This window comes from Bacteroidia bacterium (genome assembly GCA_020852255.1).
Lineage (GTDB): Bacteria > Bacteroidota > Bacteroidia > JADZBD01 > JADZBD01 > JADZBD01.
In genome coordinates this window covers 1-115343 of sequence record JADZBD010000020.1, presented here as the reverse complement: position 1 = coordinate 115343, position 115343 = coordinate 1, and the positions used below count along the sequence as shown (strand labels likewise).

The 115343-nt window shown below is 46.5% G+C and carries 102 protein-coding genes, 1 tRNA gene and 1 riboswitch (1 of these 104 running past the window's edge); of the genes, 55 read left to right on the top strand and 48 right to left on the bottom strand.

Annotation, left to right across the window (positions count from 1 at the left end; genetic code table 11):
• The 5 genes from IT233_12085 to IT233_12065 all read right to left on the bottom strand — a co-directional run.
• Positions 1-1678, bottom strand: the 5' portion of a protein-coding gene (locus IT233_12085) for a TonB-dependent receptor (GenBank protein MCC7303372.1). Its footprint begins 500 nt before the window's first position; the window shows 1678 of its 2178 coding nt (coding positions 1-1678); its start codon is at positions 1676-1678; its stop codon lies beyond the left edge, outside the window.
• A gap of 134 nt (positions 1679-1812) precedes the next feature.
• Positions 1813-2001, bottom strand: a riboswitch (cobalamin riboswitch).
• A gap of 26 nt (positions 2002-2027) precedes the next feature.
• Positions 2028-2426: an acyl-CoA thioesterase gene (locus tag IT233_12080; protein MCC7303371.1), complete on the bottom strand. Its 399-nt coding sequence runs from the start codon at positions 2424-2426 to the stop codon at positions 2028-2030.
• A gap of 13 nt (positions 2427-2439) precedes the next feature.
• Positions 2440-4365 carry a DUF3857 domain-containing protein gene (locus tag IT233_12075; protein ID MCC7303370.1) on the bottom strand — a complete coding sequence of 642 codons (1926 nt, stop codon included), beginning with the start codon at positions 4363-4365 and terminating at the stop codon, positions 2440-2442.
• Position 4366: 1 nt separating this feature from the next.
• Positions 4367-7657, bottom strand: coding sequence for a hypothetical protein (locus tag IT233_12070; protein ID MCC7303369.1), 3291 nt, complete (start codon positions 7655-7657; stop codon positions 4367-4369).
• Between the two features lie 28 nt (positions 7658-7685).
• On the bottom strand, positions 7686-8423 hold the full coding sequence (locus IT233_12065) for a L,D-transpeptidase family protein (GenBank protein MCC7303368.1): 738 nt from the start codon (positions 8421-8423) through the stop codon (positions 7686-7688).
• A gap of 83 nt (positions 8424-8506) precedes the next feature.
• On the opposite strand from IT233_12065, the gene IT233_12060 reads away from it, so the two are divergent.
• The 3 genes from IT233_12060 to IT233_12050 are packed head-to-tail and all read left to right on the top strand — an operon-like array spanning position 8507 to position 10788.
• On the top strand, positions 8507-8812 hold the full coding sequence (locus IT233_12060) for a septum formation initiator family protein (GenBank protein ID MCC7303367.1): 306 nt from the start codon (positions 8507-8509) through the stop codon (positions 8810-8812).
• A 56-nt stretch (positions 8813-8868) separates the two neighbouring features.
• Entirely contained in the window at positions 8869-9936 is a 1068-nt protein-coding gene (locus IT233_12055; protein ID MCC7303366.1) for a class I fructose-bisphosphate aldolase, read from the top strand.
• A gap of 6 nt (positions 9937-9942) precedes the next feature.
• Entirely contained in the window at positions 9943-10788 is an 846-nt protein-coding gene (locus IT233_12050; protein ID MCC7303365.1) for an acetyl-CoA carboxylase carboxyltransferase subunit beta, read from the top strand.
• A gap of 57 nt (positions 10789-10845) precedes the next feature.
• Here IT233_12050 and IT233_12045 read toward each other — a convergent pair whose 3' ends face one another.
• The 4 genes from IT233_12045 to IT233_12030 all read right to left on the bottom strand — a co-directional run bounded on the left by IT233_12045 (position 10846) and on the right by IT233_12030 (position 17201).
• Positions 10846-14667, bottom strand: coding sequence for a T9SS C-terminal target domain-containing protein (locus tag IT233_12045; protein ID MCC7303364.1), 3822 nt, complete (start codon positions 14665-14667; stop codon positions 10846-10848).
• A 179-nt stretch (positions 14668-14846) separates the two neighbouring features.
• Positions 14847-15464 carry a 16S rRNA (guanine(527)-N(7))-methyltransferase RsmG gene (rsmG, locus tag IT233_12040; GenBank protein ID MCC7303363.1) on the bottom strand — a complete coding sequence of 206 codons (618 nt, stop codon included), beginning with the start codon at positions 15462-15464 and terminating at the stop codon, positions 14847-14849.
• Positions 15457-16077, bottom strand: a complete 621-nt coding sequence (locus tag IT233_12035) for a sigma-70 family RNA polymerase sigma factor (GenBank protein MCC7303362.1) — start codon at positions 16075-16077, stop codon at positions 15457-15459. The genes rsmG and IT233_12035 overlap by 8 nt, the downstream gene beginning before the upstream one ends.
• A complete protein-coding gene (locus IT233_12030) occupies positions 16065-17201 on the bottom strand; it encodes a glycosyltransferase (GenBank protein MCC7303361.1) in 1137 nt (378 codons plus the stop codon). Before IT233_12030 ends, IT233_12035 begins: the two co-directional genes overlap by 13 nt.
• A 101-nt stretch (positions 17202-17302) precedes the next feature.
• On the opposite strand from IT233_12030, the gene tgt reads away from it, so the two are divergent.
• The 7 genes from tgt (at position 17303) to IT233_11995 (ending at position 24560) form a co-directional block, all read left to right on the top strand.
• Entirely contained in the window at positions 17303-18439 is a 1137-nt protein-coding gene (tgt, locus tag IT233_12025) for a tRNA guanosine(34) transglycosylase Tgt (GenBank protein ID MCC7303360.1), read from the top strand.
• Positions 18440-18443: 4 nt separating this feature from the next.
• The gene (locus tag IT233_12020; protein ID MCC7303359.1) at positions 18444-19523 is read left to right on the top strand and encodes an LptF/LptG family permease; all 1080 of its coding nucleotides are present in this window, start codon (positions 18444-18446) and stop codon (positions 19521-19523) included.
• An 18-nt stretch (positions 19524-19541) separates the two neighbouring features.
• Positions 19542-20192: a YggS family pyridoxal phosphate-dependent enzyme gene (locus tag IT233_12015; GenBank protein ID MCC7303358.1), complete on the top strand. Its 651-nt coding sequence runs from the start codon at positions 19542-19544 to the stop codon at positions 20190-20192.
• A 1-nt stretch (position 20193) separates the two neighbouring features.
• A complete protein-coding gene (locus IT233_12010) occupies positions 20194-21183 on the top strand; it encodes a DMT family transporter (GenBank protein ID MCC7303357.1) in 990 nt (329 codons plus the stop codon).
• Between the two features lie 9 nt (positions 21184-21192).
• Positions 21193-21708, top strand: coding sequence for a hypothetical protein (locus tag IT233_12005; protein MCC7303356.1), 516 nt, complete (start codon positions 21193-21195; stop codon positions 21706-21708).
• A 3-nt stretch (positions 21709-21711) separates the two neighbouring features.
• The gene (locus IT233_12000; protein MCC7303355.1) at positions 21712-23562 is read left to right on the top strand and encodes an OmpA family protein; all 1851 of its coding nucleotides are present in this window, start codon (positions 21712-21714) and stop codon (positions 23560-23562) included.
• Positions 23563-23627: 65 nt separating this feature from the next.
• The gene (locus IT233_11995) at positions 23628-24560 is read left to right on the top strand and encodes a DUF4349 domain-containing protein (GenBank protein MCC7303354.1); all 933 of its coding nucleotides are present in this window, start codon (positions 23628-23630) and stop codon (positions 24558-24560) included.
• On the opposite strand, the gene IT233_11990 is transcribed toward IT233_11995, so the two are convergent.
• Genes IT233_11990 through IT233_11960 form a run of 7 tightly spaced genes read right to left on the bottom strand, consistent with a single transcriptional unit; the run spans position 24517 to position 34028 of the window.
• Positions 24517-25869, bottom strand: coding sequence for a 1-acyl-sn-glycerol-3-phosphate acyltransferase (locus IT233_11990; GenBank protein MCC7303353.1), 1353 nt, complete (start codon positions 25867-25869; stop codon positions 24517-24519). The genes IT233_11995 and IT233_11990 overlap by 44 nt on opposite strands.
• Positions 25869-26735, bottom strand: coding sequence for a DUF2279 domain-containing protein (locus IT233_11985; GenBank protein MCC7303352.1), 867 nt, complete (start codon positions 26733-26735; stop codon positions 25869-25871). The genes IT233_11990 and IT233_11985 overlap by 1 nt, the downstream gene beginning before the upstream one ends.
• A 30-nt stretch (positions 26736-26765) precedes the next feature.
• The gene (locus IT233_11980; protein MCC7303351.1) at positions 26766-29219 is read right to left on the bottom strand and encodes a TonB-dependent receptor; all 2454 of its coding nucleotides are present in this window, start codon (positions 29217-29219) and stop codon (positions 26766-26768) included.
• The gene (locus IT233_11975) at positions 29146-30528 is read right to left on the bottom strand and encodes a phosphoglucomutase/phosphomannomutase family protein (GenBank protein MCC7303350.1); all 1383 of its coding nucleotides are present in this window, start codon (positions 30526-30528) and stop codon (positions 29146-29148) included. Before IT233_11975 ends, IT233_11980 begins: the two co-directional genes overlap by 74 nt.
• 2 nt (positions 30529-30530) lie before the next feature.
• A complete protein-coding gene (gene mltG, locus IT233_11970) occupies positions 30531-31574 on the bottom strand; it encodes an endolytic transglycosylase MltG (protein MCC7303349.1) in 1044 nt (347 codons plus the stop codon).
• Positions 31568-33541 carry a pilus assembly protein TadD gene (locus tag IT233_11965; GenBank protein ID MCC7303348.1) on the bottom strand — a complete coding sequence of 658 codons (1974 nt, stop codon included), beginning with the start codon at positions 33539-33541 and terminating at the stop codon, positions 31568-31570. The genes mltG and IT233_11965 overlap by 7 nt, the downstream gene beginning before the upstream one ends.
• Complete coding sequence (locus IT233_11960) at positions 33507-34028, bottom strand: GNAT family N-acetyltransferase (protein ID MCC7303347.1); 522 nt, start codon at positions 34026-34028, stop codon at positions 33507-33509. The genes IT233_11965 and IT233_11960 overlap by 35 nt, the downstream gene beginning before the upstream one ends.
• 44 nt (positions 34029-34072) lie before the next feature.
• On the opposite strand from IT233_11960, the gene IT233_11955 reads away from it, so the two are divergent.
• From IT233_11955 to IT233_11945, 3 genes are read left to right on the top strand one after another with little or no spacing between them, the layout of a single operon-like run.
• Positions 34073-34642, top strand: a complete 570-nt coding sequence (locus tag IT233_11955) for a hypothetical protein (GenBank protein ID MCC7303346.1) — start codon at positions 34073-34075, stop codon at positions 34640-34642.
• Between the two features lie 4 nt (positions 34643-34646).
• The gene (locus tag IT233_11950) at positions 34647-35057 is read left to right on the top strand and encodes a DUF1987 domain-containing protein (GenBank protein MCC7303345.1); all 411 of its coding nucleotides are present in this window, start codon (positions 34647-34649) and stop codon (positions 35055-35057) included.
• Entirely contained in the window at positions 35054-36238 is a 1185-nt protein-coding gene (locus IT233_11945) for an aminotransferase class V-fold PLP-dependent enzyme (GenBank protein ID MCC7303344.1), read from the top strand. The genes IT233_11950 and IT233_11945 overlap by 4 nt, the downstream gene beginning before the upstream one ends.
• Before the next feature lie 5 nt (positions 36239-36243).
• Here IT233_11945 and IT233_11940 read toward each other — a convergent pair whose 3' ends face one another.
• From IT233_11940 to IT233_11930, 3 genes are all read right to left on the bottom strand, one after another.
• Complete coding sequence (locus IT233_11940; protein ID MCC7303343.1) at positions 36244-37281, bottom strand: PorP/SprF family type IX secretion system membrane protein; 1038 nt, start codon at positions 37279-37281, stop codon at positions 36244-36246.
• A 1-nt stretch (position 37282) separates the two neighbouring features.
• The gene (locus tag IT233_11935; protein ID MCC7303342.1) at positions 37283-39844 is read right to left on the bottom strand and encodes a CotH kinase family protein; all 2562 of its coding nucleotides are present in this window, start codon (positions 39842-39844) and stop codon (positions 37283-37285) included.
• 143 nt (positions 39845-39987) lie between these two features.
• Entirely contained in the window at positions 39988-40656 is a 669-nt protein-coding gene (locus IT233_11930) for a hypothetical protein (protein MCC7303341.1), read from the bottom strand.
• A gap of 55 nt (positions 40657-40711) precedes the next feature.
• Here IT233_11930 and IT233_11925 point away from each other — a divergent pair, with 55 nt between their 5' ends.
• Together IT233_11925 and IT233_11920 are read left to right on the top strand one after the other, a co-directional pair.
• Positions 40712-41203 (top strand): hypothetical protein, encoded by a 492-nt coding sequence (locus IT233_11925; protein MCC7303340.1) that lies wholly within the window; start codon positions 40712-40714, stop codon positions 41201-41203.
• Between the two features lie 88 nt (positions 41204-41291).
• The gene (locus tag IT233_11920; GenBank protein ID MCC7303339.1) at positions 41292-42707 is read left to right on the top strand and encodes a redoxin domain-containing protein; all 1416 of its coding nucleotides are present in this window, start codon (positions 41292-41294) and stop codon (positions 42705-42707) included.
• Here IT233_11920 and IT233_11915 read toward each other — a convergent pair.
• On the bottom strand, positions 42700-42927 hold the full coding sequence (locus IT233_11915) for a hypothetical protein (GenBank protein MCC7303338.1): 228 nt from the start codon (positions 42925-42927) through the stop codon (positions 42700-42702). The genes IT233_11920 and IT233_11915 overlap by 8 nt on opposite strands.
• A gap of 100 nt (positions 42928-43027) precedes the next feature.
• Between IT233_11915 and IT233_11910 the strand changes: the two genes are divergently transcribed.
• Positions 43028-43522, top strand: a complete 495-nt coding sequence (locus tag IT233_11910; GenBank protein MCC7303337.1) for a hypothetical protein — start codon at positions 43028-43030, stop codon at positions 43520-43522.
• Here the strand turns inward: IT233_11910 and IT233_11905 are convergent.
• The 3 genes from IT233_11905 to IT233_11895 are packed head-to-tail and all read right to left on the bottom strand — an operon-like array spanning position 43519 to position 50013.
• Positions 43519-44421, bottom strand: a complete 903-nt coding sequence (locus IT233_11905; GenBank protein MCC7303336.1) for a DUF4846 domain-containing protein — start codon at positions 44419-44421, stop codon at positions 43519-43521. The genes IT233_11910 and IT233_11905 overlap by 4 nt on opposite strands.
• Before the next feature lie 2 nt (positions 44422-44423).
• Entirely contained in the window at positions 44424-45434 is a 1011-nt protein-coding gene (locus IT233_11900) for a hypothetical protein (GenBank protein MCC7303335.1), read from the bottom strand.
• 10 nt (positions 45435-45444) lie between these two features.
• Positions 45445-50013, bottom strand: a complete 4569-nt coding sequence (locus tag IT233_11895) for a hypothetical protein (protein MCC7303334.1) — start codon at positions 50011-50013, stop codon at positions 45445-45447.
• 341 nt (positions 50014-50354) lie between these two features.
• Between IT233_11895 and IT233_11890 the strand changes: the two genes are divergently transcribed.
• From IT233_11890 to IT233_11880, 3 genes are read left to right on the top strand one after another with little or no spacing between them, the layout of a single operon-like run.
• Entirely contained in the window at positions 50355-51005 is a 651-nt protein-coding gene (locus tag IT233_11890) for a hypothetical protein (GenBank protein MCC7303333.1), read from the top strand.
• Positions 51005-52270 (top strand): MFS transporter, encoded by a 1266-nt coding sequence (locus tag IT233_11885; GenBank protein MCC7303332.1) that lies wholly within the window; start codon positions 51005-51007, stop codon positions 52268-52270. The genes IT233_11890 and IT233_11885 overlap by 1 nt, the downstream gene beginning before the upstream one ends.
• A 21-nt stretch (positions 52271-52291) precedes the next feature.
• Positions 52292-53314, top strand: coding sequence for a hypothetical protein (locus tag IT233_11880; GenBank protein ID MCC7303331.1), 1023 nt, complete (start codon positions 52292-52294; stop codon positions 53312-53314).
• Here IT233_11880 and IT233_11875 read toward each other — a convergent pair whose 3' ends face one another.
• The 5 genes from IT233_11875 to IT233_11855 all read right to left on the bottom strand — a co-directional run bounded on the left by IT233_11875 (position 53315) and on the right by IT233_11855 (position 58703).
• Positions 53315-54190 (bottom strand): hypothetical protein, encoded by an 876-nt coding sequence (locus IT233_11875; protein MCC7303330.1) that lies wholly within the window; start codon positions 54188-54190, stop codon positions 53315-53317.
• Positions 54191-54227: 37 nt separating this feature from the next.
• Complete coding sequence (locus tag IT233_11870) at positions 54228-55235, bottom strand: S1/P1 Nuclease (protein MCC7303329.1); 1008 nt, start codon at positions 55233-55235, stop codon at positions 54228-54230.
• 27 nt (positions 55236-55262) lie between these two features.
• Positions 55263-56321 carry a response regulator gene (locus IT233_11865; GenBank protein ID MCC7303328.1) on the bottom strand — a complete coding sequence of 353 codons (1059 nt, stop codon included), beginning with the start codon at positions 56319-56321 and terminating at the stop codon, positions 55263-55265.
• A complete protein-coding gene (locus IT233_11860) occupies positions 56318-57547 on the bottom strand; it encodes a PAS domain S-box protein (GenBank protein ID MCC7303327.1) in 1230 nt (409 codons plus the stop codon). Before IT233_11860 ends, IT233_11865 begins: the two co-directional genes overlap by 4 nt.
• Before the next feature lie 178 nt (positions 57548-57725).
• Positions 57726-58703, bottom strand: a complete 978-nt coding sequence (locus tag IT233_11855) for an ATP-dependent 6-phosphofructokinase (GenBank protein ID MCC7303326.1) — start codon at positions 58701-58703, stop codon at positions 57726-57728.
• 124 nt (positions 58704-58827) lie between these two features.
• Between IT233_11855 and IT233_11850 the strand changes: the two genes are divergently transcribed.
• Both IT233_11850 and IT233_11845 read left to right on the top strand, forming a co-directional pair.
• On the top strand, positions 58828-59727 hold the full coding sequence (locus IT233_11850; GenBank protein MCC7303325.1) for a universal stress protein: 900 nt from the start codon (positions 58828-58830) through the stop codon (positions 59725-59727).
• Positions 59728-59741: 14 nt separating this feature from the next.
• On the top strand, positions 59742-60734 hold the full coding sequence (locus IT233_11845) for a cation transporter (protein ID MCC7303324.1): 993 nt from the start codon (positions 59742-59744) through the stop codon (positions 60732-60734).
• Here the strand turns inward: IT233_11845 and IT233_11840 are convergent.
• From IT233_11840 to IT233_11820, 5 genes are all read right to left on the bottom strand, one after another.
• Positions 60720-61550, bottom strand: coding sequence for a universal stress protein (locus IT233_11840; GenBank protein ID MCC7303323.1), 831 nt, complete (start codon positions 61548-61550; stop codon positions 60720-60722). The two genes, IT233_11845 and IT233_11840, sit on opposite strands and share 15 nt — an antisense overlap.
• The gene (locus tag IT233_11835) at positions 61550-62077 is read right to left on the bottom strand and encodes a hemerythrin domain-containing protein (GenBank protein ID MCC7303322.1); all 528 of its coding nucleotides are present in this window, start codon (positions 62075-62077) and stop codon (positions 61550-61552) included. Before IT233_11835 ends, IT233_11840 begins: the two co-directional genes overlap by 1 nt.
• 92 nt (positions 62078-62169) lie before the next feature.
• A complete protein-coding gene (locus IT233_11830; GenBank protein ID MCC7303321.1) occupies positions 62170-62349 on the bottom strand; it encodes a GIY-YIG nuclease family protein in 180 nt (59 codons plus the stop codon).
• 1 nt (position 62350) lies between these two features.
• Positions 62351-62424, bottom strand: a tRNA-Met gene (locus IT233_11825).
• A gap of 163 nt (positions 62425-62587) precedes the next feature.
• Positions 62588-62797 (bottom strand): hypothetical protein, encoded by a 210-nt coding sequence (locus IT233_11820; GenBank protein ID MCC7303320.1) that lies wholly within the window; start codon positions 62795-62797, stop codon positions 62588-62590.
• Positions 62798-63080: 283 nt separating this feature from the next.
• On the opposite strand from IT233_11820, the gene IT233_11815 reads away from it, so the two are divergent.
• A complete protein-coding gene (locus IT233_11815) occupies positions 63081-63431 on the top strand; it encodes an SRPBCC domain-containing protein (protein ID MCC7303319.1) in 351 nt (116 codons plus the stop codon).
• Between the two features lie 19 nt (positions 63432-63450).
• Positions 63451-64092: a phosphatase PAP2 family protein gene (locus IT233_11810; protein MCC7303318.1), complete on the top strand. Its 642-nt coding sequence runs from the start codon at positions 63451-63453 to the stop codon at positions 64090-64092.
• Here the strand turns inward: IT233_11810 and IT233_11805 are convergent.
• Positions 64086-66083, bottom strand: a complete 1998-nt coding sequence (locus IT233_11805) for a dehydrogenase E1 component subunit alpha/beta (protein ID MCC7303317.1) — start codon at positions 66081-66083, stop codon at positions 64086-64088. The two genes, IT233_11810 and IT233_11805, sit on opposite strands and share 7 nt — an antisense overlap.
• 28 nt (positions 66084-66111) lie before the next feature.
• Between IT233_11805 and IT233_11800 the strand changes: the two genes are divergently transcribed.
• The gene (locus IT233_11800) at positions 66112-66255 is read left to right on the top strand and encodes a FeoB-associated Cys-rich membrane protein (GenBank protein ID MCC7303316.1); all 144 of its coding nucleotides are present in this window, start codon (positions 66112-66114) and stop codon (positions 66253-66255) included.
• Here IT233_11800 and IT233_11795 read toward each other — a convergent pair whose 3' ends face one another.
• Positions 66256-66549 carry a hypothetical protein gene (locus IT233_11795; GenBank protein ID MCC7303315.1) on the bottom strand — a complete coding sequence of 98 codons (294 nt, stop codon included), beginning with the start codon at positions 66547-66549 and terminating at the stop codon, positions 66256-66258.
• Positions 66550-66603: 54 nt separating this feature from the next.
• Here IT233_11795 and IT233_11790 point away from each other — a divergent pair, with 54 nt between their 5' ends.
• From IT233_11790 to IT233_11775, 4 genes are all read left to right on the top strand, one after another.
• The gene (locus tag IT233_11790; protein ID MCC7303314.1) at positions 66604-67260 is read left to right on the top strand and encodes a DUF5011 domain-containing protein; all 657 of its coding nucleotides are present in this window, start codon (positions 66604-66606) and stop codon (positions 67258-67260) included.
• Positions 67245-67913 (top strand): DUF5011 domain-containing protein, encoded by a 669-nt coding sequence (locus IT233_11785; protein MCC7303313.1) that lies wholly within the window; start codon positions 67245-67247, stop codon positions 67911-67913. The genes IT233_11790 and IT233_11785 overlap by 16 nt, the downstream gene beginning before the upstream one ends.
• Before the next feature lie 105 nt (positions 67914-68018).
• Positions 68019-68780 (top strand): tRNA pseudouridine(38-40) synthase TruA, encoded by a 762-nt coding sequence (gene truA, locus IT233_11780; protein MCC7303312.1) that lies wholly within the window; start codon positions 68019-68021, stop codon positions 68778-68780.
• The gene (locus tag IT233_11775; protein ID MCC7303311.1) at positions 68777-70531 is read left to right on the top strand and encodes an ABC transporter ATP-binding protein; all 1755 of its coding nucleotides are present in this window, start codon (positions 68777-68779) and stop codon (positions 70529-70531) included. The genes truA and IT233_11775 overlap by 4 nt, the downstream gene beginning before the upstream one ends.
• Here the strand turns inward: IT233_11775 and IT233_11770 are convergent, their stop codons facing one another.
• Positions 70532-72163, bottom strand: a complete 1632-nt coding sequence (locus IT233_11770; GenBank protein MCC7303310.1) for an ABC transporter substrate-binding protein — start codon at positions 72161-72163, stop codon at positions 70532-70534.
• Positions 72164-72271: 108 nt separating this feature from the next.
• On the opposite strand from IT233_11770, the gene mtaB reads away from it, so the two are divergent.
• Positions 72272-73600 (top strand): tRNA (N(6)-L-threonylcarbamoyladenosine(37)-C(2))-methylthiotransferase MtaB, encoded by a 1329-nt coding sequence (mtaB, locus tag IT233_11765; GenBank protein MCC7303309.1) that lies wholly within the window; start codon positions 72272-72274, stop codon positions 73598-73600.
• Positions 73600-74772 (top strand): prolipoprotein diacylglyceryl transferase, encoded by a 1173-nt coding sequence (locus IT233_11760; GenBank protein MCC7303308.1) that lies wholly within the window; start codon positions 73600-73602, stop codon positions 74770-74772. Before mtaB ends, IT233_11760 begins: the two co-directional genes overlap by 1 nt.
• 7 nt (positions 74773-74779) lie before the next feature.
• Here IT233_11760 and IT233_11755 read toward each other — a convergent pair whose 3' ends face one another.
• From IT233_11755 to IT233_11745, 3 genes are read right to left on the bottom strand one after another with little or no spacing between them, the layout of a single operon-like run.
• On the bottom strand, positions 74780-75175 hold the full coding sequence (locus IT233_11755; GenBank protein MCC7303307.1) for a hypothetical protein: 396 nt from the start codon (positions 75173-75175) through the stop codon (positions 74780-74782).
• A gap of 11 nt (positions 75176-75186) precedes the next feature.
• On the bottom strand, positions 75187-76734 hold the full coding sequence (locus IT233_11750) for a methylmalonyl-CoA mutase (protein ID MCC7303306.1): 1548 nt from the start codon (positions 76732-76734) through the stop codon (positions 75187-75189).
• Positions 76734-77258, bottom strand: a complete 525-nt coding sequence (locus tag IT233_11745; GenBank protein ID MCC7303305.1) for a hypothetical protein — start codon at positions 77256-77258, stop codon at positions 76734-76736. Before IT233_11745 ends, IT233_11750 begins: the two co-directional genes overlap by 1 nt.
• 53 nt (positions 77259-77311) lie before the next feature.
• Between IT233_11745 and IT233_11740 the strand changes: the two genes are divergently transcribed.
• The 14 genes from IT233_11740 to IT233_11675 are packed head-to-tail and all read left to right on the top strand — an operon-like array spanning position 77312 to position 93364.
• On the top strand, positions 77312-78502 hold the full coding sequence (locus tag IT233_11740; GenBank protein MCC7303304.1) for a pyridoxal phosphate-dependent aminotransferase: 1191 nt from the start codon (positions 77312-77314) through the stop codon (positions 78500-78502).
• A gap of 4 nt (positions 78503-78506) precedes the next feature.
• A complete protein-coding gene (locus tag IT233_11735; GenBank protein ID MCC7303303.1) occupies positions 78507-79520 on the top strand; it encodes a D-glycero-beta-D-manno-heptose-7-phosphate kinase in 1014 nt (337 codons plus the stop codon).
• 40 nt (positions 79521-79560) lie between these two features.
• Positions 79561-81288, top strand: a complete 1728-nt coding sequence (locus tag IT233_11730) for a BamA/TamA family outer membrane protein (protein MCC7303302.1) — start codon at positions 79561-79563, stop codon at positions 81286-81288.
• Positions 81289-81327: 39 nt separating this feature from the next.
• Positions 81328-82614, top strand: coding sequence for a GWxTD domain-containing protein (locus IT233_11725; protein ID MCC7303301.1), 1287 nt, complete (start codon positions 81328-81330; stop codon positions 82612-82614).
• Positions 82611-83378: a 23S rRNA (guanosine(2251)-2'-O)-methyltransferase RlmB gene (gene rlmB, locus IT233_11720; protein MCC7303300.1), complete on the top strand. Its 768-nt coding sequence runs from the start codon at positions 82611-82613 to the stop codon at positions 83376-83378. The genes IT233_11725 and rlmB overlap by 4 nt, the downstream gene beginning before the upstream one ends.
• On the top strand, positions 83375-84730 hold the full coding sequence (locus IT233_11715) for a hypothetical protein (protein ID MCC7303299.1): 1356 nt from the start codon (positions 83375-83377) through the stop codon (positions 84728-84730). The genes rlmB and IT233_11715 overlap by 4 nt, the downstream gene beginning before the upstream one ends.
• Positions 84727-86595 (top strand): glycosyltransferase family 39 protein, encoded by a 1869-nt coding sequence (locus IT233_11710; GenBank protein MCC7303298.1) that lies wholly within the window; start codon positions 84727-84729, stop codon positions 86593-86595. Before IT233_11715 ends, IT233_11710 begins: the two co-directional genes overlap by 4 nt.
• A 16-nt stretch (positions 86596-86611) precedes the next feature.
• On the top strand, positions 86612-87091 hold the full coding sequence (locus IT233_11705) for a hypothetical protein (protein MCC7303297.1): 480 nt from the start codon (positions 86612-86614) through the stop codon (positions 87089-87091).
• A gap of 9 nt (positions 87092-87100) precedes the next feature.
• Complete coding sequence (locus tag IT233_11700; protein MCC7303296.1) at positions 87101-88687, top strand: Na/Pi cotransporter family protein; 1587 nt, start codon at positions 87101-87103, stop codon at positions 88685-88687.
• 22 nt (positions 88688-88709) lie between these two features.
• On the top strand, positions 88710-88952 hold the full coding sequence (locus IT233_11695) for a hypothetical protein (protein MCC7303295.1): 243 nt from the start codon (positions 88710-88712) through the stop codon (positions 88950-88952).
• A 17-nt stretch (positions 88953-88969) separates the two neighbouring features.
• Complete coding sequence (locus tag IT233_11690; GenBank protein MCC7303294.1) at positions 88970-91756, top strand: PD-(D/E)XK nuclease family protein; 2787 nt, start codon at positions 88970-88972, stop codon at positions 91754-91756.
• 42 nt (positions 91757-91798) lie between these two features.
• Complete coding sequence (locus IT233_11685) at positions 91799-92374, top strand: sigma-70 family RNA polymerase sigma factor (protein ID MCC7303293.1); 576 nt, start codon at positions 91799-91801, stop codon at positions 92372-92374.
• Between the two features lie 18 nt (positions 92375-92392).
• Positions 92393-92653: a hypothetical protein gene (locus IT233_11680; GenBank protein MCC7303292.1), complete on the top strand. Its 261-nt coding sequence runs from the start codon at positions 92393-92395 to the stop codon at positions 92651-92653.
• An 18-nt stretch (positions 92654-92671) separates the two neighbouring features.
• Positions 92672-93364, top strand: coding sequence for an OmpA family protein (locus tag IT233_11675; GenBank protein ID MCC7303291.1), 693 nt, complete (start codon positions 92672-92674; stop codon positions 93362-93364).
• A gap of 6 nt (positions 93365-93370) precedes the next feature.
• Here the strand turns inward: IT233_11675 and IT233_11670 are convergent, their stop codons facing one another.
• Genes IT233_11670 through IT233_11650 form a run of 5 tightly spaced genes read right to left on the bottom strand, consistent with a single transcriptional unit; the run spans position 93371 to position 98963 of the window.
• Complete coding sequence (locus tag IT233_11670; protein ID MCC7303290.1) at positions 93371-94804, bottom strand: T9SS type A sorting domain-containing protein; 1434 nt, start codon at positions 94802-94804, stop codon at positions 93371-93373.
• A 31-nt stretch (positions 94805-94835) separates the two neighbouring features.
• Positions 94836-95894 carry an acyltransferase gene (locus tag IT233_11665; protein ID MCC7303289.1) on the bottom strand — a complete coding sequence of 353 codons (1059 nt, stop codon included), beginning with the start codon at positions 95892-95894 and terminating at the stop codon, positions 94836-94838.
• A complete protein-coding gene (locus tag IT233_11660) occupies positions 95891-96844 on the bottom strand; it encodes a hypothetical protein (protein ID MCC7303288.1) in 954 nt (317 codons plus the stop codon). Before IT233_11660 ends, IT233_11665 begins: the two co-directional genes overlap by 4 nt.
• A complete protein-coding gene (locus IT233_11655; protein ID MCC7303287.1) occupies positions 96844-98277 on the bottom strand; it encodes an MBOAT family protein in 1434 nt (477 codons plus the stop codon). Before IT233_11655 ends, IT233_11660 begins: the two co-directional genes overlap by 1 nt.
• Positions 98274-98963 carry a response regulator transcription factor gene (locus tag IT233_11650; protein ID MCC7303286.1) on the bottom strand — a complete coding sequence of 230 codons (690 nt, stop codon included), beginning with the start codon at positions 98961-98963 and terminating at the stop codon, positions 98274-98276. The genes IT233_11655 and IT233_11650 overlap by 4 nt, the downstream gene beginning before the upstream one ends.
• 118 nt (positions 98964-99081) lie before the next feature.
• On the opposite strand from IT233_11650, the gene IT233_11645 reads away from it, so the two are divergent.
• Genes IT233_11645 through IT233_11635 form a run of 3 tightly spaced genes read left to right on the top strand, consistent with a single transcriptional unit; the run spans position 99082 to position 101089 of the window.
• Positions 99082-100491, top strand: coding sequence for a hypothetical protein (locus IT233_11645; GenBank protein MCC7303285.1), 1410 nt, complete (start codon positions 99082-99084; stop codon positions 100489-100491).
• Between the two features lie 3 nt (positions 100492-100494).
• On the top strand, positions 100495-100902 hold the full coding sequence (locus tag IT233_11640) for a lactoylglutathione lyase (GenBank protein ID MCC7303284.1): 408 nt from the start codon (positions 100495-100497) through the stop codon (positions 100900-100902).
• A 37-nt stretch (positions 100903-100939) separates the two neighbouring features.
• On the top strand, positions 100940-101089 hold the full coding sequence (locus tag IT233_11635) for a hypothetical protein (GenBank protein ID MCC7303283.1): 150 nt from the start codon (positions 100940-100942) through the stop codon (positions 101087-101089).
• A gap of 12 nt (positions 101090-101101) precedes the next feature.
• Here IT233_11635 and IT233_11630 read toward each other — a convergent pair whose 3' ends face one another.
• The 3 genes from IT233_11630 to ychF all read right to left on the bottom strand — a co-directional run bounded on the left by IT233_11630 (position 101102) and on the right by ychF (position 106909).
• The gene (locus IT233_11630; GenBank protein ID MCC7303282.1) at positions 101102-103753 is read right to left on the bottom strand and encodes a DNA gyrase/topoisomerase IV subunit A; all 2652 of its coding nucleotides are present in this window, start codon (positions 103751-103753) and stop codon (positions 101102-101104) included.
• Positions 103754-103794: 41 nt separating this feature from the next.
• A complete protein-coding gene (locus tag IT233_11625; GenBank protein ID MCC7303281.1) occupies positions 103795-105618 on the bottom strand; it encodes a type IIA DNA topoisomerase subunit B in 1824 nt (607 codons plus the stop codon).
• Positions 105619-105808: 190 nt separating this feature from the next.
• On the bottom strand, positions 105809-106909 hold the full coding sequence (gene ychF / locus IT233_11620) for a redox-regulated ATPase YchF (protein ID MCC7303280.1): 1101 nt from the start codon (positions 106907-106909) through the stop codon (positions 105809-105811).
• A 197-nt stretch (positions 106910-107106) separates the two neighbouring features.
• On the opposite strand from ychF, the gene IT233_11615 reads away from it, so the two are divergent.
• From IT233_11615 to IT233_11580, 8 genes are all read left to right on the top strand, one after another.
• The gene (locus IT233_11615) at positions 107107-107952 is read left to right on the top strand and encodes a transketolase (protein MCC7303279.1); all 846 of its coding nucleotides are present in this window, start codon (positions 107107-107109) and stop codon (positions 107950-107952) included.
• A 27-nt stretch (positions 107953-107979) separates the two neighbouring features.
• Positions 107980-109368 (top strand): VWA domain-containing protein, encoded by a 1389-nt coding sequence (locus tag IT233_11610; protein MCC7303278.1) that lies wholly within the window; start codon positions 107980-107982, stop codon positions 109366-109368.
• 1 nt (position 109369) lies between these two features.
• The gene (locus IT233_11605) at positions 109370-110326 is read left to right on the top strand and encodes a transketolase family protein (protein ID MCC7303277.1); all 957 of its coding nucleotides are present in this window, start codon (positions 109370-109372) and stop codon (positions 110324-110326) included.
• Between the two features lie 9 nt (positions 110327-110335).
• Complete coding sequence (locus tag IT233_11600; GenBank protein MCC7303276.1) at positions 110336-110890, top strand: sigma-70 family RNA polymerase sigma factor; 555 nt, start codon at positions 110336-110338, stop codon at positions 110888-110890.
• A gap of 160 nt (positions 110891-111050) precedes the next feature.
• Entirely contained in the window at positions 111051-111650 is a 600-nt protein-coding gene (locus IT233_11595; GenBank protein ID MCC7303275.1) for a hypothetical protein, read from the top strand.
• Between the two features lies 1 nt (position 111651).
• On the top strand, positions 111652-112083 hold the full coding sequence (locus tag IT233_11590; protein ID MCC7303274.1) for a hypothetical protein: 432 nt from the start codon (positions 111652-111654) through the stop codon (positions 112081-112083).
• An 18-nt stretch (positions 112084-112101) separates the two neighbouring features.
• Complete coding sequence (locus tag IT233_11585) at positions 112102-113316, top strand: hypothetical protein (protein ID MCC7303273.1); 1215 nt, start codon at positions 112102-112104, stop codon at positions 113314-113316.
• A gap of 183 nt (positions 113317-113499) precedes the next feature.
• The gene (locus IT233_11580) at positions 113500-113691 is read left to right on the top strand and encodes a cold shock domain-containing protein (protein ID MCC7303272.1); all 192 of its coding nucleotides are present in this window, start codon (positions 113500-113502) and stop codon (positions 113689-113691) included.
• A 92-nt stretch (positions 113692-113783) separates the two neighbouring features.
• Here the strand turns inward: IT233_11580 and IT233_11575 are convergent, their stop codons facing one another.
• A complete protein-coding gene (locus IT233_11575) occupies positions 113784-115169 on the bottom strand; it encodes a PrsW family intramembrane metalloprotease (GenBank protein MCC7303271.1) in 1386 nt (461 codons plus the stop codon).
• Positions 115170-115343 lie beyond the last annotated feature (174 nt).

Sequence of the window (115343 nt, the reverse complement as noted above, 5' to 3'; positions counted from 1 at the left end):
TGGCCACGGTACTTCCAATGTTCAGATAGCGGTCACCTTTGTAGTGCATAAAGTTCAGTGAGTCTATAACTACGCTGCCATCCCACAGGTATACATAATCTATTACATCCCTGACTTGAGTCCTGAACAGAGCGGCGGACCAGGAAATTTCACCGGATACCCTCTGTTTTATTCCAACTTCGAAGGATTGAGAATACTCGGGGCGCAGGAATTCGTTGCCCCGTTGAATGCCGGAAAAGGGATCTTTTTCCGGTGTAAACGACTGATACAGGGAAGGGGCATTAAAGCCTCCAGCCCAGGAAAAATAAAGTAAGCCCTTCCGGCTGTATTTATAAGAAGGTCCGAGATCCCAGGTAAAGACATCTCCGAATTGACTGTGATCCGCGTAACGCAGTCCAACGGCCAGGCGAAAATCCTTCATCTTCTCTCCAAACACAGAACCTTCCAGCTCGAGACGGGTAAAAAGGGAAATCGTTTGAGTATGGAGGTTCAGGGAATCAATATCCGTACTGTCCTCGTAGAGCCCCCACATGGAATTAGCGTAGAGATAGGTGTTCCCGCCCATCGACTCCCCCGCTACTCCACCACCTGCCAACACAGAAAGACCTTTGAATTTTCCGTGATACATCAGATCCGAGGAATATGATTTTCCATGGAAATTGTTTTCCATGAATGTCATATCATAACTCCCCGGAGTTACAAGTGAAGAATCGTCGGTAGCTTCTCTTTTCATGGAGGTGTGTCCGGCCGACACAGAAACAGAATGCCGCTCATTAAAATAATGAGTTGCATTCAGGTGAAAAAGTGTCCGGGGAACATAAACACTATAGTTGTCATCATCCTTATACGGACCGTCGTCAATACCTGTGTATTGCCGCTCATGTAGTCCGCCAAGTTTCACATTCCACTTTTCGTTCTTAAATCCGAGAAATCCGTTAAGGCCTATCTTTTCATAAAAGTCTCCCTGCTCAGGATGTTTATATGTTCCCGTGCTCACCACGGTATCCACGGTACTATTAAATCCATGAGCCAGACGCCTCAAAGCGCCCGCACCGATATAAAAACCGGGTTTGAATTTATAACTGAGGTTCAAAGAATAATCAGAGATCCATCCTTGTTCGTGCTTCTTATCCCAGTCGCTGTTTCCGGTATAATTACCGAAGAATGCCGCAGTAGAGAGATGGAATCCGGCACTGTCGGGCACGCGGGTTATAATATTAATAACTCCGCCAATCGCGGAGGAGCCGTAGAGGGTGCTGTTGGATCCTTTGACAATTTCGATGCGGTCAATATTTGCAAGGGAAATTTCAGACAAATCAAAGGTATTTGCGGGGGAAGAAGGATCGGATACACGCACACCATCAATCATGATTGTGGTATGGTTTCCGGCGGTACCCCGGGTAAATACCGTAGAGGTACTTCCGAAATTCTGTCCGGTACCTATTACACTGAGACCGGCGGCGGTGACCAGAACTTCCTGCAGATTTTTGGCGCCCGAACTATTGATTTGTTCACCCGTAATGACCGTTATACTCCGTGGTACTTCCAGGGGGTCGCCGGCAGTTCGGGTAGCGGTAATCACCACTTCATTAAGGTGTTTGGTAGAATCGTTTTCCTGGGAATTTCCCTGGAAGAAGCACAATGCCAGCAATGGCAATAGAATGTTTTCCTTTTTCATTTTAAAGGTTTTAAGCCCTTGCGGGCGGTTTGAAAAAAGGAATAAAAAACGGGAGGTGTTCCAAACCTCGCTGCTTTTTACCCGAAGCATCGATCTGCTTTTTAAAGCGACTCTGAAATGAGTCTGCTTCATAAAGCGCAGATTCAGTATCTGGCAGGTCTCCTGACTCATCGCGCGTCCGGCTTTGCACTTCCCATCCGCCGGGAGGCGAACAGTGTTCAAAACCTGCATTTGCGATCTACAGTTGCGGGAACAGCTCCGGATTCCGACCGGATTCCCTCTTCGTCCCGATACAATCGGGAACCAAACACGGTTGCAATAATAATAAGGTGGGGAGAAACGGCGAAAACTATTTTTTAAAAACTTTCAACACCGAGTCCGGTGGTGCTACCGGACGCCGGGTAATTTTGCTTACGAAAACGAGCACCACTTCGCCTTCATTGAGCAGTTCTCCTTTTTCGTTTCGGGCTTCGAACAGGAAGCGGAGGCGTAAGCCGGGGGGATCCGCAATGGTTGTTTCAATGCTTACGAGATCATCGTATACGGCGGGCTTATGGTAGGTTATTTTAAAGCTATGAACCGGCAGAAGGTAGCCTGTGTCTTCAAGTTCCTTATAAGTTATTCCAAGGGAACGCAGCATTTCCACCCGTCCGACCTCGTAATATTGAGCATATACGCCGTAATAGGCATATCCCATCTGATCGGTCTCACCGTACCGCACCCGTACGATGCTTGTATGCTTCAGCAGGGACACTGGCAGTCTATTTTGATTTCTTTTTCAGGATGATACTTTCCGCGAACGCTTTGTTCAGCTCTTTTGCCAGTTTATTCCATTCCATGCAATCGTCGCGCTGCATAAGTAATATCTCCTGGTAGAAATCACGGTAAAGCAGGATTTGATTCCCCTTCCTGACATATTTCATGGTAAATCCAAAACGAGGATTATCAAAAACCACATCCGGCGGGATATAGGTGACCTCATATCCGGCCGGGATATCCAGAACGGTAACAAAACGATCGGTCCACCTGTAATCCATTTCATAGGGTGTTTTCCGTTTGTCCATATCCATCTGGCGGTCCTTATTCGTTTTGTCTATATTCAGATTAAAATAGATCTCGTCTCCATTCACTTTAAGATAGTCCGGGAGCGTATACGAAAATTCCAACCGAATGCTCTTCTCCCGGTCTGTATAATCAAACGCTTTTACAGAATCGGCCTTGCATTTATTGTTTCCCCGTTCCACAAAGCGTTTCAGGTAATTTTCTTTATCTTCCTGATTCATGCTCTGAAGCAGCTCTCCCATTCTGATTTTACCGTAACCGGTTGTAGAGATTTGTCCTTTGGCTTTGATTTCAAGTCCTTCGATCCACACCCGTGTTGAATCGCTGAAGAAATTCTCTTTCCGGGAGAAGGTAGGAACGGTAACAATACGATATTCCTCAGGGCCGATCCCGATCAGTGCTTCCTTGCCCTGAATCATCGCCGTGTGATAGCCAAGGGGTGCATTTTTGCCGGTTGCATCGAGAAAATAGTAGTGCCCTTCCGGAGAAATCCATGTAGCGATCATGTGATTGTCGCTTAGGGGTGAAGGAACTTCCTGGTAAGAATACGGAATATCACGTGATCCGATCCATGTGAGATAACTCTTTACTCCTGCCATCCGGAGCATTGTTGTGATGATAGATGCCATGTCTTTACAATCTCCATAGCGCCGCGAGCACACCGTACCGGCCTCCCGTGGCACAAAGCCTCCCAATCCATCTTCAAAAGCGACATACTTTACATTATCCTGCACCCAGTAATAAACTTTTTTCACTTTAGTGTACTCATCCGTAACATCTTTCATCAGTGAATCCACCACATGTTTCAGGTGCGGATCTTCCGATTTGTTCACGTCCTTCACCAGTCCATAATACCAGTTATAAAGCTCGCCGGCGCCCGTGAGTACCGGAATGGTTTCCTTTCCGGAGCGGTAGTTCAGCACCCGGATAATCACATGGGGAGCATAGTACCGTATATTCGGTGAGCCCTCCTCCGATTCGAAGCGTGGAAGGTTCTTTCCCTTCCACGTATATATTTTTTCCTTTCCTTTCACCGTTTCAGTAAACTGAACAAAACCGGAAGGCACATTGAAAAGTTTATAACTGATCTCCACTCCTTCCGGAACGCGGACCGAGAATTCGGACTCCGCCACATCCACATATGAACCAAAGAAATGCATGCCGAAAAAACGTGGTTCACTCTGGATTTCGCGGTACGCAAGCTGCGTTCGGGCACCCGGTTTCAGATCCGTAAAATGAAAGCTGATCGCTTTCTGATCGTCATAGAACACGCCGGAGCTCACATCATCTTTTTGTTCGAAGTGGGATACTTTAACTTTTTTATACGATTTTCCATTGGGAACAAGCGTATTCGCTTTAATATCCTTTACTTCTTCGAAATGAGAATAGTATACGGAACGTTCGTTATAGAGAATACCTTTGTCGTTCAGCAGCAGAAGATCGTCAAAAAAGTCAGTAATCACTTTCAACTGACCTTTCTCAACTTTCAGCGTTACCAGCTCTTTTTTATTCAGGTAAATGGCATTCTCTCCCGGATGTTCCTTTTGAAGTACAGTATGATCCACCATATCCTGCCCGCTGATCAGAGCGGGAAGCACAAGCAGGCTGAACAGCATTCTTTTCATATCAAACTTTCTTAACAGTTATCAGATCGCCGGAAGCATAGTATTTCAGTGCAATAAGCTTCCCGGTTTTATCATATTCCTTCCATTCCCCCACGCGTTCGCCAAGAATATAACGGCCCTCCTCCTTTAGTTTACCGTTTTCATGATAATACTTGCACATTCCGTGCAGGTCGCTGAGATAGTAGTTCTCCTCCTCCATGAGCTGGCCATTGGGGTAAAAGGTCTTTGACGCGCCCTCCTGGAATCCTTCTTCCCAGTTTTGTTCCTGGTAAACTCCTCCGTTGGGATAGTACCAAACACGTTTTCCGTGCAGGTCGCCGTACTTCATTTGCTGCTCGAACACTTTTCCTCCCCCGCCTAGTATAGCGGTGATCGTTCCTGAAGCGCCGTCATAATTCATCATGGGTCCCATCTTTCCGCTGATATCCAGCACACAGTAAGATACGAGCTGATCGTCCTCGTACAACCGCTGTGAATACAGGGTTCCGTCGTAGGCATAATAGGAGAAAAGCCCTTCCGCTTTGTCGAACTGATAAAAACCTTCCCGTTCAAGTTTCCCGTTTTCGTAATAGAACTTTTTAGTACCATGATATTCCCCATTTCTATACTCGCCTTCCACCCTCTTTTTCCCGTTCTCGTAATACCAGACACAGCTCCCGTGATACTCCCCGTTGCTAAAATTCCTTACAGAGGACAGCGTCCCGTTCTCATGGTATCCGCGGAATTCTCCTTCTTCCTTGTTGTCAACATAGGCGCCGGTCATCAACGTTTTCCCGTCGGGAAACATCCACCGTGCGGAGCCATGACGCATCCCGTTCTTTCTTGGAATTTCCAGGAGGATTTTTCCGTCGGGACTGGTAGTAGTATATGTTCCAGTACCCAGCGGGAGATCCACCACTGATAATATCTTTCCGGTAGAATCGTAGTTTGTAATTCGGTCCACATATCCAAGGTAATACCGGAACTCTCTTTCCGGATGGCCTGTAACAGAATAAGAAATGGTGGTTCCCCGAATTTCTCCGGCATGAAAAAACTCTGTGGATTGGGGCGTACCATTCGAGTGATAGTACCACCACTCCCCTTCCTGTTCTCCATTTACCATCCATCCCTCTGTTTTAATATTTCCGTTCGAATAATAAGCCCTGTAATATCCGTCTCGCACACCCATGGTATAATTTACCTCGTTCTCCACTTTACCGTAGGGATGATAATTAATCAGCTCGCCGTGCAACTGTCCCTCTTTGAAATTTTCCCGGGCCGAAACATTGCCGAAGCGATCGTAATAAACCCACATTCCGCTCTTCTCTCCGCTTACGTATTCACCTGTTGCTTTGTTAACCCCATTGGGATACTTGTAAGCTGCCACGAATTTCCGTCCGCTTCGCTCACCTTTTCCCACTTCTTTCCCGTTTCCGTCGTAACATATAAAACTTACGATATCATCATTTCTAAACTCATACACCCCTGTCAGTTTTCCTTTCTTGTTATATTCCTTGTGCAGTCCTGTAAGCTTTCCGTTAGCATAGGTGCCGGAATCCTTTGGTTGCCCGTCGTAATACCACGAAAGCCATAGCCCATTCAGCTTTCCGCTCTCATTATAGGAAACCGATTCCTTCTTCTTTCCGTTATCAAAATAATAGACCCAGGTTCCGCTTTCGAGATCATCCGTATATGATCCTTCGGATTTTTTTTGTCCATTTTCCCACCATGACTCCGCATTGCCGCTTTTGGAACCTCCCTTAAAATAGCGAACCAGCAAGAGTTTGCCATTCATATAATATTCCTTCAGTTCCCCTTCCAGCTCATCGTTTACATAATTCACTTCATAATGTCTGGCACCGGATTCATAATAGAGGACTCCCTTTCCGTCTCTTTTGCCCTCCTTCCAGTTCAACTCGGATGAACGAACGCCTGTGGCATAGAACTCTTCGCGGATTCCGTCCAGTTTATCATTTTTATAACTGATGCGGGCAGATACCACACCATTCTCATGGAACAGCACCGTTACACCTTCCTTTTTCCCGTTCACAAAATTGGTTTCTTCTGATAGTTTTCCGTTAAAATGATACCATGTCCACTTTCCCTCCTTCTCTCCTGCGGCATTAAAACTACCACAGGCTGTCATATATCCATCTTTCGCAAAAAACTCCCAGTAGCCCTGGTACAGACCATTCTCGGTTTGATCTCCGGTTGCTTCCAGGTTATTATTCTCATAATACCAGTGTTTTACTTTTTCTTCCTTTCCATTCCGCACCACTGTTCTGTATTCACGTGATTTTCGCAAATAATCTCCAGCCCATTTAGCCATCAGTGTAATCTTCGTCTGATTTTTATTCAGCCATTTGTTAACTGATTCAATATTCATGATCACCAGTGTAAAATGATAAAAAGCAACATCGTGTTTCCGCTTAAACATTTCGGTATAAAACGGCACGTAATGCTGCATAAAAAAACCCTGGTCACCTGCATCGTACCGTAGTTTTTCGAAAAGAAGTTGTGTTTGTTTCGTGATGGTAAAATTCAGTTTGGTGCGCGACTTGTATCCCTTAACCAGCGCCACCTTGGAGCGTATGAGCTCGTCAATTTCACTGAATTTATCTTCTTTGATTGAATTCTCGCTGACCAGCCGGGACTTATCATAATCATACTCTCCACCACACATTTGCTCCATCGTGGTAATAACATCCTTTGAATGTTTTCCTGCCGGCTCAATCAGCAGGTACATACTCCACGCCAGCATACAAGGCACCAGTCTTCCTTGTTCGCCCATGATCTTTCCAAGGAGATAATGAGATTCGGCCCAAAACGGGTTTTTATCAATAGAGATTTTCAAATTCTCTGCCGCTTCATCCCATTTTTCCAACCCATAAAGAGCGAGGGCTTTGTTATGATACAGAATGAATTTCATGGGGTATCTCTTCAGGCACGCGTCAAAGGACTGAAGCGCTTCATTATATTTTGAAAGATTCAGGTATGCCTTACCCCGTAGATTCAGGAAAGAAAAGTCGTACTGCGAGCGCAAGGTGATCCCTTCATCACAAACCTGTATCACCTCCTTATGCTGTTCATTGACCAGATAATAGTAGGCCATTTCGGCCAGTGCCAGTGGATAGCCGGAATCATTCTTGTTTACCTTGCCAAGCTCTGCTATGGCTTTATCGTATTTTTTATTCTCCGCGTATTGAGAGGCGTTCAAAATAATGTTAGCAGAGCTTACCGGTGCCTCCGGCACCTTCTGTGCGTTCAGTCCAAGACAAATCGTACACAATAAAATCAGTGGAAGTGTTCTCATGAAAGCATTTTGACCAAGGTACAAAAACTCAGTCAGAGGAAAATTGATATTGACCATCCTTTTTAACGGTATACTCCGGCGGGCGTGAATTCTTTACAAAAAGGGCATATCCTTCTTCCAGATTTTTCCAGAACTTTTGCAAAACCGGGTTGGCAACCGAGTATTCTTCCAGCTTCTTCATGCCCTTTGCGTCCATTCGCATCGGAAAGATCAGGCAGGGAATGCGGGTTTGACCGGAAGTTCTGGCTTCCACGGCAAGCACATAAACTTCCTTGATAAGGTCGTCTGTGAGAGGCATACAACCGATGGTTACACAGGAACCATGAATAAAAATATCACCACCCAGGCTACCCCTGGTTCCCAGAATTCGGTCGGATGCGTTGGGATAGGAGACACCCAGCGAAAGATGGAAATTACTGTAGGGATTGTAGCGATCAATGTGATAAAAGCCCTCCGGAACCTGACCGTCACCGGCTCTGCGTTTGGGTCCGATCGTACCGCTCGATGCGCATACCGGATATGTCCCGTACAAGCTGTATTTCCCTTCCGTACCTTTTCTTACCCATAATTCCAGCACCTGTTCCTCCTTGTATCCGACCAGACAGATATTCAATTTCCCTGCTGGAATACCCCTGGCATCCAGCGCTTTTTTGATCGCTTCGTATTTGGCGGAGTACGCCGCTTTCACCCTGGCATGCTTTTTCTGATCCTCTCTGAAGGAGGGTTGTATAAGCAATACACTAAGGAGCACCAACAGGTTTTTCATTTGGCAAATATTAACGAACCGGTGTTAACAAGTGATGCCTTTCCGGGAGAAGGCCCAAAGGACCATATCCTAATTTTGATCCTGTGAAAGCTGTAAAATCCATTTTCAGGTTTGTCCGCAATAAGTACGTTCTTTCGATCACCGTGGTTGCGGTTTGGGTTATCTTTCTTGATAAAAATAACGTTTTTTCACAGATGGAGCTCACCCGCCAGCTTCAGAAACTGACTCAGGAAAAGTTGTATTACCAGGAGAGGATCGAAGAGAATAAAATATCCCTGCACGACTTACAAACCTCTCCTTCCAGCCTGGAGAAATTCGCCCGTGAGACATATATGATGAAAAAGGACAATGAAGATATCTTTGTCATTGTGCCTGATACGGTGAAATAGTCCTCGCTCTCAGCCTGTATTTTTCTTAAATTTGCCTTCCTAAAATATCTGACATCATGGGAGCAACTATTGCAGGCTCAACGCTTACTGAACTGCTGGGAGACAAAGCGGGGTATTATCTCGACCACAAATGCAAAGTGGGGCGAAATTCACTTCACCTTCCCGGGCCTGAATTCGTAGACAGAGTCTACAAGGACTCAAATCGTAACAATCAGGTTTTGAGAAACTTACAGTCTATTTTTTCAACAGGGCGTTTAAGCGGTACGGGCTATGTCAATATATTGCCCGTAGATCAGGGAATCGAGCACAGTGCCGGGGCGTCCTTCGCACCGAATCCCTCCTGTTTTGATCCGGACAAAATTGTGGAGCTCGCCATTGAAGGCGGTTGCAACGCGGTGGCTTCCACATTTGGGGTGCTCGGGTCGGTATCCAGAAAGTACGCACACAAGATTCCATTTATTGTAAAGATCAACCATAACGAGTTTCTTTCCTACCCGAACAAATTTGATCAGATCATGTTCGGCACGGTAGAGGAAGCCTGGAGAATGGGTGCGGCGGCGGTTGGGGCAACCATTTATTTTGGTTCGGCAGAATCAACCCGTCAGATTGTTGAAGTATCAAGAGCATTCGAGCGCGCCCATGAACTGGGAATGGCCACCATCCTTTGGTGTTACCTGCGCAACAGTGCATTCAAAAAGGACGGACAGGATTTTCATACTTCCGGTGACCTTACTTCCCAGGCCAATCACCTGGGTGTCACGATTCAGGCGGATATCATAAAGCAGAAACTTCCGGCAGGAAACGGCGGTTACACTGCGCTGAATTTTGGCAAGACCCATGCCAAAGTATATTCAGACCTGAGCTCTGATCATCCGATTGATCTTTGCCGTTACCAGGTGGTCAACTGCTACATGGGACGTTCCGGACTGATCAATTCAGGGGGCGAATCCAAGGGCGCCTCCGATCTGGCGGAAGCGGTTACCACTGCTGTCATCAATAAGAGAGCGGGCGGCACCGGACTGATTTCAGGAAGAAAGGCATTTCAAAAGCCGATGAAGGAAGGTGTGGCCTTGCTGAATGCCATACAGGATGTTTATTTGTCCAAAGAAATTACGATCGCCTGATCTGGTATGAGCTGGTTCAAACGAATTAAAGAAGGAATTACCACGTCCACTCGTGAGAAGAAGGAAACTCCGGAGGGGCTGTGGTACAAGTGTCCGGAATGTAAAAAGATTACCAGCGCGAACGACCACACCAATAATCTGTACGTGTGCCCGCACTGCGAGTATCATGACAAAATTGGTTCCAAAGAATACTTTGCCATCCTTTTCGACAACAATGAATTTTCAGAATTGAATCCGGATCTGATTGCCGGTGATCCGCTTGGGTTCAGCGATACGAAGAAATACACTGATCGTTTGACCGATTCTATTCAGAAAACGGGCTTGCGGGATGCGATCCGGACGGCTCACGGAAAAATAGACGGCAAGGACCTCGTGATCGCCTGCATGGATTTCAAATTCATAGGCGGTTCCATGGGATCGGTGGTTGGTGAAAAAATATCGTTGGCCATTGATTACTGCCTGCGGCACCGAATACCCTTTCTGATTATATCAAAATCCGGAGGTGCGCGCATGATGGAAGCCGCATTTTCCCTTATGCAGATGGCAAAAACCTCCGCCAAGCTCACCTTACTGGCCGATGCGGGGATCCCATTCATTTCTCTGCTTACTGATCCTACCACCGGCGGGGTTACGGCATCATATGCCATGCTGGGCGACCTGAACATTGCCGAACCACAATCACTCATCGGATTCGCGGGTCCGCGCGTGGTGAAGGAAACCATTGGAAAAGAACTTCCGAAAGGCTTTCAGACTGCAGAATTTGTTCTTGAACATGGATTTCTGGACAAAATCATTCACCGAAAGGAACTCAAGTCTTCCTTATCAAGAATTCTCGGTTACTTCATTCATTGATCCCTCTCCTTCATTCATCCGGAAGAGGCGGGCATTCCTCTTCCGGATTTCATTGTTTTAGAACGTCCCGAGATCCTGTGGACGTATGACCCCGAACCATTTCAGTATGCGCTCCCCTATTCCTTCTGCATCCACGTGAATGATGTACATTCCCCCTGCTATTGGAATGCCTGCTTCATTTTTCAGGTCCCATTCGGAAAATGTAGTCGTGGCGTCGTCACGGGTAATGGTTCTTACCAGCGTGCCGTTCAGCGTATAGATCCGGATCAGGCATTTCACGGGCAGATTGGTAATCTTGATACGGGTATCCGAACTGTTCTTCTCATAGGCAGAGTACCCATAATATGGATTGGGAACCACTTGAATAAGAGAAAGCGCATCGGCGGCTACGGGTTGGTTGTGTGTAGAGGATTTCAGATCCGATGTGGAAAAGGTATACATTGGGAAATTGGAATTTTCAGGTGCCGGGGAACCGTCCACCGCCCAGTCGGCCTTGTAAGGTTTTGCTACACGCAGCCGGATCTTTACCTCACATTCCAGGAGCGATCTTCCCTCCGCCAACAGGGGCATTCCCACCCACATGGCATCCCGGTAAACAAATTTCAGATCGGTGTTCATGGGATTGTAATTTCCGGTCGCGAGCTTAGAATGAATGTAGGCAGCACTGTCGTAACCCGGCATAAATCCCGCCCCCATTGAATGCCCGAATACATAGATGTAATGCTGTCCTCCGAAAATAGTTTCGAAAGGTGCGTCAGTAATCACTCCATCCGGATTCCAGATCAGGTCTTTTCCATTATGTCCGCCGAGAAAGGAATTTTCACCAAAGGCCATATTGAGTCGCTCACCCGTTTCCACATTGATGGCGTACCCGGGAAACCAGCCCAATCCCATCGTACCTGATCCATCCGGCTGCCCGTTCTTATCCACCGAAGGGTGTCTCCGGAGATGATGTTTTACAGCATTTCCTTCAGACAGGGTATTATCGTCGCACATTTCAAGCACTGCACACCGGGTCCATTTGCTTTTATCCGGTGTGATTACAATGTCGACGCCGGCCAGTTTAGAGAGCAGCGACAAATTATGACTTACGGCATCGAGCCAGGCTGGGCCAAATTGGTTTCTGGCACACATACGGTACGGAGCCCATGTGCCTCCTATCATCTTTTCATATACACCGTCGTCATCCAGTCCGCTCCCCACCACCTGATTCTGCGCATTAAGCGAATAATTGTAGTCGTTGAACTCGCCTCCTGCATGCGCATAACGTCCGGACCGAATCCAGTTCTGGTAAGAATGTCCGTCTTCATCTGGTATACCGGTAAGCCAGGGGCGCGCTGGATCCGAGAATTGCAGCGTTCCTTCAAGAAAGCCCCCGTCGGGAGAACCATTCCCTATTCCCGGAACCTGTTCAATCCATACGGAAATTCCCCATTCCGGAATGAGCTGTTCATTTCCGGATTGAATGGTCCGGTCTGAATTTTTCTGCACACCGCTTTGCTCGTTTTTTAATGTCCAAGTGGCCGTATTTCCTGTCCCGTTCAACCGGAAAGTGAAATCGGCATCCGGAACATTCAGCGGATCCACCACCTTGATCTTGACCGGTCCTCCCCCGTTTTCATACAGCGGACGGAAAGAGCGATGCACCGGAGAATTCAGTATCTCGTTAACGGTTTCAGACGTCAGATCCAGAATCAGACCTCCGTTCCCCTGTCCTTCTTCTCTTCTGAGCTTTGGGCCAATTCCATATGAAGATCCCTGGGATGTTCCGTATTGTTCAGGCGCAGGCAGGTGTGGTATGCCTTTATAAACCTTCACATTCTTTCTTCCCTGGAGATAGGGCTTCTTCTGACCATCCAGCCCCAGCGGGTTGGCCGGCTCATACTCTTTATAATTATTATACGCATACGCTACCACCATAAAATAATATTCCTTGTGATTCACCAGGCGGGGATCACCGGTGGCAAACTGGTCTGTACTGATCACAAATGAATGCAGGATCCCCTTGTTCTCTCCATTGACCTCTTCAACGGGTACATTTGCACCGAGGGAAGGATTGTAATAAAAGTTCACTAACTGCCCGACAGGTGCCCCGGCAGGATCAAAATTCTCCAAATCTACCTGCGCTGCCAGTCTCGCCAGATCGGGATTGTGAAGGTCCGTAACGGAAACGGAGGCATTCCGTAACTGGTAAATCTTGTATCCCTCAAAATTATACGTGTTATCCCAGGGCGGAATTACATTGACAGGAGAAATAATCGTAGGATCCGTCTCTTCATAGGATTCGTTGTAGTTATTACCCGTTACTTTATTTCCAAGATAGAGTATCAATTGCCTGTCCAGCTCCTGCAAGGTCAGATCGGGTGCATCCGGGCCATCAATGAGTTTAAAACAGTTGTTGAACAGAGCTTGTGCCTTTTCGTCTGCTTTTTTCAAGAGATCTACGGAAGCGAGGGCCCCTCCGGAGGATGCACGGGCCCATACCACACCCGTTGTGATGAAATTGACAGCACCCGGTTTCAAAGTAAAAGCTCCGGCCGACTGCAGAAAGCGTCGGTCATCCGGCTGTATACTCTCATACCAGTCGGGTTGCGGTGCAGCCCCCGATCCGAAACTTCCTCCTGTCCCCCACTCCCATTCATGATCGGAATCACCGGGAAACATAAAGTCACAGGGAGTAGTGCCGGAATACCCGTTACCTCCGTAGGTGATAGGGGTTCCATCTTTCCAAAAACCGCGCAGGTAACCGTAAATATCCATTCCGTTCTCCGGGTTGCCGCGCTCCGTCCAATCGTTGTTATAATAAACAAATTTCGACATGATGATCTGCTCCCCGATTTCATCCAGAAGCGAATCTCTGTCGTTATTAATTCCATCTCCAAAATCTGCCAGTGGCCCCATAAAAAAGTCAACACCGATAGCGGGTGGGTTAGAACCGTAACCGCCCTGATTCAACTCGTCATCATTATCTGCATTATAACAATATCCCAGCCCTTTCGGAACATCACAGCCAACATAATCATCTTTATAGTATCCGAGATCAGCATCAACCCACTGACCGAAGTAAGTCTGGTTGAGCTGGTAGGTAGAACGATTGATAATCTTATACTGGTAAAATGTCATGTCATTGATTTCATCGTTGGTGCTGAAAGCAAATGCCTGGGCCTGAATTTCCAATCCGATCGCTTCAGCCTCTGATTCCGTGTGAATGTTTCCCCGGTCATTGAATACCCACCAGATGGTTTCGTCACCGTAAATGTATCCCGTGCAGTCTCCGTCGGGAACGCTGTTCAGATTATATCCCGGGTAATCACCGGCTGACGGCTCATAAACATTGTCACCGTTCACATCTACAAAAGGAGCAAGCGTCTGACCATCGGGTCCTGTTCCGGGCCACGATGTGATATTCGCCGTTGGCGAAATAGTGCCCGCCACAAATTCTTCCACTTCCTTTCGTGTGATCTTGTAATGATGGTCATACCGCCGGCACATATCTTGTGTAATGCCTGCCATATTATCCAGAGGACCGGGCCAGAAATCGCTTCCACTCTGGCGATAGGTCATGGCTGCCACCTTTAGCTGGCCACCTGCATCAATTCCCCCAATCCACAACGATCCCGAGAACATAGAATGTTTACCCGATCCGCGCGGAATCTCATATTTCGGATTGCTCAGATCCCACCACATGTCGCCAGAAACGAGGACGGTTGTACGCACATTATTGACTGCAAGATCCATCTGGGATGTTCCGGGGTCACATCCGGAGCTCAACGATTGAGCAGGCGATTCTCTGCGGGGACCTGTTCCCGCGTTTTCCCGTGCGATAAGGAAAAATCCCGTGCCCATTACCAACGCACAAAACAAGAGTGACTTTTTCATGGCCTATGATTTTGAACTTAAACATCGGGCAGACCAGCGGGGGTAAGGCAAAGATGGGATGTAAGGAACGGGCAGAAAAACAAAGAAAAATTAATACTAAACGGGTCTGTTTCCTCCCGCCTAGACTCAGGTGGCAGGTTCTGCCTCATAAGTGGACGAAAAATCGGGTTATCTGGTAGTTAACGGAGTGGGATTTCCAGCAATGCCTTGGTGCTGAAAAATTCGCCCGGCATAATATCCGTCAGCCGGTGTATCCGCGTAGCTGGCGGTAAGGTCTTCATTTCTTCCTGCACCGGAAGCCCGCGCAAATACCAGAGTGCAGAATGCTTCCCCGCAGCCTTACCCCGGATCCAATTCATTACCTCCGGAATAGAAGTAACGGCCCGTGAGACCACATGATCAAAGCGTTCCTGCAGCTTCTCCACTCTTTCATGCTGTATTCGGACATTCTCCAACCCGGCAACGCCGGCCGCAGCCTTCGCCACTTTCAGTTTCTTGCCTACCGAATCAACGAGCAAAAAACGGGTTTGGGGAAATACAATAGCCAAGGGGATACCTGGAAACCCTCCACCGGTTCCAACATCCAAAACCTGTTGATCGGGCTGAAAGGCGGCAAAACGCGCGATGCATAGCGAATGCAGGATATGACGTTCGAAAAGGTTGCCAATATCCTTCCGGCTAATGACATTGATGCGGGCATTCCACTCCTCGTAGACGGCGCTCAGCGCGGCGAGCTGTGTTTCCTGCTCCGGTGTGATTTCCGGAAGTAAATGATGAAGCGAAGTCCTGTCAAACATCGTCCTTCTTTCGAAGCACCTGGTAAAGAAGCTCTCTGGCTCTGAAGAGCTGTGCTTTCACTGTTCCCACAGGCAGATCCATCTCCTGAGATATCTCTTCGTATGACTTCTCCTCAAAATACCTCAACTGAACCAACTGGCGGTAGCGGGGCTTAAGCTTGTCTACAATCGCCCGAAGATGTAACTCCTTTTGCTTTTTGATCACATTTTCTTCAGGATCTGACTTTTCATCGCGGATATCCAGCGTAATTTCTCCTCCTTCCTCATCGCGCATTGGCTTGTCAATGGAGAGCATATTCAGACGGTTCTTGCGTATAAAATCAATGCAGTTATTGGTGGCGATTTTGAAAAGCCAGGTAGAAAAGGCAAAATTCGGAGTATACTGGTGAAGGCGCTTGAAGGCTTTTCCAAATGCTTCAATGGTCAGATCTTCTGCATCGTCTTTATTATTCACCATTTTGAGCAACATAAAATAGACCGTATCCTTGTAGCGTCCCATCAGCTCTGCATAGGCCCGTTGGTCGCCTTTGTCGAGCGCTGATTTTACCAGGTTAAAGTCGTGCTGAGCCTTATCGGTCAGATTTCTTCCTTTATCGTCTCCTACTTCCTCCATTTATTTTTCTTTCTGAATCGGTTACTGATACTGATTACGGGGTAGAGAAACATAAGACATGCTTCATACACCGGGTAAAGCCAGAACAAGTCTTTTTCTCCCAACCTGCTCATACTTCTGAACATGATCACAGAGCGCAGCAACAGATGTACTCCAAATATCGCCAATACTATGATCAATTCAAATTGAAAAACAAGCAGGAACAGGAGAAGGAGATAAAACAGGTACTGGGAAAGACCAAACAGGCCTAAACGAAGACGTGTGCCTGCTTTATAATGACGGAATGTGGTACTGTGGCGGCGTTTCTGCCGGAGCCAATTGCGGAAGCTGGATTCCGGGATGGAAACGGTCATGCTTTCGGCAGTTGTCATGGCAACCGTATTTCCTGAAGTAGCGGCCTCATTCACAAACAGGTCATCATCACCGCTCTCAATATGATAATGTGAGGCAAATCCCTTCACTTTAAAGAAAAGAGAGCGTTTATATGCCAGGTTTCTTCCTACGCCCATGTACGGCACGCCGGCAGAGGCCATTCCAAGGTATTGCAGGCCGATCGTGAAGGCATCGAAACGGATGAGTTTATTGAGAAAACCAGCCGTTCTTTCATACGGTCCATATCCCAGAACAATGTCGCAATGCTGATCAAAGCTTTGCAACATATTGCGTATCCACTGGTTCGAAGCAGGCCGGCAGTCGGCATCCGTAAAAAGAAGGTATTCAGATTTTGCACCCTTTATCCCTACCATCACGGCTACTTTTTTACCGTGCGAGAAATACTGATCTTCTTTTATCGTGATTACACGCAGGGCAGGATACTGCTGTCCGAGGCTTTTCAATACCATCTCCGAATCATCCCAGGAACAGTCGTTGATCACAATGACTTCAAAATCCGGATAATCCTGTTGCATGATCAGGGGTATATTCTTTTCCAGGTTAGCCGCTTCATTTCGTGCGCAAATCAGTACGGAGGCGGGCGGTTCAGAAGCCGGCCTTTCTTTTTTACTCCGGAAGGCCACTCGGGAAAAATAGTACGCGAAGTACCAGACCTGCACCAGGGCGCACAATGCGAACGCACAAAAAACAATGAATACTATCCAACCTTGCTGATCTTCCGGCAGCTGCATGATCAAAAGTATCCCTAAGGCTTGTGCAGGAGTTGAGTATCTTTGGCAGGATTTAAACAAAGAAATTAACAAATCGTGGGCGAAAGACCCTGTAAATCAAGGTGTCAGAATTCTTCACCATCATAAAAAAGGACGAGAGAAGTGCCGCCAGAACGGGACTTATTCGCACGGATCACGGTGAAATTCCCACACCGGTATTTATGCCTGTAGGAACAGCGGGTACAGTGAAGGCCGTGCACCAGCGAGAACTAAAGGACGACATTGCGGCTAAGATCATTCTTGGAAATACCTACCACCTGTATTTAAGGCCCGGCACCGCACTTCTGCAAAAATCGGGCGGCTTGCATCGCTTCATTGGATGGGAGTTACCCATTCTTACCGACAGCGGAGGTTATCAGGTCTTTTCCCTTGCGCAAAACCGCAAACTCACAGAAGAAGGTGCGCGTTTTGCTTCACATATCGACGGTTCGGCGCATTTATTTACCCCCGAGAGTGTAATGAAGATGCAAAGGGAGATCGGTGCCGACATTGTTATGGCCTTCGACGAATGCACCCCCTACCCTTCCATGGCATCCCTTGCGGAGCATTCCATGGAACTCACCCACCGCTGGCTCCGGCGATGCATGGAGGCATGGAAGGAAGGATTACCACTTTATAATTACCGGCAGTTTCTTTTTCCCATCGTTCAGGGATCGGTCTACCCTGACCTGAGGAAGCGTTCAGCGGAATTTGTCGCCTCCTGTGATCTTCCCGGTAATGCCATTGGAGGACTTTCGGTAGGGGAACCGGCGGAGATCATGTATGAAATGACGGCACTTTCCTGCGGTATTCTGCCGGAAAATAAGCCCCGGTATCTGATGGGTGTGGGTACCCCGGCCAACCTGCTGGAGTGCATTGCCCTTGGGGTGGATATGTTCGATTGTGTGATGCCCACCCGCAATGCCCGCCATGGCCTCCTTTTCACAGGCGAGGGCATACTGAATATCAAAAACGAAAAATGGAAGGAGTACACCGGTGTTCTTGATGCCAACGGCACTACTTTTGTGGATAAGGCCTATTCCCGGGCTTATTTGCGCCATCTTTTCGCTGCGGAGGAAATCCTGGCCATGCAAATCGCGACCATTCACAACCTGGGATTCTATCTTCACCTGATGAAGGAAGCACGCACCCATATAGAGAACGGAAGTTTTGCAACCTGGAAAAACAAGATGGTCCCGAAGCTCCAAGCCCGATTATGATATGATGAAGATCCTGGACCGGTACATTCTGGCGAAGTTCCTCGGCACCTTCGTCTTCACCATTTCTCTGGTAATGATGATCGTGGTGGTTTTTGATGCTTCCGAGAAACTCGGAGATTTCATGGACCGCGATGCACCGCTTCGGGCCATTGTCTTTGACTACTACTTCAATTTCATTCCCTTTTTTGCTAACTTCTTCTCTCCCCTCTTTGTATTTATCGCTGTGATCTTTTTTACCAGCCGGATGGCATCGCGTACGGAAATAGTGGCAATTCTCAGTAGCGGCATAAGTTTTAACCGTATTGTTTTCGTCCCCTATTTTATCGGAGCCTCGCTGATCGCCCTTCTCTCGCTCTACATGAATCACTTTGTTATTCCTAATTCAAATAAAGTACGGCTGGAATTTGAGGAGACCTATATACGGAATCAGTTTCGGAATACAGAACATCACATTCACCGGCAGATCAGCCCTGACACCCGTATTTATTTCAGCAATTTTGACGCGGAGCGGGATATCGGTCACATGTTTTCCATTGAGCAGTTCCGTGATGGTCAGCGAACCTATTACCTGAAGTCGGAATACATTCAGTGGGATTCCCTAAAGCAGAAATGGAGCATTCACAATTACTTCATCCGCAAAACAGACAGCCTGAAGGAATCTATCCGACGCGGTTTTGTGCTCGACACTGTGCTGAATTTCAGCCCTTCCGATTTCAAGCAGCGGCTCACCAGCATTGAGCGTATGAATTGGAATGAACTGAACAGTTTTATTGAAGAAGAACGAAAGAAAGGATCCATGAATATTGACGCCTATGAGGTGGAAAAACACCGGCGTACGGCATTCCCCTTCGCTACCTTCATCCTGGTACTCATCGGTGTTTCAATTGCCAGCCGGAAGGTGCGCGGAGGAATTGGGCTGCATATTGGACTGGGAATAGGGATCGCCTTCACCTTTATCTTATTTATGCAGGTGGCAGCCCAGCTCAGCATCAAAGGGGGCTGGCCGCCCATGATCACACTCTGGACTCCCAACATCCTCTTTGGTATCCTTGCCGTGTATCTTCTTCGCAAGGCCCCGAAATGATTTTGTAATTTCGCCTGCATGTCTGTAAGCGGAAATCTTGCCCGTCTTAAAAAAGCATTGCCTCCCGGCATAACACTTGTTGCTGTTACCAAAACCCATGGTACGGATAAGATCATGGAGGCATATGAGGCAGGGCAACGGGATTTTGGAGAAAACCGGGTTCAGGAACTTCTTCCAAAAGCACAAGCCCTCCCCAAGGATATCCGCTGGCATCTGATCGGACACCTGCAGTCTAACAAAGTGAAGTACATCGCCCCCTTTATCCATATGATCCATTCCGTTGATTCCTCCGGATTGCTTTCAGAGATCAGCCGGCAAGCGATAAAATGTGAACGAACCATCCCTTTTCTGATTCAGGTGAGAATTGCAAAGGAAGAATCCAAATATGGTGCCTCACTCAAGGAGGTTCAGCATTTAACAGAACAGTGGAAAAACGGGCAGTTTCCAGGAACTTTGCTCTCCGGATGCATGGGAATGGCCAGCCTGACCGATAACGAAATGGAGATCCGAAAGGAATTCACCGGATTGAAAGAAGTATTTACACAGCTTAATGCTTCTGCACCCGATATGAAAATACTGTCCATGGGTATGAGCAGCGACTGGCCGTTGGCTGTTGAATGCGGAAGTAATATGATCAGGGTGGGAAGTTCGATTTTCGGACAGAGGTAATATGGATCTCTCCGGAATACCTTTTGCAGGAGAAGCCGCCGCAGTGCTTACAACCATTAGCTGGACCATTTGCATTTTTCCGTTTACGGCCGCATCGCGGAAATTGGGTGCTGGCCCCCTGAATCACTTCCGTTTATTACTTGCCTGTACGATTCTGACCATCCTGCTGCTTGTGTTTTCAGAAGTCCCTTCTGTTTCGGTCAGCGATTTCACAGGAGGAGGCGCCCCTTTCTGGTTCTTCATCTCCGGAGTAATTGGGTTAGCGCTGGGAGATTACTTTGGCTTTTCAGGTTTTGCGATCCTGGGACCGCGGGTGGGAAGTGTTTTTACTACGCTGGCACCGATCGCCACACTTTTTGCCGGATGGTTTTTGGTAGGTGAACGTATCAATCCGGTGGGACTGCTGGGGATTACAGTCACCATTCTAAGTGTGACTGCACTGTCATTTTCTAAAGCAGAAATATTAAAAGTTAAGGAATCGGGACATGGAAAATTCCGGCACGGCGTATTTTACCTCATTCTCTCCTCATCCTGCCAGGGTATAGGTCTGGTGCTCGCAAATAAAGGATTCTCTGTAGCAAGTCCGGATTCACCTGACCCCGTTCAGGCGACCTGGATGCGAATGGTCGCTGGTACAGTGGTGATCTTTTTTCTAACGATCGTCTCCGGTAAACTGCCCGAAATTGCCCGACCTGTTCTTCAAAACCGTCAAAACGGTAATTGGTATGCACTGGCCGGCACCCTGTTTGGTCCGGTAGCAGGCGTAATGCTTTCCATGCTCGCCGTTTCTCTTCTGAAGAATCAACCCAGCATCGCTCAAACTATATTTTCTCTTCTTCCTGTGATGGCATTACCTGTAAACTACATGCTCTACCGCGAAAAGGTTGGATGGAAACAGGTCGCGGTTGTTGCCGGAGCCTGCGGCGGCGTTATTATTCTTGTATGGAGAGATGCGGCCGCATCCTTATTTCTTCTTAATTTCGCTCAATAACCCGGAAAAGTGGAAAAAGAAGAAAACAAAGGATACAGGATAGTGGAAACATCCAGTTACAACTCCCTGTTTTTTACCGGGGGGAAGCAGAAGAAGGAAGGATTCACAGGAGTTCACAGAAAAAACCTTGTTGATCTTCTCACCCATCCTTCCCATAAGGAAAATAAAGAACTTCTACTGAAAGAACTCCGTTGCGCCGCAGGCGTGGCTTTACTGATTGAAGCCATTCACGATCACCGGGGCGACCCCCGCCTTGCGGCGCTGGTTGCGGCCTGTTGGGAATGCGGCGAAGATATGTCAGAACACCTTCAGCTTTTCATCACTCTGGCCACGGCTGAGCCGTTGCCGGTGGCACTTGAAGCACTGTCAGTTATCGAGGAGATACAGAAGATTCCGCCGGGGTTTACACTGCCGGAAAGCAGCCAAACAACGGAACATGAGCGGCAAAATGAAAGTCCTGAACGCCAGTTTATTCTCGGCGAGATATCAAAGCATCTCCATGAGATCAGCTCACACTCCGGGTAACACATGGCAAGTAAACCTGTTCTGCTCTTTGTTTGCCTTTTTTTCGTTAGCCTGACCTCCTCTTTCTCACAAGAACTTTCTCCCCGCGTAGAAAAAAAGCTCCTTAAAAAAGCGCGTTATCATTTTAACACCGGTTCCTATTACAAGGCGCTTGAGACCTACCGCGAACTTCTCCGGACAGACAGTACAAAAAAAATCTATCTTTTTGAAGCCGGACTCGCGCTCTACTATTCCAACTTTGAGAAGTCCGGAGCGCTTCAGTACATGACCGGAAGTCAAAGGTATTCAGCAGGCGACACCATCCCTGAAACCTTCTTTATTATTGCGGAGATCCAGCACCTGAACGGGCAATTTGAAGATGCCCTTAAAAATTACAAAAGGTATAAAACCCTGCTGGAAGAACATGGCGTCTATTCCGACGGAAAAATAAAACAGGATATTCCTGAGGAAATTGATCAGAAAATCGCCTGGTGTAATACAGGTATTCGCCTCAGAGATTCAATGAATGAAACCCTTACACTGCCTGGTGACAATACAAAAATTGTTTTCCATATTACTCTTCTGGATTCCAATGTAAACAGTCCGTTCGATGATTATTCCACATTACTCTCCCCTAACGACGACCGCCTCTACTTTACAACCCGGCGAAAAGACGGGATAAAAAATTATGTTGACTTCTTTGATATCAAGCACTTTGAGGATATTTATATCTCTGATCGTTCCGGGGAAAAATGGGCGCCTTCCGTTCCTTTACCCGGCCAGGTGAACACAACCAACCGCCATGAAGCAACGAATTTTCTTAGCAAGGACGGAAAAACACTCTATCTCTACCAGGGTATACGAACCGGCACCATGTATATCAGTACCGAGGAAGGAGGACAATGGAAGAAGCCCTTAAAAATCAAAGGAGCCGGGCTTAATTCCAAACATTGGGAGACTTCTCTCTCGTTTTGTATCTCTAATGATCAGATCATGTATTTTGTAAGTGACCGGCCGGGTGGGTTTGGAGGAAGAGATATCTACACCTGTAAGAAAAATCCGGATGGCAGCTGGGGAGAACCGGAGAATATGGGAGTGCGTATTAACACCAAGTATGACGAGGACGGACCGTATCTTACTCCCGATGGAAAAACACTGTATTTTTCTTCCAACGGGCCGGGCTCCATGGGTGGATTCGATATTTTTAAATGCACCCTAACCAATGGTCAATGGTCGGCACCGGAGAATCCTGGCATACCGGTCAACTCCACTGCCGACGATATTTATTTTCACTTCAGCCATTCCGGAAAATCCGCATTTCTGTCATCTTCACGTTTACATGAGCGATTCACAGATATGAATATATACTACCTGGAGGAAGTCAGAACGGATACCTCAGTGCTTCTGCTGGCGGGAGATACCCTGCGCGGAGGATTGACTATTCACACCACTCCTCCTGACACGTTTGGGCACCCGGACCGTCCGAAAGATACCGCGAATGTGTTAAAAAAACCTAATCCCCCTGCGCCATCTGTGCGTATGGCTCCCCCTGTTTATTTCGATTTTGACAAAATTTCGATCCAAGGAACGCATCAGGCGGAACTGGACCAGCTGGTATCTGAAATGAAGAAAAAGCCTGAACTCAGTATCGAACTTCAGGGCCATACCGATGGCAAAGGAGGCACTCTTTATAATGAGAATCTATCTGTTAGGCGGGTGAGAGCGGTACAGGACTATCTGGTCCGTTCAGGCATAGATCCTTCGCGGATCAGCACCCAATACTTCGGGGAATCACAACCCGCGTTTCCCAACACTACCGTGGAGAACAGGAAGAAAAACAGGCGTGTGGAAATTCTCATCCACGTAAAACCGTAAATTAACTTCCTTTATGGAATTTCCGGCGTGGGAGCATCGTATAGATAGCTAAAAACCACAACGCCATGAAAACCATCGTATTTTCCTTTATCGCCATTCTAATGCTGGCATCCTGCGGAGCAAACTCCGACGAGAGCGGGATCAACCTGTTCACGGTTGAAAAGAGCATGACTGAACCCCCCGCTTTGGAGGAATATGCCCCGAAAGACGCAGGCGGGAGCACCTTTGATGTAATCAGCTCACTGAAATCGGACGGCACCTTTCGTTTGACGGGAAACATGCAAACTAAAACCCCGTCTATGGTTATCAGGAATGCGAATATCAGCATGCGGGTGACAGATTACATCCGCTCGCGCAGCGATCTGGAAAAACTTGTAATGTCGCGCAACGCCTACATTTCAAATGAGAACGAGCAGCGTTCGGAGTATTCCCGCAGTAACGACGTTGTCATCCGGGTAAGCAATCAGGATTTCGCTCAGCTGGCTTCAGATCTCACCGCCCTGGGAGCAGAAGTACATTCACGGAACCTGACTGCTGAAGATGTTGGTAAGACCTATTTTGATCTGGCAACACGCCTCAAAACAAAAAAGGAGGTGGAAGCCCGTTATATTGAATTACTGAAGCGGGCAACCACGATCAAGGATATACTTGAAATAGAAAACAACATTCGCATTATCCGTGAAGAAATCGAAGCCAAGGAAGGGGAAATGAAATACCTGGCCGATCAAACTGCATGGAGCACCATTCAGGTACATTTTTACGAGACACTTTCCGGCGGAACAACACCCACCGATGAGCCGGGCTTCTTCAGTAAGTTGAAGGACAGCGTGCTTTCAGGCTGGAACGGCCTGCAGGGATTTATTTTGGGATTCGTTGAAGCCTGGCCTTTCTGGATGATTTTTGCCGGTTCAATCTGGCTTGGCATTCGCACCACCCGCAAACTGATCCGAAAGTTCAGGCCGGCTCCGAGTTCTCAAACTCCTTCCTCGCATGCCTGATATCCTGCAATATCTCTTCCCTGAGCATAATTATACCGGACAGAAGGGATGCTTTGCGGCTGAATAAAGCCCAAAGCATCCATCTGCCCCGGAGAGTTGTGAATCGTCTCCAGTAATAAAATGCGAATAATCCGGAAAAAGGAAGGGAAATCACATACGCTGTGAGTACGGGAAATGTGAACCATTCCGGAAGATAGCGGTGCAGAAAGAATGCCTGCAACCCGTAAAAGATAATAACGAGGAACAAGCCCGAAAGCATATTCATCCCTCCAAACCACTCCACATCCCTGGAAATCGATCGGCTAATGACCGAGGGCAGGCGAAAAGGGATATAATTATTCAGAAAGCCGAAAAGAAAAAAGGGAAATCCAATCAGGAAATAAAGGAAAGTCCCCGCCTGCTTCCACCATCCGATGCGCTTCCCTGAAAGGATATGATGATTAATGTTCAGCCGGTCAAGGAGATCAAAGTACTTGTCTATCTTGCGGGATATCACTTCTACATTCGCCGGATCCTTCTCCTTAAAATGTAGTACCGCCTCTGCGATTTTTCGGGTAAGTATAAAATCCTGCTCTTTATCCCGGCTGCTGTATCCCAATTCGCGAAGCAATTCTGCTTTATAGATACGCTCAACGGACTTAACGAGCTGGTCTACGGTTTCATCTTCCAACGCAATGGTTAGTTCTTCCAGCTTCTTCCGGATACATTCGGTGAGGGCACTTACAGCGGCAACAGGTTCGCGGCGGAACGACTCCTGGTAATCCGCAACTCTGATCGGCGTGGAAATATTTACAAACACATCTGATTGAAAACGATGAGAAGCCGAATAATTGAGTCCTACACAAAGAATCTGAATCCCAAGCTTGAAATCATTCCGGGCCTCCGTATCCAAAGCGATCCGGGCCGTACCTGTCTTAATCTTTTGCAACTTACGCTGGGCAAAGCTAACACCTTCCGGAAATATCAGCAGCTTGCCCCCCTGCTCCAGGTGTTCATAGCACCGAATAAACGTTTCCTTATTCTTATGAATCTGGGAGGGATCATCATGAGCACGGTGCACAGGAATCATACCCAGTTTCGGGAATATCCAGCGAGCCGGACCTTTAAACACAGTCGCCTTGCTCAAGAAGAAAAAGCGAGACCGAAGAGAGGCGCCAATAACCATTGGGTCCATGAGCGTACCCGGATGATTTGCGACCGCAATAAAAGGACCTTCCTGCGGTTCGTGTTCTGCGCCCCGTACTTCTCTCTTCCGGAAATAGATCCGAAGCGAAAGAGTGATCAGAGGTTTTAGCAGAAAATAGATCATCAGAAATAGAATGGATGTACATCCAGTCTTCCGCCGGAATACCGGAGTGCGGGAAACGGAATCTTTACGAATCCAAAGGAACGCAATATCTTTCCAAAAACAGAATTCCGGATCCCCGGAATGCGCCAAAGATCGGCGTCAAGGGAAAAGTACCATTCACGTTCACGTACAAACGGATCATTGACCTCCGGCCGGCCACCTACCATTCCTGTAGCACCGTACCCGAACGCTACATTGAACCAGTGCGGTACAGAGGAGGCAGAAAAAAAAGACCGGATATTCAGTGAGAGCCAGCAGGTTTGTCCATTATAATCTTTCAGGATGCGCTCCGCAGAGGATTCTCCCAGTAATTCCGGACGGCTGGCCGCAAATGAGGTCAAATGAGCAGAAAATTTTGGTGTGATTCGCGTGTCGTTCCATGCATACACCTGTGTAATATATAGCGCAGATCCCGTCACATTCGCGATCATATCGCCTGTTGAAAAGCCCCAGCCGGAAGAGAAACCGTCAAGAATCTCTATTATTCCCAGGTACATCGTACCGAGTCCGCCGCCCCAAAGTAGAGAACGATTTTTTTCCATTCCGGACCATTTAAACAAATGATGGCCAAACTGCCCGATATGGAAAGCAGACAACATGTGTCCGGTTTTGTCCATCTGAAGCCACTCTGCGTTATCATTAAAAAAGTGAAACGATTCTTTCGGATAGTTGGAATACCAGGCATTGTTCAGTACCCAAATAGAAGCACCCGAACCTGCCAGAATTACGCCGGCGGTACGGTATTTTCTCCCGGCCGGTATACTGTCCTGAGACGCTACGACCGGCAGGCTAAGAAGAAGAAAGCACACAGAATAATAATACTTCACCGCCTAAAGGTATCAAAACGGGAGCGCTTTTTAAAAACCAAAAGTCAGACCAATAGATGGCAGTACGTTTCCGCTTTCGTTCTTCAGCATTGTGAGCTGGTAGCGCGATGGATCACCCGGATCAACAACAGGGTTACCCGCATCATCTCGCAGCACATCTAAGTACGGTGCGAGCTCTGCTTTGAACGCATATACATTTTGTACGTCGAGATAAATATTCAGCCACCATTTAGTGCGGTTAATTCGCTTATCCAAACGAACATCCATCTGGTGTATTGCAGGATTTCTCTCCGTATTAAGAAGATCATAATCAGGCAGTCCGCGGCCGGTCACATCCCATACCGCTCGCAAGCCGGAGCGCAGGGTATCATATGGGGTGTACGGTCCCCCGCCGAGGTATCTCCATTTAAAGCCTACTTCCCAACCCTTTCCCCACTTCTTACCTCCTGTTAAAGTAATAAGATGATTATTATCCCAGCTGCTTGGAACCCTATTCCCATTCTTATCCGTAAATTCACTTCTAACGTAAGTATAGGAGAGAATTCCATAAAAACCTTTTTTTAGCTTCTGCTGGAACATGAACTCCAGTCCGTACGCCACTCCCGATGACGTTGACGTAACCGGAGCATTCCCGATAACGCCGAAATCGGCTCCAAGGTTTGCAAGGCAAACCGAATCATCCGTCAGAAAAGGATAATCAGAATAATCTTTAAAGAAACCTTCCAGTGTAATCCGACGGTTGCTGCGGTTGTTCCATTCCAGTCCGGCCACCCCGTGATCTGAGCGTATATACTTAACACCATTGTTCTTATTGATCAGCGTGCTAAAGGAATCTCTGTAGCCCAATACAGTATAAGGGGGGAGTTGGAAATAGCGGCCTGCATTCATGTTCAGTGAAAAATTACCCGCAAAATTCCAGGAAACGGACAGGCGCGGTGAAAGATTCCCCGGATCAGTGGTTGTACTGCTGTATGTGGAACCGTCGTGGCGCAGACCACCCGAAACACCGATTTTGTTATCTGCAAGGCTTTTGGAGAACTGAACAAATGCGTGATACTTTACAAAGTTTAACTCCGAAGAATAATTCACCAGCAACAACCCCGACGGCAATGAAATTTTATTAAAAGTGCTGTTAGAATAGGATACATACTCTCCTCCCACTCCCGAAATAATCCGCCAGCCGTTACGCAAATACACGCTTTCCAGTCTCAACTTTGTCTCTGACTCTGAAGAAACATAATCTTGTATTTTATTTGTATCAGAAGCCCGGTTATTATTAAAATACTTTTGCGCTTTATTCTCCAGGCTGCTATGGCTCAGTATCAGACTCTGATAGCTGTGTTCACGGTAGTGCTTCAATACGGCTCCTGTGGTATAGGACCATTGTTTATACTCCGGAAGATTATTGAGAAGATATTTCTGAAAGGGAGTTTCATTGGCATCAAGGTTCAATTCAAAATCATCAAAGGCTCCCAATCCTATAATTGTTAACTCATTTTTTGCGTTCATCCTGTATTTAATCTTGAACTGTAGGTCATTATAAATGGGAAGAAACGGGAGCTGCAGGGCGGTAAAAAGGTACTGCAAGTAAGACCTCCGGTAGGAAAAAATTCCGCTAGCCTTTTTGCCCAGAGGGCCATCGAATGAAACGCCAAGATCAGAAGCCCCGATGGTTAGGTTTCCGGAGAATCTTTCCGGATTTCCCTCCTTCAGGCGGATCTCCATAACACTACTGAGGGCATTGCCCCTGCCGGCAGGGAAAGCACCGGTGTAAAAATCCACTTCCTTAATAAAATTGACATTGATCATTCCTACCGGTCCGCCGGAAGATCCCTGCGTTGCGAAGTGATTAATATTTGGTACTTCTATTCCGTCAATAAAAAAGCGGTTTTCATTTGGCGCCCCACCCCGTATGATCACATCATTCCGGAAGGAAGGCGTTCCGGCCACCCCGGGCAAGCTCTGAATAACTTTGGATATATCCCGGTTGCCGCCCGGATTGCGCTCAATTTCATCTTGTCCGATATTTCTAAGGGAAACCGGACTCTCTGCCGTTTTACTGAAGGGAGATGTTGTGATCTCCACTTCTCCCAGCTCCAAACTTGACTCTTCCAGTTCAACGTCCAGCACGCTTACACTTCCGGGATTCACCCGCACCTCGTACAGCACGCGTGGAACGAATCCAACCATACTGAATTCAATTGTATAAACTCCCGGAGCCAGATTCTTCAGCACATATTTTCCTTCCTCATCTGCACTGGCAGAAATCAGCGAATCTCTGACCTTGATCACCGCAAATGGCACAGGTTCATTGCTGATCCCATTGCTGACCCGCCCCGATACAGATCCTTTCTGAGCAAGAGCATATCCGCCCCACAAAATAAACAAAAGCAGTGTCAGGTGTTTCACTCTATATAGCTGTAAGTACTCTCTTCGCCTCTTCCAGAATCGCAATAGCTTCTTCCCGTGAGCCGGATTCGGCATACGTTCTCAGCACAGGCTCAGTTCCGGAAGCGCGAATCATGAGCCATTCCTTGTCTGAAAAATAATACTTCCATCCGTCAATGTCCTCCGTACGGATCACCTTGTATTTCCCTATTGCATTCACCTTTCCCGACCGGCAATATGCGACGATCCTGTTCTTCAGGTCTTCATCCAGGTGAAGATCATACCGTTCAAATGAAAAATCCCCGGTAATCCGGTAGACATCCCGGATAAGTTCCTCCAGTGACTTTCCGCTCTTCGCCATATACTCCCAAATAACAAATCCCATCCACAAGCCGTCTCTTTCCGGAATGTGACCCTGAATGGCAATTCCACCTGATTCCTCCCCACCCAGTAGCACCTTTTCCTTCAGAAAATACCCGGCAATGTACTTGAAGCCGATTTTTACTACTTCCAGCGGAATTCCAAAATGAGCACACATCTTCTGGACGCGCGGTGTAACTGAAAAGGCGGTAACCACCTTGCCCGTCATCCTTTTCTCTTCCACCAGATATTTAATGAGCAGAAGTATAATATGATGTGAGTCGATAAAGTTTCCTCTGCTGTCGTACAGTCCGATCCTGTCCGCATCGCCATCCGTTGCCAGACCACACTGAATATTTCCTCGCTGGCGGATCAATTCACTGAATTCCTGCAGATTTCTGTGAATTGGCTCCGGCGCCAGTCCATCAAAGCTCTCCTTGTGTTCGCAGTGAAGCATAATTGTTTCGGGAAACAAACGCCGGATTACATTCTGCCCGGCTCCGTACATGGCATCATAAGCAAAAGTCAAACCCGAACTTCGAATCAGTGCAAGATCAAAATGCTTTTCTACATGCGCAATATATTCGTCCTCGAGCGGCACGATCTCAGGCATTGGTCCTTTTACCGGCATTTGCACTGTATCCGGTATCATCTCTTCAATTTCCTGAATCTTTTCCGGGAGCAGCGGACCACCATATCCCCCTTTCAGTTTATACCCATTGTATTCGGGTGGATTATGTGAAGCGGTGATAACCACTCCAAGCGAAGCATCCCGGTTCTTCGCTCCGAGAGAAACCATGGGAGTAGACACAAACCCCTCGGCCAGGTATACCCTAACACCATGCGATAACAAGACCCGTGCTGTAACTTCAGCGTAAATGGCACCATTTCGTCTGCAATCATGTCCAATCACGCAGGAGGGAACTGTAAAATTCTTTTTCAACCACCGACCGGTAGCGTCAGCAACCCGGGCTACATTTTCTTCTGTGAAGTCCTTTCCGATGATAGCCCTCCAGCCATCTGTTCCAAATTTAATTTTGTCCATACTTATTTTTTAATTCCCCGTTTATCCAGCGCTGCCTGGTATTTCTTAGCATTTTTCAAATGTTCGTCGTACGATGTTGCAAAGTTATGCCTTCCTGAAAAATCATCCTTTGCGCACATGAAAAAATAATCACTGGTCTCGTAATTCAGCACTGCATCAATGGAGCTAATGTCAGGAATATTCAGCGGACCGGGAGGAAGTCCCGTGTTTTTATACGTATTGTACGGCGAATCTATTTCTTTATGCTTGTTCAGCACTCTTCGGATACTGAAATCGCCGTGAGCATACATCAGGGTGGGATCGCTTTCCAGCGGGTGCTTCTGCCTGAGCCGGTTAAGATAAAGGCCGGCAATTACCGGTCGTTCATCAGCAAATACCTGCTGTTCTTCCTGCACTATGGAAGCCAGAATACTTACCTGAGACTGACTGAGTCCGATGTCTGTGGCCTTTTTCTTCCGCGCATCATTCCAGAATTTTTTATATTCAGATGCCATGCGTTTCATAAACTCCTCTGCGGAGGTGTTCCAGTTGAATTGATAGGAATCAGGGAGAAACATTGTCAGAATCGTGGAAGAATTAAAACCAAATTGCGTTTGCAGATAATCCTCATTGCTGAGCAATGCCAGAATAGAAGCGCTGTCGGCTTCCAGATTTCTGCTCACGCGTCCGGCCAGTTGTTCCTTCCACCTGATGTTATTGAATGTTACCATGACCGGCTCCTGTAAACCTGCCCTCAGCATATTGACGAGTTCATTATTGTTCATGCCGGAACGGATTTTGTACCTGCCGGGTCTTACTTTCCGGTCGTATTGTTTCCGCTTCGCCACCCTATCAAAGGAAGTAATATCATTAATATATCCGCTTAGCTTCAGGTTTGTAAGCACCTCTTCGTACGTGGCGCCGGTGGCAATGAAGAAGTAGGGATCATTCTTCACATTCGTGTTGGCGGAATATACCATCCTATACACGTAGTACCCTCCCCCCGCTCCTGCCAGGAGCAGCAACAAGGTGGACCAAAGTAGAATCTTTCTGGCTTTCCTCACCATGTAAGTTTTCCCATTTCTTCTGCAAATTTACTTCCTGGAAACTTTTCTTTTACACGATCCCGCCAGAAATTATACTTTTCCCTGTCTTTCCGGTAATAATACAATCTTAACATATTATTCATAGCAGATTCATAGTCCGGATCCAGTTGGAGTGATTTTATAAAACACACCTCGGCCTCGTTGTCCTTTTTATCCATGAGATAAAGAATACCCATGTTTGACCAGGCCACGGAGAATGTGCTGTCCTCATCCAGAATAAACTTAAACTCCTTACGAGCTCTGTCCAGTTCTCCCAACGCAATCAAAACCGCGCCGTATTTGTTATGGAATTCAAGGTTGAATGGCGACAATTCAACGGCACAACGGTAGCATGTTTCTGCCAACTTAAAATTTCCGGTTTTATAATAGCTTTCACCAATTCTGTAAGCCGTCCATGCGTCTCCGTTGGCCGGACTTCCGATTTTGAGTGATTTCAGAATTGCTTCTAATCCGATTTTTTCAGTCAGCTCAAGCATGCTCCGATGATCCATCCGGATAAAATAGTAATGTACCCACACGGCAGGTTGTTTATAATTGTCCACCCCGCGCTTCAGGAAAAGTAAAGCAGAGTCAAGGTAATAAGAAGCTTTGTTAAATTTCTCATACTGGTACAAGTAGGCACGGGCGCGCATGAGGTCATCCGGATTTGGGTTATTTACGGCCGACAATCCAAGAAATTTGCGCAGCTCTTCCTTCTCCCCGGAAGCGATCTTGGGCTTTTTTCTTATAAAATGATCCGTGACAGTTACATGCGGAATATCTATAGAGCCCGAACGGGGCATATGGCAGGAAACACAATTATTACCCTTGGACATCCGCTTGTTGTTGTCTTCTGAGCAATCGGAGGCTGAAGGATGACAGGACCGGCAGGAATTATTAAAAACCTCCGTCCCGGTTTTTTTAACGCTGATGTGAGGATCGTGACAGGTAGTACACGTAAGAACCTTGCCGTTTTTCCCGATGAAACAAGCGGACATTTTAAGCCGGTCAGCGTGAGAGGCCATAATAAAATCTTCCTCCCCGCCTTCATACCGCGGAAGAAATACAGTCCAGTAGTCCGATAGTTTCATTCCCGGACGAAACGAGAAAAAATCCTTTCCCGGCATGAGTACCGCATTCCCCTGGAGATGACATCGCTGGCAAAGATCGAAAAGAAGATCCGGACTCAGTCTTCCCGGGTGAACAATGGAAAAATCCGTGCCTCCTGTCGTTTCAGGTATTTCTCCGGCCAATCGTCGGCGCACATGGATGGAACCGGGACCATGGCAACGTTCGCAACTGATTCCGTCCGGGATCTTTGTGTATTTGTTTTCACTGCCCGGAACCGGTTCCGGGAATGAATTATGGCAGGTGAGACATTCATCACCGATCTTCCGGCCGAAACGAGCGTTCGCTCCGTTTTCATATCCCGGTGGCAGATCCCACTTTCCTTCCTGGGTATAAAAGGTCATGGGCGCCTGGCAGAGGTAGCCGTTTACACTGAACAAATGGGAATTCGTATGCTGTCCGGATCCAATCACATAATCCATACGATGCTTCCGCGAATGAACCGTGTCCTTACCTTTCAGGCGAAATTCCTCCATCATCATCCTGTCATTCTCCCAGTACATTCTGTACCACATATCCAACTGTTTGTCAAATACAAGGCTGTGGGAAAAATCTGCGGCGCTTTTCTTTCGTGTAGCGCTGTCGAAAGACATTCCCATCCCTGTCCTGCTGAAGTGATCAAACTTTTCCTTATGGCAGGAAGCACATACCTTCCCTCCTACATAGGTAGCGGAATCGCCATGATTTAGCCAGCCTGTGGTACGTTCCGTAGTATCCAAAGAGGCACTATCCGGACCACATCCGCAGGCAAACATCAATACATAAACAGAAAAAAGCCAGCAGTAGTTACTCATTCCGGAGCCGTTGATAGAAAATCTCATTCACATATCCTTCCGCAGTTCTAATCCATTGCTTTTTAAGACCTGTTTGAACAAATCCGCCCGATTCGAACAGTTTCTGACTCGGAATATTATCTGCTGTAACTCCTGCATAAAGTTGCCGAAGTCCGAGTACCTTAAATGCGTATTCCACCAGCAAATCCAGTGACTCTGCACCAATTCCCCTGCCTCTGGCCTCTCTGGAGATGAGTACGCCTACCCCTGCCCGTAAGTGCGCCGGCTCGAAATCAAAAAGATCGATACAGCCCAATCGGCTCTGGTCGTTTATCGAACAGATAACCAGGCGTAACTGCCGGGTGGAATAGATATCCTGATGAGAAGAGAGGATGTATTGTTCCAGCACATGTCTTGACCAGGGTGTTAGTGTATTACTCACCCGCCAGACCTCTGGGTCATTTTCCCACTGGTACAGTGCGTCTACATCAGAGGGTTCAAGGGCCCTTAAAAAAATGTTTCCCCCTTTGATCATTTTTGCTAATTTAGTCATTAATTAAACGTCCTTACTGTCTGAAGATGAACGTCTTAACTGACATTTATTTCCGCGATCTTTCCGGGGGTACCCGTTTCGAAGAATTTATCTCCCAACTTCCCGCCCCGGATGCTGCTATCGGATACTTTGGCAGTTATGATTCCGGGCGGCTCAATGCCACCCTTCAGGAGATGAAAACATATCTTGGAGAAAGGGGAGCGGAATTAAATTCCGCAAAGCGCGCCTATTCCATGGCGGTGGAATGTTTTGATAATATCCGCAATTATTATTCCTTCCATCCTGCGGATAAAAACATGGCCTTATTGTCTCTGACTGTAGAGGGAAACCATTATTGTATTACGGCAGGGAATTCGATCAGTCGTGAGGACGCGTTTCATCTCCGTAAAAGACTGGAGATACTCCATACCCTGAACGCAGAGGAACTGGACCGTGAATTTCTGGAGACGCTTTTACTTCCTGCACGCGCACGGGCAAAGGGAGCTGGATTAGGGCTTATTCTCATGGCCCGTCGGAAGGGAAACTTTGTGGATCACTACTTTGAGGAATTGCCTCACACCTCGTTCTTTTACATACGCATCAAATTAGCAGCCTGACATTATGGAAAAACTACATATTGAAGCCACGGAATTTTCCCCGCTGATTCATCTGGATCCGTTTTCTGACACACTGGAGATTCGCGGAGAATCGCGGCCGGAGAACGCCCGAAAATTTTTTCAACCTGTGCTGGAATGGCTGGATAACTATAGCAAGGTGCTCTATTACATGAAGTCTGACAAAGGGGATGCGTACAGCAAGGATCTGCTTTTTACATTTGCGTTCGACTACCTCAACTCTACCTCGCTCAAGTTCGTATATGATATTCTTAAAAAGATCGAATCCCTTTCAGCCAACGCTACTTCGGTGACCATACTCTGGTTGTATGAGGCGGGTGATGAGGATATGAAAGAAAATGGCGAAGAACTGGCCAAGCTGGTGAAACTGAAATTCCGTATCGAAGAGGGGCAATGAAGCGCCCTGTTTATTCTGATCTTTTCCATTCCTGGGCACTCGATCCGGAGATTACATTCCTGAACCATGGATCGTTTGGCGCCACTCCGGTTGCTGTTCTGAAGAAACAAGAAATGATTCGCCGCAGAACGGAGTCTGAGCCTGTACGATTTTTCATCCGGGAACTGGAATCCATGTGGGATCAAGCGAGGGAAAGTGCAGCCAGCTTTCTCGGAGCCGGTCCTGACAATCTGGTATTGGTCAAGAACACTACGATGGGCGTGAATACGGTTATTCGCAGCCTGCGTCTGGGGAAAGGAGATGAGGTACTCTTTCATTCACATATTTACGGAGCCTGCTTCAATACCTGGCAGCGGTATGCAGAGGAACGCGGTTATTCCATTCGGCCGGTTAAAATACCCTGGCCGCTGAATTCGGAAGAGGAACTTATTTCCACGCTTACCGCAGCGATTGGTCCGGCTACCCGTATGCTTTTTATTGATCACATTACCTCCTCTACGGGACTTATTTATCCGGTAAAAGAAATAACACGACGATTCAAAGAAAAGGGAATTGCTGTATTTATTGACGGAGCACACGCGCCCGGTATGCTGGATCTGAACATTGAATCCATTGGCTGTGATTACTACACCGGAAATGCGCACAAGTGGATTTGCTCTCCAAAAGGTTCTGCCATTTTATGGGTTCATCCTTCCTGTCAGGATGCTATTCACCCGCTGCAATGGAGCCATGTCTACGACCGGAGTCCGGATTGGGTCAGACGTTTCTTTTGGCCCGGAACGGACGATTATTCCGCCATGCTCTGCATTCCGGAAGCCATTACAACGATGGGAAACCTGTTACCCGGAGGATGGCAGGCACTTCGAAAGCGGAACAGGGACCTTGTGCTTGCTGGAAGAAACATGATTTTATCCACACTTGGAGCAAAAGCTCCGGCACCTGATTCTATGATCGGACATCTTAGCACAATTCCCTTGTGTGATACTCCTCTTCCTCCGCACGGATTCAATTACGTGCACCCTGTACAGGAGCGTCTTTTCCGCGAATACGGCATTGAGGTTCCGGTATTCGTGTTTCCGAAGGATGCCCCCCGTGCGCACATCAGAATATCTGCCCAGGCATATAATCATATCAGCCAGTATGAATACCTGGCCGGGGCTATAAAGAAGATTCTGGGGTAACTGGATTAATTAAAGCTTTCCCGCTTGAACACGGCATCCGTTAGGTTATTGTATTTAAGCGATATCTCGAATCCACCCCGCATATTGGAAGCAGAACGGTAGGAGCTGATGTTCACATCGTAAGAGATGCCGATGCTGTAGTCGGCCATTTCAAAAAAGAACTGAGGTATTACAGCATCTTTGTGGCGGTAATATGCGCCAAAGTATACGGCATTCTCAGATTTGAATCCTGTAATCTTTGTAGCCTGATTCAGGCGGTAACGTACAAGCATTCCGAGATTCAGTTCCTGGTGTGGTCCCTGCATTTGAAAAAGAAGAGAAGGCAGCACGCCCCAGGCGGTTCCTTTAAAGTCGTATCTCATATTAAGATGTCCGAGGTATTTCATAAATAATTTATCAGTGGAATTGGAAAAAGACCAATCCGGGGTGTTAACATGAAAAACCGTGGCACCAGCATTGATAAAAAACATCTCTCTCCCGGAAAAGCTGAACTCGCTGTTATTGTACTCATAAAAAACACCAGCAGAAAAATCAGGGTACCAGTATGAGTTAGTACCTCCGGTTTCATTGTTCGGGAGAGCGGGGTCGTACCCCTGCCCTGTGCCGGTATACTGATTTCCCCACAGAAGCTCACTGTAGTCAGCCGAATGATTTCCGGCACCACCCTGCAATCCCATTCCCAGCTTCGTCCGCCGGCTCAACATAATAACTCCGGAAGCAGAAAGCTGGATACTGTTATTTCGGATGTTGATGTCGCCTGCACGGTCGGAATAAAACGACAAGCCACCACCCAGAAGACTACCCTTTTTTTTCATCCGGTATACCGGCATGTCGAAGGAAGCTGCAAAGGTCTTGAAGGGTGCTCCTGCAGCCACCCATTGATTCCGGTAATTCATAACGGCTCTTACCCGGCCCGGAAAGTCTCCGGCGTAGGCAGGATTCACGAATAAGGGAGCGTTTCTGAACTGTGAAAAATGAATATCCTGCGCACGGGAAGAAAGCATCGCCCAGATACAAAAAACAACAGGGAGCAGTTTTTTCATCCTACCTCATCAGGGCAATATTCCCGCTCTTATTCAAACTGTCACCATTGCCGAATTTCACTTTCATCTGATAGGCATAGATACCGGTATTCACCGGGTCACCTTTGTATTCTCCATTCCAGCCGGCCGATTGGTCAGTCGAGGAGAATATTTTATTTCCCCAGCGATCATAGATAATGAGTTCAAACTCCTTCACATCGCCTCCGTAAATCTGAAAGAAATCATTATTCCCATCGTTATTCGGTGAGAATGCAGTTGGAATATAAAACGCGCCCGCAGGGTTCACCGGCGGAGGGGGCGGCGGAGGGGGCGGAGTAGTAATAGAATCGAGGACAAAGTGCGCAACGATACTGTCGCTGGCCGCCAGTATTACAGTTACAGCCGAATCGAGCGTATCCGTTTGAATCACATTGGGAAGGGCAAAATTCTCCCAGTGGCTGAAAACGTAGCCAGAATTTGCAGTTGCAAGCAGACTCTGCGTGGGGCCACCCAGGAATGTTCCTGACCAGGAGAACGCAGTATACAGCGTGGAATTCAGCTGAATATTTCCAGAGTTGGGAGGATCCACATTCAGTACCAGACGATAAGGACCGGACAACGGACCGAAATCGTCAGAACAATCCGGATCAAGAAACGCGTTAAAAAGCAACTGGCAACGGTTCGCAATAAAACTGCGTAAGGCGCTCACATTGTTGTTCCATGAAGCTACACTTCCGCCCCAACGTTGAATCTGACGAGGCATTTCGGGAGTGATCACCTGTACCATACTATCCAGGATCGCCAACGCCCTTGTGCAACTCAACCCATTATTAAGCAGATCAATGTACCGGTTAACATAATATGATTTGAAGGTCTGACTCTCGCTTAAAAGTTTGTTCAGTACCGGAACGTGTCCATTCCCACCGGGATCGCCCAAATCATTGGGATCACACGGGAGTGCCGTAGAATCCTGAGATGGTATGCTGGTATAATTGATATAATGCCCCCAGGTAGCATCCAGATCCCACAATGTATATCTCCATTTCTTGTGATTCCCGGCCGGATTCAAACCTCTCCACCATGCTGTATTCCAGTTGAGCCAGTCAGCACATGTGGAATACGAACCCATAATGAAATAGTCGCAAAGTGATTTGAGATTATAGAGACTGTCAACATAATTGTAATTTGCCGCTACGCCCATATTATTCGACATAATAAAATTCACCAGATTGTTCCAAGCTGGAATCGCATTGGGCGAACCGTATTCCTCCCAGGTCCAACCCCAGCACTTTATAAACTGCAGATTGGCGGCATTTTGATTAAAATAGTAATCAGTAAAATCATGATCATCCACTTTCTCTCTGTAATCGTACACTCCCCAGTATTGTCCGTTGATGTACACTACACAAAAAGCGGATGTGCGCTCATCCATATGCATGTGTGCGAGCTGTGAAAGCGTGTGAGCATAGGCATCGCGCACGTGTGCCCCTCCCGGTGAAGTAGGCGGATTGGACGGAGCAAAGGGGTAGTTATCATTTGCCCCAGCTTTGATGATAATACGCTGAAATTCTGTTCTTGGTTTGTTGGAGAAAATCTGATCGGTCAATGCATAATTGTACCCGTGCTCATCGCGTGAAACAAAGTCAATGCCCCGCTGATTGTATGCCCAGGAATCATTGCCGTGTTCATTCGTTTCTCCCTGCGTCTCTGTTTTGATGAGACCTGTTTTATCAAAATACTCCAGGCCGGCAATTGCTGTAATGCTATTCCCATTGAGTAGTGTCTGAACCTGGTCACCAAATATGGAGAGAACAGGAATAGTATGCGAAGAATTAATAAAATAGGTATTGCTCTCCACAAAACTGGCCGGCGTATTAGGAGTCGAACTAAAGGCCCTGGCCCGTAAAACCGTTGTAGCAGAAATATTGATCGGTCCGGTATAAGCGGTAGAGCTGGCTGTAGGCATGTTCCCGTTTGTAGTGTAACGAATGGTCACATTGGGGTCTGGACACGTAATTGTAACTGACTGTGCTGACCCATAAAAGCCTGCGGTCACATTCATACCTGGTCTTGTAACATAATCAGACTGTGCGCCGGCATTCGCAGCGTTGGGTGTTGGCGTTATAAAAACAGACCATGTGGCAGCCCCATTCGTAGTTCTCCCCCTGGAATGATTCGTCTGTGTCCGCTTCATGGTTAGCGAATCCAGGATAACACCGGAAGGATTCGCAAGCACTATTTCCTCTGGTTTACATTGCGTCAATTTGAAATTGGCATGAAGCGTTCCGGTCTGAATATTTCTTCCGGAGCACCAAATCCGCACTACTCCGTTCGCGCCAATCGTGCCTCCGTTGATCATCCATTTGGTGGGATTGTTTGCATTATCACTTAAATAGTAACCAACGAGTGAGACAGAGGATGAGCCGGGATTGTAGATCTCTACCCAATCCGAATTGTCACCAAAGTTATCCGTGGTCTGGCTGACATTGGAGGCTGAATATTCATTGATCATAAGTTGCTGGCACCATACAGAATCCGGGATGGACAGGAGGAGAAGCAGCGAAAGGAGGGAAATTATGCGCATGGCAGAAAGATTGTCTTCTTTACAATCACTAATTTACACATATAAACAGGCGCATCCAAAATGAATGATTAACCTGCCGGTGTTGATTTCCGCAAAGGATGGGGCTTTTCAGAGGGTATTAAGCGTAACTTCTTGATATTCAACTAGTCAATATTGTATTTATTTCCTGGCAACCTAAAACGTTCCTTCTTGAATCGGTCTTCTTTCCGGTAAATGAAGTTGTATTTTAGTCCGACTGTGTACATAATGTCCATAATCTCCACCTTCACATTCTCCGTAACAGGAGAAAGTCTAAATCTGAAATCTCCGAAGAGGCTAAGGTCACTGATTTTCCGTTCAAGGGCGATTCCAAAATTTGCGCAAAACCGAATCAACCGGGTACTGCTTCCGGGTGTCACAAAAAACGGTGTGATTCTGTTTTCGCCCACGCCGGTATAGGTTGCATTCCAGGTTTTAACGGACATCCCGGTAAAAGCATAAAAAGAGGATGGTCCACCCTGAAACTGGTTACCAAAACTCACCAGAGCGTCATAGTCACGCGCTGAGACATTGACCCAGGCCGCAGAAACATCATAGGAGAAAAGGTGGTTATATTCCAGTACAAAACTCACAAAACCGCAAGAAGGGAAATGAGCCCGCGCAATAAATCCCGGCTTGAGTCCGTCGTCTTCCTTTGAAAAATCATTCGCGGAGAAGGATAATCCACCAGACAAACCCAAGACACATTTACCGGGCGCAGGCTCAAAAAAGTTGCCTCCCGCGAAGCCCGGAAAAAAAATCATAAGCAAAACACTAAAGACCACCTCTCGCATAACCCAAAGATATGCATGAAACATCGAAATTCAAAGTCCTGATATCTAAGACGATATGAATTGTTTTTGTACAAACCAGTTATCCAGGAAAAGCAGCCAGTTATCGTCGAAATACGACCAGTTATGGTTAACCGGCATCCAGCAGATCAGAAGAGTCGAAATTCGTAAGGTGAGAGAGGCTTTTACAACTACAGCAAAGATGTTCTATGATCCGTCGATGAATCTTTTGAAGATTATAATCACAGAAGGCGCTCACCTGGAAATTGACGACATACGGAATCATTTTCTGGTTTCCGAGCGACTAACGGAAGGCCGGAAGGCGCTGGTACTATTTGACGCAAGAGCTACCTACTCCATTACTGCGGAGGCGCGTGACGAGGCTGCTGCATTGTCCGGAAAATCACGGATTGCCACTGCTATCGTGACCTCCAATCCGCTCAGCCGATTTATTGCCAGCCTCTATATCCGGATCAGCAGGCCTTTGGTACCCACAAAAATTTTTGAACGGGAGGATGTTGCTCAGAAATGGCTGGAATTGCATCGTTGAAGATGTTATGTCAGCGAAAAAATCGCAGTTCTTCTACTCATTTTTCTGCATCCGGCCTGGCGTGATTTTTGATATTTTTGCTGGGACAATGAAAGCCATTTTACTCATTTTCTTTCTTCCGCTAACCCTGTTGTCGCAGGGCTTCGACATCCGCGGAAAGATCCACGGCTGGAAGGATACCACCTTTCTTTTCGGGCATTACTATGCAGACAAGAACGTTGTGAAGGACACCCTGCGGCTGGATCATAAAGGAGAATTTGTTTTCAAGGGAGGCAAGACCTGGCCGGGTGGAATTTACCTGATCGTGGCGCCCAATAAAAAATTCTTTGAAATCCTTATTGATAAGCAACAAAAATTCAGTATTGAGACAGACACATCTGATTATGTAGGTCAGATGAAAATCAAGGGTTCTGACGACAACGAAGTATTTTATAAATATCTGCGGTATCTGGCACCCCGGGGGAAGGAAATGGAAAAGCTGAAGAAGGATATGGAGATTGCGAAAACTGATACAGCGGCAGCGGGCAAAGTACGGCGCAGGATGGCCGAAGTAGAAAAGGAAGTGAAGGCATATAAGCTGCAGTTCATTAAGGACAAGCCGGAGTCTTTCCTGGCAGTGATTTTCAAGGCATCGCAGGATCCGGAAATTCCTCCCACCCCCATTCTTCCCAGCGGAAGAAAAGATTCCACCTTTCCCTACCGCTATTATAAAGCCCATTACTGGGATAACATTCCACTGAATGATGATCGTATGCTGCGAACCCCGCTTTTTCATCCCAAACTTAAATTCTGGTTTGAGAAAATGATGGCCCAGATTCCGGATAGCATTGTCAAGGAATCTAAAAAGCTCATAGCAGCAACGAATGGCAATAAGGAAATGTTCAAGTATCTGGTATACTATGTGACGTTCACCTATGAATCCTCTCAGGTAATGGGAATGGATGCCGTGTTTGTGGAAATGGTCAATTCGTATTACAAAACCGGACAGGCTTTCTGGGTGGATTCAACACAGCTGAAAAAAATCTCTGATCGTGCCAACACGCTGGAGCCGCTACTCTTAGGAAAAAAGGCTAAGAACCTGGTGCTGCCGGACACCTCTGGTCACCTGATGAAGGCGCTTCATGATGTAAAAGCAAAATATACCGTGCTGTTCTTTTGGGAGCCCAGTTGCGGCCATTGTCAGAAAGAAGCCCCCAAACTATTGGCCTTTTATGAAAAAAATAAACAGAAGGGAGTAGAAATCTACGCTGTAAATATCGATTCCAATAAAGAGGAATGGACGGAATTTATCCGGAAAAATAATCTTCACTGGCTCAATGTGGCGAATTTATTTCACCATTATTACCTGCGGGAAATCTTTGATATATACTCTACACCCGTTATTTACCTGCTCGATGAAAATAAGATCATCAAAGCAAAAAGACTGGGGGTGGATCAGCTGGAAGGATTTATTGATCACCTCGAAAAGGAGCGTCTGCGCACTGAGAAAAATAAGCCTAAGTAACAGGCGGTTTGGGTTTTTGCCCCTCCTCTGCCTTATAGATCACCGCGAAAATAAAAAGGAGAATTGCCGACGAAATGAATATAACCAGCAGGGTTTTAAGCGATTTATTGAATACATCCTCCACCTCCCACCAGTCCCAAATTGCCCCTACTGCCATTACGGTGAAAGCCAGTACCATCACTGTGAGGACACCAGCCGCTATCTTTCGTATATTACTCATCTGATTTTTTATTAATATTGTACCCGTAAATATACTGATTATGAACCAAATCCTTTCCCCCCGAAACCTCTTCATTGCCGGCGTAGTTATTTTGGCCGGAATGACAAGACTCCTGGATCACCCGTTCAACTTCACCGCTATTGGTGCCATGGCTCTTTTCGGAGGTGCGGCATTCTCGGACCGCCGAATGGCGCTCGCCGTTCCGGTTCTGGCTATGTTTGTGACCGACCTGATTCTCGGATTCCACAACACCATGGTCTATGTTTACGCCTCCTTCATTGCCATTGCTCTGATCGGAATGATTATATCCCGGCGCAGAAGTTTCGGTGCCATTGCAGCAGGAACCCTGACCTCCTCGGCTCTTTTCTTCCTCGTAACCAATTTTGGTGTCTGGATGAACGGCGGCCTTTATACTCCTGACTTTTCCGGTCTTGTTGAGTGTTACATTGCGGGCCTTGCCTTTTATGATCATTCCTTTTTTGGCAACCTGGGTTTGAACACCCTGATGGGAGATATCTTCTTTAACGGCATCCTTTTCGGTGCGCTGGCGTTGGCGGAACGAAAATTTCCTGCTCTCGCAAAAGTCAGATCTTAGAATTTTTTTAGCTGGTCGGTACTGAAAGTCCATTCCGGTGTCTCTATTTGAGTGCCCGATTCTTTAACGGAATACCAAGGCGAAATATCTTCCCGGTTTGGATTTTTTAACAAATGAATTTGCTGCGCAGGCATATAACTTTGCGCGATCATAAAATAACGCTCATCACCCGGTCCTTCAGCAACGTCCAGCACCAGCACAGCATGGCCCGGCGACCCACCAACAATCAGCACATCTCCAGGAAGTACTTCCCTGACATTTGCAGGCCGGAGTTCCTTATTCAGCGAAAGAGATCCCGCGTAAGTGAAAATGTTTTGCAGGTAGGCCGTGAAGTTGGCCCGATCCGATCCCTTCGGATGTCCAGAAGTGAATGTAACCTTTCCTCCTTTCACTACAGGCCGTTTCCCCGCCATCCAGTCGCTAAAAGTAATGGTGTGTCCACTGGTATAATTGAAATGGATATCACTGTACATTCCCCGCGAATACAGGTATTCCGCCCTTAGCCGAATTACCGCATCAGCGCATTGCTGCAAATCAAACTTTCCTACATCAATATTGATTACAGCTGCGTGAGCCAACTGATTCCACTTTTCCCTGCCGTCAAAAAGCAGCACCGCCGGATGACCAGGAAAAAGAGGCAGGTGGCGAAGCCAATCGCCAAATGAACCACTCTCGCAGACGACTCTTTTTGTGCCTGGCGGAACCTGTATTCTTTTCCGGACGGAATTCGTGTCCAGATAGGTTTCGCTCATCCAGGTGTACTTGTTTTCATTCACATAGCCCAAAAAGGAACTGTCCAACGGAGCAGAAACAGGTAGTGTGAAATGTGTTTCGCTCCGTGGAGTGTGGGAGCCGCAGGCAGCTATCAGGATAAATGGAATCGCTCCCCAGCTTCTCATTCTCACTTAAGAGAAATCTTTACATTGTAATTTCCGGAATTTTTATCGCTGTACACCGTTTCGTAAATAGAAATATACAGCATCCCTGCAGCAGGGGCAGGGCCGAGAAATCTGGCACCAGCTTTCATAGTAGTGCCGGTTTCGCCCACACGAAAAACAACATTGCCGTAAGCGGGATAGATCCCGCCCGAATTCGGATTATCGTCCATACCCTCCTGCCCAGTATTTCCGGCCGCAGGTGTCACGGAACCATCCGGCTTGTACTTATTTCCTGAAAGACTTTGCAGCGTGATTTCTCCAGAAGCGTAAATAGAAAATTTCTGTCCGGCCTTCAACATAATTCCGGTTTTCAGCCATCCCCCGGTGTTGTTAGAACTAATGTGCTTAGAGGCCAGCAGGGTAAATGACTTCTCGTTGCCGTCACCCGGAATATTAAGCACCTCAATTTCAAGAATCTGGTCCTTTTGAATCGACTGCGGGCTCGTACTGTGCGGCGTTTTCAGATCAATCTTTGAGAATTCGAATATTCCTCCCATAGTATACAAAAAATCAATTGTTACTACATCGCGTGTACTGTAACTGTCACTCACATGATAGCTGCTCATTAGCTGCTGCAGAACGTCTTCCGCAGTGAAGTCAGAGTATTCAGATGATTCATAATTACCTGAATAAATCAGATCCGAAATCACAGGAATGGCGCCAATCGGTAATCCAGCCAGTTCCTCCGCTGCAGCTTTCCTCATTTTTTCATCTGAGTTTTTTAACTGAGTAATCAGGTTATGGACCTTTTGCTCGATATCCTTAGCCGGAATGATTCCCACTTTTATAGAACTTACACTGCGGAGGGGAATAACCAGTTTTCCGTAATCCGTAACCAAGGTCACGGAAGTTAGCTTGGCAGTACCTGTCATGATATCACCATTTCGAAGGTAAAGCTTGATTTCCGGATCACCTGCTGCACTGAAGCAAAATCCAGTTACCGTCATCAGGACGGCCAATAACGTAGTTCTCATGCTAAGATGTTTAACGATTCACTGCCGCCTCATAGTCGGCCGGATTAATCGCCACATCATTTTTATAATAAATGATCTGGCCGAATTTAAATTCAACTTTCCTGTAAACGGTGGCGTCCGAATCGGTAATGATCACCACCTCCGAAATTGTCTTATAACCATCACTCTGAGGAGGAACTTCGTAACGTCCGGGACCTCCGTACTTGGCGGTCATATCGGTGAATCGCTTTTTTCTGGCCTTTTCGTACTCTGCATCGGTCTGATAGGTGTTATCCTTGGGTTTCACCGGATCGTTGCCTCCTTTCAGGAACGCATCACACTGAGCAATCCTTTCTTTTGGATATTGCTCTACCGGCTGCAGGGATAATGCCTGGCCGTACAAGATTTTGGCCTTATTCCAGTTGCGCTCCCCGAAAAGTTTATCTGCTTCTTTGATGAGTCGCAGGTATTCCTTTATGGCCATATCCTTCTCCATATTAATCTGCTTGTCTTTCAACAAGGCATCGATTTCCTTGATTTTTCCTGCCGGATACTTTTCTTCCGGCTTTACATCCAGAGCGGCCTGATAATAACTGCGGGCATCCGTATAGCGTCCCTCCTTGAAGGCTTTATCTCCCTGAATAATATATCCATTATACTCTTTGAATTTCGGATCGGCATTTGCCAGCATTTGATCACACTTGCCAATCATCAGTGGTGGATATGTCTGAGTGGGAAATATATTTTTCGCCTCTTCGTACTTCATACGCGCATTCACATAATCCTTCTTGGCGAAGAAAATATCACCCGCATCAACCGCTGCCTTATACTTGTCATTCAGTTCCTTTTCGGCTTTGAGCTTGTCCTGTTCGGATTTGAGCTTATCGAGTATAGCATTAATTTCAGTGATCTTATCCTTCGGATACTTTTCTTCCGGCTGTAATCCGGAGGCCTCAGTGTATTTATTCAACGCGTTAGTCCAGTCCTGCTTCTTATAAAGCAGATCAGCATCTTTAATGAGCTGCTCATACTTCTTCCTGTTCATGCCTATCAGTTTCTCGATTTCAGCCAGTCTATCCTTGGGATATTTCTCCTGAGGTTTGTAACCAAGCGCTTCCTCATAGAATTTTCTTGCCGTACCGTATTCTTTTGCGTCAAAATTGGAATTGCCGTTTTTAACCGCCAGATCATATTTTGCCTGCAGATCTTCCGCCCCTTTCTTCTTTTCTAATTCCTTCCTGCAGAGTTCGATCTGTGCCGGGGGATATTTTTCAGCAGGCTTAAGTCCATTGGCCCTGGTATAAGCAGTAATGGCATCTTCAAACTTTGCTCCTTTAAAGAAGCCATCTCCCTCTTTGATTGCTGCCAAATAATCCTGCTCCAGCTTGTTATTCTTATTCCATTCTCCGATTCGCACATTACACAATGCGATTTGATCAGCGGGATATTTCTCAGCAGGCATATATCCCTGCGCCTCTTTATAAACCGTAATGGCATCTGCGTATTTGTTCGTCCCAAAGAGCACGTCTGCCTTCTTGATTGCGTTATCGTATTTTGTTTTCAGATCATTCGCATTTCTGATTTTGTCAAGTTCTGATTTACACACTATTATTTGGTCCGAGGGATACTTCTGTCCCGGCTTAAATCCCAGCGCCTTATTATACGCATCCATCGCCTCCTGCCACTTTTTATTCTGAAAATGTCCATCACCCTCCTTCAGTGCGAGTTCATACTTCGCTTCCATGTCCTTCTGATTCTTCATCTTGTCCAGCTCAACCTTACAAAGGCTGATCTGCACGGGAGGATATTTTTCAAGGGGTTTAATCCCGGAAGCTTTGGTATAAGCAGTTATTGCATCTCCGAAATTACCAGCTTTGAATAAATTATCCCCCTCTTTCACGGCTGCATTATACTTTTCGTTTAACTCATTCTGGGAACGAATCTTATCCAGTTCTTGGTTACATAATGCGATCTGTGAGGTAGGATAAGGTGCGCCTGGCTTATAAGAAAGTGCATCCGTATAGGCAGCAATAGCGTCATCCCAACTCTTCCCTTTGAAGGCATTGTCGCCCTTGAGCACAGCAGCATCATATTTGGCCTGGAGCTCCTTGGCGTCCTTCAGTTTATTAAGCTCCGTATTACAAAGATCAATCTGCGTCTGGGGATATGTTTCCCCTGGTTTTATTCCAAGCGCCCTGGTATAGGCCGAAACAGCGAGTTCATATTTTTTCAACTTAAACGCGTCATCCCCTTCTTTGATTGCTGCATTGTATTTTGCCAGAATATCTTTCTGAGCTTTGATCTTTTCCAGTTCAGCTTTACAAAGTCCAATCTGGTCGGCAGGGTATTTCTCGCCTGGTTTAATTCCGAGCGCTTTTGAGTAAGCCGTAACTGCATTGTCCCACAGGGAGGCTTTAAACGCATTATCTCCCTCCTTTACAGCTGCATCATACTTTTCCTGCAAATTCTTCAGGGAATGGATCTTGTCCAGTTCCAGTTTAGCCTTAGTGATCTGGTCCGTGGGATACTTCTCCCCCGGTTTGATCCCGAGGGCTTTTTGGTATGAAGTAATCGCATTTTCCCACTGAGATCCGCTGAAGGCGGCATCGCCTTCTTTAATGGCGGCAGCGTATCGCTCTTGAGAATCCTTAATTTTATCAAGTTCCGCATTGCAAAGACTTATCTGACCCGCTGGATACGATTCCCCCGGTTTAAGGTTCAGTGCTTTGGTATACCCTGTGATCGCCACTTCCCACTTTTTCAGTTTAAATGCATCGTCTCCTTCCTTTATGGCTGCATTATACTTCTCCAACAACTCCTTTTCGCCCTTTAATTTGTCCAGTTCGGTTTTGCAGAGGTCAATCTGGCCTGTGGGATAAGGTTCGCCTGCTTTCAGGGCCAGCGCTTTCTTATATCCTACCATCGCAGCGTCCCACTTTTTCAATTTAAACGCATCATCCCCTTCCTTGACAGCCGCGTTATATTTCAACTCAAGATCCTTTTGCGATTTGAGTTTTTCGAGTTCAGCTTTACAAAGTCCGATCTGATCCGTAGGGTATTTTTCGCCAGGTTTCAGACCTAAAGCTTTGCCATAGGCAGTGATCGCATTGTCCCACATGGAAGCTTTGAATGCATCATCTCCTTCCTTAATCGCCGCATCGTATTTCGCCTGAAGGTCCTTCCCTGCCTTTTCTTTATCCAGTTCCTTCTGACAAAGAAGGATTTGATCTTTCGGATATTTTTCTCCTGCTTTAAGCTTGAGTGCTTCCTCATAATTGGACTTCGCATTTGCCCAGTCCTTTGATTTAAAAAATCCGTCCGCTTTAAGAATAAATCCTGTATACTGCTTCTCCACCCCGTCTTTGACCTCTTCCTTTGCAATCAGATCTAATTGATCTTTGGGATACTTTTCATTGGGTTTCAGCCCCAGCGCATCATTATAGCCTGCTTTGGCACTATTCCAGTCTCTCGCTTTGAAGCCATCATCTCCTTTTTTAAGCGCTGCGAGATATTTGTTTTCAAGTTCCGTTTGTTCCTTTATTTTAGTCTGGCAAAGAACAATCTGATCCTTCGGATACTTTTCAGTCGGGATAAAGCCGAGAGCTTTAGTATATGAACTCATTGCATCCTGGTATTTCCCTGCTTTAAAAAACTCATCTCCTTCTTTCACTGCAGCGTCATATTTCTGCTTAGCCTCTGCATTGAGTTTGTTTTTTTCGATCTCCTTATTGCATAATTCGATTTGGTCTTTGGGGTATTTTTCAGTTGAAACCAGTCCCAGCGCTTCTTCATATTTCGATTTAGCACCTATCCAATCGGAAGCCTTAAACAATCCGTCGGCAACCTTGATGATCGCAAGGTATTTTTCAAAAAGGGCTTTGCGGTTATTTTCCTCCTGTATTTTCTTCTTTGTGTCTTCAACCTTCGCAATCAGTCCGGCATCTCCCGGATTAATATTGAGCGCATTCTGATACTGGCCAAGCGCATCATTGAACTTTCCCTGGCTATAAAGGGTATTTCCTGCATTTACATAATTCTGAAATTGGGCGTCCTGATAGGCTTTATCAGACTTCTTTTTCTCAAGATCTTCCTGAATTTTCAGCAGTTCCTTTAGCTTTTTCTTAACCTCTGCCGCATACTTGGCATCAAAATCAAAATCCTGTGCCGAAGGAACGTAAACAAACTTCCCCATTGGTTCCGACAGAAGATCATTGATCTTGGCAACCACGTTCGGATCCGGAGGCATTTCGAACAGATCCACATCTATGGGCTGATTTGAGAACCCGTATTTGGCCCGGTCCGGAGGTACGTTCTTTGTAGATATAAATATTTTCTTGGTGATAAATCCGGCCTTGGTGAATGACAATATATACTCGTGGTCCGGATCAAGAACAAATGTGTATTTGCCATTCTTTTTTGTGACTACCTGTCCGCTTTGTGAGCCATCTTTATAAAGTGTTACAACCGCACCTTCCAGATTAAGTGCTTCGTTATTGGCTGTGACCTTGCCATTCACCACATAGTTCCACTGGCCAAAGGCCGTGGCGCTGAATAAAAACAACAGGGAACATAAAAAACGGATCCGGAATCTGTTCGTCATAGAAATAAGAATACCTTCGAAACAGGCTCTTTTGCAAAAAGCGTTCCGAAGACCTTAATTTACCACCAAATATCGTCATTTTTAGGCAATTAGGTCCCAGATAGTGGTTGTATTTTGAACAGCCTCTCCGGGCTCCAAGAATCTGAAAATCTGCCAAATACGACAATCTCTTTTGATAAACTACCTTCCCGGGAATGCCGGAGGGTCAGATACCTCTTATAGTTCAAAACAGGATGGAATTCCTTCAACATAACTTCAGGAAAGCACGGAACCCGGTTCTGCCCGCCTGCAGGCTGCACACCGGTGATAAAAGAAATCTTAATTTTATCCAAACAACCATCATGAAACACCATCTTCCCCTTTTCATCTTGATTCTGGCGGTTGCCGGAATGACGGCACAGAAAAAGGAATCCGGCGACCGTTCTTTTGCGAAAGGAAATCAGCTGATGGACGGAGGTTTTGGGCTTGCCTTTTTCGGAAACTCAGAAATCACCTGGAAAAACCCGAACGGGCCGCATGAAACCGATAAAGACACGGTGGGGTCATTCATTTTCCCTGTAAGATACCAGTACGGCATTCTGGACTGGCTCGGTGTGGGCGGTATGCTTCGTTTTCACAATTACATTGAAGGGGACAAAGATTCCACGAACGAAAGAGCCGTTGGTTTTGATATTGGCCTGCGTACGGAGGCACATTACCTGAGAACCCGCAGACTTGATTTCGGTGTAGGACTCGGATTCGGGTTTTCGCGTGGCGACTGGCGTTGGAATGATGGCAGCGATGTGCATGTTTACGGTTCAGGTACGCATATGGATCTTGATTTCATTTTTCGCTTTTATTTCTCTGATCATTTTGGGATGAATGCGAGTTACGGGCGTATTTTCCAGACCTATCCGAATGTTGTAGGTGAAAATACGAACGGATGGAGGGAGGAGTATGACTTTCGTTTCCGGGGCGGAAGCTGGTTAATCGGCATTCATGTGAAATTCTGATGTCATTACTAAAACGGGGAGGTGATCCTTTTGCTGCCCTAAGAAAAAAGGATTTCAGTTTTTATTTTTCAGCGCGATTCTTTCTCACGCTCGGCATTCAGATGCAGAGTACCGTGGTGGGATGGCACATTTACAAACTAACGGCGGATCCGCTTGCTATCGGTTTACTGGGCGCTGCTGAAGCGATACCATTCATCTTCTTTTCATTCTTTTCAGGTCCGCTGGCGGACCGATACAACAGGAAACATCTGGTGCTCATTAATTATTTATTGTTGGGAGGTCAGGCTCTCTTCCTGTTATTCATTTCTATGAATAACTCCGCGTTAATCGGGCAAAACGGACTTTGGCTTTTATACTTCGCTATTATATTATGGGGCATTATCCGCGCCTTTATCGGTCCGGCCTATCAGGCCTTGCTAGCACAAACAGTTCCTAAAGAAATCATGGGAAATGCAACCACATGGAGCAGTTTTATCTGGCATGTTGCCGCCATCTTGGGACCTATGGTGGGTGGGGTGCTTTGCATCTTCTACTCCTTTTCTCAGGTTTATGCCGTTAATATTCTGTTCATCCTCCTTTCACTTTCACTTTTTCTGATTATTCGGCCCAGAGTGGTTGAACCATCTCCGCGGGGAGAATCGATAATCAAGAGTCTGGAAACCGGAATTCGGTTCGTGATCGGAAACAAAGCCATGTTCGGCGCGATTTCCCTTGATATGCTGGCCGTACTTTTTGGTGGTGCTGTTGCCATGCTTCCGGTATTCGCCGACAGGGTGATTCTTTCCGAAATGGAAACAGCCGCTGAACTGGGCTTTTTACGCGCTGCTCCTGCGGCGGGCTCAGTCCTGATGTCGGCATTCCTTGCATTTTTTCCACCGTTCCGTAATGCAGGAAGAAATCTGCTGGTAAGTGTATTCATATTCGGAATTCTAACAGTGGCTTTCCCCTTCTCCGAGAACCTGTGGTTATCCTGCGGTATCTTATTCATGATAGGGGCATTCGACAATATCAGTGTGGTCATCCGGCACACAATCATTCAGGTACTTACGCCCGACGATATGAGAGGACGGGTTTCTGCTTTCAACGGAATATTCATTGGCTCCTCTAATGAAATCGGCGCACTCGAATCAGGTCTTGCTGCCACCTGGATGGGATTACGCCCAAGCGTTGTTTTCGGAGGCCTAATGACGATGATAATTGTAGTCGGTATGGGATGGTATTCCACCGCTCTGCGAAAGCTTGATCTTCGCAAGGAAACGTCCTGATAAATTTACCTATATTGCGGAATGGGAGAAAAGGAATCCAAACATCCCTTGCAGGTTCGTTTCTTTAAAAAACTGAAAGACGGACTTCCAGACCATATTTCGCTTGTCAATGTACTCGCAGATATTCTGTCTGTTAGCACAGACGGCATCTACCGGCGGTTGCGCGGAGAATCCGAAGTAAGCATGGATGAATTATTTACGATTTGCAGGCATTTCAAAGTATCGCCTGAAGCCATGGTTGGTGATGAAAGTTCCACCGCCTCTTTCTCTTTTTCTCCTCTTTCAAGAAAAGAGAAACAATTCGATGAATACTTTCGAGGGTTATACCAGCAAACCGCTCACATTGCTGCTATTCCCGGCCATCAGATGTTCTTTACTGCAGAAGAAACGCCCATTTTTCACTTCTTTAATTATCCCTCCATTACTGCATTTAAAATCTATTACTGGAATAAATGTGTACTTAACGCTCCGGAGTATGCGGAGAAAAAATTTGAGCCGTGCGCAGTTGATCCTGCGCTGGTTGCAGTGGCCAAACAACTGTATGATGCGTACAACAAGGTTAACTGCACGGAAATCTGGAGTGAAAAAACCATCGTTGGCGTACTAAAGCAATTTGAATATGTTCTGGAAACAGGGAACTTTGCGAGTCGAATGGAAGCCAGACGGGTACTGGATGAGATTGATGCCATGATGAAACACATAAGGAAAATGGCTGAGGTGGGATATAAATTCGACCCTCATCTTCCGTCCCGGAATCCGGAAGGAGCCTTTACAATGTATCAGTTGGATATTCTCATGGGGAATATTACAGTGTTCATCAAAGCCGGTGAGTTTCGCCAGGTATACATCGCTTTCCACTCATTCAATACGCTCTCCACTTTTCATCCCATACTGGCCGCGGAAACAGAAAGCTGGCTGCAAAATATGATCAAGAGAGCAACCCTTATCAGCGGCAGCGCCGAAAAACAGAGGGAGCAGTTTTTTGCCGCAGCGTCAAGAGAGATTGGCTTCACCCGGGCAAAGCTGGATAAGTACGTCTTCTGATTAGTATAATTCGTAGGAATAGATATGGTGGCTGTAATGCACACCGGCCGTGTTCTCTTCAAATGATCTCATTTCACTGATCCTGTTTTCGGCATTATAAACATAGTTTTTCTGTATATACGGCTTTTTGTCCTGTACTCTTTCCTCACTGAGGAGCTGTCCCTCTTCATTCCAGATATAAATTTCCTTTACTTCCAGCACCGCCTTCTTCCCTTTTCTTACTCCAGCCAGCAGAGATACTATTTCTTTCCGGCCGGTACCATATGTAACGTCTGCTGTACAAACCAGCGAATCCTGCACTCCTGGAATCCAGGTCATCCAACCTGCTACCCTGCCTAAACTATCCGTCCGGAAGGTTGTACGCTCGCGATGACCGTTTTCCGTTTTTGTCTCCATAATCATTACACCGGCTGTATCAAAAACCTGCTCCACGAGAAGGAATGTGTCGGGTTTAGGATTTGCTTTCGTATAATTCAGCCGTACTCTTCTGTAATGCCTGATTCCCGGTTCGGGGTAAGTGTAAATCTGTGTATAAATCACCTTGTTGAGCACCGTGTTTAAGACCTCCGCAGAGAGCACACGACCCGCAGAATCATATTGAAATGTGGTTTGTTGATTTTTGTAAAAGTCAATGCTCAACGTAGGCCGACCGGAGGTGTCGAATTCAGTTTGACTGATCACCATTTTCTTTAGCTCGAACTTATCACTGACACTCGTGACACGTTCAGACCGAATGCCTTTTCGAACCTGCTCCTGAGGGATTTTTCCGGTTAGCACCGTTCCGGATGATTTCCTGACAATAAGAGTGCCATTGCTTTGCTGACCGAAACCGAGTGCGGTTGTCAACAATAAGGCCGCACAGATCCAATCACGCATACCAGGTAATAACGTAAAAAATCCGGTTTGGTTACACTCAGTCCTCGTGTCCGGGGTGAGGTTGCCCTCCTCCCTTTTTCCACAACTCCTCCATTTCTTCCTGAGCTTTCTTCACGGAATCAGAGTAAATCCGGGTGCCCAACCTGTCCAAATCAGGTTGACCAGCATTCACCCATGCAGTATACCAGATAGATCCAACCATCGCTACAGCATCCAGCATTCTTCGCTCTACCATTCCTTTGAGCATATCATGGTACGCTTTACTGAATTCAACACTATAAACTTTTACCATACTCCCCCCTCTGTCTTCAAATGAATATTTTTTATCCGGAGGGAAATCTGCCGTTAGTTTCTTTTCGAAGCCCAGCACCGAATCAACGGCCAGGTAGCTATTTCGCACCGCGTTCCATGAAGCCTTCAGGGGCTTTTCAATATATACTGCCCTGCCGGCAAGAAACTCATAAGATTCCGAATACAGCTCCGGAAGGCGTGACTCCCAAAAGGCATGAATCCCTTTCTGATCTGTTTTTTGTCCATTGTAATTGCTGGTAGTGTGCAGTGGCACATGTGCATCAGCAATGTAATGGCCAATGTCAGCTGAATAATGAAGTATCTCTTCTACATTTTCCTTTCTGAATGCGCTTGTCAACCGGTAAACCATAGTATTAATCCACCAGGGAACTATTCCGTGGGCCTTCAGGCTGTCTTCCCCGTATTTTTTCACTGCTACAGGCCAAAGCTCAGGAAGAGAATCAAAAGGAGAAGGACCGTAATGATCCGCATCAAGATAGTGCCGGGCGGCCTCGTCATTGACAGCATACCGGCGCTTGTCCGGATCTACCGCATGATCTGAGATAAAAGTGATGTGCTTCTTATAAAAACCGATCATGGAAGGCGGAAGGGTAAATACCGCCATTCGGTTAATCAGTTTATGTCCGTGGAAACCCCAGGCATAGGTCTCAGCGTCTGCCGCTGGTTTCCGCCATAAGAAAAGGAGTGCTAAAATGAATCCGGACAAAAAAAAGAACCTTGCTCCGTGCTTCATGCGGCAAAGATAAGGATTCAGCCAGGATCAGTTTTTCATGTTCTTGAGCTTATCATAATTAAGTACTGTAATTGTACCACCTTTGATGGCGATAAGCTGCTCTTCTTTAAAATCCGAAAGTGTGCGGATCACAGTTTCAGAAGCTGTACCTACAATATTGGCCAAATCATCCCGGGAAATAGTTATCTTAAAGGGATCCGGGCCTTCCGACTTGTATTTATCGTGCAGCATCACCAGCGCTTCAGCCACTCTCTTACGAACCGAATTATAAGCCAGCTTCAGCAAACGCTCCTCCATTTCACGGATATTATTGGAAAGCATCCTGATAAATTTCACGGCCAGCTCCCTGCTTGAACTGAGAAGAGAAGAAAAATCCTCTTTTGGAATAAAAACCAACTCCACTTCTTCCAGGGCAGTCGCAGAATCCTGATACGAAAGGCCCTCCAGTAGCGCATTGTATCCGAAAAAATCTCCAGGCTGGAAAAGACCAGTAATAAACTCCTTCCCGTCTGCATTGATCCGGAAAGTTTTCACCTTTCCTTCGGAGAGAAAGAAAATTCCATTCGGATAAGTGCCTTCGTGATAAATATTTTCTTTCTTTTTAATCTTTCTGCTTCTACGTTTTTCTGACTTTTCCACGATTACTTCCAGTGACACGGCATCCTCCAGAAACTGATCCAGGCCCTGAGCATCCCGGGAAAACTCTCCCTTTAATTTTTCGCTTTTTTTCAGTCGTATCTCCACTGCGGTAAGCAGTTCCATATCATCGAATGGTTTCGTAAGGTAGTCGTCTGCTCCCATGGACATTCCTTTCCGGTAATCAGACTTTTCCGCCTTTGCGGTGAGAAAAATGAAGGGGATGGATGCCGTGGCCGGATTGGTGCCCAACATGTGTAACACGCCATATCCGTCCAACTCCGGCATCATGATATCACAAATGATCAAGTCTGGATTATCACGGAGAGCAGCTTCAACCCCAATTTTCCCATTGACCGCTGTTGTTACCTTGTATCCTGCGAGTTCAAGAATCTCACATGTGTTCTCCCTCATTTCAGGGTTGTCTTCAATCAGTAGAATTTTTTTCATGTTATTGGAATGTTAAGTGTAAACGTTGTACCTTCTCCTGCGCGTGAATTGAAGGATACGTCTCCTCCCAGTACTTCCGTGTATTTCTTTACGATATTAAGACCTAAACCGGTTCCCTGAATATTTGTAGAGTTCCCGGCACGAAAGAACCGGTCAAACACATACGGCTGATCCTCTTCGGGTATACCAATTCCCTTATCGGTTACCGAAATGTACACACATTTTCCGTGGTCGGGTGAAGTCTTGATCAGCACCTCTGTATCTTCAGGTGAGTATTTTATGGCATTGGAGACCAGGTTATTCATTACATTCTTTAATATCTGTCGGTCTGAACGGATCACACAATCCGTCTGATGAAATTCCGCCCTGATGGTTTGCCCTTTTTTTGCAATGATCCGGATCTCGTCAATGACTTCCTCCAGAAAACTCTTCAGATCAAAGTTTGACAATGTAGCCCTTACTGCTCCTTCTTCCAGTTTGTCCAGCGACAGAAAGTCATTCAGAATCTCAGTGAGGTTCTGAACGGCGGATTTAATACGTAGAACATGCTTGCTTCGCTTTTCACTATCTTCCACTTTCTCATACCGCGCGATCAGGGAAACGGAAGATAAAATTGTTCCCAGTGGAGTTCTGAACTCGTGGGAAGCCATGGTTACAAAGCGTGATTTAAGTTCATTCAGCTGTTTCTCACGTTCGAGAGCCTTTAAAACTTCTCTTTTAGATTCTGCCAAATTACGAATAGCGTGCGCAAGCTCTTCCGTTCGCTCATGCACCTTACTTTCAAGTTTTCTGTTCAATTGAGCCAATGCATCGGATGTTGTACGTAATTGCTCCAGCGCCACCACCAGATCCCGTTCACTCCGCTTACGGTCACTGATATCTATTATAAAGCTCATGATGTACTCTCCATCAGAAGTCTTAAAATGACTTAATGAAATTTCCACCGGAAACTCTTTGCCATTTTTATCCACCGCCATCAGATCCATACCTTTTCCCATCACCCGTGAATGAGGATCCTTCACATATCCTTCGCGGTGGCCGAGGTGCGCTTTTCGATGCTTCAAAGGAATCATCTCCTCCACTGTCTTTCCTGTAAGATCTGAATCACCGAACATGACGATAGCTTTCGGATTAGCCAATACAATTTTGCCATCCCGGTCTGTTACAATAATGCCTTCCGTGGCATTTTCAAACAGAGCATCCAGCAGCTCTTTGTCCTTTTTCATCTTCTTAACCTGAAGAAGCACGTTTTTCGAACCGGTAATCACTGGTTCAAAGGTCTCCGCAGGGTCAGGTCGAAATTATGATAAAAATCAGCTTCTGCAGTGATAGCTGTCGCACAAATCGCAATTCCGGTCGGAATTTTGACCAATTCCACGAAAAAAGACCCTAACAGAGCCTTGTCTAAACCACCTGCCCAAGTCTGTGGGCCAGTTTTAGCAGCTCCCGGTCGATAGGGCGCTTCCCCTTTTTAACACCTTTCAAAGGAGCCACTCCTATCCGTGCTTTGTTATATGTTACCAGCAATCCACTTTTCCTCTTCAGAACACAATCGGCCGCTTTGCTTCCCATTGCGGTTCCGAGGTACCTGTCGAAAACGGTAGGTACACCTCCTCGCTGAATATAGCCAAGGACCGAAACTCCGGGATTAAACCTGCGGATTCGTTTTTTCATTCGCCGTGCAATATCCATTGCATGCCCGGCATCATCTCCCTCCGCTACTACTACGATCATTGGTGATTTATTCTTTCCGAGATGCGCCCTCACACTTTTCTCAAGCATGTCCATTTTGGATCGGGTTTCCGGAATGCAAATCACCTCAGACCCGGTAACGATACCCGATAAAAGGGCTATATGACCGGCATCTCTACCCATCACTTCTACAAAAAAAACTCGATTATGAGAAGTAGCGGATTCCCTGATCTTATCAATCGCTTCTACCGCATTATTAAGGGCGGTGTCAAAGCCGATACTATAATCTGTACCTGCCACATCATTGTCAATGGTCTTAGGAATCCCAATCACCTTTATAGGGAACTCTCCGGCAAACACACATGCTCCAAACAACGAACCATTTCCCCCAACAACCACTAAGGTATCAATGTCTCTTTTTGCTAGCTGTTCAAAAGCCTTTTTCCGGCCTTGCCTTGTTCGGAATGCAGCTGAACGGGAGGAACGTAGTACTGTACCCCCAACAGGTAACAGACCGGAGAACATTCCAGATTCTATGTGTATGAAAAGGCCATGTATAAGCCCTTCATAACCTTCCAGAATTCCCCAGACCTTTACTTTTCTCCGGATCAAAGGAATAACTACCGCTCTAAGTGCTGCATTGATTCCAGGAGCATCACCTCCGGTGGTTACTATCGCTACATTTCTCATTCTGCGAAGATAGTGCCCGGAATGAAATACTCCCAATATGACTTAAGTCACTATCTTAGCATGACTGATTTCATGACCCGGCCTTTTATTCACATATAACTTTACTTATCCACTCTCAAGACCTATGATCAAATTCAATCCTGGCAAAATTCTGATCCCAGTAGACTTTTCGCCTGTTTCGCTGAACGCTGTGAATCATGCGGTATTTCTCGCCAAACGCTACAAATCCGAGATAGTTCTTCTTCATGTTATGAAAGATCTGACGGATCATTCAGGCGTGTTGGCCAGTACACCTGAAATGAAAAAACTCAATGGTCAGGTCGGAAAAACAACGGAAAAGAAACTGGCAGAGCTGTGTAAAAAGATCCGCAAAGAGTCGGGGGTAAAAGCAGAGGCAGATGTTTCAACCGGAAGTATCCCTCGGGAAATTGTTCGCGTATCAGAAGACAACAGTGTTGACCTGATAGTGATGGGAACTCATGGTTACTCCCCTTTGGAGGAATTTATACTAGGCAGTAATGCACTTACGGTGCTGCAGCTTTCATCCTGTCCGGTAATGACTGTTCGGGAACGGACGGAGCATATGTATTCGCGCGTGGTTATTCCAATCGATCTTTCCGAACATAGTCGGCAGAAGGTGAATGCTGCGGTAAAACTGGCAGGAAAATACGGTGCAACGGTATATGCACTTGGCTTGTTGGGGCCAGGTGAGAAAGCCGAGAAGAAAAAAATGGAGGTCATCCTGAAGCAGATTGTATCGATTTGTGAGAAAGAGGATGTAAATTCACATTCCGAAGTAATTATTGCAGAAAAGAACAGAAGTTTCAGCACACTTCAGTTTACCAGAAAGATCAAGGGAGATTTGATTGTGATTATGTCAGATCAGGAAACTGAGTTTTCCGGGCTTTTGCTGGGGCCTTATGCACATCAGGTGATTAACCATGCCCATGCACCGGTTATCTGTTTTAAGCCGGAGGTTCATCCTGAACGGATGAACTGGACTGAGGTTGGAAGCTATGCCTGAATTTCACTGAGCTGATGCGTTCTCTTACCTTAATGGTATTGGTTGTTGCAGCCGGCGTCATTCTCCTTGCCGTTAAGGTATACGCATGGGTAATTACTGGATCCAACGCTATCCTTGCTGATGCAATGGAATCTATTGTTAATGTCGTTGCGGGCACATTCGCAGCCTATACTATTCACCATGCGTCCAAGCCGATGGATCGCAACCACCCCTATGGTCACGGAAAAATGGAATTTTTCAGCTCCGGATTGGAGGGCTCGTTTATATTTATCGCAGGGCTTGTTAGTGTGTATCGCGGTGTTCAGGGATTCTTTTCCCCGCCGGAACTCAAAGCGCTTGACCTGGGCGCCTGGTTAACCGCAGTGTCTTTGCTTGTGAATGGAGGAATGGGGCTTTACCTTCTGAGGAGGGGAAAAAGGGAAGGCAGAATTGCCATTGAGGCCGATGGGAAGCACCTCCTGAGTGATGCGGCTACAAGCATCGGACTTCTTCTGGGTCTTATAATCATTCTCTTTACACAATTGTTCTGGATCGACAATGTTCTTTCGATCATTTTTGGAGGGGTAATAATCTACAGCGGTTACCATCTCGCACGCCGGTCCGTTTCAGGTCTGATGGATGAGGCCGACTTTGATGTTCTTAAAAATGTAATCAGCCACGCTAACAATCACCGCAGAGAAAACTGGGTCGACGTTCATAAGCTGCGTATCCAGAAATTTGGCAACCGATATCACATCGATGCGCATCTGACTCTACCCTATTTCATGACTTTGCACGAATCGCATGAAGAGGTAAAAGCGTTTGAGGAGATAATGGAAAGCAAATATCCCGAGGCGTTGGAAGCGTTTATACATACAGACCCCTGCGAGCCGCCAGCTTCTTGCGGAATCTGCCTTAAACATGATTGCTCTTTCCGGAAACACCTGTTTATAAAACGAACCGATTGGTCGCTCGATAATGTCACAGGTAATCAAAAACATTCAGGTTCTGCCTCACTTCCTGAGTGAATCCGGAAGTACAAGAACCGGTCGGTCCGCATGAAACAACACTTTCTTCGTGTTAGGAAGATTCAGGAGTCTCTCATACCATTTGTGTTGGTGAGGCACTACCGCCACCCACCCAATATCATGCGTGGCAGTGAAATGATGTATCCCCTCCGGCACACTTTCTTCCTCAGGAAAGTAATAAATATGATTAACTGCTTCCAGGTAGGCATCCAAATGTATACCGGCAACCGACTGATTTACATTAAACTCCGAATCAGGCTTCACAACATTTAACACAAATACCTTGGAATTGAAAATAGCTGCCAGCTCTTTAAGCGGCTCAAGAACCTGAGGGCTTGTCCTGCTGTCGTAATCACATGCGAACAAGATACGCCTGGGACGATTATAGACCACCTTGTCAGGAATCACCAGCACGGGGGCATGTGAATGGCGAATAAAGGAAACGGTGGTACTCCCAATCAGATAGTCAGAGAGCGGACTCCCATGAACTATACCCATCACCACCATATCTGCCTTTAATTCTTTCTGCATCGAGTCTATCTCCTCATTTGCGAAGCCCGGCGCAAAACGGTATTCCACTTTAATGCCAAACTCACCCGACAGTTTTTCTGACTCCTTCTCCAGTAATCGCTTAATATCGTCTTCCGTGTCCTGCAATGTCCATGTAACCACACCGCCTTCGCTCACCGGTACCTGCACATGATACGTATGAAAAAGCACCAGTCGTGCCCCCACCTCTTTACACAAATTTGCAGCGAAGCTGGCGGCATTTCGCGCGGAAGGTGAAAAATTGGTTGCTGCCAGTATGGTTTTCATCACTTATTGGTTTTTTTCAGAGCATCTGCCATTTTCGGAAAGAGTGCCTCTTCCTCGAGAAAAAAATGTGTGTTTATCTCCTGTTCCAGTTGAAAAAACTGCGCATAACACAATTTCAGAGAAGGACTGGAACGGGGGTCAGGCTGAAATTCGGAAGCAGTCTTCTTGATCACTGCAAGTCCGTTCCGGATTTGCCGATGATCTCTTTTGAGACGCTCAATCTGATGCAACAATTCCTTACGTGTAACGCTGCCGGAAACCTTTGCCCACTCGTTTGAGTTGAACACTGGAAACAACATGCGTGTTTCCCGCTCCTGATGATCCCGGAACATTTCCTTCAACTCTACGAATTCTGAATATACCGCCGGCAAACCGGGATTCACCTCTGCATCAATACTCAATGCTGCTTCAAGCAATACTTTAATGTTTTCAAACAAACTGTAAGTTGAACGCATGTGATCCCCCTCCACCATCCGCATCAGTTCGGAGGAACTCACCAAATCACCAGAACCGGATCTTAAATTCATGCAACAATATTACTCTTGCCGACGACCTGTAAAAATGACTCCTGTCAGAAGTAATCCTGACATCCATCGGAAACTAGTTCCAAGCGATATTTTTACCACCCTCTGCTTGCAAAAAACTCAACGTGCACAACAACCCAGGGACGATAACGCAGTGTCCAGCCCTTCGTTCCCTTGATCTGATGTGAAAGGTAGCGTGATCGCAGATCCTGCGTCAATCCCGTATAAGTAATTTGACGGGATACCGAGTATAATACATATACTACGTATTCGATGTAGCGAGGGAGGGAATTGAACCCTCGACCTCAGGGTTATGAATCCTGCGCTCTTACCAACTGAGCTACCTCGCCTTATATTCATAGAGCTGAACCCTCGTCCGCCGCGGCGGATTTGAATCCTGCGCTCTTACCAACTGAGCTACCCCTCTTTAAATCAGGGCGCAAATATACCTTTTTTAAAAAAATATGAACCCCTAAGTTTGAGTTATATATTTTTTTATATATTGCCTGCCAATCAATTACGAATGGGAAAACAGAAGAAAAAGACCGCTAAAAAATCCCCTGCCAGGGCACGGTCTGCTGCTTCAGGTAAGAAGACGAAGAAGGTTGTATCCAAGTCTACTTCCCGACCCGGTATGTTGAAAAAGAAAGGTTTAAAGAAGGTTGCAAAAAAGTCCGCAAAACCGGCAAAAAAGCCTGCCAAACCAGTGCAAAAAGCAACCATTGTCTCGAAATTAAAACCAGATTCAAAGCCCCTGAAAACTACTACCGTAGCTACAAAAAAGGTGATGGTAAAACCGGTAGCAAAATCAACAGCCGTTCTGCCGCCCCCCCCGCCTCAAGCGATACTGGCCGTGCCCTCACGAAGCAAAAGAGGCAACAGTTCCAAAAAACCATTATTACCACCGCCACCGCCGCCGCCGCCTCTGAAAAAGGTGATTACAATCGTTAAGTCGGAGAGCGACAGAAAAAAACCGGAACCTGCCGGGAAATACACCTTTGAATACATTATTCACTCCCCCATTGCCATTATATTTGAGATGATCTCGACGCCGAGCGGCCTGAGTGAATGGTTTGCCGACGATGTAAATGTAAAGGAGGGGGCCTTTGTGTTTTTTTGGGACGGGATTCCCAACATGGCTAAGTTGGTGAATTATAAAGATGACCGCTTGGTGCGCTTTCAGTGGGAGGGACGAAGTGACGGAAAGTATTTCGAATTCAGACTTCAGACAGACGAACTCACGAATGAAGTTTCTCTCTTCGTAACCGACTTTCTGGAGGAAGGGGGAGATTTACCCTCCGCCCGACTTCTGTGGGACAAGCAGATTTCGAATCTGAAACACGTATTGGGTTCCTGACCCTTTTTATCAGAATATCGTGCAACTCTTTCTGAAAAATTACCGGGGATTCATCCTGCCATTCCTGATCTTTATGGCAGCAGGTGCGTGGATACAGATGACCTTCAGCAAAGCTGATCTGCATCTTTTTCTTACGTCATTTCATACGCCGGCCGGGGACAAGATTGTTCCCTTCCTTACCTGGTTGGGAGACGGCTGGTTTATTACAGGAGTGACGGTACTTTCGCTCTTTTTTCAATACCGAACAGCTTTGATGCTTGGAGCAGCGAATCTGATTGCATCCGGCATTACTCAGGTACTGAAGACATTTGTTTTTGACGACCACGACCGTCCCTCCGAATTCTTTCAGGGCATTACAAATCTACACCTGGTACCAGGTGTAGAAATCCATGCCCACTACTCCTTTCCGTCCGGTCACACAACCATTGCCTTTGCTACCTGCCTGATCTTTGCCGGCATGAAAAGAAGTGTGCTTTGGCAATTGAGTTGGTTCACTGGAGCTCTCCTTATTGGAAGCACCCGAATCTATTTATCACAGCATTTCTTCAATGATATCTATGCCGGTGCTGCCATAGGAACTTTTGTAGCATGCATTTCTGTTCTGTTGACAGCTAAATTTGGAGGTAAACGCCTGGACGGCGCACTTTTCAGGAATCAATAAGCAAGCAATCGGTCAATATCCTGTTTGAGACGGGAAAGGGCAAGGTAGTTCTTCTCCAGTGGGATCGCGAATGGTACGGGGGTATCCAGTGAACAACATCGAATGACAGGTGCATCTAGCGACTCAAAGCAATGCTCGGTGATTAACGCTGATAATTCGGCACCTATCCCTCCCGTTAGATTATCCTCATGCAAAATTAACACCCTACCTGTCTTTTTTACGGAAGAATAGATGGTTTCCGTATCCAGTGGCGATAATGTTCGTAAGTCAATAAGATCGACACTCAGGTTAGGATATTGATCCAGAACCTGAAGGGCCCAGTGCACGCCGAGTCCATAGGTTATCACGGAACAATGCTCCCCTGATTTAACCACCCGTGCCTTACCGAAGGGCAGGGTATAATAACCCTCCGGAACAAGTGATGTAACAGACCGGTATAATGCTTTGTGCTCAAAAAAGAGCACCGGATTAGGGTCTTCAAAAGCAGAGAGTAGCAAACCTTTAGCATCTTCCGGGAAGGCCGGGTATGCGATCTTCAACCCGGCAGTATGAAAGAACCACGCTTCATTGCTTTGTGAATGAAAAGGTCCTGCACCTACCCCTGCACCTGTGGGCATGCGGATCACCACGTCTGCCGCCTGACCCCAACGGAAATAAGATTTTGCAAGATTATTGCAAATTTGCGTCATTGCTTCTGATACAAAATCCGCAAACTGCATTTCTACCATGGCTTTCATACCTTTAACAGATAAGCCATACGCCGCTCCAACAATTGCACTCTCGCACAACGGAGTATTTCTCACTCGTTCCTTGCCGAACTTTTTTACAAAACCATCGGTAATCTTAAACACACCGCCATACTCCGCAATATCTTGTCCCATCAACACTAATCCCGAATGCGCCTCCATAGCGAGGGATAATCCATCGGATACCGCATCGATCAACCGCATCTCTTTTCCACCGGAAGGAATTTCTCCGCCGGAAGGAACGAAAGGACAGAAAACATCCCGGATTTCCTCCTCTGTGTCCGGCATGACTTCGGGAAGGGCGAAACACTTTTCTACTTCAGATGCAATTTCTTCGGTAATTGTTTTACGAAAAGCATCACGCTCTACTGCGTTTAGAATTCCCGCGTCCATCAAATAGCTCTCGTAGGTAGTTACAGGATCCTTCTTTCCCCAAACTTCGAATAATTTAGGATCCACGTATTTGGTGCCACTGGCTTCTTCGTGCCCGCGCATCCGGAAGGTGATAAGTTCGAGCAGCACCGGGCGGGGATTCTTCCTGATTTGCTCTGCAATTCTTTTCACCTCTCTATATACCGACAGGATATTATTCCCGTCTACCTGAACAGCTTCTATACCGTATCCAAGGGCTTTGTCGATAAACTGAGCACACCGGAACTGTTCAGAAGATGGCGTAGACAAACCCCATCCGTTATTTTCCACCAAGAAGATAACCGGCAGGTCCCATACCGCGGCTGTATTCAGAGATTCATGAAAATCTCCCTCACTTGCTCCACCGTCACCTGTGTAAACCAACGTTGCCTTATTCTCCTTCTTCAATCGGGTGGCCAATGCGATCCCATCAGCTATTCCCATCTGCGGGCCCAAATGAGAAATCATACCCACGATATGGTGTTCATTCGTGCCAAAATGAAAAGATCGTTCACGTCCTTTGGAATAACCTTCTTTTTTGCCCTGAAACTGCGCGAACAACTTCCACATTGGGAGCCCCCTGGCTGTGAATACTCCAAGATTTCTATGCATTGGCAGAATATACTCGTCCGGATGCAACGCGAGCGTGGCGCCAACTGATCCGGCCTCCTGACCGATCCCTGAAAACCATTTTGAAATTCTCCCTTGCCGTAGCAAAATCAACATTTTCTCCTCAATGAGCCTGGGCTTGAGAAGTTCCCGGTAGAGTCGCAACAACTCACTGTCAGGAAGTCCTTTAGATTGAAAAACGACCGGGTCATTTGCCGTGATCATACCGGGCAAAAGTACTAACTTTGAGGCTATGAACACTTCCTCTTTTCTTGTAATTGCTCTGGTTTCCGCATCGGTGATTTATCTGGCACTACGCTACCTTTTCAAACGAAAACAAGCGGCTTGCGGCAGGGGATGCGGTTGTGAAAGCCAAATCACCAAAGAACAGAAGTAATTACTTTTTCGGCCCGTCTTTCGGAATAGTCTTTTTGGTTCTTTTTCTCTGCAGTGAATCCTGAATCCGGGTACTATCGGCCCGCCACTTCTCAAGGGAATCAGCAATCAATTTATCAAGGGAGTCCTGCTGCGCCATCATCTCCTCTATCATCCGTTGCTCATCAATCTTTCCAATACTGTCAAGGCTGTCCTGCATCTTTTTATTGCGGGCGGCAACTTCCTCTTCCGTGGGTCCGCAGGCTGTGAGCATCGCAATGACCGGAAACGCAAACAATGGAAAAAATCGATTCATCCTGACAGACTATGTCTCAAAGATAAGAAAGCCACGAATTCATTAACTTTGACCATGCGTCTTTGGCTAGTATTACTTCCTTTCCTTCTGCTTTTCGCCTGCAGGAAATCAGATACAACTGCTCCCGATCTGCAATTGCTTGGAGGTGATAGCATTACACAGAACCTGCCCTTAACGGCAGGTGCAGGGGTTTTTATAGATCCCGGATACATTGCCGAAGATGACGAAGATGGTGCCCTCACGGGTAATGTGTCTGTTGTTAACTCCGTAAATCCCAACAGAAAAGGTGAATACAGTATTATTTACACAGTTACGGACGAATCTGGGAATACCACACAGCGGATACGCCATGTATTTATAATTAATGAAGCAGAAATATTCGGAGGTGCTTATCCAAACTGCCGGGATACGCTCTCCTCCTCCGCAGTATCCTATGCGGCCAATCTGGTTGTTTCTGATACTGTCAACAGACTAGTGCGCATCATCAATTTTTCGAATTATGCTTCGTGGATATGGGCTACATTGGGCGATAGCAGCATTTTAGTTCCTGCGGGCCAATATCTTGACACGAATCTGACGCGCTATATTGACAATATATTCACTCCGCCCACGTTGATTCTGAATAATAATCCACCTACACGTCTTCGCATCCGTTATAGCTGGACAGATGGAATGAGTGCTGATACCTGCACAGCATGGTTACAACGCTGAGATTACCTTACTTTCTTGTTCTGATTCTTTCTTTGTCACTTCTCTCCTGCAGAAAAGATGACAAAACTCCCCCGGTAATAACGCTCAACGGTGCTACCTCTGTTTCACTGATTATTGGTGATTCCTATACGGATCCAGGAGCCACTGCACAGGATGACCGCGATGGGGACCTCACACGGAAAATTGATGTCAGCGGTGGCGTTGATCCCGATCAGGCCGGCTCCTATGTTATTACTTATTCGGTCAGTGACTTTTCAGGGAACAAATCTACTTTGGAAAGGAGTATTTCTGTAAAGAACACTATGGATGCTTACCGGGGTAGTTACCTGGTGCACGACAGTGTTTGGGGCGGACCTCTTACAGATTATCCTGAAACGATTCTGGTCTCAACTACCGTTAACGACCGGATTATCCTGAACCACTTTGGAAATCTGGCAAATGCGGCCATTTATATTGATTACTATACCGTCGGAGATCAGTTTAATGTGCCGTCACAAACGCTGGTCTGCGGCACTCCTCCGCTGTCAAGAACGTTCAGCACCCCGGTTCCGGGTACTCTTATAGGCACAAATCCTATTCGGTTCCGAATGAACTATCAAATTGTAGAGGGTATGAACACTTTGAATGGTACGGCAACGTACACAAAGCAATAAGAACTCAGATAGCCTGGCTCCGCCCAGGGTTCCGCTGAGTTAGCCTTTTTAGATCTCCCCCCATCAAGGTTGCAAATGATGTATTACTTTTGCTCCCCTGACCCTGTGACACATAACTATTTCGTAAAGCTGGCATTTGACGGCACATCCTACCATGGATGGCAAATCCAAAAGAACACAGCCGAAACCGTACAGGCGACTGTAAACCATGCTTTTACAACGATATTAAGGGAAACTTGTTTTTTAAATGGCTGCGGAAGAACTGACACTGGAGTGCATGCACGGGAATTCTTCGCAGACTTACAAGTGAAGGGAAATAATCTGCAAAACGACAGGGAACGCACGCTATTCAAGATCAACCGCCTTTTACCCGAAGACATTGTTATTCTTGGAATCTATGATGCCCTTCCGCTTGCCAGTGCGCGTTTTGCAGCTACTCGTCGAACCTATGAGTACCTGATCTCTCTGCGCAAGGATCCATTCCTGAACAACAAAGCCTGGCAAATTCATGACATACCGGATCTGAAAAAAATGCAAAAGGCTGCAGAACGATTGTTACATCATAAGGATTTTGCCGCATTTTGTCGTACAGGTGGCGGACAAAAAACAACGGTGTGCACAATCCACCATGCTGAATGGGTAAGAACGCAAGATCTTTATGTGTTCCGAATTACGGCTGACCGGTTTCTCCGCAACATGGTAAGAGCTCTTACTGGAACTATGATGGATGTAGGTCGTGGCAAACTCAGTCTCACCGATTGGGATGCTGTTATCCGCGGACGCGACCGTAAGAAAGCGGGAAAATCTGCATTAGCCTGTGGACTTTATCTTACACGAGTGGAATACCCAAAAGACACCTTCAAATGAGTGAAAGTTCCGGTGTAACGGGAAAGGCATTTGATCTAAAATTGTTCAGGAGAGTGATTTCCTATGCACGCCCCTACCGTGCGGTTTTTGCTCTGTGCATACTACTCACTTTTTTATTATCCTTTCTCGCCTTCGCCAGACCTGTACTGGTTATGTTCACAATCAATGAGTACATCGTGGATCATCCAGACACGGGAATGCTTACGCGAATGTTCTTTATTCTCCTGTCGGTACTCCTTACTGAAGCGTTGTTTCATTATCTCAATTCCTATTATACTTCCTGGCTGGGGCAGCACATTATCCGTGATATTCGCGTACAGCTTTTTCATCATATTTCTGGATTAAAATCGAAATATTTCGATAACACGCCGATTGGGATGCTGGTAACACGCACGGTTTCGGATATTGAAGCAATTGAAGAAATTTTTTCACAAGGATTTATTGTGATCGCAGGAGATATTCTTACGCTTACTGTATATGTTTCCGGAATGTTTATCATTGACTGGCGATTGTCTCTCATTACTCTTTCCACATTGCCATTGCTGCTGATAGCAACCTGGGTGTTTAAAAATGCTGTAAAATCGGCCTTCCAGGATGTTCGCACTCAAATAGCCCGGTTGAATGCTTTTACACAGGAGCACATTACAGGGATGAAAATCGTACAGGTTTTTCATAGGGAAGAGAAGGAACTGGAGAAATTCCGTGAAATCAATAAAATGCACCGTGATGCTAACATCCGATCAGTATGGCACTACTCTGTTTTTTTTCCAATAGTGGAAGTATTGTCTTCCGTATCAATTGGCTTGCTGGTGTGGCGTTCGGGCGCTGATGTATTCAGTGGACGTGTTGGTGTTGGAGAGATCGTGTTCTTTCTTATGATCGTGCAGATGTTTTTCCGCCCCATCCGGATGCTTGCAGACCGCATCAATACTCTACAGATGGGTATGGTGGCCTCCGAACGGGTCTTTAAAGTACTGGACACCCGGGAATCTATATCGGATAACGGAAAGTATGTTCCTGAAAAGTGGAAAGGAGCTCTGGAAGTGAAAAATCTATGGTTCGCCTACAACAAGGAACATTATGTGATAAAAGGGATAAGCTTCAAGGCGAACCCCGGTGAAACGCTGGCTATTGTCGGGGCCACAGGTGCCGGAAAAAGTTCAATAATAAACCTTCTGAACCGGAGTTATGAATTCAATAATGGTGAAATCCTGCTCGATGGGGTAAATATCCGCGACTATGATCTTCCGGAATTACGGCGATCCGTCGGTGTGGTATTACAGGATGTTTTTCTCTTTTCCGATACTATCCGGAATAATATTACGCTGTATCAGAACATACCTGATGCGGTGATTGAAGAATCTGCCAAAGCTATCGGTGCATGGGAATTCATTTCCAGGTTACCCGGCGGACTCGATTTTAATGTCATGGAGCGCGGGGCGGTGTTGAGCGCGGGGCAACGTCAGCTGATCGCATTCATCCGGGCCTATGTTTTTAAACCACATCTTCTCATTCTGGATGAAGCCACAAGCAGCGTGGATACAGAAAGTGAGCTAATGATTCAGCGAGCAACGCAGAAAATAACTGAGGGCCGCACGTCCATTGTGATAGCTCATCGTCTGGCAACTGTTCAAAAAGCTGACCGTATTCTGGTTATGGACGGTGGAGAGATTATAGAGGAAGGCTCTCACCAGGAGCTTCTCCGGAAGAACGGTGCGTACCGCAAACTATTTGATTTACAATTCAGCTGATCACTTCAATTTTTTCACACGCTTCAACTGAAGAAGGTTCATCGCGTTGGGATGAAGTCCTACCACCTTGCGGTTAACCAACCGGAGCACCTCATCATAATACAATGGCATTACCACTGCCTCATCCATAAGGATCTGGTCCATCTCGCGGTAGAGGGCATATCTTTGCTCGCGGTTGTTCACTTTCAGTGCAGAATCATACAATCGGTCAAACTGCTCGTTTTTAAAATGAAAATAATTAGATCCTTCCGGTGAGAAGTTCTTTGAATAGAAAATGGAAAGAAAATTTTCTGCGTCTGCATAGTCCGCCACCCAAGTCTTCCTGAAGAACGGCAGCTTGGAATTCTCCACCTCATCCCGGTGAACTACCGTCTGATTAATATTAATCCGAATATCGAATCCGGCATCCTCCATTTGCACTTCCATAAATTCACTCAGCTGCTGAAAGGGAGGGGTAATATTCATTACAATCTGAGGCAAACCCTTTCCGTTGGGATAACCCGCATCTTTGAGAAGCCGGCGAGCTTTCTCTGGATCATAGGTGTATCCTGTTACTGCCGGAGCATAGGAAGGCATTCCAACAGGAATAAATCCTGCCACGGCCGGTACGCCTATTCCCTTTCGCAGATATTTGATCATCTTTTCCTTATCCACAGTATAATTTAACGCCTGCCGGATCCGCTTGTCAAGCAGTGGATTGTTTTTCATCTGATCCAGTGATCCATCCACCAGAAACCCCATGTAGTCGGTTTTCATAAATGAAGATTTCTGGATCAGAAATGAATCAGTATAACGCGCTTGAAGATTGCCCTCGTTATCCAATACCATATCCCGGTTAATCACATCTGCTCCTGAAACCATATCTAACTTTCCTGCCATAAATTGTCCCATCATGGCTTCGCGGTCACGGATAAACGTTACTGTAACGGCATCAAGAAAGGGTAGCCGAACACCGTTCTCCGTTTCAAAATAATTGTCATTTTTTGCCATCACGAGCTTCGATCCCTCCTCCCAAATACGGAATCGGAACGGGCCTGTTCCAACAGGGTTATACCTCCACTCTTCCCCGTAACGCTCTGCGATTTCCACAGGTATTACAGAGAAATACTGCATGGTGAGCACCTCAAGAAGCGGCGGATAAGGATCTTTCAAAAAAATCCTGAATGTGCCGGTATCCGGAGAATCACATCCGTGTGGACGTGATGGATCCGACAGGTCCATCAAATGGAAAAGGAATTTGGCAGATTGTTCACTGGGATGCTCATGCAGCCGGATGAATGACTTCAGGAAATCATCTGCTACAACCTGTCTGCCCTTTCCATCCGGAAAATATTCGTTGTCGTGAAAGAATACGTCGTGCCTCAGTTTGAATACATACACTTTTCCATCATCCGAAACAGTCCATGAAGAAGCAATGGAGGGAATCACATGCAGGGAATCGTCTAACTGCACCAGCCCGTTAAAAAGCTGGTTTACGGCCCAGATATTCTCCAGATTATTTGCAGCCGCCGGGTCAAGAGACGTGATACCGGCCATCTCGTTATACCGGAAGATCATCTTATCGGTGACGTTATCCGGAGCCCCACAGGTGCAAAGCAAGACCGGGATGATAATAATGAGCCATTTTCTCATGGTGTAATAATACGGTGTATGCCACGCTGTCCGTCTCCGCCCCAAAAGGAGATAATAACAGTGTTTTCAACAAAAGCCCCCCTGGAATACGATACGCGGGGGGGGATCATGAGCACCCTGAGTACATGCCGGACCTTCTGCGTATCTTTGCCTTCTGTGAAAACCGTGGCCTATCATACCCTGGGGTGTAAACTGAATTTTTCAGAAACTTCGGCTATTGCCAGGCAACTCAGTGAGGCGGGATTTATTCGTAAGGATTTTGAATCGGCAGCCGGCATATATATCATCAACACCTGCAGCGTAACAGAAAATGCTGACCGGGAATGCCGAAAATTAATAAGAGACGCGCTAAAGCGGAACCCGGCCGGGCTGATAGTGGTAACGGGGTGCTATGCCCAACTCAAACCGGAGGACATTTCACGTATTCCGGGCGTAGACATAGTACTTGGAGCCGGCGAAAAATTCAACATAGTGTCATACCTCGCGGATATATCCAAACGAACGCAGACTGAAGTACATTCCTGTGAAACTTCAGCACTTCAGGATTTTGTACCGTCGTTTTCATCCGGTGACCGTACGCGCAGTTTCCTAAAAATTCAGGATGGATGCGACTATCCATGCACCTACTGTACAATCCCAATGGCAAGGGGAAAGAGCCGTAGCGGTTCCGTCTCCGGCATCAGGGAACAAGCTGCCAGCATAGCCAGTAAAGGAGTTCGGGAAATCGTACTTACAGGTGTGAATATCGGTGATTTCAGAAACGGCAATGAGACTTTTCTGGATCTCATCCGTGTGCTCGATGAAGTGGAAGGAATTGATCGTTTCAGGATATCCTCTATCGAGCCGAATTTACTTACAGAGGAAATCATTCGTTTTGTTGCCGGCAGCCGGCGATTTGCGCCACATTTTCATCTTCCCCTTCAAAGTGGAAGCGACCACATCCTTGGATTGATGAAACGAAGATACCGCTCCACGCTTTATCGCGACCGACTGGATCTCATACGCAAACATATACCTCATTGCGCCATTGGTGTGGATGTGATCGTTGGCTTTCCGGGAGAAACAGAGAAAGAATTCATAGAAACGTATGAGTTCCTGCGCACATCCGACGTTTCGTATCTGCATGTATTCACCTATTCAGAACGCGACAACACCGAAGCCCTTCACCTCGGCCACCCGGTTGATCCGCGGGAGCGAAAAAAAAGAAACCGTACATTACAGATACTATCGGATAAAAAACGCAGGATATTCCGTCAGCGCTTTGAAGACACCCCGCGCCCTGTGCTTTTCGAAGCCGGCGACCCCAACGGTATGATGCACGGATACACGGACAATTATCTTAAAGTAGTAATGCCATACCGATCCGATCTCGTTCGGAAAACACACAATGTACTCATCCAGCCGGAAACTCTTCCGGAACCAGAAATCATTCACTGATGTATCCCAACCTGTATTACGCTTTCAAGGATCTTTTCGGTATAGAAATCGAATTTCTGAAAATGGTACAGAGTTTCGGGTTTTTTGTGGCGGTCGCGTTCCTAGTCTCTGCTTGGGTTTTTGCCAAAGAATTAAAACGAAAGCAGGAATTGGGCTTGCTTACCAGCACCTCCCGCAGAGTTCGGAAAGGTGTTCCACCCACCTGGAAGGATTACCTGCCTTCACTTGCAGGAGGATTCATCTTGGGATATAAACTTCTCCTTATTATAATAGATTACGATGATTTTCTGAACGACACTCAGGGCTTCATTCTGTCGGTACGTGGCAATCCGGTGGGAGGTATTATTGGCGCCGGTCTGTTTGGCTATCTGCGTTACCGTGACTGGACAAAAGAGCAAAAAAAATACCCGCAACCAGAGGAAGTGAACGAACTCATGCAGCCACATGAACATGTCGGAAGCATGACATTGCTGGCAGCCATCGGGGGCATTCTTGGAGCGAAATTATTTGACGCACTGGAAGATCCCGGAAAATTTGTGCAGGATCCCCTTGGCGTATTGTTTTCCTTCGCAGGGCTGGCCATGTACGGCGGATTAATTGTTGGAGGATTATCTGTTCTGTGGTATGCCTTTAAAAACAAACTAAACCTGCTGCATGTGATGGATGCCTGTGCCCCCGGCCTCATGCTCGCCTATGCTATTGGAAGAATTGGCTGCCATGTTGCAGGAGACGGGGACTGGGGAATTGTAAACACCGCGCCAAAGCCGGAATGGATGAGCGGATTACCGGACTGGTTGTGGTCATACAATTATCCTAATAATGTTAACGGCGACTGTGGATCACCCTTCTGCAATTGGGATGAAACGCCCTACCTCCTGGAGTCGGTTTTTCCCACGCCCCTCTATGAAGTGCTCATGTGCATGGCATTGTTTGGAGTGCTTTGGGTCCTGCGTAAAAGACTTCTTATTCCCGGCTTGATGTTTTCTGTGTATCTTATCCTTAACGGCGCAGAACGCTTCGCAATTGAACAGATCCGGATCAACATCACATATTCTATAATGGGAACACAGGTTACACAAGCAGAAATTATAGCGGTGGTGCTTATATTGCTTGGAATTTTTGGCATCTACTGGTCCAAAAAGAAAGCCGCCGTGTCTTCGAAAGAAACCTGACTTTTAATTATTGTTGCAAACAGAGTTCGCCTCCTTCTATCCTGAGGCCTTTTGGGTTTTTCCTGTTATAGAAAGTGAGTTCACTGAGGTAACAATTGCCTTCCGTACGAACAATTTTAACATGGATTTTGTCGCCCTTCCTGAAATTGATGTCCTTTACAAGTGCTTTCCTGAAGGTAAGAATATACTCACAATCATTCACCCATTTAACGGACCAGATCATTTGTTTTGTGCTGTAATCCCAGCTTTCCTGAATCTTTCCCTTTCGCACACTCTTTTTTCCAGGAAGTGTGGGATAAATAAACGTTCCCTCTTTAAACTTGTTACAATCCGGCGTTTGCGCACAAACCGCCACAGATAGAAATAAGGAGAACAGAAACAAGAAATTGTATTTTATGACCATGCGTTGCATTTTTATGCTTTATACTCTCCAAAAACTCTGCGAAGCACGTCGGCTATCTCTCCGAGGGTAGCATAGGATTCTACTGCGGCAAGAATAGGAGGCATCAGATTGGCCGTTCCCTTTGCAGCCTCTTCCACGGCTGCAAGTGTGCTTCGAACTCTGGCGGCATCACGATCTTCACGAAGCCGTTGCAGATTTGCTGACTGCAGAATTCTTATATTATCATCTACTGAAAAAATATCATCCACCGGCGTCTCCTCTATCTGAAATTTATTCACTCCCACAATCACCTTTTCACCTTTTTCGATACGTTCCTGATACCGGTAGGAGGCTAAGGCGATCTCTTTCTGAACAAATCCCTTCTCAATAGCAGCTACGGCTCCTCCCATCCCATCGATTTTCCGTATATATTCCCAGGCCATTGCTTCCACCTCCTCCGTAAGAGCTTCCACAAACCATGAACCGCCCAGAGGATCCACGGCATCCACCACTCCGCTTTCGAAGGCAATAATTTGCTGCGTTCGCAATGCAATGCGGGCAGCAGTTTCGGTCGGAATACTCAGCGCTTCATCAAATCCATTGGTATGCAGGCTCTGCGTACCTCCAAGAACAGCAGCCAAAGCCTGAATGGTTACTCTTGAAATGTTATTATGCGGTTGTTGTGCGGTGAGCGTACTTCCTCCGGTCTGAGTATGAAATCGCAGCATCATAGCTCTTGGATCCGTTGCTCCAAGTTCCCTGGTGATCTGAGCCCACATACGCCGCGCCGCGCGAAATTTTGCCACCTCCTCAAATAAATTGTTATGCGCATTGAAAAAGAAAGAGAGGCGTTTGGCAAATACATTTATATCCAGCCCTTTTGCAATGGCCGCCTTCAGATAAGCTTTTCCGTTGGCCAGTGTAAATGCTAACTCCTGCACCGCCGTGGAACCCGCTTCCCGTATGTGGTAGCCCGAAATCGAAATAGTATTCCAACGTGGAACTTCCCTGCTGCAATATTCAAAAATATCTGTGATGATCCGCATGCTGGGCTGCGGCGGATAGATGTACGTGCCGCGTGCAGCATACTCTTTGAGGATATCATTCTGAATTGTTCCAGATATCTTTTCAAGCGAGGCACCCTGTTTCTTCGCAAGAGCAATGTACATAGCCAACAGGATGGCAGCGGTGGAATTGATTGTCATGCTTGTGGTGACATCCTCCAGCCTGATCCCATTAAACAATATTTCCATGTCCCTCAAGGAATCAATCGCCACCCCGCTTTTTCCTACTTCCCCCTCAGCAAAAGCATGATCTGAATCATATCCGATCTGAGTAGGAAGATCAAAAGCAACGGAAAGTCCCGTAGTACCCTGCGACAGAAGATAGAGGTAGCGTTTATTGGATTCCTCTGCTGTACTGAAACCGGCGTATTGCCGCATGGTCCACAACCTCCCCCGGTACATATCGGGCTGTACCCCCCGTGTAAACGGAAACACCCCCGCCCTTTCCATTTGGGCTTCCCAGCGAGGGTAGTTTTCTTTGATCTCAATACCTGAATCCGTGCGTTTATCAGTCATCAGAAGGATGCATTGAATTCTTTTTTAATCATCTCCAAAGCTATATCTGTCGGAAGCTTGTGTAATTGTGTGCCGATCTCAAAAATCTTCTGACTCAGATCAATGCCGGTGGCGTGATCCGGCACCTTGGTGGAGGCAATGTTGATCATTTTAATGGTCTCCTCTTTCGCTGACTTAACCGATTCCCAGGCCTGTGCCGAAATATAAACCTGCTGAGAAATATTATGTTCGTATTCATGGCGAATACTGCGCACCAGTTCAGCCTGCAGCTGCCTGGAAGTCATGCCATTTTTATGAACCCTCATAATAAGGGAAGATGGCGCAACACGCTCCAGAAACAACACAATCCGTTCATAGGCCTGCATACGTGCCGGTACCACCTGTGCCTCCACGCCGGCTCTCAGTTCCGCTGCTCTTTTACGGGCTTCATTCATGAAAAACTCCCTTACGATGAAGTAAACCGCAATAAAAACAATGGCACCAGATACTAGAACAAGAATAATGGCCGGAAGAAGGCTGTCCATAGGGTAAAAGAAAGGCTAAATATCGGAAAAAATTTTGCTTAGTTTTGTCCTCTATGAAACTTGCGGAGAGGATCAACGCGTTAAGCGAGTCGCAAACCATAGCCATGGCACGTAAAAGCCGTGAGCTGAAAGCCTCGGGAATTGACATCATCTCCCTCAGCCTGGGTGAGCCTGATTTCCGTACACCGGACAAAGTGAAGGAGGCTGCCAAAGAAGCCATTGATACAGACTTCAGCTACTACACCCATGTTTCAGGATATCAGGAGCTTCGGGAAGCTATTGCCCTTAAATTTAAAAGGGACAATGGTCTTGATTACAAGCCGGATCAGATCGTCGTATCCACCGGGGCCAAACAATGTATTGCCAATGCGGTACTGAGCCTCGTGAATCCAGGAGAGGAGGTGATTGTTCCAGCTCCTTACTGGGTCAGTTATCTGGAGATCATCAAACTTGCCGAAGGAAAACCAGTGGTTATTCAATCAGGGCTGGAAAGAAATTTTAAGGTTACCGGAGCAGACATTCGCAAGGTGATCAGCCCGAAAACACGCATGCTCATTTTCTCTTCTCCCTGTAATCCGACAGGAAGCGTTTACACCAGACAGGAACTGCAGGATATCGCAGATGCACTGGCCGGCTATCCTGAGATTTATATTATTTCTGATGAGATATATGAACATATTAATTTTGCGGGCAAACACGAGTCAATAGCACAATTCCCGTCTGTGCGGGACCGTGTGATTACGATAAACGGTGTTTCAAAGGCATTTGCAATGACCGGCTGGAGGGTAGGTTATATGGGAGCCGCTGCAGAGATCGCCAAGGCCTGCGATAAGATGCAGGGACAATTCACTTCCGCAACCTGTTCTATTGCCCAGAAGGCAACCCATGCCGCGGTATTAATGGATCCCCGTGAGATTATGCCCATGCGCGATGCCTTTCGCAAACGCCGCGATCTTTGCTATGACCTGATGAAAGACATTCCCGGAATGAAAACCAACCTGCCCGAAGGAGCCTTTTATTTCTTTCCGGAGGTCAGCAGCTATTTCGGAAAAACAAATGGTAATACGGTGATCAGAAACGGAACCGATCTTTGCATGTACCTGCTGGATAAAGCGCATGTTGCTCTTGTTCCCGGCGCTGCATTCGGAGATGACCGGTATTTACGTTTTTCCTATGCCACGTCTGAAGCCAATTTGCGTGAAGCCATCCGGAGAATGAAACTCGCCCTGGAAGGATTAAGCTGAACCCGTGAACGAACGTAAACTCAGCCAGTTTTTTAAACACTTTGATAATCTCAAAGTGTTGATCATCGGGGATGTGATGGTGGACTCCTATATGTGGGGGCGTGTTTCCCGAATCTCCCCTGAAGCCCCGGTACCGGTTGTTGCTATCGAAAGAAAAGAAAGCCGCCTGGGAGGCGCCGCCAATGTGGCACTGAACATTCAGGCGCTCGGCGCTACTCCCATTCTATGTTCGGTGATCGGTAATGACGAAAAGGGTAACCTCTTTCTGGAACTCATGCGTGCACAGAAACTTCCCAATAAAGGGATTCTGAAAAGCCGGGAAAGAATCACCACCGTAAAAACACGTGTGATCTCCAGCAATCACCAGATGCTTAGAGTGGACGAAGAAGTGGAAGAAACCATTTCCGAACATGAAACAAAACAGTTTCTAACGCTCATCTCCTACCTTCTAAAGAAAGAAAGGATCAATGTTGTGATCTTTGAAGACTATGACAAAGGACTTATCACTCCTGACCTGATCAACAAGGTTGTTACCGAAGCCCGGCGAAAGAAAATACCGGTAGTGGTGGATCCCAAAAAAAAGAACTTCAACTCCTATAAGAACGTAACGCTCTTCAAGCCGAATCTGAAAGAACTGAAAGAAGGACTGAAAGTGGAATTTGACCATAGCGATCCCGGTGACCTCAGCAGAGCGGTCAACATTCTAAAGCATAAACTGAAGCTGGATATTGCCATGATCACGCTTTCTGAACTGGGAATCTATGTGAGCGGGAACGGAACAGACAAGATTATACCTGCTCATGTCCGCAATATTGCAGATGTTTCGGGCGCGGGCGACACGGTGATCAGCACCGCCGCTTTGTGCCTTGCTGCTGGAATGACCCCTACTGCCATGGCTTCCATAGCCAATCTGGCCGGGGGACTGGTTTGTGAAAAGGTAGGTGTGGTTCCAGTTGACAAGGAATTGCTGCTGACCGAGTCCAAAAAGCTGGCCCGTAAAGGAAAGTTCAAGGACTGAGAATTTTTCCGGGAAGGGTCCGTTTTAGTAATCTTATGTCATGAACCGGCTTTCGCTGTTTTTCGTCTTATTCATTTCTTACATTTCACTGGTGGGTCAGCAAAAATATGGTCTGCTGTTCACTTCACGCTATCATGAAACCTGTCTCAGACGGGATTATAATCAGTCTTTTTCCGACACCGTAACACGCAACCAGGAGATCGGTGATTTTATTTCAAAACTTCACAGCGAAGGATATCTTACTGCAAGAGCTGATTCCCTTTATGATCAAGGCAATTTGCGTACTGTTATACTACACTGCGGAACGCGATTTGAATGGGCGGATATCCAGCCGGATGAAGAATCCCGCGCTTTTCTTGCACTCGCAGGAATTCGCGAGAAAGATATTCCTCACGGGGCCTTTCAGATTCAAACGCTATCGCGTTTTATGGAACGCATCCTTAAGTATGGCGAAGAAAATGGCTATCCCTTTATCGTGACCCGCCTTGACTCCGTGAAGATCCTGCCGCAAAAAATCAGCGCAAAACTTGTAACGGTTAAAGGTCCTCTCATCCTTATTGACAGTCTGATAATCAAGGGCAATGCCCGTGTGAGTAATGCCTTTATACAATCTCATCTTGGTATACGCCCCGGTGATCCCTATAATGAAAAGAACATCCGGAATATTTCTGTTAAACTCAAAGAAATCCCCTTCCTGAAAGCTGATGGAAGCCCTGAGGTATTGTTCTTAAACGAAAAGGCGACCGTACGGCTGATACTGAACAAAAAGAGAGCAAGCCAGTTCGACGGCATCCTGGGATTTCAACCGGATTCCAAAACAGGAAAAGCGATTTTTACCGGCGATGTACGCTTGAAAATCCTGAACGCTTTTTCACGGGGAGAAAGTCATGAGTTTAACTGGCGACAGCTGCAGGTACAGACACAGGACATGAAGGCTCATTTTTTTTATCCATACTTGTTCCAATCACCTTTTTGTCTTGATCTCCGGTTCAGGCTTTACAAAAAAGATACGAGCTGGATTGAGGTGAATCCCATTGCAGGAATAGAGTTCAAACTCAGTGGAAAGCGTTCGGTGCGCGGATTTGTGGACCGCAGAACACTGAACCTTCTTTCAACCTCTGCGTACCAGCAGATCAGCACCCTTCCCCCCGCTGCCGATATGCAGAGTACACTGTACGGACTCAGTCTCAAACTGGAGGATCTGGATTACCGTTACAATCCGCGTTCAGGTTACCAGATTGTAGCCACCGGAAAGGCCGGGATCAAGAAAATCATTCCCAATGCAGGCATTGGTGACGCAGCCTATCTAAACACAGATTTGCAGACTTCGAGCTACGTACTTGAAGGTGAAGCCCGCTGGTTCCTGCCTCTCTTCCGCCGTTCAGCCCTGATGACGGGCGTAAGGGGTTCGGGTCTGGTTTCTGAGAATATTTTCCAAAACGAGCTTGTACGGATAGGTGGCACACACACCGTGAGAGGGTTCGATGAGGAAAGTATCCCCTGCAGTGCTTACGGTGCAGCCACGCTGGAATACCGTTACCTGCTCGAACAAAACTCTTATCTCCACTTTTTCGGAGAGAGCGCCTGGTATGAAAACTACAGCCTGACTGCTTCACGGGAGGGTTTTCTACTAAGCTACGGAGCCGGGATCAGTTTCGAAACAAGGGCAGGCATTTTTTCACTGAGCTATGCCCTGGGAAGCGAGCTCCCGGCGGGCCCTGATCTGCGAAACGGCAAGATCCATTTCGGGATCGCAGGGCTTTTCTGAAAAGCACAAAAAGCGTAACTTTACCATGTATATACGGATATGTTCCGACCCTTTTTCATATCACTTCTTTTACTGGCAGGTCTGGCTATCCTCACTTCCTCCACGTGCACTGGCGGCAAGGGGATTAGCGATCAGAATATTGCTTTCATTTTTAACAAAGAACCAGGATACCTTCAGCCGGTATACCGTGTAGCCCATGAAACAGAAGGTGTCTCGCGCCTGTATTATCGCATCAGTGCCGATAACCTGCTTTATTCAAAGGATGCCACAGGTGAGAAGTACGTTGCCCGTTTTTCATTTAGCTGGAAATTGAAAAATGATTATGCTGACCACCTTTTCATCGATAGTGGAACCGTAGTAAGAGAAGATGTATTTGAGAATGATCCATCGCAGATACTTAACGGCAGTTTTCAGCTCACAATTCCAGCTGGCAAAGACCTTGTGCTGGAGATCGAACTATACGACATCAACAGAATGGCGGACCGGACGGACTATCTGCCTGTTGAGAAGACCAATATCTATCAACGGCAGAATTTCTTTATCAGCAACCCAGGCCAGCCGGGTATACCCGCTTTCATTGAACATCTGCAAACCAGAGATACGCTGGTGATCCGACACCGTAACAATCCCGAGAAATTGTATGTGAGGTATTATAACCGCGAGTTCTCCCTCCCCCCTCCTCCTTTTTCCTATTTCTCCCCCAAGGGCTTTGAATTCAGACCCGATTCTTTTTATGCCGTAACGCCGGGATCCGACGGAAGATTCATCTTTACAGCTCCCAAACCAGGGATTTATCATCTGCAGCTCGACAGTGGCCGGATCGAAGGCCTGACACTTGTATGTTTCATGCCAAATTATCCCAGGTTCAGAACGTATGAAGCAATGATTCAACCGCTCAGGTACCTGACCAGCAAAAACGAGTATGATAAAATGATGCGAAATCCAAACCGGAAGACCGCGGTGGATAGTTTCTGGCTCAGCAGTGGAGGTAACATTGACAGAGGCAAGGAACTGATCCGCAAATTCTATAACCGGGTTTATGACGCCAATGATCATTTTACATCCTACCTTGAGGGATGGAAAACAGATCGTGGCCTCGTGTATATCGTTTACGGCCCCCCGAATGTTCTCTACCGAAACAACGACCGTGAAACGTGGGTTTACGGGGAAGAAAACAACATAAATTCTCTCTCATTCACTTTTACGAGAGTAATTAATCCTTTTTCAGGAAACGATTTCCGTCTGGAGCGGAGTCCGACCTATCAGGACGGATGGTATAAAGCGGCAAATGCCTGGCGCGACGGGCGCATATTTATAGACAAGTGATCGTGAAGAACCAGGACAGGGAAAAATCGGGTAATCTTATTTACGGTATCCATGCAGTAGCTGAGGCAGCAGGTGCCGGAAAGAAATTCGAACGAATATTTATACAAAATGGCCTCAAAGGCGAAAACATACGGGATCTGAAGTTGTTGCTGAAAGAACGTGACCTTGAATACCAGTATGTTCCTGCAGAGAAAGTAAGCCGTCTGGCTCCCGGAAGAAATCACCAGGGCGTTGCCGCATTTTTATCCGCAGTAGAATATGCTTCTCTGGCAGATGTGATCGCGAATGCTTTCGAACGGGGAGAAACGCCTCTGGTTCTTGTGTTGGACAGGATCACCGATGTCCGCAATTTCGGAGCCGTCTGCCGCACAGCCGAATGTTCGGGAGTGCATGCAGTGGTTATACCCGCTAAAGGTGGTGCGATGGTAGGTCCGGACGCGATCAAGACCAGTGCAGGAGCCTTGAACCGCATAACAGTGTGCAAGGAGGATCATCTCGTAAATGCCCTCCGTTACATGAAGAATTCGGGGTTAAGAATCGTTTCCTGCACAGAGAAAACAAATGATCTTATGTTCGGCCGCGATCTGCAAGGTCCACTGGCCGTGATCATGGGCAGCGAGGAAGATGGCATATCGGATGAATTGCTAACAATGTCAGATGATAAAATCAGGATCCCCATGGCTGGAAAGATTGGCTCTCTGAACGTTTCTGTGGCGGCCGGCATTGTGCTTTACGAAGTGGTTCGTCAACGGCTTGGAGGATGAATCGCTCCCTTTTCATTGCGTGTCTGATCGTCTTTATTTCCCGGCTTCCCTTTCTTTCCGACGGATTCGGACATGAGGAAGATTCCTGGGGTCTCGCCTTAAATGCCATGGAGATGTACAGGACAGGAGAATACAGCGCTTCCCGGCTGCCGGGGCATCCCCTGCAGGAATATATGTACGCCGGAATAGGAAAAGACCCTTCTCCGATACTCTTCAATCTGCTCTCGGCCTTTTTCAGCACAATAGCAGTTTTTTTCTTCGGTAAGATTGCCTCCCGTTTACAAATTCCCAAGCCATGGATGGCCTCTTTACTACTGGGAATGGTTCCTGTCTTCTTTGCCGCTTCTACTTATAGTATTGATTATGTATGGGCTGCGGCCTTCGCCCTTGGCGGAGGCTACTTCTTTATTCAACAGAAAATACCTCTGGCGGGAATAATGTTCGGACTTGCAATGGCCTGCCGTATTACCAGCGGAGCCTGGCTGATTTGCTTTATTCCACTGGCCGGACTTCCCCTCAACTCCGGACAACTATGGAGAAACACTCTTATCGCTGGGATCATATGCGCCATCACAGGATTGCTTTTTTATATTCCGGTCATCATGAAATATGGTCCCGCTTTCTTTATGTATTATGACCAATTCCCTTATCCGCATCTTATAAAACTACTTTACAAAATGAGTCTTGGAGTTTGGGGAATACTCGGAATCACCGCACTCGGTATATTTTTATTTCCTGCCCTACGTACAAAAACAGGGAATCCCGCCATTTTAACAGCATTCCTTCTTGCTGCTGTTCTGTTCACCATTGCTTACCTCCGCTTGCCTCAAAAGTCCGGGTATCTGATCCCCATGATACCTTTTGCCCTGCTCTTCTTTCTTGACAGACTGAAAAGCCGTGCGCTGAATATTTTTACGGTTCTGATCGTACTCTCACCCTGGTGCATGGGAATCAATCTTACCGATAATTTACGCGGAGCTGATTCCTCAGCCCTTGCTGTTACTTTCCGCAGCGGCGGGCAGGAAATATTCTTTGACCCCGTTTCCGGTCCGGTATTCAATGAAACAAGCAAACGAAGAAATAAATTAGATTTTACAGACCGGGTTATCGCTTCCCTTGACGAGCTGAAACCGTCGGGCATAATTTGCGGATGGTGGTACAATGAACTCGCCGTAAAAATGAAAGATGATCCCAGAAGATCTCTGCTTGTTTTTTATGCCGGGGAAGAAGAGATGAAACAAATGAGTACGTCCGGCAGCGTCTATTTTTTACCTGAGCAGGATACGTATAATGACCTTTACAGCAGCATACAGAGTACCAACCGCTATGCCAGTGCCTTCCCAATAAAATGAAACTGCAATCACAACATATTCTTCCGGTTCTACTGCTGATTCTCGCTTTTATCCTGCGGTGGTTTCATTTTGATGACTGGTCTCTGACCAACGACGAACTAAGCGCCTGGCTGCGGCTTCAGTATCCCACTTTTGGCGAACTTCTTGAAAAAGGAGTACGCCCGGATTTCCATCCAGCAGGCTTACAATCATTCCTTTATTTCTGGACCCATGTGTTCGGAGACTCCCCGTTCGCCCTTCGCTTCCCATTTTTGATAGTTGGTACGCTGGGCGTTTGGCTGACCTTTCTTGTAGGAAAAAAATGGTTTGGCACCAACGCGGGATTAATGGCAGCCACCGCTATTGCCATCCTTCAACTACCGCTGATGTATGCCCAGATTGCCCGCCCTTATGCCCCGGGTATGTTTTTCGCCCTTGGTATGGCATATTGCTGGACAAAGATACTTTTTGACGAAAAAATTAACTGGTGGTGGGCAGCCGGACTGGCTTTATTCACAGCCCTGAACCTCTACAACCATTATTTCAGCGGTATGTTTGCCGCCTTACTTGGTCTGGCAGGATTTCTCTTTCTGAACAAAAACAACTTCAAACCCTATCTTATCGGAGGTGCATTAGGAGTAGTATTATTCCTGCCTCATACCGGTATTACGCTGGAACAGCTGAGTCGGGGCGGACTTGATTCCTGGCTGGGGCCTCCGGAACCGAATTTTCTTTTGCGCTTCCTGTATAACAGCGCCTATGACAGCACCTTCTTTGCAGTTACATTGATTGCCCTGGTGATTCTTCCACTGGGAATACCGGCCATTCGCAAAAAAACAAGTAAGCTTCACGCCGTTTGCCTGGGATTATTTGCAGTGACTTTCCTCACAGGATATTATTATTCTACCCTTGTAAATCCTGTACTTCAGTATTCTGTTCTCCTCTTCACGTTCCCTTTCCTTACAATGTTTCTCTTCTCATTCTGGGGTGAGGGAAATCTCCGTACGCAGGTAATAAGTGTGACCCTGCTTGTGGCAACAGGATTATTCACTCTGATAAATGAAAATTTTTACCAAACAGAGCGGTTTGGAGTTTTCAGGGAACTTGTGGTTGAGAGCCATACAAACAAGTCAACATCCGAAAACGAGAAGACTACCATTTTCTTTAATGCAATTGCACCGGAATATATTCAATACTACTATGACCGGCTTGGATATAAAAAAGACTATCTTTTTCACCGTGGGGATGACACGGAATTCCTTACAGCTATGCAAAAGGCCGTTCACGAGAGCAGAGACAGTTTGTTTATTTATGGGTGGACCAACAATAGAAATCCGCAGGCGGTATTTGCGGTAATTCGTTCGAAATTTCCTGAATTGATTCGTCAGCAAGACTTCTTTAACTCAGGCATCTATGTTTTTGGCCGGAGAAGTGTTTGTCACAGGCAGGATATCAGCCTGCTTCCACCACCCCGTCCACTCAACCCTCATGAACCCTTTCTCCCGCACTACCCTGAGGACGATCTGTATTTGATCCATCCAGAGCAGGAATTTGCTGAATTCACAGAGTTGAACCTTGATTCCGCTTGCAGACTCTGCCCAAAACTCCTGGTTAACCTGGAATATCAGGAGCCCGAAATACCGGGCGAGGTAGTTCTTGTTGCAGAAATACGACGCGGAGACAGTCTGTTACTCTGGACAGGTGCGCCCTCCGTCGAGAACAAATACCGTGACAGCCTCGGTATACGCCGTTTGAGCCTGATTGTCGCAAATGATTCCTCCATTACAAGCTCTGACCGTCTTAAGATCTATCTTTGGAATAAAGAGAAGCTTCTCATTCAGCCGGTCCAGCTCAGGCTGGAAGGCTTGAACGACCGGTACAAATAATCACAAAAATGAACCCATGATAAAGAAAACAACAAAGTACCTGCTATACCTTCTTACTACGGGAATCATCCTTACGTCCTGTTCGGATCCAATGGAACGGCTAAGTTCTCTCACCGGAAAGTGGGCAGGCAGCCAGGACGAGAATGAATTCTCCGAAACATGGAAACACAGTTCAGAGACGAAATATACCGGTTTCTTTGCCGGAATGAATAGCGGCGACACGATCTATAAAGAGCATCTTAGTATACAGGAAATGGGAGAGGAAATCTTTTATATCGTTGACCAAAACGAAGAGGGCCCGATAAATTTCCGACTTATCAGCTCAGATGACGAAATCTTCATTTTTGAAAACAAGGAAAGCGAATTTCCCGAACAGATCATCTACTCACTTGCAACAAAAGACACGCTGCTCGTCCAGCTCCTTGGAAAGCGCGATGGAGTAGATGCCATTGAGCAATTGGTATTTACACGCGTACAAAAAGGATCCTCTCTTTAAAGATTGCTATTGCTTTACGGATTCAACATATGGCAGTTCCTGGGCGGCATCGCACTGTTTGTGTATGCGATGTCTCTCATGGAGGAATCTCTGAAGCAGATTGGAAGCCGGAAACTGAAAAAGTTTCTTCAAAAACAATCCGGTAAGCCGCTGAGAATGATGGCGGCCAGCACTGTAGTAACCGCTTTGCTGCAAAGCAGTTCAGTGGTCATTCTTATGGTACTTTCCTTCACCGGTGCAGGCCTGATGAACATGAGAGGTGCCTTGGCCTCCTCCCTGGGCGCAAATCTTGGTACCACGCTGGACAGCTGGATAATCGCACTGATTGGTTTTAAAATAAACTTCGAAGCCCTATCCTTTCCCTTACTGGCACTCGGACTCGGCATTACGCTCTTTTTAAAAAAGCAAAGGAGAATGTATCCGCTGATTCCTCTTTTGTCAGGCCTGGCCTTTCTGTTCATTTCGCTGGAATGGATGAAGAACAGCGTAGACAAGGACTCGCTGAATGATGTTCTTAATCTCTCCGGAATACCACCTTTAGGATTTATCCCAGTTGGCTTTGTTATTACCGCCGTGATTCAGTCCAGTTCAGCAGCCATGGCTATCACACTGAGCGCGTTGTACAATCATCTCATCCCATTCGAAGCGGCGGCCGCAGTGGTTATTGGATCCGAGCTGGGAACAACCATTAAATTTCTCATCGGATCTGCGAACAGCAGCGCGGATAAGAGAAGAGTTGCCTGGGGTAATTTTAGTATGAATCTTGCCACTGTGATCATTGCCTCCATCGCGCTGTACCCTCTTGCCTATCTTTCACATGATCTATTGTCTCCCGGCAATGACCTTACTGCCCTTGTCATCTTTCAGTCAGGAATCAATCTTAGCTCTATCATTCTCTTTCTGCCTTTCCTTGGCGCCTTTGGCAATTATCTTGAAGCACGAATTAAAGAAAAAGACTCCGGAAGGCTGTCGCAATTTATTTACCGGAAAACCGCCGTACTGGTCTCTGACTCACTTGAGCTTGCTTCCTGCGAGATTGCTCACCTGACGGAAAAGTGTGTGAGCTACAATAAGAGTATGATGCGGGTAGCCACTCCTGAAACAGAGACAGATTATGACCAACTGAAGAAGCTGCAGGGGGAGATCCTTGCATACCTTGCATCCATTCCACCTCAGAGCATGAACCAGGAAGAAACAGCGCTGCACGGAAAACTCCTCACAGGTGTTCGACACCTGTTGCGTTCCGTAAAAAACATCAAAGATATACGGCACAATCTTGAAGAGATGAATCACACCGCCAGTGATCGTTTGTATCACCTGGGAGAAAGTATCAGAAATTCAGCGCTTCAATTCTATCAGGAATTCAGCGGCATAACGAATCCGGCACTCCCGGATGCAGCCATGAAAGCAGCTGCGTTAGAAACCCACAACAGAGAATGGTACGAAACCGACATCGCCCGGATCATGGCGGCCCTTTCGGAACAAAAAATTGAAGAAAAGGATGCTGTGATGCTACTGAATGTATACCGTGAGATCTATTCATCTAATAAAGCACTTATACGAACCGCCGAGGATCTGAGGAATCTCGGTGATTAAGAGAACCAATTATTGGCTCAACATGTATCCCTGCTACAGAAAATATAAAAATGGCACCTCCTGGTTTCGCATTAATGGTCCTGATGATTTTGAGGAAGTAAAGATCATTGGCGGGAAGTATTTCCGGTTCCGCTTCGAAGCGAAAATCTTACCCGACCGGAATTTCGTTTCAGATCTGATCCATCATTACCATGAGTACTGGGACATCTGCACTGAGGAAGAGTTCCTGAAGGCATACGGCATGTCCGCTCCATCCCGTACATAATTGTATCTTTAAAGAACATGACCTCTTTCCTAGAGAAGGTAGCGGCAGAAATTCTTTCCGGAAAATACGGGAAGCCGGAAGAATTATGCGTGGTCCTGCCCAGCCGGCGGGCCGGATTGTACTTAAAGAAATTGCTGGGAACAATGCATGGCCGCATACTTCTCTCGCCGGAGATTTACGCCATTGAGGACCTCATTTCAGAATTATTTCCCGGACGAATCACCGGCCATTCCGAATCCCTCTTTCTCCTATACCGTTCTTACCTGAAGATTACGCCCTCAGATCCCGAGGCTTTTGATGCCTTTTGCCGTTGGGCGGGGACCTTCCTGAACGATATACAGGAGATTGATAATTACCTGGCGGATGCAGACCAGCTGTTCGGCAACCTTGAAGGCATTCGCGAACTGGAAGAATGGAGCCTGAACCGGGAAGATCTTACCCAAATGCAGCAATCGTACCTCTCATTCTGGAAATCGCTGCACCGCCTTTATATTCAATTCCGTATTGACCTGGAAAGCGAAGGTTTGGCCTACCGCGGCATGGCGCTCCGAAAACTATGTGAATCAAACACAACACTCTTTAGAAAAAACACGCTGATATGCGGGTTTAATGCACTCAATACTGCCGAAGCCACGCTGTTCCAATACTGGCAACGTCAGGGACTGGCAGTCTTCTTCTGGGATGCGGATATCTATTATTACTCTGACCCCTTCCACGAGGCAGGGAAATTTCTTCGTGAGCACCTGCCGGGACTTAAACCCGCTGCCGCCACACCGGCATGGATCAGTGATGATCTATCCGCAGGAAAAAAAGAGATCTATATCACTGGCATTCCCGGCAACACGCTGCAAGCAAAATATGTCGGACAATTGCTGGAAAATCTATCAGGAGCAGATTCTTTACGTACGGCAGTGGTGCTTGCAGATGAATCCTTGCTGTTTCCCGTTCTCCATGCCCTGCCCGGAGAAACCCAGAAAGTGAACATCTCCATGGGCTTCCCGATGAAGATGTCGACTATAGCCGGATTTATTGAAACACTTCTCCGCTTGCATGAGCAGGCGGAGCGAAGCGCGAGAACTGATCAAAAAGGTCACTTCCTCTTCTACCACCGTGAAGTGCTGGCGCTCATGAAGCAGCCTGCTTTTCTTCTGCTACTCGATCAGCCGGGGCAAGCCGGTGCAGTAACGGATGAAATCATAACAAAAAACAAAATATTCTCCAGCCGAGATGGTATTCTAAAGCACTTCACCGGCAAAGACCGCACACTCACCGAAAGCTTGCTTTCCATGAACGAAAAAGCAGCCGTGCTCGCTACCTTGGAGAAGGTGCTGGAGCAAGGCCTGGAAAGGCTGGAAGCAATGGATAGCGGCACTGAACAGGAATTCTTCTTCGAAGCGAGGAACATTATTGGAATGATCGCGGAGCAAGACAGAAAATATGACTACTTCCGTGAACTCCGGACACTGGTATCTTTTATCCGTCAGGCCTTTCGAACTGCTTCCATACCGTTTTACGGAGAACCACTGACCGGCCTGCAAATCATGGGTGTTTTAGAAACACGTGCACTGGACTTTGACAGAGTGATCTTGCTGTCGGCAAACGAACAAATACTGCCCTCAGGAAGAAATGCGAACTCCTTTATCCCTTATGATCTGAGAAAATACTTCGGACTACCCACCTACCATGACCGCGATGCCATATTTTCTTATCATTTTTACCGTCTGATCCAGCGGGCAAAGGAAATTCATTGTCTCTATACAACGATCAAAGATGTGATTGGCAGCGGAGAAAAAAGTCGCTTTCTTACACAGCTGGAAAATGAGCTGCCCGGGCGGAACCCAAATATCAAGATCTATTCAGGTGTCTTGTCTGTTCCACCTCCAAAACTTTCCTCACATCCCATCCTGGTGGAAAAAGATGAAGCGGTACTTGAACTTTTGAAAAAACAATTAGAAAAAGGCATCAGCCCTTCCGCTATTAACACCTATCTCGCGTGTCCGCTCCGGTATTTTCTTTCCAGAGTAGCCGGACTTTCTGAGGCAGGGGAAGTAGAAGAAACCATTGATGCCCGTTCAATGGGGAGTGTCATTCACGGTGCCATCGAAAAGCTCTACCTGCCCCTGGTTGGTCAGTCACTGAGTCCTCCCGCACTGGAGAAAATGAAAATAGAAGCCCCTGGTGTACTTGAAAGGGAATTCTTACAGTTATTCAGCAAAGAGGACCTTGCATCGGGTCCCAATCTCCTGGCATGGGAAGCCGCACAGAGCTACCTGGAAGAACTGATCCGTAATGATATCCGCCAGGCAGAATATGCGCTGAAGGCAGGTATCCGCTTTCAGTTGCTGGCCGTAGAACAAAAGCTAAACCTGCAGCTGGAACCCGGTCTTCGGCTCTCAGGCGTTACCGACCGGATCGATCTTTTGGGAAACACCCTTAGAATCATTGATTATAAAACCGGAAAAGTTGACGCAAAGGATGTCCGCACAAAAGATATTACTTCCCTGACCGCTGAAGCCAGAAAAGGTATGGCAGTACAACTCATGAGCTATGCACTCATGCACGGACTGCCAGAGAAGGGAGAGCTGCTATCGGGAATCTATTCTTTCCGGAGCAGTAAAGGCGGGATAAAAGTATTGGAGGTGGACGGAAGTCAGGAAATCAGTGCGGAAATGCTGGATGAGTTCAAGCACCTCCTGAAGCTGCATTTCCGTGAACTTTTGGATCCTACGGTCCCCTTCCGGCAAACCGAAGACAAAAAGACGTGCGAGTACTGTGCTTTCAGGGAGGTATGCGGAAAAGATTAATAAAGTTGTATCTTTTTTATTCAGAGTGCATTAGGACAGGCATTGGAGCATAAATATCATAAAACTGCAGCGCAGCTGGAAGCAGAATACGCCGAAGTAAAAAAAGCATGTGCCAATCCAAAGGATTTCAGTGTGCTTTATGAACGTTACTACGACTCAATATTCGGGTTTGTCTGGAAAAGGCTGGAGGATGAAGAAGCTACTGCTGACATAACACAGATCGTGTTCCTTAAAGCAATGATTCATCTGAAAAAATTTGAATTCAGAGGGCTTCCATTCTCGTCATGGCTGTTCCGGATTGCTGTTAATGAAGTGAATATGTATTTTCGTAAACACCCTGGGCAGAGGATAATCAGCATGGAAGAATCCCAGGCTTTCCATCTGGCAGCGGAGGTGAGGGACCAGGACCGTGAAGAAACGTTAAAGATTGTTTTACGGTTACTGCAAAAACTGGAACCCGAAGATCTGCAATTAATCGAATTACGTTTTTTTGAGGAAATGTCTTTCGCAGAGATCGGAGAAATATTTAGTATTACAGAAAATAATGCCAAAGTGAGAACCTACAGGGCCTTGTCTAAATTAAAGAAACTAGTGGACAATGAAACACCCAGATACTGAGATACTGAGATACTGAAAATGAAAATAAAAGTTAAAAAACAAACAGGTACAGAGGGCGACAGAGCCAGCAAGCACAGGAATTTCGGGCGGCTGATGACGGAGTATGAGAAGGCAACCATGCCATTATATAAACGTCTGCTTTACAAGGACAAACGCGGATTGTTGGCCTTATTGCTTATCTTGCTTCTGGTATTTCTGATCTTTGAATTTACCGGGAATGACCAAGAACCTGATGTTCCGCAAGAAGACAGTACAGAATACCCTGTAACCAAATACTGACTATTACGTTATAACGATATGAAAAAACTGCTTCTCATTGCATTTGTCTTAATGACCGGGATGGTTATCGGACAAAACTCCCTGAAACCTACCGCCACTGAAGCCCTGCTAACCGTTCTGGTTACAGACATGAAGGAGAATCCCCGTGAAGGAGAAAGTATCACATTTGTAAATTCTTCCAGCGGAAAAGAATACGGCGGGATTACACAATCGGATGGAAAATTCCTTCTCCTGGTACCTAAAGGTGCAAAATATAAAGTTAAGTACAAGGCGTTTTCTGAAGATTTCCAGTACACTGAATTTGACATGCCTCTGGCAAAAGACACCTTACTTAGTTTCGAATTTCAGTTGAAGTACGATCTTCCGAAGACGATCACACTTGATAATGTCTATTTCGACACAGGCAAGTCCACTTTCCGGCCAGAATCCTATACGGAACTTAACAAGCTACTGGATTATCTTAAACTAAAGAAGAATATGGTTATTGAGATCGGGGGGCATACAGATAATGTGGGCAAGCCCGAGTCCAATCTGAAATTGTCCGGTGACAGAGCCAATGCTGTGCGTGATTGGCTAATAAAGAATGGTATCCCTGCGGACAGGATTGTGGCAAAGGGATACGGCGATACAAGCCCCGTTGCTTCAAATGATACGGAAGGCGGCAAACAGAAGAACCGCCGGACAGAGGTAAAGATTTTAAAGGAAAAATAACCCTAATCAGTCAATGATCAACTTCCGGCATATTACTTCACCGGAATTAAGCTGACAGGAAATAAAATAAATACCGGGGTCCCACTTTACATCTTGACAAAAAGTCTCCGATTCTCCCTCGCGTATTTTCCGGCACAACACTTTCGCCCCATTGGAGTTGTACACCGTAATCCCGGTGACTACGCGAGATGAAGACCATTCTACACGGAACTGGCTCCCAGCAGGGTTTGGAAAAACACGAAAACTGCTGTTTTCTTCCTCTGAAAAACCCGAGGAACAGGAATTAAAACTCAGCAATTTAACTCCTGTCCACAATGAAGAAAACGGTACCGCCGCACAGATATAAGAAAGAAACAACTGATTTTGATACAATGAAACACCCCAGGTTCCAATCGAATTAGAGACTCCCCCGTAATAATTGCATGAATCAGGAGCCGCCGGATTAGAAACATCAATTACATGCAAGTCGCTTTTACCGCTGGATAAAAAAATTCTCCGGCAATTTTTTTCCCAAGCCATCTCATTCATATGTCCCGGACTTGTAAACCAGTTATTGGCCGGTGCATTATATGGATTCCACCATCCCACCAAAGAAATTGCAGACGTATCCTTTACATTCAACACCTCCATTCCGGCATAATCCACCGCAACATAAAGCAGGGTGTCGTCGAGAATGCAGTTATTATATGCTTTAGGCATATTGAACGGTAGGTACATTGCCGGATTGCACCAGCGACCACTCTCCAAAGGAGTGGCAGGGTTGGTACAATTGATAATACGAATTCCGCCAGCATCATAACACAGGTACACTATTCCATTTTTAACTTCCATACCTCGTGCATTGAATGTGGCAGGATTAGGATTCGAAACCGGAGGAAATGAAATAGGGGGAATAATCTGTGAAATCAACTGAATATTATACTTATTGCTGATGTCCAGCAGTACCAACCCGCTTTCCATGGCACCCAGGTAGGCAATATTGCCCTCCACCTTAACAATACCTGCCCCACTCCCTGAATTTGGAACAACATAAAAATCCGTAACTACAGGGACGGCCGGATTCGCCACATCTACAATGGCCATACCCCCCGCCTGAGGACTTGTAAAATGATTTCCCAGTGCAAGATACAGGTACTGTCCATCCTGACAAAGGTTCATCACATCCAGGGTGTCAAAATTAAACGTTGAAACAGAAGATAACAGCGAAGGAGAAACAGGAACCGAAATATCATAAACTTTCAGACCCGCCTCCTTATTGGCCACGAACAAGTACGGAGAACCCGGATTGCTGTGGCGATGCATTGTCATCACCATTTGAGAACAATTTCCTCCGATGTCCGAAATCCATTGCAGGTTTAAATTACTGCAGTTTTGCGAGCTGCCGCTTTTGAAAACTCCTATAACCAGCAGAAAAAGAAAACACGGTAAAATACGTAACATCGTACGAAGTTATGAATTTAAGAACGAACGATTAATACAGGAAGTATTTCTTCAGGGATTGGACAGGTCGTTCAACAATATACCACGATCCACTCGCAAGGGCAACCAGCAAAATGAAAAGAGTCCAGTAATAATAATTATTCGCCGAAGAATCCATTCCGAAGTAATTCAAAACAGTTTCATAAATTACAGGAATGAATAAATGAAAGACATACATCCCGTAAGATATCTTTCCTCCGAATATCACAAGTTTGTTATGTAGCATAAACCCGAAGATTCCTTTGAAACCGGATGTGGCACAGCGAAAAACAATCAGTGCGGCAATACAGGAAAACAACAGACTGTCGAAAGCCTCCCTGTACCATGCTGCCCACGGGTACAGCTGTAGAAAAAGCGTACCGAGATAAAGAGTTATTCCGCCAATAAGCAGCGGTAAAGACAATAATCTCCCGGACCACCCCGGATGATAAATTGACAGCCACGCCATTAAAGCACCCAGGCCAAGACTATGAAGGTTACAGGTAGTAAAATAATTGGTAGCCATCCACAGATCTGAATGACTAAAATATAATCTTGAAAGAACAGAAAGCAGCACGGCTCCGGCAATAACGTAAATCGAATACCGTGGCCTAATAAACAATATGAACAGCGGCCAGATGAGATAGAACTGTTCTTCAACAGCCAATGACCAGAAATGGTTAAAATTCCCGATATATGCATTATGCATTGACTGATAGATATTCGAAGTGTAGCTCACCAACCATGGGAATATTTCACGTGTATTTTCATAATCTATCAGATAGAGGGTAAATACAGAAAGATAGTATATTGGGAAAATACGAAGTACCCTGCGAACATAAAATGACCAAAGTGATTTCAGCGGTTTTCTCCCGGAGTCGTTACTATTAAGAAGGTTGCGTGTGATCAGGAAACCACTTAGTACAAAAAATAATGTTACGCCATGCACAAAGGGGAATTTTGTCCAAAACGGATCCGACCAGTTCCATTGTACCCAATGTGCTACGAGTACAGAAGAAATAGCATAAAAGCGTAGTCCATCCAGTTGGGGAATATGTCCTTCCCTGCTCATTTCGGTATATATTTTCTGATATCAGCGGCAAGAACAGGGGTAAAGGCGGCTACTCCGGCTGCATTCAGATGTGAATTATTGTAAAAGTAAGACCTGTCATAGGAAACAGGGTGCTCGGAATAATCCAGGAAAGGAACACCATACACACGGGAATAGTTCTTGTAGAGTGTGAGCATCGCATCTCTGTTCCTGACCATATCACGTGTCTCTTTCAGTTCGGGAGTATAAACAAACAACAATTCAATGTTTTTCTCACGGCAATCAAGGATGAATCGCCGGAACAACCGGATGGTTTCCTTGCTAGGCACTACCGTAAATCCTTCGGGAGTCATCGTACCACCGGCGAGATCCGCCCGCCAGCCTACCTCTCTGTTCCTGAATCCATTTTTTCTGAAAGGGGTGCTATCCGTCAATCCCAGCGCAATCCGCAAAGCTTCATTTTTCCAGCGGAATTCGCCGTAGTACCGCACCGAGGGGAGCGCATAATCATACTTACTAAACCCCTGCATAGAGGAAATGTATTTCCTAACCGTGTCATTTCCTGCAACAAAAGGAAGGAATTGTTCTGAACCATACAGGTCCTCCCTTTCTTCGAGACTAAAAACATCCAGAGATAAAATGATCAACCGTGGAGGTGGGTTGTACCTGAGATATTCCAGGTGCCGGAGATAGATGATCCTGAATTTATGTCCGTCTATACCAAAATTATACACCTTTCGTTGAAGCGTATCCTGCAATATATGCGGATCAATCTGAACCCAGGCGCGGGAGGACCCATACACTGCAACTTCCGCGTCAATTGCGCCTGAATAAATGGCATTCCACACTTCGATTTCCCCGGGAGGGGTATGCGCTTTCGACAAATGATTCGAAAGGAACCAGTCCACAGGATACATAAGCCCGATCACCGGAAGCAGAAAAAAGAAGATACGGAGAAGAAAGCTTTTCATTAAAACTGAAAATATATAAATGTTTGCGCTTTCCCTCCGAACCAGACCAGTACAAGGAGAAAAAGGTAATAGCATCCAAAGCGAAGGGCCGTGCTTTTCCATCGCGCCATAGCAGCAATCGCATATTCTTCTTCCCTTCCCGTCCATTCCACTACCATCATTACAAGTATCCATCCTAACGCAAGTAGGGACTTCCCCGTGAAGGCTTCCGTAAACGAACCACTGAGCGAAAATATACCGGACAGGTAGCTGAAAGCTCCCGTAAGACTCTCTGCCCTGAAAAATATCCATGCGAGCGTAACAAGAAAAAAAGTAAACAGCATTCTGCTCCCTTCTCTCAGCCCGGGCAACGTACGGCCACGTGCAGGAATATCCGTATGTAATCTGTTTTTCCCGAGCATCAAGAGGGGAAGAAAGAATAGAGCGTGCAGCAGCCCCCAAAATATGAATGTCCAGTTTGCACCATGCCAAAACCCGCTTATAATAAATACAAGCAAGACGTTTCGTACCGTTCCCCACTTACCGTTTTTACTTCCACCAAGGGGAATATAGACCTGATCGCGAAACCAGGTTGATAGTGAAATATGCCAGCGTCTCCAGAATTCAGCCACATCTCTGGAAAAATACGGGTTATCAAAATTTCTCATCAAACGAAACCCAAACAAACGTGCCGTACCCAGAGCAATATCAGAGTACCCCGAAAAATCACCATAGATCTGAAAACTAAAGAACATGGCCCCTAACAGAAGCTGCATAGAAGAAGCCCCAGGGTCATTAAAAGCACTATCCGCCAGCATAGCACAATTGTCGGCGATAACCAGTTTTTTAAAGAATCCCCAAAGCATTTGCCGTAATGCGTGATGTGCCTCCACCTTATTAAAATCATGTTCCTTTTGAAATTGGGGAAGCAGATGGGCCGCGCGTTCAATGGGGCCAGCAACCAGTTGTGGGAAAAAACTAACAAAAGCACCGAAAGAAAGCACGTCCCGTGAAGGGGCAATTTTTCCGCGGTACACATCCAAAACATAACCCAGCGTCTGAAAAGTATAAAAACTGACGCCCACCGGAAGAACAATATTGAGGCTGCTGCATTCAAAGGGAATCCCGAGAAAGGAAAAACTTTGACTGAAAGAAGTAATAAAAAAATTACTGTATTTGAAAAAAACCAATATGCCCAGATTAAGAATGACACTGGTCCACAGAAAAACTTTGCTTTGCGCAGGGCGGTCTGCAATGAGCTGTGCCATGCGGAAATCGACCATAATGCTCAAGAGGAGCAATGAAACAAAACGCCAGTCCCACCAACCGTAGAAGAATAAACTAACACACAGAATCCAGAGATTCCGGTTACGAATGCTTTTGTCCGGGATCAGGCGATAAACAAGAAAAGCCAGCGGAAGGAACCAGGCAAAGTCAATTGAATTGAAGATCATTCTGTGAACTTATAGCCCACCCCGCGGATGGAATGAAAATGCGCCGGTCTTCTGGGGTTGTTTTCAAAATATTTTCGGAAGTTCACAATATAATTGTCGATCGTACGTGTGCTGGGATATACTTCAACGCCCCAAACAATTCGAAGAATTTCTTCCCGGGAAACCACCTCCCCCTTCCGTTCGATCAGAAGCTGCAGCAAATGGATTTCCCGTTTCGAGAGTTCCAAGGTATCGCCGTTTACTCCCCTGATCATGTACGACTGAAAGTTTATCTCATTCCCGGAAAACCGGAATACGGTACCCGGAGGAGAGATAAATGTAGCCGAGCGTCGCAGAAGCTTCTGGACCCTGAGCAATAGCTCCTCCAGCTCAAAAGGTTTGGTAAGATAATCGTCTGCGCCGATCCGGAGGCCCTGTATGCGCTCCGAGCCACCGCTTCTGGCGGTTAGAAACAGAATGGGAACATCTTTATTTGTGAGCCGGATCGTCTGACAAATCTCAAATCCATCAGCGCCGGGGAGCATTACATCAAGTATGATCAGATCCCAGTAAGCCGCGCGGTATGCTTCCAGCGTTCGTATGCCGTTGCTGCAGGCCGTAACAGAATAGCCCTCCAACTCAAGATTGAGTTTTATTGCCTTCAGAAGATGCTCTTCGTCTTCGGCCAGGAGAATCCTTGGGGTCATTCTGTTTTGTTAACTTCACAAAAGTAACCAATATACGGGTATCAGAGGGAATTGATACCTTTGTAATTGAAGGCGAACAAACGCATTGTAAATCGAATTCTATTGACATTTTTCTCACATGAATAACAGACTTTTACTGGTTTTATCCACACTGCTGGCAGGCCTTTGCTGCAGAGCCGCAGTACTTACTGTACCGCTCGGTTACCCAAGTATCCAGGCAGCAATCAACGCATCCTCTGCGGGAGATACAGTTGCTGTATCACCCGGCACCTATTTTGAAAACATTAATTTCCGGGGGAAAAACATCCTTGTAACCAGCCTTTACTATTTAATCCAAGACACGACCTACATCCGTTTGACCATCATCAACGGAAGTATGCCGGCTGATTCAGATACGGCCAGTTGTGTGATTTTTAATTCCGGGGAAGACAGCACAGCCATTCTTCAGGGATTTACAATTACCGGTGGCGGGGGAACAAAATGGAATGACATTCACGGGGCGGGGCTTTACCGGGAAGGAGGCGGGATACTGATCGAGTTATCCTCTCCAAGTATCCGTCATAATCTGATTATCAACAATGCCTGTACGGATCAAACCGGAGTAGTTAGTACCGGAGGAGGAGGCATACGGGTTGGCGATGGGAATCCTCTTATCTGCTCTAACTCCATTATCTCAAACAAAGCAAGATACGGGGCAGGAATAGTACTCAATTATACAGGATGCCGATTAACAAACAATATCATTGCCTCCAATACCGGAGGGCAGGATTATTACGGCGGTTCAGGAATTTGGATCTATAACAATCTTTCCAATACGCCGAAGCTGATTATTAACAACACCATCACGAACAATAATTCAACACTTGCAAACGGAACGGGAGGGGTATCCTCCTGGGCAGCCACAAATGTCACCTTAAAAAACAATATCATTTGGGGAAACTTTCCGGCCACACAGATAAAAAGTACGACCTCGACCTTGACCGTGAGTTATTGCGATATTGGTGGCGGTTACACCGGAGCCGGAAATATGAATGCCAACCCGGTTTTCGTTGCGCAGAATTATTTTCTTCTGAACAACTCACCCTGTGTGGATGCAGGAGACAGTACGACAGTGTATAATGATAATGAGGATACCGGAAATCCCGGCTTCGCCCTATTCCCCTCTATGGGAATTTTGCGGAATGATATGGGTGCCTACGGAGGTCCCTGCAGTTCAATGCCTCCCTCCTTTCCCTCCTCCACATCGGTACAGGAGCTGCACCAATGGCATCAGAACGCCGCTGTGTATCCGAATCCGGCTGTTCATTCCGCGGAGCTGGTTTTATCCTTGCCAGTGCCCGCATTCGCGGATATCTTCATCACCAACATCGCAGGGTATCAAATATCACCTTCTGTTCGCAGCCAATACGGGAAGGGCCGGCATGTCATCCCTTTAAACACGGAAGACTGGGAATCCGGTGTCTATTGTATTACGGTTCATGTTCACGGGCGTCCGCCGGAAACAGTTAAACTGATTGTTATACATTGATAGATGGATCACATTCTCCTGTTCCAAACGGTTTTATATGTTAGTGATCAGGAAGCCAGTTGCATATTTTACCGAAATATTTTTCGTAAGGAGCCGGAACTTCATGTACCCGGGATGACAGAATTCCGGATTTCCAAGAACTGTAAATTAGGATTGATGCCCAACCGGGGTATCGCTAAAATACTTAACGGAAAAACACCTGATCCCGGATCCGGCAATGGAATTCCCCGCTGTGAACTTTATCTGCATGTAACCGACATAGAAGCCGAATTTAACAATGCCCTACGCAGCGGGGCAGGATTAATCAGCCCCATACTGCTCAGAGACTGGGGTCACAGCGCATGTTATTTTTCGGACCCGGACGGACATATAATTGCCTTTGCCTCTGCAATTGAAAGGAAATGGTTGTAGTTGATACTGTATCCTTAAAACAAAAAGTTTAAGTTTCATGTTTGATGATTCCGAAAAAATCACCCTGAAGATCGAAGGTATTTCCCCAATGGTGGAGGATGACTCATCGGCGCATGAGAAAACCTTTGTTAAAAAAGAAATGGCAGACAATGGAAGTATCCGGATCAAATCACTCCCATGCCGGTAAAGCGCACGTTCATCAGAAGAGTTCTATCTGACCGCCTTTCCCCTTTTTTGATTTAACGCTTTTGGCTTTCGCTTCCTGCACCGGAGACAGCTTGCTGTCCTCAAATTCAAGTTCCGGATCATCCGCTCCGCCTTTGGCAGGAAGCAGATCCATCCCTTTGATCTTATCAAAATGCAATCTATTTCCCTTCGCTTTTACGCCCATAACTTCCACGAAACGGGACAGCTCCAGTTTCTTCTTCTTGTCCTGTCCGCGAAAACTTAAAGCCACCACCGGCTCGCGCTGGGTAGTGGCCAGCTCCAGGGCATTGTCTTTCCCTTCCGGTATAAATCCCACACGATCACGTGCCAGTTCCACAATGAATCTTTTAACGAAATATCCTTTCTTATCCGCATCATAATAAACTGCGGTTACCGCCTTGCGCGGGTCAAATTTTTCAATCAGTATAATATCGTCTTCAAAGTGAATGCTTGTCTCGAAGCCCGTAATCCGGTAGTCACCTCGCTGGTTAATAGACAATATCTTGTCTTCCGGGCGGAATTCTCCTACATAGGTTCCCTTCTCACTATTGTTCAAACGATGAACAGTATCATCAAACCAAACCTTCACTTTCTGTATCTGCCCCTCCCCTTTTTCTTTCATTACCACTTTACGGACCGTGTATTTTGTAACCTGGTTTCCGATCGTATCCCTGCCCTTTACTGCCATGGCTCCAAAATCCACATCAAATTCTGTTTTGCGCAAAGATGGAGCTGCGCGAAGGATAATAGATACAACCTCTGATTCGCCGTTCGGATTGGCTGAAAAATAGAGCACCTCAGAACCGGGCGTGCCGCGGGTAAGGGAATACATTTTATCGCGGGTAACCCCTCCCACCGTAAAGCGTTTCATAAAAGTGATCCCCTTGGGGCCGTCGCGGTACACCATATGATATACCGTCTTCTCCTCCCCGCGCCGAAACACGGCCACATGCCTGATATCTTTTCCCATGAAGACCTTATCCGCCATTTTGACCACCCGCATTGTTCCGTCGCCTGCAAATGCCACAATCTCATCGAGTTCTGAACAATCGCAGACGAACTCATCCTTCCGTAAACTCCATCCAATAAATCCCTCCTCCCGGTTCACATACAATTTCGTGTTGTTAATGATCACCTGCCTGGCCTCTATTACTTCAAAGCTCTTGATCTCCGTACGCCGCTCTCTTCCTTTTCCGTATTTATTCTTCAGCTCTCTGTAATACTCAATAGTATAGTCTGTGAGATTTTTCAGGTTATGCTTAGTATCTGCAATGCCCTTCTCCAGACCCTTCATGTACTCATCTGCCTTTTTCGCATCAAATTTAGAGATGCGCTTGATTTTGATCTCGGTAAGTCTGGTAATATCTTCGACAGTGATCTCTCTCAAAAATTTCTTTTTGTAGGGTTTCAGCCCTTTATCAATAGTCTGAATTACAGAATCCCAGGTTTCGCAGTTTTCAATGTCGCGATAAATACGTTTTTCTATAAAAATCTTTTCAAGGGAACTGAAATGCCAATCTTCCTGCAGCTCGTTTAATTTGATTTCCAATTCCTGCTTCAACAATTCCTGCGTACGGAATGCAGTACGGCGAAGCATTTCATTCACACCCAGGAATACAGGTTTGTCGTTTTCAATAACAACCGCGTTCGGAGCAATACTTACCTCGCAATCCGTAAAGGCATAAAGTGCATCTATGGTTTTATCAATATCGGTGCCCGGAATCAGATGGATTACCACTTCAACATTCTCGGCTGTATTATCCTCAACTTTCTTTACTTTGATCTTGCCTTTGTCATTCGCGGAAAGAATGCTCTCAATCAGTGACCCGGTGGTAGTGCCGAAAGGAATTTCAGAAATGACGAGGGTCTTTTTGTCTTCCTGACGTATGCGGGCCCGCACGCGTATTCTTCCTCCTCTCAAACCTTCGTTGTATGCAGAAAAATCTGCGAGGCCCCCCGTAGGAAAATCCGGCAAAATATTCGGCTTTCTTCCTTTTAATGCTGATATGCTTGCGTCAATGAGCTCAATAAAGTTGTGGGGGAGGATTTTACAACTTAATCCAACCGCAATCCCTTCCACACCGGAAGCCAGGAGTAATGGAAACTTTACAGGCAGAGTTTCAGGTTCCTTATTCCTTCCGTCATAACTGGAAAGCCAGACGGTAGTTTTAGGATTGAATACCACCTCCTGCCCGAACTTAGACAAACGGACCTCTATATACCTTGGGGCCGCCGCACTATCGCCCGTTAAAATATTTCCCCAGTTTCCCTGGCAATCAAAGAGCAGGTCCTTCTGGCCGATCTGCACCATTGCGTCACCTATCGAAGCATCTCCATGCGGATGATACTTCATTGTATTTCCAATAACGTTTGCAACCTTATTATAGCGACCATCTTCCAGCTCATTGAGTGAATGCAGTATCCGGCGCTGAACAGGCTTCAATCCATCATTCACATGCGGAACTGCGCGCTCAAGGATTACATAGGACGCGTAGTCGAGGAACCAGTTCTCGTACATACCGGACAAGTGAATTACGGATCCGGATTTATCGTTCACCGGACGGGGTACATTTGGACCGTCTTCCTCTTCCCCTCCCTTTTTTGCCTTCTTTTTGCCTTTGCTCTCAGGTTTCTTCTTAGCCATTTCGCATCTTCATTTCAGGATCAGGCAGATTCTGCAAGATCCTATTCCACTTTTAAGTTTTCAATAATAAAATTCTGACGTTCCTGGGTATTTTTACCCATATAATAAGCGAGAACATTCGCCACATTGGTTTCCTGCCCAATGATCACCGGCTCCAGCCGCATGTCCTTTCCTATAAAATTCTTAAACTCATCCGGAGATATTTCTCCCAGTCCCTTGAATCGGGTAATCTCAGGCTTCGGTCCCAGTTTTTCTACTGCCTTCCGTTTTTCCTGCTCGCTATAGCAATAGATGGTTTCCTTTTTATTGCGCACACGGAATAGCGGGGTCTGCAAGATGTACACATGTCCGTTTTTTACGAGGTCCGGAAAAAACTGAAGGAAAAAAGTCAGCAGAAGCAATCGAATATGCATCCCATCCACATCCGCATCGGTGGCAAGCACAATGTTATTGTACCTCAGGTTTTCCACACTTTCCTCAATATCCAGAGCTGCCTGGATCAGATTGAATTCCTCATTCTCATAAACAATTTTTTTAGAGAGACCGAACGCATTCAGAGGTTTCCCTTTCAGGCTGAATACTCCCTGTGTTTCTACGTCTCTTACCTTTGTGATAGATCCGCTGGCAGAATCTCCTTCGCAAAGAAAAAGGGTTGTTTCCTTCGCCCGCTCATGATTCGTGTTAAAATGAACCCGGCAGTCGCGCAGCTTCTTGTTATGAAGGCTTGACTTTTTCGCCCGTTCACGCGCCAGTTTCTGGATACCGGCGAGTTCCTTGCGTTCCCTTTCGCTCTGGATGATCTTTTGCTGGAGGGCTTCGGCCATTTCAGGATGCTGATGCAGGTAGTTATCGAGTGCATTCTTCACAAAATCTCCCACAAAACTCCGCATCGAGGGCCCCTTTGGTCCTACGTCCAGGGATCCCAACTGTGTTTTCGTCTGAGATTCAAAGACCGGCTCCTGCACTTTCACCGAGATGGCCGCTACAATTGAGGTCCGGATATCCGCCGCGTCAAAATCCTTTTTGTAAAATTCCTTGATCGTTTTGGCGACTGCTTCCCGGAACGCGGAAAGATGAGTCCCGCCCTGGGTTGTATGCTGACCATTCACAAAGGAGTAATATTCCTCACCGTACTGACTATTGTGGTGTGTCATCGCAATCTCTATGTCATCCCCTTTCAGGTGAATGATGGGATACAATACCTGATCTTCTGCAATTTTTCCTGTAAGAAGGTCCTTAAGACCGTTCTCAGAATAGAATTTCTTGCCGTTGTAATTCAGGGTTAGCCCCGTATTCAGGTAAGCGTAGTTCCACATCATTCGCTCTACGTACTCATTGATGTGGTGGAACTTTCCGAACATTTTCTCGTCGGGAGTATAGATCACAATGGTGCCCGGTTTTTCTGAGGAAGATTTCGGCCGTTCCTCCTTTTTCAGTGCGCCACGCTGAAATTCGGCGATCACCGTTTTCCCGTCCCTGACACTTTGGATGCGGAAGTGAGAGGATAACGCGTTCACCGCTTTGGTGCCCACTCCATTCAGGCCAACGGACTTTTTAAAGGCCTCCGAATCGTATTTGGCCCCGGTATTGATCTTCGAAACACAGTCTACAACCTTCCCAAGCGGAATGCCCCTGCCATAATCCCTGATGGTTACACTCTCGTCGCTTACCTCCACATCTATCTGCTTGCCGAATCCCATCACATATTCGTCAATGCAATTATCTATCACTTCCTTAATGAGGATGTATATCCCATCATCATAGGAGGAGCCGTCTCCCAACTTTCCTATATACATCCCGGGTCGCAGCCGGATGTGCTCTTTCCAGTCCAGCGATCGAATGTCAGCTTCTGTGTACTTTGCCATTTTCTCCGTTTCCTAATTCAAAATTTATTCTTTTCCTTCCATTGCATTTTAACAGATCATGTATTCCTTAGGGACAGAGTCAGTTTTTCTTCTGAGCAAACACATGCAAAGAAAAAAAGCAAGGGAGCAGGATCATTATCAAAGAATTTTTTTGTGACTGTTTCATTGAACTTAATACAGACTCTACCTTTTACACGTTGAACCTGAAATGCATAACATCTCCGTCATCAACAATATATTCTTTGCCTTCGATTCCCAGTTTCCCGGCGTCGCGACAGGCAGCTTCCGATCCAAGTGAAACAAAATCCTTGTATTTGATCACCTCTGCTTTGATGAAACCTTTCTCAAAGTCAGTATGGATCACCCCGGCTGCCTGTGGCGCGGTCATCCCCCTTGTAATGGTCCATGCCCGCACCTCCTTCACTCCGGCCGTAAAGTAAGTTTGGAGATTCAGGAGTTTGTAAGCAGCGCGGATCAATTTATTAACACCAGGTTCTTGAAGACCCAAATCATCGAGGAATGCCTTCCGCTCCTCGTACGTTTCGAGTGCGGCAATTTCTGCCTCCATAGCAGCTGTAATCACCAGAACCTCAGCATTTTCGCTCCTAACCAGCTCCTGTACCGCATCCACATATTTATTTCCTGTCTTCGCGGCGGCCTCATCCACATTGCATACATACATTACCGGTTTCATCGTCAGAAGGTGAAGATCAGCAATGAGACTAAAATCCTCAGGACTCAACCCCGAGGCCCTGGCATTGCTACCTGATTCCAGTGTTTGTTTCACTTTCAGCATCACTTCAACCCTCTTTTTCGCATCCTTGTCGTTTCCTGATTTTGCAGCCCTTTCCAGGCGTTTGTACGCCGTATCTACCGTTTCAAGGTCTTTCAATTGCAACTCCGTGTCAATAATCTCCTTGTCGCGTACCGGATTTACGGAGCCGTCTACATGAACCACATTAGGGTCGTCGAAACACCGCAACACATGCAGAATAGCATTGGTTTCGCGAATATTTGCAAGAAACTGATTTCCGAGACCTTCGCCTTTGCTTGCGCCTTTCACCAAACCGGCAATGTCCACGATCTCCACTGTGGTGGGAACAATCCTTTCAGGCTTCACCAGTTCAGAAAGCTTATTCAGCCGTTCGTCAGGAACCGTGATCACTCCCACATTTGGCTCAATAGTGCAAAATGGAAAATTGGCCGCCTGCGCTTTGGCATTCGACAAACAATTAAAAAGTGTAGACTTACCAACGTTCGGTAATCCCACAATACCGCATTTAAGTGCCATATGAATCGAATTTTCGGGCGCAAAGTTACCGGCGACCGGGAGCATACACGGAGTACCTTTCTCCCTAGTTTTCAACATTCTTATAAGTTTTCAACAGCAAAATCAGCAGCGTATCAAATAGGGGTAATTTTAACCACAAATGATATTTCATGGAAGCAAAAGAGGTCATTCAGACCCCATTAACACGCCAAAGGCCTATGTCGAAGATTGACGAACTGAAAAGGACAAGCTCTCAGGTTCGAAGAGATATTTTAAGAATGGTACATGCCGTTCAATCAGGCCATCCCGGAGGTTCTCTGGGATGTACGGATTTCCTTGTTGCCTTGTACTTCGACGTAATGAAGCATCATGCCAAGGGCTGGAGCATGGATGGGTATGGTGAAGATATTTTTTTCCTCTCCAACGGCCACATTTCTCCACTTCTCTATAGCGTACTCGCACGTAGCGGATATTTCCCCGTCCATGAGCTGGCCACTTTCCGGAAACTCAATTCCCGATTACAAGGCCATCCGACCACACATGAAGGACTTCCGGGCATACGAATTGCCAGTGGTTCACTGGGGCAAGGACTTTCTGTGGCGATAGGTGCAGCGCTGGGTAAAAAACTGAATAAGGATAAGAGTTTGGTGTTCAGCCTGCATGGCGATGGAGAGATCCAGGAAGGACAAATCTGGGAAGCGGCCATGTTTGCATCGGCCAATAAAATAGATAACCTCATCAGCACTATAGATGTGAATGGCCAACAGATTGACGGTCCGACAGATAAAGTGCTTCCATTGGGTGATCTGGAAGCAAAATGGCACGCATTTGGCTGGGAGGTACTAAAAACCGACGGACATGACATGGTTGCGCTGGTCAATACGCTCAATGAAGCGAAAGGAAAGTGCGGAAATAAAAAGCCGGTGATGATACTGATGAAGACTGAGATGGGAAAAGGAGTAGATTTTATGGAGGGAACACACCACTGGCATGGAGTAGCGCCAAACGATGAACAACTAAAGAAAGCGCTGGCACAGCTGGAAGAGACGTTGGGAGATTATTAAATATGATATAATACCCTTGCATTGATTGTGAAGACGAAACAACGTTCAGGAAGTTATTCAGTTGCAGCATTACTGCTGTTGCTGCTGTTATCTGTTGCTGCGTTCTCCCAGCAGACGACCACACGGATACTTTTTGTATTCGACGATTCGTTCAGTATGTACGGACAGTGGCAAACAGGGATTAAAATTGATAAAGCGAAAGCGATGTTCTGTGATTTCCTGGATAGTCTGAAAGGCAAACCAAATCTGGAAGTTGCTCTGCGCGTATATGGTCACCAGTTCCCCTTGCAGCCGCAACGCAACTGTGAGGACACGAAACTGGAAGTGCCATTCGGTGTGCCGGTAGAGAATATCCCGAAGATGAAAGCGAAGATCAAAGGCCTGGTTCCAACAGGAACTACCCCTATCGCCTATTCATTAGGCCAATGCGCGAATGATTTTCCGAAAAAAGCCAACACCCGTAATGTGATCATTCTGATTACAGATGGCATTGAGGAATGCGGCGGAAATCCCTGTGAAGTTGCCATGAAGCTGCAGAAGTCCGGCATCGTACTTAAACCATTTGTAATCGGCATTGGTCTGAACCAGCTCTTTGGCGAGCAGATGGGATGTATCGGGAAATACTACGACGCCAGCAGTGAGGAAAGTTTCAAGAATATTCTGAATGTTATAGTTACCCAGGTTCTGAATAATACCTCTGTGCAGGTGAATCTTCTTGATAAATCCGGGAAGCCCACTGAAACAGACGTGAATATGACATTTTATGACCAGTACAGCGGAGAGATCAAATATAACTACATGCACACGATCAATCACCGCGGAAATCCGGACACACTAATGATCGATCCGCTGGGAACTTATAAAATGGTTGTGCATACAATTCCGCCTGTAAGCAAGGAGAATATTACCATTACACCAGGCAAGCATAATGTAATCGCTGTGGACGCCCCTCAGGGAACATTGTATGTAAAGATTAACGGTACCAACAACTATAAGTCGCTGCCGGTGATCGTCAGAAAAAGCAAAGATCCGTCCACACTGAATGTGCAGATGATCAATGATCCTGAGAAGTACATTACCGGCTTTTATGATATAGAAATTCTTACACTGCCGAGGATCAAGATGAAAGACCTGACGATTTCGCAAAGCACCACAACCACCATTGAAATTCAGGAATCAGGCATCGCAACAATCATCCGGCCCAGCCCGGGTCCGTGCAGCCTATACCTTGAAGAGAACGGGAAGCTGGTTTGGGTGACCAATCTTGAGAGCACTCTTACCAGTGAAAATATTGTTTTGCAGCCCGGTAATTACCGCGTCGAATACCGTCCGCAAAATGCGAAAGAGTCTGTATACACCGTAGAGCGTAAATTTACCATCAACCCCGGCGGTTCATCCACTGTCAAAATGTACTGAAATGAAGAAGTTCACCTTCACCGAAAAAAAAGATACACGAAGCGGCTTTGGCGCCGGCCTTCAGGAACTGGGAAAGAAAAATCCCAAAGTGGTGGCACTCTGCGCCGACCTCACCGGTTCACTGAAAATGGATGCCTTCAAAAAGGAAAATCCCGAAAGGTTTTTTCAGGCAGGAATCGCAGAAGCAAATATGATAGGAATGGCAGCCGGGCTGACGGTGGGAGGACACATTCCATACACTGGCACCTTCGCTAATTTTTCCACCGGAAGGGTTTACGATCAGATTCGTCAGAGTGTGGCCTATTCCGGGAAGAATGTAAAAATCTGTGCGTCGCATGCCGGACTTACGCTGGGCGAGGATGGTGCCACCCACCAGATTCTTGAAGACATTGGCCTAATGAAAATGCTGCCGGGCATGGTGGTGATCAATACCTGCGACTTTAATCAGACCAAAGCTGCCACTCTTGCCATTGCTGATTACGAGGGACCTGTGTATCTACGGTTCGGAAGACCCGCTGTACCTAACTTCACTCCGGCGGATCAAAAATTCGAGATTGGCAAGGCGGTGATGCTTAATGAGGGTAAGGATGTAAGCATTTTTGCCACCGGACATTTGGTATGGGAAGCCATACAGGCATGCGAACTGCTTGAAGCCCAAGGTGTTTCTGCCGAAGTAATAAATATACATACCATTAAACCTTTAGACGAAAAAGCCGTCTTAACTTCCGTACGCAAAACCCGATGCGCCGTAACAGCGGAGGAGCATCAGGCCCACGGAGGGCTTGGAGACTCCATCTCACAACTGACAGGAAGAGAATTTCCCTGCCCGGTTGAAATGGTAGCTGTGAACGATCAGTTCGGAGAAAGCGGAACGCCGGCGGAACTCATGAAGAAATACGGGCTTACCAAAGAAGCAATAGCAGAGAAAGCCCTGAAGGCCATGAAGCGCCGCTCCTGATCTAAGAGAGTGGAACTTACTGACAAGGAACTACTGGCCCAATTCAGAACTCCCGATACCCGGGAGCGCGCGTTCACACATCTGGTGGAACGCTACCAGAAAAAAATCTATTGGCATATCCGGCGTATCGTTATCAGTCATGACGATGCGGACGATGTTGTCCAGAATGTTTTTATAAAAGTGTGGAAGAGCCTGGATAAATTCAATGAAGATTCCCAACTCTTTACCTGGCTCTATCGAATCGCCACAAACGAATCTCTTTCCTTTCTCCGACAGAAGAAAGCTCATTTGTACGTCAACTTTGATGATGTAGCGCACGGGTTGAGTAAAACGCTGGAAGACGACAACTACTTTAAGGGAGATGAATTACAGAAAAAGCTGCAACAAGCCATTCTGAATCTTCCGGACAAACAACGGATCGTATTCAATATGCGCTACTTTGAAGAAATGCCTTATGAACAAATGAGCGATGTGCTGGAAACTTCTGTCGGTGCCCTGAAGGCGTCGTACCATCACGCGGTGAAAAAAGTAGAGGAATATATGATAAAGAATATGGAGAGATGATGGGATACCGGGATACGCATTAAACCTTTTACGATTTAGGCAGTCTGATTATTGAATGGATAGGGTATTTAAAATAAAAGATTATAAGTTACTGAAAAACAACCCTTTTACATTACCAGAAGGGTATTTTGAGGAGCTACCCGGGATGATTCGCTCTAAAATGAGACTTCCTTCAAAGGATGGCTTTACGGTGCCTGTTGCGTATTTTGATGAATTGGGGGTAAGGATAATCAGACAGTCCCACATGGAAGAAGCCGGCACAGCGAATCCTTTTCAGATACCTCCCACGTACTTTGAGGAACTTCCCGGACAGATCAAAGCCAGCATTGCAACGGAGCAGCTTTACCGTCAGAAGGATGAAGTGCATGAAATACCCGGAGACTATTTTAAAACTCTTTCCTCCCGTGTGATGCAGAAGATCAGGGAGGAAGATGCTTCGGAAAAAGAGGTAAAAATTGTCCGAATCTCGCGTACACGCGCGTGGTGGGCCGTTGCCGCCGGTTTGTTGATTATGACAGGAATCAGCAGCCTGCTCTTTTTTCTGAAGGACGGCGCTACCCCCGGCAACGGCCAATTTCTGCTTAGTGAATCCAGCACATCGCTTGTTATTGAAAATCCCGAGCAATTTAACATAGATGAACAATCGCTCCTGGAAGAAATGGGAGTGGAAATGCATGAAGGTCCGGACGAATCTGCTGCGGAAGATCTGCTGCTGGAATCCGGTGAAGAAATCAGTTCGGAGATCAACGAAACAGAATAACATGAGGACGATAACGATACTTTTTTTCCTCTGTTCGCTGGGACTTTATTCCCAGAAGAGCACAAAGGACGACATTGATGCACTGCGAGTCACCGTTATGAACAAGGCGATGGGACTTACTACAGATGAGGCCGCTAAATTCTGGCCGATCTATAACGACTATCTGCAGAAAAAAGACAACCTCAGAAAATCCCACCGCCAATCGCTCAAGGCAAAATACCCAGACCTTGATAAGTTGAGTGATGAAGAGGCTAATGCACTGATGGAAGCGGAGATTTCCTATAAACAAAAAGAGCTTGACCTGCAGAAGGACATGATTAAAAAAATAAAAGCAGCGATACCTCCAAAAAAGGCAGCCCGCGTTTTTAAAGCAGAGGAAGAATTCAGGAAGGTACTGATCATCAAAGTAAAGGAGTCTGGCAGTGAGCAGTAAGCATTGTAAGAAATTTGTATGAAAAGAACGTTAGGCAGTGATAAGTTGCTGTGGACAGTGAAACTGCTAATGGTGCTGCTGCCCTTTATTTTTGGAAACAGCGGTTATGCTCAGGACACCCTTGCACGTGGTCCCAAACATTATTTCAACAGCACCTTCTGGTTTAACTGGTACGGATCCGGAGCCTACGCAATTGACAATGAAAAAATTGACACGCTCGGCAACTATTCCTTTTCACAGGGGGTGACGAGTTTTTACATCCCCGTTTACACAAAAGATATTCATAAAAAGGAAGGTACAGTGATTGCGAACCGGCACCTGTTGATCACGGGAAGTTTTTTGAAGGCACGGCCTCACTTTAGCAACCTGGCATCTCAGCATACCCTTTTCAAATCGTCGGTAGGAATTCGCTATATCTACAACAATGGCGAAAAGAATATTTGGTTTTTTGATTTTTCTCCATTTGTTACCGGAGACAACACGGTAAAAACCGGACATGAGTTCAGGATGGCGTCGGTACTTGTTTTCAACCGAACCGTGAATCACTGGTTCAGCTTCAAACTGGGCATCACCAAGACCTTTCTTTTTGGTGACCGGCTGCACTTGCCGGTGATCGGAATACGGTTGGGAAAACTGGATGGAGTTTACGCCAGCTTCACCTTTCCCAGGAACATTTCTGTAAACGTTCCCGTCGGAAAAAAATTCTGTGCTAGTATGTATGCAAAACCAATGGGAGGTATCTATAACTTTGCGAACAGCGCTCATCTGAATGACGGCAGAGACACGCTGATTTACAGCGGGCTCAGCGCTGACAGCAATTATATTATTTTCGGGCGGCTTGAGTACCTGTCGGGCTTAAAACTGGAATACACTCCATCGAGTTATTTCTCCGTTTACGCAGGCGCCGGAGTCACCCTGTTTAACTGGATGGGATTCGCTTCTTATCAGCAAAATCGCGAGAAACTGGAACGGATAAAACCTTTTGCTTCCGAGCCGCTGGAAGGCGCCAGGGGATTTATTCAGTTCGGGCTTACACTTCGCTTAGGAAAAACCAAAAAGATGGCTGGGAATACGCAGATGTACGAGGTATTTCACCTGAATAACACCTTTGATCCGGGTGATAACAACTCTGATCCGGGTGGAGGAAATAACCCTGTCAACAGGAAGGAAAAAGACATTAAACGCCTGTCTTATAAGGACATAGAGGATCTGGTAGAGGACGGGGAATTCTGAATCCGGTTGTACATGGTTAAAGGGTGCAATATTTGACTTATCTTTGCATTGCTCTGTTCATAAGAGATTAGATTTTGTTAGTAAATACCAACAGAAACCCATTTCTCTTCCTGAACTGAAACCGAACCGGAAAGTCCGGGGGAATTATTTTATTCATCAACCGGGGAAGACCCCAAAAGTAAAATGAAAACAGGAGTAGTTAAATTCTTTAATCAAGCCAAAGGTTTTGGCTTCATCAAAACAGAAACAGGCGAAGAGATCTTTGTTCACGTGAGTGGGCTGAAAGACGAAATTCGCGAGAATGATCGCGTACAGTTTGACGTTCAAGAAGGCAAGAAAGGTCTTAACGCAGTAAATGTGGTAAGAGCTTCTTAATACCAGAGATCATCCTGAACCTGGGGATTCCTGCAATGGGATCCCCTTTTTTTTTACAGCGCCGGTCGTAAGGGATCCGGAACAAAAACCCTCTATTCCGTTCTCGCCCGTTCTGCTTGCAGTTCCGGCTTAGGCGCAAGTGAAGCCCACTCTACAAACTGGAGCTTTTTAGTGAATTTGCCTTTTTGCTTTGCATCAGGCAACGTAGTTATTTTCATCATTGCCACAATGGGGTACTGATCATTCATAAGGGTGAGTCCCCTTCGCTTGGGCCGGAGCAGGTAAAACTCGGGGTTGGTCATAGAATCCCCCTTGTATACCCGGGCAAGATAATGAGGCACTTCATGATTGAGAAACATCTTCTTCTCGATAAAGGCCACGCACGGTTTCTTCATCCGTGAATTTACCGGACTAACGGGTGTGATCAGGCAATACTCTTCATAATAGCGGTTAACATTCACTTCATTTACGGACTCTCCCCTCACCCGGAATCCTGCCGACGCATTCGGTTCGCCCGGCATAGGAGAAAAAGTAAAGGGCAACTCCACCCGGAGGTTTTCCCACCTCCCCTTGATAAGCTTGAAGCGACTAAGCCTGACAACCGAAATAATAATTATGAATCCACTTGTTATAAAAGTATAGGCCATGTGCCAGGCCGCTTGTTCAAAGGTGCGCTTTTGCGAGATCAGTATTAACTGAACCAGAAACAATATCCCGTAATAGATCAGAAGTCTCCTGGCCAGTGCATCTCCGTCAATGATCTTCTTATAAGTGAACCCGGAAGAGTTGTTCAGGGCGTTATTCAGAATAATGGCGTAGAAAGAGATCGTGAACATAAAATAGATGTTGGTTACAATCCATCCCCAGTTTTCCGCTCCTTTGTGTGTCAGCCAGAAATCATAAAAGCCATGGGAAATTGCAGCAAGCAGAAGATACCAAAATCCAAGCGGAATGCTGTTTTTCCGGTGAAGGAATTTATAACGCACTACCCCGTAGGCAATAATGGAGGTGTCGAACATATGTCCGACAGAACAAAGGATCGAACGACTATCAATTACCCATGGCCCGTATCGCTGCATATAGAATACATTTTCTACTGCGGAGAATCCAAGAGCAGACACGGAGATGAATGCAACAAAATCGATGGGCTCACGTATCTGCTTCCGGAACAGGGCAAACATGATCAGGAAAGGAATCAATTTGCAGATCTCTTCCACGAGCCCAACGCGGATCACGCAGTATAACAAATCACCAATCACCGTTCCATCTTCCGGTAACCATGCCGGGAATGGGGTAAAGCGGTGTAAGAGGGTTACAATGCCTACGCTTGCGCAACCCAGGGAAAAAGTGAGAATCAGATACCCCAGTTTACTATGGGAATAAATATTGATTAGGCGATAATAATCCACCCATATCCAGGCGATAAATACCGCCACTCCAACGTGTATCCAGGTTGTTATTTCCGCCAGATTCGCCATTATCCAAAATTAAGAAAGCGCGGGTTGCCCGCGCTTTCTTAATGAATATTGTTTCTGATCACCGGATCAGACTCACATGACCCACATAGCTGTGTTTCTTTCCGAGAAAGTCGTACACCACAATCTTCCAGACATACACATCTTCCTGCGCAATATCCTTTCCTCCGTTGGCTT

What these genes read in the sequence shown, in the direction of transcription:
- IT233_12075 (MCC7303370.1), bottom strand. Translation starts at nt 4,365, where the DNA reads ATGAAAAGAATGCTGTTCAGCCTGCTTGTGCTTCCCGCTCTGATCAGC.
- IT233_12070 (MCC7303369.1), bottom strand. Translation starts at nt 7,657, where the DNA reads ATGAGAACACTTCCACTGATTTTATTGTGTACGATTTGTCTTGGACTG.
- IT233_12065 (MCC7303368.1), bottom strand. Translation starts at nt 8,423, where the DNA reads ATGAAAAACCTGTTGGTGCTCCTTAGTGTATTGCTTATACAACCCTCC.
- IT233_12055 (MCC7303366.1), top strand. Translation starts at nt 8,869, where the DNA reads ATGGGAGCAACTATTGCAGGCTCAACGCTTACTGAACTGCTGGGAGAC.
- IT233_12050 (MCC7303365.1), top strand. Translation starts at nt 9,943, where the DNA reads ATGAGCTGGTTCAAACGAATTAAAGAAGGAATTACCACGTCCACTCGT.
- IT233_12045 (MCC7303364.1), bottom strand. Translation starts at nt 14,667, where the DNA reads ATGAAAAAGTCACTCTTGTTTTGTGCGTTGGTAATGGGCACGGGATTT.
- rsmG (MCC7303363.1), bottom strand. Translation starts at nt 15,464, where the DNA reads ATGTTTGACAGGACTTCGCTTCATCATTTACTTCCGGAAATCACACCG.
- IT233_12035 (MCC7303362.1), bottom strand. Translation starts at nt 16,077, where the DNA reads ATGGAGGAAGTAGGAGACGATAAAGGAAGAAATCTGACCGATAAGGCT.
- IT233_12030 (MCC7303361.1), bottom strand. Translation starts at nt 17,201, where the DNA reads ATGCAGCTGCCGGAAGATCAGCAAGGTTGGATAGTATTCATTGTTTTT.
- IT233_12020 (MCC7303359.1), top strand. Translation starts at nt 18,444, where the DNA reads ATGAAGATCCTGGACCGGTACATTCTGGCGAAGTTCCTCGGCACCTTC.
- IT233_12015 (MCC7303358.1), top strand. Translation starts at nt 19,542, where the DNA reads ATGTCTGTAAGCGGAAATCTTGCCCGTCTTAAAAAAGCATTGCCTCCC.
- IT233_12010 (MCC7303357.1), top strand. Translation starts at nt 20,194, where the DNA reads ATGGATCTCTCCGGAATACCTTTTGCAGGAGAAGCCGCCGCAGTGCTT.
- IT233_12000 (MCC7303355.1), top strand. Translation starts at nt 21,712, where the DNA reads ATGGCAAGTAAACCTGTTCTGCTCTTTGTTTGCCTTTTTTTCGTTAGC.
- IT233_11995 (MCC7303354.1), top strand. Translation starts at nt 23,628, where the DNA reads ATGAAAACCATCGTATTTTCCTTTATCGCCATTCTAATGCTGGCATCC.
- IT233_11990 (MCC7303353.1), bottom strand. Translation starts at nt 25,869, where the DNA reads ATGATCTATTTTCTGCTAAAACCTCTGATCACTCTTTCGCTTCGGATC.
- IT233_11980 (MCC7303351.1), bottom strand. Translation starts at nt 29,219, where the DNA reads ATGCCGAATCCGGCTCACGGGAAGAAGCTATTGCGATTCTGGAAGAGG.
- IT233_11975 (MCC7303350.1), bottom strand. Translation starts at nt 30,528, where the DNA reads ATGGACAAAATTAAATTTGGAACAGATGGCTGGAGGGCTATCATCGGA.
- mltG (MCC7303349.1), bottom strand. Translation starts at nt 31,574, where the DNA reads ATGGTGAGGAAAGCCAGAAAGATTCTACTTTGGTCCACCTTGTTGCTG.
- IT233_11965 (MCC7303348.1), bottom strand. Translation starts at nt 33,541, where the DNA reads ATGAGATTTTCTATCAACGGCTCCGGAATGAGTAACTACTGCTGGCTT.
- IT233_11960 (MCC7303347.1), bottom strand. Translation starts at nt 34,028, where the DNA reads ATGATCAAAGGGGGAAACATTTTTTTAAGGGCCCTTGAACCCTCTGAT.
- IT233_11955 (MCC7303346.1), top strand. Translation starts at nt 34,073, where the DNA reads ATGAACGTCTTAACTGACATTTATTTCCGCGATCTTTCCGGGGGTACC.
- IT233_11950 (MCC7303345.1), top strand. Translation starts at nt 34,647, where the DNA reads ATGGAAAAACTACATATTGAAGCCACGGAATTTTCCCCGCTGATTCAT.
- IT233_11945 (MCC7303344.1), top strand. Translation starts at nt 35,054, where the DNA reads ATGAAGCGCCCTGTTTATTCTGATCTTTTCCATTCCTGGGCACTCGAT.
- IT233_11940 (MCC7303343.1), bottom strand. Translation starts at nt 37,281, where the DNA reads ATGAAAAAACTGCTCCCTGTTGTTTTTTGTATCTGGGCGATGCTTTCT.
- IT233_11935 (MCC7303342.1), bottom strand. Translation starts at nt 39,844, where the DNA reads ATGCGCATAATTTCCCTCCTTTCGCTGCTTCTCCTCCTGTCCATCCCG.
- IT233_11930 (MCC7303341.1), bottom strand. Translation starts at nt 40,656, where the DNA reads ATGCGAGAGGTGGTCTTTAGTGTTTTGCTTATGATTTTTTTTCCGGGC.
- IT233_11925 (MCC7303340.1), top strand. Translation starts at nt 40,712, where the DNA reads ATGAATTGTTTTTGTACAAACCAGTTATCCAGGAAAAGCAGCCAGTTA.
- IT233_11920 (MCC7303339.1), top strand. Translation starts at nt 41,292, where the DNA reads ATGAAAGCCATTTTACTCATTTTCTTTCTTCCGCTAACCCTGTTGTCG.
- IT233_11915 (MCC7303338.1), bottom strand. Translation starts at nt 42,927, where the DNA reads ATGAGTAATATACGAAAGATAGCGGCTGGTGTCCTCACAGTGATGGTA.
- IT233_11910 (MCC7303337.1), top strand. Translation starts at nt 43,028, where the DNA reads ATGACAAGACTCCTGGATCACCCGTTCAACTTCACCGCTATTGGTGCC.
- IT233_11905 (MCC7303336.1), bottom strand. Translation starts at nt 44,421, where the DNA reads ATGAGAAGCTGGGGAGCGATTCCATTTATCCTGATAGCTGCCTGCGGC.
- IT233_11900 (MCC7303335.1), bottom strand. Translation starts at nt 45,434, where the DNA reads ATGAGAACTACGTTATTGGCCGTCCTGATGACGGTAACTGGATTTTGC.
- IT233_11895 (MCC7303334.1), bottom strand. Translation starts at nt 50,013, where the DNA reads ATGACGAACAGATTCCGGATCCGTTTTTTATGTTCCCTGTTGTTTTTA.
- IT233_11890 (MCC7303333.1), top strand. Translation starts at nt 50,355, where the DNA reads ATGAAACACCATCTTCCCCTTTTCATCTTGATTCTGGCGGTTGCCGGA.
- IT233_11885 (MCC7303332.1), top strand. Translation starts at nt 51,005, where the DNA reads ATGTCATTACTAAAACGGGGAGGTGATCCTTTTGCTGCCCTAAGAAAA.
- IT233_11880 (MCC7303331.1), top strand. Translation starts at nt 52,292, where the DNA reads ATGGGAGAAAAGGAATCCAAACATCCCTTGCAGGTTCGTTTCTTTAAA.
- IT233_11875 (MCC7303330.1), bottom strand. Translation starts at nt 54,190, where the DNA reads ATGCGTGATTGGATCTGTGCGGCCTTATTGTTGACAACCGCACTCGGT.
- IT233_11870 (MCC7303329.1), bottom strand. Translation starts at nt 55,235, where the DNA reads ATGAAGCACGGAGCAAGGTTCTTTTTTTTGTCCGGATTCATTTTAGCA.
- IT233_11865 (MCC7303328.1), bottom strand. Translation starts at nt 56,321, where the DNA reads ATGAAAAAAATTCTACTGATTGAAGACAACCCTGAAATGAGGGAGAAC.
- IT233_11860 (MCC7303327.1), bottom strand. Translation starts at nt 57,547, where the DNA reads ATGAAAAAGGACAAAGAGCTGCTGGATGCTCTGTTTGAAAATGCCACG.
- IT233_11855 (MCC7303326.1), bottom strand. Translation starts at nt 58,703, where the DNA reads ATGAGAAATGTAGCGATAGTAACCACCGGAGGTGATGCTCCTGGAATC.
- IT233_11850 (MCC7303325.1), top strand. Translation starts at nt 58,828, where the DNA reads ATGATCAAATTCAATCCTGGCAAAATTCTGATCCCAGTAGACTTTTCG.
- IT233_11845 (MCC7303324.1), top strand. Translation starts at nt 59,742, where the DNA reads ATGCGTTCTCTTACCTTAATGGTATTGGTTGTTGCAGCCGGCGTCATT.
- IT233_11840 (MCC7303323.1), bottom strand. Translation starts at nt 61,550, where the DNA reads ATGAAAACCATACTGGCAGCAACCAATTTTTCACCTTCCGCGCGAAAT.
- IT233_11835 (MCC7303322.1), bottom strand. Translation starts at nt 62,077, where the DNA reads ATGAATTTAAGATCCGGTTCTGGTGATTTGGTGAGTTCCTCCGAACTG.
- IT233_11820 (MCC7303320.1), bottom strand. Translation starts at nt 62,797, where the DNA reads ATGGTTGCTTTTTGCACTGGTTTGGCAGGCTTTTTTGCCGGTTTTGCG.
- IT233_11805 (MCC7303317.1), bottom strand. Translation starts at nt 66,083, where the DNA reads ATGATCACGGCAAATGACCCGGTCGTTTTTCAATCTAAAGGACTTCCT.
- IT233_11800 (MCC7303316.1), top strand. Translation starts at nt 66,112, where the DNA reads ATGAACACTTCCTCTTTTCTTGTAATTGCTCTGGTTTCCGCATCGGTG.
- IT233_11795 (MCC7303315.1), bottom strand. Translation starts at nt 66,549, where the DNA reads ATGAATCGATTTTTTCCATTGTTTGCGTTTCCGGTCATTGCGATGCTC.
- IT233_11790 (MCC7303314.1), top strand. Translation starts at nt 66,604, where the DNA reads ATGCGTCTTTGGCTAGTATTACTTCCTTTCCTTCTGCTTTTCGCCTGC.
- IT233_11785 (MCC7303313.1), top strand. Translation starts at nt 67,245, where the DNA reads ATGGTTACAACGCTGAGATTACCTTACTTTCTTGTTCTGATTCTTTCT.
- IT233_11775 (MCC7303311.1), top strand. Translation starts at nt 68,777, where the DNA reads ATGAGTGAAAGTTCCGGTGTAACGGGAAAGGCATTTGATCTAAAATTG.
- IT233_11770 (MCC7303310.1), bottom strand. Translation starts at nt 72,163, where the DNA reads ATGAGAAAATGGCTCATTATTATCATCCCGGTCTTGCTTTGCACCTGT.
- mtaB (MCC7303309.1), top strand. Translation starts at nt 72,272, where the DNA reads ATGAGCACCCTGAGTACATGCCGGACCTTCTGCGTATCTTTGCCTTCT.
- IT233_11760 (MCC7303308.1), top strand. Translation starts at nt 73,600, where the DNA reads ATGTATCCCAACCTGTATTACGCTTTCAAGGATCTTTTCGGTATAGAA.
- IT233_11755 (MCC7303307.1), bottom strand. Translation starts at nt 75,175, where the DNA reads ATGGTCATAAAATACAATTTCTTGTTTCTGTTCTCCTTATTTCTATCT.
- IT233_11750 (MCC7303306.1), bottom strand. Translation starts at nt 76,734, where the DNA reads ATGACTGATAAACGCACGGATTCAGGTATTGAGATCAAAGAAAACTAC.
- IT233_11745 (MCC7303305.1), bottom strand. Translation starts at nt 77,258, where the DNA reads ATGGACAGCCTTCTTCCGGCCATTATTCTTGTTCTAGTATCTGGTGCC.
- IT233_11740 (MCC7303304.1), top strand. Translation starts at nt 77,312, where the DNA reads ATGAAACTTGCGGAGAGGATCAACGCGTTAAGCGAGTCGCAAACCATA.
- IT233_11730 (MCC7303302.1), top strand. Translation starts at nt 79,561, where the DNA reads ATGAACCGGCTTTCGCTGTTTTTCGTCTTATTCATTTCTTACATTTCA.
- IT233_11725 (MCC7303301.1), top strand. Translation starts at nt 81,328, where the DNA reads ATGTTCCGACCCTTTTTCATATCACTTCTTTTACTGGCAGGTCTGGCT.
- IT233_11715 (MCC7303299.1), top strand. Translation starts at nt 83,375, where the DNA reads ATGAATCGCTCCCTTTTCATTGCGTGTCTGATCGTCTTTATTTCCCGG.
- IT233_11710 (MCC7303298.1), top strand. Translation starts at nt 84,727, where the DNA reads ATGAAACTGCAATCACAACATATTCTTCCGGTTCTACTGCTGATTCTC.
- IT233_11705 (MCC7303297.1), top strand. Translation starts at nt 86,612, where the DNA reads ATGATAAAGAAAACAACAAAGTACCTGCTATACCTTCTTACTACGGGA.
- IT233_11695 (MCC7303295.1), top strand. Translation starts at nt 88,710, where the DNA reads ATGTATCCCTGCTACAGAAAATATAAAAATGGCACCTCCTGGTTTCGC.
- IT233_11690 (MCC7303294.1), top strand. Translation starts at nt 88,970, where the DNA reads ATGACCTCTTTCCTAGAGAAGGTAGCGGCAGAAATTCTTTCCGGAAAA.
- IT233_11680 (MCC7303292.1), top strand. Translation starts at nt 92,393, where the DNA reads ATGAAAATAAAAGTTAAAAAACAAACAGGTACAGAGGGCGACAGAGCC.
- IT233_11675 (MCC7303291.1), top strand. Translation starts at nt 92,672, where the DNA reads ATGAAAAAACTGCTTCTCATTGCATTTGTCTTAATGACCGGGATGGTT.
- IT233_11670 (MCC7303290.1), bottom strand. Translation starts at nt 94,804, where the DNA reads ATGTTACGTATTTTACCGTGTTTTCTTTTTCTGCTGGTTATAGGAGTT.
- IT233_11665 (MCC7303289.1), bottom strand. Translation starts at nt 95,894, where the DNA reads ATGAGCAGGGAAGGACATATTCCCCAACTGGATGGACTACGCTTTTAT.
- IT233_11660 (MCC7303288.1), bottom strand. Translation starts at nt 96,844, where the DNA reads ATGAAAAGCTTTCTTCTCCGTATCTTCTTTTTTCTGCTTCCGGTGATC.
- IT233_11655 (MCC7303287.1), bottom strand. Translation starts at nt 98,277, where the DNA reads ATGATCTTCAATTCAATTGACTTTGCCTGGTTCCTTCCGCTGGCTTTT.
- IT233_11650 (MCC7303286.1), bottom strand. Translation starts at nt 98,963, where the DNA reads ATGACCCCAAGGATTCTCCTGGCCGAAGACGAAGAGCATCTTCTGAAG.
- IT233_11645 (MCC7303285.1), top strand. Translation starts at nt 99,082, where the DNA reads ATGAATAACAGACTTTTACTGGTTTTATCCACACTGCTGGCAGGCCTT.
- IT233_11640 (MCC7303284.1), top strand. Translation starts at nt 100,495, where the DNA reads ATGGATCACATTCTCCTGTTCCAAACGGTTTTATATGTTAGTGATCAG.
- IT233_11635 (MCC7303283.1), top strand. Translation starts at nt 100,940, where the DNA reads ATGTTTGATGATTCCGAAAAAATCACCCTGAAGATCGAAGGTATTTCC.
- IT233_11630 (MCC7303282.1), bottom strand. Translation starts at nt 103,753, where the DNA reads ATGGCTAAGAAGAAACCTGAGAGCAAAGGCAAAAAGAAGGCAAAAAAG.
- IT233_11625 (MCC7303281.1), bottom strand. Translation starts at nt 105,618, where the DNA reads ATGGCAAAGTACACAGAAGCTGACATTCGATCGCTGGACTGGAAAGAG.
- ychF (MCC7303280.1), bottom strand. Translation starts at nt 106,909, where the DNA reads ATGGCACTTAAATGCGGTATTGTGGGATTACCGAACGTTGGTAAGTCT.
- IT233_11615 (MCC7303279.1), top strand. Translation starts at nt 107,107, where the DNA reads ATGTCGAAGATTGACGAACTGAAAAGGACAAGCTCTCAGGTTCGAAGA.
- IT233_11605 (MCC7303277.1), top strand. Translation starts at nt 109,370, where the DNA reads ATGAAGAAGTTCACCTTCACCGAAAAAAAAGATACACGAAGCGGCTTT.
- IT233_11595 (MCC7303275.1), top strand. Translation starts at nt 111,051, where the DNA reads ATGAGACTTCCTTCAAAGGATGGCTTTACGGTGCCTGTTGCGTATTTT.
- IT233_11590 (MCC7303274.1), top strand. Translation starts at nt 111,652, where the DNA reads ATGAGGACGATAACGATACTTTTTTTCCTCTGTTCGCTGGGACTTTAT.
- IT233_11585 (MCC7303273.1), top strand. Translation starts at nt 112,102, where the DNA reads ATGAAAAGAACGTTAGGCAGTGATAAGTTGCTGTGGACAGTGAAACTG.
- IT233_11580 (MCC7303272.1), top strand. Translation starts at nt 113,500, where the DNA reads ATGAAAACAGGAGTAGTTAAATTCTTTAATCAAGCCAAAGGTTTTGGC.
- IT233_11575 (MCC7303271.1), bottom strand. Translation starts at nt 115,169, where the DNA reads ATGGCGAATCTGGCGGAAATAACAACCTGGATACACGTTGGAGTGGCG.